The 108,605-nt window shown below is 66.0% G+C and carries 114 protein-coding genes and 2 tRNA genes (2 of these 116 only partly in view); 32 read left to right on the forward strand and 84 right to left on the reverse strand.

The window, feature by feature from the left end; genetic code table 11:
• The 5 genes from L3V18_RS01180 to L3V18_RS01200 form a co-directional block, all read right to left on the reverse strand.
• Positions 1-82, reverse strand: partial view of a YybH family protein gene (locus L3V18_RS01180; RefSeq protein ID WP_237052793.1) — the beginning only. It extends 494 nt beyond the left edge of the window; only the first 82 of its 576 coding nucleotides appear in the window; it begins with the start codon at positions 80-82; the stop codon falls past the left edge of the window.
• Positions 72-824 (reverse strand): c-type cytochrome, encoded by a 753-nt coding sequence (locus L3V18_RS01185; protein ID WP_237052794.1) that lies wholly within the window; start codon positions 822-824, stop codon positions 72-74. Before L3V18_RS01185 ends, L3V18_RS01180 begins: the two co-directional genes overlap by 11 nt.
• Positions 825-834: 10 nt before the next feature.
• The gene (locus L3V18_RS01190; protein ID WP_237052795.1) at positions 835-1,848 is read right to left on the reverse strand and encodes a copper resistance protein B; all 1,014 of its coding nucleotides are present in this window, start codon (positions 1,846-1,848) and stop codon (positions 835-837) included.
• The gene (locus L3V18_RS01195) at positions 1,845-3,737 is read right to left on the reverse strand and encodes a copper resistance system multicopper oxidase (RefSeq protein ID WP_237052796.1); all 1,893 of its coding nucleotides are present in this window, start codon (positions 3,735-3,737) and stop codon (positions 1,845-1,847) included. Before L3V18_RS01195 ends, L3V18_RS01190 begins: the two co-directional genes overlap by 4 nt.
• A 112-nt stretch (positions 3,738-3,849) precedes the next feature.
• Positions 3,850-4,365 carry a CopL family metal-binding regulatory protein gene (locus L3V18_RS01200; RefSeq protein ID WP_237052797.1) on the reverse strand — a complete coding sequence of 172 codons (516 nt, stop codon included), beginning with the start codon at positions 4,363-4,365 and terminating at the stop codon, positions 3,850-3,852.
• Between the two features lie 148 nt (positions 4,366-4,513).
• On the opposite strand from L3V18_RS01200, the gene L3V18_RS01205 reads away from it, so the two are divergent.
• On the forward strand, positions 4,514-4,840 hold the full coding sequence (locus L3V18_RS01205) for a hypothetical protein (RefSeq protein ID WP_237052798.1): 327 nt from the start codon (positions 4,514-4,516) through the stop codon (positions 4,838-4,840).
• A gap of 309 nt (positions 4,841-5,149) precedes the next feature.
• Positions 5,150-5,335 carry a hypothetical protein gene (locus tag L3V18_RS01210; RefSeq protein WP_237052799.1) on the forward strand — a complete coding sequence of 62 codons (186 nt, stop codon included), beginning with the start codon at positions 5,150-5,152 and terminating at the stop codon, positions 5,333-5,335.
• 246 nt (positions 5,336-5,581) lie between these two features.
• On the opposite strand, the gene L3V18_RS01215 is transcribed toward L3V18_RS01210, so the two are convergent.
• From L3V18_RS01215 to ppsR, 4 genes are all read right to left on the reverse strand, one after another.
• A tRNA-Glu gene (locus tag L3V18_RS01215) sits at positions 5,582-5,657 on the reverse strand.
• Between the two features lie 26 nt (positions 5,658-5,683).
• Positions 5,684-5,759 (reverse strand) — tRNA-Ala (locus L3V18_RS01220).
• Positions 5,760-5,804: 45 nt separating this feature from the next.
• On the reverse strand, positions 5,805-6,299 hold the full coding sequence (locus L3V18_RS01225; protein WP_237052800.1) for a DUF1249 domain-containing protein: 495 nt from the start codon (positions 6,297-6,299) through the stop codon (positions 5,805-5,807).
• Between the two features lie 169 nt (positions 6,300-6,468).
• Positions 6,469-7,287, reverse strand: coding sequence for a posphoenolpyruvate synthetase regulatory kinase/phosphorylase PpsR (gene ppsR / locus L3V18_RS01230; RefSeq protein WP_237052801.1), 819 nt, complete (start codon positions 7,285-7,287; stop codon positions 6,469-6,471).
• A 164-nt stretch (positions 7,288-7,451) separates the two neighbouring features.
• Between ppsR and ppsA the strand changes: the two genes are divergently transcribed.
• Together ppsA and L3V18_RS01240 are read left to right on the forward strand one after the other, a co-directional pair.
• A complete protein-coding gene (gene ppsA / locus L3V18_RS01235) occupies positions 7,452-9,836 on the forward strand; it encodes a phosphoenolpyruvate synthase (protein WP_237052802.1) in 2,385 nt (794 codons plus the stop codon).
• Positions 9,837-10,005: 169 nt separating this feature from the next.
• Complete coding sequence (locus L3V18_RS01240; RefSeq protein WP_237052803.1) at positions 10,006-10,920, forward strand: mechanosensitive ion channel family protein; 915 nt, start codon at positions 10,006-10,008, stop codon at positions 10,918-10,920.
• Positions 10,921-10,995: 75 nt separating this feature from the next.
• Here the strand turns inward: L3V18_RS01240 and orn are convergent, their stop codons facing one another.
• A complete protein-coding gene (gene orn, locus L3V18_RS01245; protein ID WP_237053669.1) occupies positions 10,996-11,580 on the reverse strand; it encodes an oligoribonuclease in 585 nt (194 codons plus the stop codon).
• 43 nt (positions 11,581-11,623) lie between these two features.
• Between orn and L3V18_RS01250 the strand changes: the two genes are divergently transcribed.
• The gene (locus L3V18_RS01250; RefSeq protein WP_237052804.1) at positions 11,624-12,136 is read left to right on the forward strand and encodes a DUF2721 domain-containing protein; all 513 of its coding nucleotides are present in this window, start codon (positions 11,624-11,626) and stop codon (positions 12,134-12,136) included.
• A gap of 28 nt (positions 12,137-12,164) precedes the next feature.
• On the opposite strand, the gene L3V18_RS01255 is transcribed toward L3V18_RS01250, so the two are convergent.
• The 18 genes from L3V18_RS01255 to L3V18_RS01340 form a co-directional block, all read right to left on the reverse strand.
• On the reverse strand, positions 12,165-13,229 hold the full coding sequence (locus tag L3V18_RS01255; protein ID WP_237052805.1) for a lipid A deacylase LpxR family protein: 1,065 nt from the start codon (positions 13,227-13,229) through the stop codon (positions 12,165-12,167).
• A gap of 79 nt (positions 13,230-13,308) precedes the next feature.
• The gene (tadA, locus tag L3V18_RS01260; RefSeq protein WP_237052806.1) at positions 13,309-13,791 is read right to left on the reverse strand and encodes a tRNA adenosine(34) deaminase TadA; all 483 of its coding nucleotides are present in this window, start codon (positions 13,789-13,791) and stop codon (positions 13,309-13,311) included.
• The gene (locus tag L3V18_RS01265; RefSeq protein WP_237052807.1) at positions 13,788-14,795 is read right to left on the reverse strand and encodes an alpha/beta fold hydrolase; all 1,008 of its coding nucleotides are present in this window, start codon (positions 14,793-14,795) and stop codon (positions 13,788-13,790) included. Before L3V18_RS01265 ends, tadA begins: the two co-directional genes overlap by 4 nt.
• A 243-nt stretch (positions 14,796-15,038) precedes the next feature.
• Complete coding sequence (locus L3V18_RS01270; protein ID WP_237052808.1) at positions 15,039-15,281, reverse strand: DUF2274 domain-containing protein; 243 nt, start codon at positions 15,279-15,281, stop codon at positions 15,039-15,041.
• Complete coding sequence (locus L3V18_RS01275) at positions 15,278-16,561, reverse strand: TraB/TrbI/VirB10 family type IV secretion system protein (RefSeq protein ID WP_237052809.1); 1,284 nt, start codon at positions 16,559-16,561, stop codon at positions 15,278-15,280. Before L3V18_RS01275 ends, L3V18_RS01270 begins: the two co-directional genes overlap by 4 nt.
• Before the next feature lie 2 nt (positions 16,562-16,563).
• Entirely contained in the window at positions 16,564-17,553 is a 990-nt protein-coding gene (gene trbG / locus L3V18_RS01280; RefSeq protein ID WP_237052810.1) for a P-type conjugative transfer protein TrbG, read from the reverse strand.
• Positions 17,550-18,254 carry a conjugal transfer protein TrbF gene (gene trbF, locus L3V18_RS01285; protein ID WP_237052811.1) on the reverse strand — a complete coding sequence of 235 codons (705 nt, stop codon included), beginning with the start codon at positions 18,252-18,254 and terminating at the stop codon, positions 17,550-17,552. Before trbF ends, trbG begins: the two co-directional genes overlap by 4 nt.
• Before the next feature lie 12 nt (positions 18,255-18,266).
• Positions 18,267-19,640 (reverse strand): P-type conjugative transfer protein TrbL, encoded by a 1,374-nt coding sequence (gene trbL / locus L3V18_RS01290; RefSeq protein ID WP_237052812.1) that lies wholly within the window; start codon positions 19,638-19,640, stop codon positions 18,267-18,269.
• A complete protein-coding gene (locus L3V18_RS01295; RefSeq protein ID WP_237052813.1) occupies positions 19,637-19,930 on the reverse strand; it encodes an EexN family lipoprotein in 294 nt (97 codons plus the stop codon). The genes trbL and L3V18_RS01295 overlap by 4 nt, the downstream gene beginning before the upstream one ends.
• Positions 19,931-19,941: 11 nt before the next feature.
• A complete protein-coding gene (gene trbJ / locus L3V18_RS01300; RefSeq protein ID WP_237052814.1) occupies positions 19,942-20,670 on the reverse strand; it encodes a P-type conjugative transfer protein TrbJ in 729 nt (242 codons plus the stop codon).
• The gene (trbE, locus tag L3V18_RS01305; RefSeq protein ID WP_237052815.1) at positions 20,667-23,117 is read right to left on the reverse strand and encodes a conjugal transfer protein TrbE; all 2,451 of its coding nucleotides are present in this window, start codon (positions 23,115-23,117) and stop codon (positions 20,667-20,669) included. Before trbE ends, trbJ begins: the two co-directional genes overlap by 4 nt.
• Before the next feature lie 15 nt (positions 23,118-23,132).
• The gene (locus tag L3V18_RS01310) at positions 23,133-23,402 is read right to left on the reverse strand and encodes a VirB3 family type IV secretion system protein (RefSeq protein WP_237052816.1); all 270 of its coding nucleotides are present in this window, start codon (positions 23,400-23,402) and stop codon (positions 23,133-23,135) included.
• Positions 23,399-23,782 (reverse strand): TrbC/VirB2 family type IV secretion system protein, encoded by a 384-nt coding sequence (locus tag L3V18_RS01315; protein WP_237052817.1) that lies wholly within the window; start codon positions 23,780-23,782, stop codon positions 23,399-23,401. The genes L3V18_RS01310 and L3V18_RS01315 overlap by 4 nt, the downstream gene beginning before the upstream one ends.
• Positions 23,779-24,804, reverse strand: a complete 1,026-nt coding sequence (gene trbB, locus L3V18_RS01320) for a P-type conjugative transfer ATPase TrbB (protein WP_237052818.1) — start codon at positions 24,802-24,804, stop codon at positions 23,779-23,781. Before trbB ends, L3V18_RS01315 begins: the two co-directional genes overlap by 4 nt.
• On the reverse strand, positions 24,801-25,265 hold the full coding sequence (locus L3V18_RS01325) for a ribbon-helix-helix protein, CopG family (protein WP_237052819.1): 465 nt from the start codon (positions 25,263-25,265) through the stop codon (positions 24,801-24,803). The genes trbB and L3V18_RS01325 overlap by 4 nt, the downstream gene beginning before the upstream one ends.
• Positions 25,262-27,268, reverse strand: a complete 2,007-nt coding sequence (locus L3V18_RS01330) for a conjugal transfer protein TraG (protein ID WP_237052820.1) — start codon at positions 27,266-27,268, stop codon at positions 25,262-25,264. The genes L3V18_RS01325 and L3V18_RS01330 overlap by 4 nt, the downstream gene beginning before the upstream one ends.
• A gap of 222 nt (positions 27,269-27,490) precedes the next feature.
• On the reverse strand, positions 27,491-27,766 hold the full coding sequence (locus L3V18_RS01335) for an EexN family lipoprotein (RefSeq protein ID WP_237052821.1): 276 nt from the start codon (positions 27,764-27,766) through the stop codon (positions 27,491-27,493).
• Positions 27,763-28,707: a LysR family transcriptional regulator gene (locus tag L3V18_RS01340; RefSeq protein WP_095647665.1), complete on the reverse strand. Its 945-nt coding sequence runs from the start codon at positions 28,705-28,707 to the stop codon at positions 27,763-27,765. The genes L3V18_RS01335 and L3V18_RS01340 overlap by 4 nt, the downstream gene beginning before the upstream one ends.
• 140 nt (positions 28,708-28,847) lie before the next feature.
• On the opposite strand from L3V18_RS01340, the gene L3V18_RS01345 reads away from it, so the two are divergent.
• From L3V18_RS01345 to L3V18_RS01360, 4 genes are read left to right on the forward strand one after another with little or no spacing between them, the layout of a single operon-like run.
• Complete coding sequence (locus L3V18_RS01345) at positions 28,848-29,495, forward strand: TetR/AcrR family transcriptional regulator (protein ID WP_305068963.1); 648 nt, start codon at positions 28,848-28,850, stop codon at positions 29,493-29,495.
• Positions 29,496-30,365: an aldo/keto reductase gene (locus L3V18_RS01350; protein ID WP_237052822.1), complete on the forward strand. Its 870-nt coding sequence runs from the start codon at positions 29,496-29,498 to the stop codon at positions 30,363-30,365.
• Positions 30,349-31,635 (forward strand): alpha/beta hydrolase, encoded by a 1,287-nt coding sequence (locus tag L3V18_RS01355; protein WP_237052823.1) that lies wholly within the window; start codon positions 30,349-30,351, stop codon positions 31,633-31,635. The genes L3V18_RS01350 and L3V18_RS01355 overlap by 17 nt, the downstream gene beginning before the upstream one ends.
• Before the next feature lie 42 nt (positions 31,636-31,677).
• Positions 31,678-32,616, forward strand: a complete 939-nt coding sequence (locus L3V18_RS01360; protein WP_237052824.1) for an NAD(P)-dependent alcohol dehydrogenase — start codon at positions 31,678-31,680, stop codon at positions 32,614-32,616.
• A 35-nt stretch (positions 32,617-32,651) separates the two neighbouring features.
• On the opposite strand, the gene L3V18_RS01365 is transcribed toward L3V18_RS01360, so the two are convergent.
• The 9 genes from L3V18_RS01365 to L3V18_RS01405 form a co-directional block, all read right to left on the reverse strand.
• Entirely contained in the window at positions 32,652-33,647 is a 996-nt protein-coding gene (locus tag L3V18_RS01365; protein ID WP_237052825.1) for a metal-dependent hydrolase, read from the reverse strand.
• A 55-nt stretch (positions 33,648-33,702) separates the two neighbouring features.
• A complete protein-coding gene (locus L3V18_RS01370; RefSeq protein ID WP_237052826.1) occupies positions 33,703-34,626 on the reverse strand; it encodes an SDR family NAD(P)-dependent oxidoreductase in 924 nt (307 codons plus the stop codon).
• A 27-nt stretch (positions 34,627-34,653) separates the two neighbouring features.
• A complete protein-coding gene (locus L3V18_RS01375) occupies positions 34,654-35,676 on the reverse strand; it encodes a lipid A deacylase LpxR family protein (protein WP_095647659.1) in 1,023 nt (340 codons plus the stop codon).
• 127 nt (positions 35,677-35,803) lie between these two features.
• Positions 35,804-36,766, reverse strand: a complete 963-nt coding sequence (locus tag L3V18_RS01380; protein WP_237052827.1) for an MBL fold metallo-hydrolase — start codon at positions 36,764-36,766, stop codon at positions 35,804-35,806.
• Between the two features lie 163 nt (positions 36,767-36,929).
• Positions 36,930-37,766 (reverse strand): MipA/OmpV family protein, encoded by an 837-nt coding sequence (locus tag L3V18_RS01385; RefSeq protein ID WP_237052828.1) that lies wholly within the window; start codon positions 37,764-37,766, stop codon positions 36,930-36,932.
• Positions 37,767-37,872: 106 nt separating this feature from the next.
• A complete protein-coding gene (locus L3V18_RS01390; protein ID WP_237052829.1) occupies positions 37,873-40,956 on the reverse strand; it encodes an efflux RND transporter permease subunit in 3,084 nt (1,027 codons plus the stop codon).
• Complete coding sequence (locus tag L3V18_RS01395) at positions 40,953-42,083, reverse strand: efflux RND transporter periplasmic adaptor subunit (protein ID WP_237052830.1); 1,131 nt, start codon at positions 42,081-42,083, stop codon at positions 40,953-40,955. The genes L3V18_RS01390 and L3V18_RS01395 overlap by 4 nt, the downstream gene beginning before the upstream one ends.
• Complete coding sequence (locus L3V18_RS01400; RefSeq protein ID WP_343226310.1) at positions 42,083-43,741, reverse strand: efflux transporter outer membrane subunit; 1,659 nt, start codon at positions 43,739-43,741, stop codon at positions 42,083-42,085. The genes L3V18_RS01395 and L3V18_RS01400 overlap by 1 nt, the downstream gene beginning before the upstream one ends.
• Entirely contained in the window at positions 43,666-44,256 is a 591-nt protein-coding gene (locus L3V18_RS01405; RefSeq protein WP_237052831.1) for a TetR family transcriptional regulator, read from the reverse strand. Before L3V18_RS01405 ends, L3V18_RS01400 begins: the two co-directional genes overlap by 76 nt.
• Positions 44,257-44,385: 129 nt before the next feature.
• Here L3V18_RS01405 and L3V18_RS01410 point away from each other — a divergent pair, with 129 nt between their 5' ends.
• From L3V18_RS01410 to L3V18_RS01420, 3 genes are all read left to right on the forward strand, one after another.
• Positions 44,386-44,688: a 4Fe-4S binding protein gene (locus L3V18_RS01410; protein ID WP_237052832.1), complete on the forward strand. Its 303-nt coding sequence runs from the start codon at positions 44,386-44,388 to the stop codon at positions 44,686-44,688.
• A gap of 55 nt (positions 44,689-44,743) precedes the next feature.
• Positions 44,744-45,031 carry a Rossmann-fold NAD(P)-binding domain-containing protein gene (locus L3V18_RS01415; protein ID WP_237052833.1) on the forward strand — a complete coding sequence of 96 codons (288 nt, stop codon included), beginning with the start codon at positions 44,744-44,746 and terminating at the stop codon, positions 45,029-45,031.
• 118 nt (positions 45,032-45,149) lie between these two features.
• Positions 45,150-45,560 (forward strand): hypothetical protein, encoded by a 411-nt coding sequence (locus L3V18_RS01420; RefSeq protein ID WP_237052834.1) that lies wholly within the window; start codon positions 45,150-45,152, stop codon positions 45,558-45,560.
• A 348-nt stretch (positions 45,561-45,908) separates the two neighbouring features.
• On the opposite strand, the gene L3V18_RS01425 is transcribed toward L3V18_RS01420, so the two are convergent.
• Complete coding sequence (locus tag L3V18_RS01425; RefSeq protein WP_237052835.1) at positions 45,909-46,478, reverse strand: TetR/AcrR family transcriptional regulator; 570 nt, start codon at positions 46,476-46,478, stop codon at positions 45,909-45,911.
• A gap of 72 nt (positions 46,479-46,550) precedes the next feature.
• Between L3V18_RS01425 and L3V18_RS01430 the strand changes: the two genes are divergently transcribed.
• A complete protein-coding gene (locus L3V18_RS01430) occupies positions 46,551-47,423 on the forward strand; it encodes an alpha/beta hydrolase family protein (RefSeq protein ID WP_237052836.1) in 873 nt (290 codons plus the stop codon).
• Complete coding sequence (locus tag L3V18_RS01435) at positions 47,420-47,812, forward strand: hypothetical protein (RefSeq protein WP_237052837.1); 393 nt, start codon at positions 47,420-47,422, stop codon at positions 47,810-47,812. The genes L3V18_RS01430 and L3V18_RS01435 overlap by 4 nt, the downstream gene beginning before the upstream one ends.
• A gap of 137 nt (positions 47,813-47,949) precedes the next feature.
• Here the strand turns inward: L3V18_RS01435 and L3V18_RS01440 are convergent, their stop codons facing one another.
• The 10 genes from L3V18_RS01440 to L3V18_RS01485 all read right to left on the reverse strand — a co-directional run bounded on the left by L3V18_RS01440 (position 47,950) and on the right by L3V18_RS01485 (position 55,476).
• Positions 47,950-49,896 (reverse strand): relaxase/mobilization nuclease domain-containing protein, encoded by a 1,947-nt coding sequence (locus L3V18_RS01440; protein ID WP_237052838.1) that lies wholly within the window; start codon positions 49,894-49,896, stop codon positions 47,950-47,952.
• Positions 49,893-50,336 (reverse strand): hypothetical protein, encoded by a 444-nt coding sequence (locus tag L3V18_RS01445; RefSeq protein ID WP_237052839.1) that lies wholly within the window; start codon positions 50,334-50,336, stop codon positions 49,893-49,895. Before L3V18_RS01445 ends, L3V18_RS01440 begins: the two co-directional genes overlap by 4 nt.
• Positions 50,333-50,932: a S26 family signal peptidase gene (locus L3V18_RS01450; protein WP_134972235.1), complete on the reverse strand. Its 600-nt coding sequence runs from the start codon at positions 50,930-50,932 to the stop codon at positions 50,333-50,335. The genes L3V18_RS01445 and L3V18_RS01450 overlap by 4 nt, the downstream gene beginning before the upstream one ends.
• Positions 50,929-51,474: a DUF2840 domain-containing protein gene (locus L3V18_RS01455; RefSeq protein WP_237052840.1), complete on the reverse strand. Its 546-nt coding sequence runs from the start codon at positions 51,472-51,474 to the stop codon at positions 50,929-50,931. The genes L3V18_RS01450 and L3V18_RS01455 overlap by 4 nt, the downstream gene beginning before the upstream one ends.
• Positions 51,471-51,722: a chromosome partitioning protein ParB gene (locus L3V18_RS01460; RefSeq protein ID WP_134972861.1), complete on the reverse strand. Its 252-nt coding sequence runs from the start codon at positions 51,720-51,722 to the stop codon at positions 51,471-51,473. The genes L3V18_RS01455 and L3V18_RS01460 overlap by 4 nt, the downstream gene beginning before the upstream one ends.
• Positions 51,719-52,357 carry a ParA family partition ATPase gene (gene parA, locus L3V18_RS01465; protein ID WP_237052841.1) on the reverse strand — a complete coding sequence of 213 codons (639 nt, stop codon included), beginning with the start codon at positions 52,355-52,357 and terminating at the stop codon, positions 51,719-51,721. The genes L3V18_RS01460 and parA overlap by 4 nt, the downstream gene beginning before the upstream one ends.
• 253 nt (positions 52,358-52,610) lie before the next feature.
• Complete coding sequence (locus L3V18_RS01470; RefSeq protein ID WP_134972858.1) at positions 52,611-53,456, reverse strand: replication initiator protein A; 846 nt, start codon at positions 53,454-53,456, stop codon at positions 52,611-52,613.
• Positions 53,457-53,470: 14 nt separating this feature from the next.
• On the reverse strand, positions 53,471-53,752 hold the full coding sequence (locus tag L3V18_RS01475; protein WP_058982493.1) for a helix-turn-helix transcriptional regulator: 282 nt from the start codon (positions 53,750-53,752) through the stop codon (positions 53,471-53,473).
• Between the two features lie 125 nt (positions 53,753-53,877).
• Complete coding sequence (locus tag L3V18_RS01480; RefSeq protein WP_237052842.1) at positions 53,878-54,633, reverse strand: DUF2285 domain-containing protein; 756 nt, start codon at positions 54,631-54,633, stop codon at positions 53,878-53,880.
• Positions 54,634-55,002: 369 nt separating this feature from the next.
• Positions 55,003-55,476: a DUF2958 domain-containing protein gene (locus L3V18_RS01485; RefSeq protein WP_425493446.1), complete on the reverse strand. Its 474-nt coding sequence runs from the start codon at positions 55,474-55,476 to the stop codon at positions 55,003-55,005.
• 168 nt (positions 55,477-55,644) lie between these two features.
• Here L3V18_RS01485 and L3V18_RS01490 point away from each other — a divergent pair, with 168 nt between their 5' ends.
• On the forward strand, positions 55,645-55,935 hold the full coding sequence (locus L3V18_RS01490; protein ID WP_023436024.1) for a helix-turn-helix domain-containing protein: 291 nt from the start codon (positions 55,645-55,647) through the stop codon (positions 55,933-55,935).
• A 50-nt stretch (positions 55,936-55,985) separates the two neighbouring features.
• Here the strand turns inward: L3V18_RS01490 and L3V18_RS01495 are convergent, their stop codons facing one another.
• From L3V18_RS01495 to L3V18_RS01510, 4 genes are all read right to left on the reverse strand, one after another.
• Positions 55,986-56,297, reverse strand: a complete 312-nt coding sequence (locus tag L3V18_RS01495) for a DUF736 domain-containing protein (protein WP_134971553.1) — start codon at positions 56,295-56,297, stop codon at positions 55,986-55,988.
• 757 nt (positions 56,298-57,054) lie between these two features.
• Positions 57,055-57,264 carry a hypothetical protein gene (locus L3V18_RS01500; protein WP_237052843.1) on the reverse strand — a complete coding sequence of 70 codons (210 nt, stop codon included), beginning with the start codon at positions 57,262-57,264 and terminating at the stop codon, positions 57,055-57,057.
• 61 nt (positions 57,265-57,325) lie between these two features.
• Complete coding sequence (locus L3V18_RS01505; RefSeq protein ID WP_237052844.1) at positions 57,326-59,368, reverse strand: ParB/RepB/Spo0J family partition protein; 2,043 nt, start codon at positions 59,366-59,368, stop codon at positions 57,326-57,328.
• A gap of 80 nt (positions 59,369-59,448) precedes the next feature.
• Positions 59,449-60,273 carry a DUF932 domain-containing protein gene (locus L3V18_RS01510; protein WP_237052845.1) on the reverse strand — a complete coding sequence of 275 codons (825 nt, stop codon included), beginning with the start codon at positions 60,271-60,273 and terminating at the stop codon, positions 59,449-59,451.
• Between the two features lie 604 nt (positions 60,274-60,877).
• Between L3V18_RS01510 and L3V18_RS01515 the strand changes: the two genes are divergently transcribed.
• Entirely contained in the window at positions 60,878-61,687 is an 810-nt protein-coding gene (locus L3V18_RS01515; RefSeq protein WP_237052846.1) for a hypothetical protein, read from the forward strand.
• A gap of 71 nt (positions 61,688-61,758) precedes the next feature.
• Here the strand turns inward: L3V18_RS01515 and radC are convergent, their stop codons facing one another.
• Positions 61,759-62,265, reverse strand: a complete 507-nt coding sequence (gene radC, locus L3V18_RS01520; RefSeq protein WP_237052847.1) for a RadC family protein — start codon at positions 62,263-62,265, stop codon at positions 61,759-61,761.
• A 247-nt stretch (positions 62,266-62,512) separates the two neighbouring features.
• On the opposite strand from radC, the gene L3V18_RS19375 reads away from it, so the two are divergent.
• The 7 genes from L3V18_RS19375 to L3V18_RS01555 all read left to right on the forward strand — a co-directional run bounded on the left by L3V18_RS19375 (position 62,513) and on the right by L3V18_RS01555 (position 69,341).
• Positions 62,513-62,848, forward strand: coding sequence for a type II toxin-antitoxin system RelB/DinJ family antitoxin (locus L3V18_RS19375; RefSeq protein WP_425493447.1), 336 nt, complete (start codon positions 62,513-62,515; stop codon positions 62,846-62,848).
• 48 nt (positions 62,849-62,896) lie between these two features.
• The gene (locus L3V18_RS01530; protein ID WP_237052848.1) at positions 62,897-63,817 is read left to right on the forward strand and encodes an ABC-three component system protein; all 921 of its coding nucleotides are present in this window, start codon (positions 62,897-62,899) and stop codon (positions 63,815-63,817) included.
• A complete protein-coding gene (locus tag L3V18_RS01535) occupies positions 63,814-64,062 on the forward strand; it encodes an ABC-three component system middle component 6 (protein WP_134971565.1) in 249 nt (82 codons plus the stop codon). Before L3V18_RS01530 ends, L3V18_RS01535 begins: the two co-directional genes overlap by 4 nt.
• The gene (locus tag L3V18_RS01540) at positions 64,059-65,780 is read left to right on the forward strand and encodes an ABC-three component system protein (protein ID WP_237052849.1); all 1,722 of its coding nucleotides are present in this window, start codon (positions 64,059-64,061) and stop codon (positions 65,778-65,780) included. Before L3V18_RS01535 ends, L3V18_RS01540 begins: the two co-directional genes overlap by 4 nt.
• A 103-nt stretch (positions 65,781-65,883) precedes the next feature.
• A complete protein-coding gene (locus L3V18_RS01545; RefSeq protein ID WP_237052850.1) occupies positions 65,884-66,660 on the forward strand; it encodes a hypothetical protein in 777 nt (258 codons plus the stop codon).
• Between the two features lie 26 nt (positions 66,661-66,686).
• Positions 66,687-67,709 carry a DUF4917 family protein gene (locus L3V18_RS01550; RefSeq protein WP_237052851.1) on the forward strand — a complete coding sequence of 341 codons (1,023 nt, stop codon included), beginning with the start codon at positions 66,687-66,689 and terminating at the stop codon, positions 67,707-67,709.
• Positions 67,710-67,790: 81 nt separating this feature from the next.
• Positions 67,791-69,341 (forward strand): LA2681 family HEPN domain-containing protein, encoded by a 1,551-nt coding sequence (locus L3V18_RS01555; protein WP_237052852.1) that lies wholly within the window; start codon positions 67,791-67,793, stop codon positions 69,339-69,341.
• A gap of 18 nt (positions 69,342-69,359) precedes the next feature.
• On the opposite strand, the gene L3V18_RS01560 is transcribed toward L3V18_RS01555, so the two are convergent.
• The 3 genes from L3V18_RS01560 to L3V18_RS01570 are packed head-to-tail and all read right to left on the reverse strand — an operon-like array spanning position 69,360 to position 71,625.
• Positions 69,360-70,175 carry a TIGR02391 family protein gene (locus L3V18_RS01560; RefSeq protein WP_237052853.1) on the reverse strand — a complete coding sequence of 272 codons (816 nt, stop codon included), beginning with the start codon at positions 70,173-70,175 and terminating at the stop codon, positions 69,360-69,362.
• A 19-nt stretch (positions 70,176-70,194) separates the two neighbouring features.
• Positions 70,195-70,674 (reverse strand): hypothetical protein, encoded by a 480-nt coding sequence (locus L3V18_RS01565; protein ID WP_237052854.1) that lies wholly within the window; start codon positions 70,672-70,674, stop codon positions 70,195-70,197.
• A gap of 12 nt (positions 70,675-70,686) precedes the next feature.
• Positions 70,687-71,625, reverse strand: coding sequence for a hypothetical protein (locus L3V18_RS01570; RefSeq protein WP_237052855.1), 939 nt, complete (start codon positions 71,623-71,625; stop codon positions 70,687-70,689).
• Positions 71,626-71,764: 139 nt separating this feature from the next.
• Here L3V18_RS01570 and L3V18_RS01575 point away from each other — a divergent pair, with 139 nt between their 5' ends.
• Entirely contained in the window at positions 71,765-72,151 is a 387-nt protein-coding gene (locus L3V18_RS01575) for a helix-turn-helix transcriptional regulator (protein ID WP_425493448.1), read from the forward strand.
• A 16-nt stretch (positions 72,152-72,167) separates the two neighbouring features.
• On the opposite strand, the gene L3V18_RS01580 is transcribed toward L3V18_RS01575, so the two are convergent.
• From L3V18_RS01580 to folD, 7 genes are all read right to left on the reverse strand, one after another.
• Positions 72,168-72,692, reverse strand: a complete 525-nt coding sequence (locus tag L3V18_RS01580; RefSeq protein WP_237052856.1) for a helix-turn-helix transcriptional regulator — start codon at positions 72,690-72,692, stop codon at positions 72,168-72,170.
• A 4-nt stretch (positions 72,693-72,696) separates the two neighbouring features.
• The gene (locus L3V18_RS01585) at positions 72,697-72,972 is read right to left on the reverse strand and encodes a hypothetical protein (protein WP_237052857.1); all 276 of its coding nucleotides are present in this window, start codon (positions 72,970-72,972) and stop codon (positions 72,697-72,699) included.
• 61 nt (positions 72,973-73,033) lie between these two features.
• Positions 73,034-74,293, reverse strand: coding sequence for a tyrosine-type recombinase/integrase (locus L3V18_RS01590; RefSeq protein ID WP_237052858.1), 1,260 nt, complete (start codon positions 74,291-74,293; stop codon positions 73,034-73,036).
• A 301-nt stretch (positions 74,294-74,594) separates the two neighbouring features.
• The gene (gene guaA / locus L3V18_RS01595) at positions 74,595-76,160 is read right to left on the reverse strand and encodes a glutamine-hydrolyzing GMP synthase (protein WP_237052859.1); all 1,566 of its coding nucleotides are present in this window, start codon (positions 76,158-76,160) and stop codon (positions 74,595-74,597) included.
• 29 nt (positions 76,161-76,189) lie between these two features.
• Complete coding sequence (locus tag L3V18_RS01600; RefSeq protein WP_237052860.1) at positions 76,190-76,759, reverse strand: hypothetical protein; 570 nt, start codon at positions 76,757-76,759, stop codon at positions 76,190-76,192.
• Between the two features lie 88 nt (positions 76,760-76,847).
• Complete coding sequence (gene guaB / locus L3V18_RS01605) at positions 76,848-78,305, reverse strand: IMP dehydrogenase (protein ID WP_237052861.1); 1,458 nt, start codon at positions 78,303-78,305, stop codon at positions 76,848-76,850.
• Positions 78,306-78,480: 175 nt separating this feature from the next.
• A complete protein-coding gene (gene folD / locus L3V18_RS01610; RefSeq protein WP_237052862.1) occupies positions 78,481-79,380 on the reverse strand; it encodes a bifunctional methylenetetrahydrofolate dehydrogenase/methenyltetrahydrofolate cyclohydrolase FolD in 900 nt (299 codons plus the stop codon).
• 95 nt (positions 79,381-79,475) lie between these two features.
• Here folD and L3V18_RS01615 point away from each other — a divergent pair, with 95 nt between their 5' ends.
• Both L3V18_RS01615 and L3V18_RS01620 read left to right on the forward strand, forming a co-directional pair.
• Complete coding sequence (locus L3V18_RS01615) at positions 79,476-79,784, forward strand: DUF1244 domain-containing protein (protein ID WP_237052863.1); 309 nt, start codon at positions 79,476-79,478, stop codon at positions 79,782-79,784.
• Between the two features lie 134 nt (positions 79,785-79,918).
• A complete protein-coding gene (locus tag L3V18_RS01620) occupies positions 79,919-80,698 on the forward strand; it encodes an alpha/beta hydrolase (RefSeq protein WP_237052864.1) in 780 nt (259 codons plus the stop codon).
• Positions 80,699-80,716: 18 nt separating this feature from the next.
• Here L3V18_RS01620 and L3V18_RS01625 read toward each other — a convergent pair whose 3' ends face one another.
• The 11 genes from L3V18_RS01625 to ndk all read right to left on the reverse strand — a co-directional run bounded on the left by L3V18_RS01625 (position 80,717) and on the right by ndk (position 92,116).
• A complete protein-coding gene (locus L3V18_RS01625; RefSeq protein ID WP_237052865.1) occupies positions 80,717-81,727 on the reverse strand; it encodes a DUF2272 domain-containing protein in 1,011 nt (336 codons plus the stop codon).
• Between the two features lie 86 nt (positions 81,728-81,813).
• Positions 81,814-82,941: a molybdopterin-synthase adenylyltransferase MoeB gene (gene moeB, locus L3V18_RS01630; protein WP_237052866.1), complete on the reverse strand. Its 1,128-nt coding sequence runs from the start codon at positions 82,939-82,941 to the stop codon at positions 81,814-81,816.
• 119 nt (positions 82,942-83,060) lie between these two features.
• On the reverse strand, positions 83,061-84,275 hold the full coding sequence (locus tag L3V18_RS01635) for a molybdopterin molybdotransferase MoeA (protein ID WP_237052867.1): 1,215 nt from the start codon (positions 84,273-84,275) through the stop codon (positions 83,061-83,063).
• 107 nt (positions 84,276-84,382) lie between these two features.
• Complete coding sequence (gene mobA, locus L3V18_RS01640; RefSeq protein WP_237052868.1) at positions 84,383-84,982, reverse strand: molybdenum cofactor guanylyltransferase; 600 nt, start codon at positions 84,980-84,982, stop codon at positions 84,383-84,385.
• Positions 84,983-85,106: 124 nt separating this feature from the next.
• On the reverse strand, positions 85,107-86,507 hold the full coding sequence (gene der / locus L3V18_RS01645; RefSeq protein WP_237052869.1) for a ribosome biogenesis GTPase Der: 1,401 nt from the start codon (positions 86,505-86,507) through the stop codon (positions 85,107-85,109).
• Between the two features lie 187 nt (positions 86,508-86,694).
• Positions 86,695-87,840, reverse strand: a complete 1,146-nt coding sequence (gene bamB / locus L3V18_RS01650) for an outer membrane protein assembly factor BamB (protein WP_237053675.1) — start codon at positions 87,838-87,840, stop codon at positions 86,695-86,697.
• A gap of 77 nt (positions 87,841-87,917) precedes the next feature.
• A complete protein-coding gene (locus tag L3V18_RS01655) occupies positions 87,918-88,547 on the reverse strand; it encodes a YfgM family protein (protein WP_237052870.1) in 630 nt (209 codons plus the stop codon).
• A gap of 127 nt (positions 88,548-88,674) precedes the next feature.
• Positions 88,675-89,505: a helix-turn-helix domain-containing protein gene (locus tag L3V18_RS01660; RefSeq protein ID WP_237052871.1), complete on the reverse strand. Its 831-nt coding sequence runs from the start codon at positions 89,503-89,505 to the stop codon at positions 88,675-88,677.
• Positions 89,502-90,296, reverse strand: coding sequence for a type IV pilus biogenesis/stability protein PilW (pilW, locus tag L3V18_RS01665; protein ID WP_237052872.1), 795 nt, complete (start codon positions 90,294-90,296; stop codon positions 89,502-89,504). Before pilW ends, L3V18_RS01660 begins: the two co-directional genes overlap by 4 nt.
• A 61-nt stretch (positions 90,297-90,357) precedes the next feature.
• Positions 90,358-91,569: a dual-specificity RNA methyltransferase RlmN gene (gene rlmN / locus L3V18_RS01670; protein ID WP_237053677.1), complete on the reverse strand. Its 1,212-nt coding sequence runs from the start codon at positions 91,567-91,569 to the stop codon at positions 90,358-90,360.
• A gap of 121 nt (positions 91,570-91,690) precedes the next feature.
• Positions 91,691-92,116 carry a nucleoside-diphosphate kinase gene (ndk, locus tag L3V18_RS01675; RefSeq protein WP_237052873.1) on the reverse strand — a complete coding sequence of 142 codons (426 nt, stop codon included), beginning with the start codon at positions 92,114-92,116 and terminating at the stop codon, positions 91,691-91,693.
• 255 nt (positions 92,117-92,371) lie between these two features.
• Between ndk and L3V18_RS01680 the strand changes: the two genes are divergently transcribed.
• The 3 genes from L3V18_RS01680 (at position 92,372) to L3V18_RS01690 (ending at position 96,916) form a co-directional block, all read left to right on the forward strand.
• A complete protein-coding gene (locus L3V18_RS01680) occupies positions 92,372-93,037 on the forward strand; it encodes a TetR/AcrR family transcriptional regulator (protein ID WP_237052874.1) in 666 nt (221 codons plus the stop codon).
• Between the two features lie 120 nt (positions 93,038-93,157).
• The gene (locus L3V18_RS01685) at positions 93,158-95,548 is read left to right on the forward strand and encodes a 3-hydroxyacyl-CoA dehydrogenase/enoyl-CoA hydratase family protein (protein WP_237052875.1); all 2,391 of its coding nucleotides are present in this window, start codon (positions 93,158-93,160) and stop codon (positions 95,546-95,548) included.
• A 144-nt stretch (positions 95,549-95,692) separates the two neighbouring features.
• Entirely contained in the window at positions 95,693-96,916 is a 1,224-nt protein-coding gene (locus tag L3V18_RS01690) for an acetyl-CoA C-acyltransferase (protein ID WP_237052876.1), read from the forward strand.
• A 315-nt stretch (positions 96,917-97,231) separates the two neighbouring features.
• On the opposite strand, the gene L3V18_RS01695 is transcribed toward L3V18_RS01690, so the two are convergent.
• From L3V18_RS01695 to cmk, 10 genes are all read right to left on the reverse strand, one after another.
• The gene (locus L3V18_RS01695; protein WP_255783575.1) at positions 97,232-97,585 is read right to left on the reverse strand and encodes a tRNA-binding protein; all 354 of its coding nucleotides are present in this window, start codon (positions 97,583-97,585) and stop codon (positions 97,232-97,234) included.
• On the reverse strand, positions 97,582-98,880 hold the full coding sequence (locus L3V18_RS01700) for an NAD(P)/FAD-dependent oxidoreductase (protein WP_237052877.1): 1,299 nt from the start codon (positions 98,878-98,880) through the stop codon (positions 97,582-97,584). The genes L3V18_RS01695 and L3V18_RS01700 overlap by 4 nt, the downstream gene beginning before the upstream one ends.
• 113 nt (positions 98,881-98,993) lie before the next feature.
• Positions 98,994-99,920, reverse strand: a complete 927-nt coding sequence (gene galU, locus L3V18_RS01705) for a UTP--glucose-1-phosphate uridylyltransferase GalU (RefSeq protein WP_237052878.1) — start codon at positions 99,918-99,920, stop codon at positions 98,994-98,996.
• Positions 99,920-101,833, reverse strand: coding sequence for a polysaccharide biosynthesis protein (locus L3V18_RS01710; protein WP_237052879.1), 1,914 nt, complete (start codon positions 101,831-101,833; stop codon positions 99,920-99,922). The genes galU and L3V18_RS01710 overlap by 1 nt, the downstream gene beginning before the upstream one ends.
• A 4-nt stretch (positions 101,834-101,837) precedes the next feature.
• The gene (locus L3V18_RS01715; protein WP_237052880.1) at positions 101,838-102,857 is read right to left on the reverse strand and encodes an MraY family glycosyltransferase; all 1,020 of its coding nucleotides are present in this window, start codon (positions 102,855-102,857) and stop codon (positions 101,838-101,840) included.
• Positions 102,854-104,032: a lipopolysaccharide assembly protein LapB gene (lapB, locus tag L3V18_RS01720; RefSeq protein ID WP_237052881.1), complete on the reverse strand. Its 1,179-nt coding sequence runs from the start codon at positions 104,030-104,032 to the stop codon at positions 102,854-102,856. The genes L3V18_RS01715 and lapB overlap by 4 nt, the downstream gene beginning before the upstream one ends.
• 2 nt (positions 104,033-104,034) lie before the next feature.
• Entirely contained in the window at positions 104,035-104,319 is a 285-nt protein-coding gene (locus L3V18_RS01725) for a lipopolysaccharide assembly protein LapA domain-containing protein (RefSeq protein ID WP_237052882.1), read from the reverse strand.
• Between the two features lie 211 nt (positions 104,320-104,530).
• Positions 104,531-104,836 carry an integration host factor subunit beta gene (locus L3V18_RS01730; protein WP_237052883.1) on the reverse strand — a complete coding sequence of 102 codons (306 nt, stop codon included), beginning with the start codon at positions 104,834-104,836 and terminating at the stop codon, positions 104,531-104,533.
• A gap of 143 nt (positions 104,837-104,979) precedes the next feature.
• Positions 104,980-106,668, reverse strand: a complete 1,689-nt coding sequence (gene rpsA / locus L3V18_RS01735; RefSeq protein ID WP_237052884.1) for a 30S ribosomal protein S1 — start codon at positions 106,666-106,668, stop codon at positions 104,980-104,982.
• Between the two features lie 234 nt (positions 106,669-106,902).
• Positions 106,903-107,595, reverse strand: a complete 693-nt coding sequence (gene cmk / locus L3V18_RS01740; protein ID WP_237052885.1) for a (d)CMP kinase — start codon at positions 107,593-107,595, stop codon at positions 106,903-106,905.
• A gap of 140 nt (positions 107,596-107,735) precedes the next feature.
• On the opposite strand from cmk, the gene ykgO reads away from it, so the two are divergent.
• The 3 genes from ykgO to L3V18_RS01755 form a co-directional block, all read left to right on the forward strand.
• Positions 107,736-107,861, forward strand: a complete 126-nt coding sequence (gene ykgO / locus L3V18_RS01745; RefSeq protein ID WP_010342887.1) for a type B 50S ribosomal protein L36 — start codon at positions 107,736-107,738, stop codon at positions 107,859-107,861.
• A 239-nt stretch (positions 107,862-108,100) separates the two neighbouring features.
• On the forward strand, positions 108,101-108,442 hold the full coding sequence (locus L3V18_RS01750; protein WP_237052886.1) for a hypothetical protein: 342 nt from the start codon (positions 108,101-108,103) through the stop codon (positions 108,440-108,442).
• Positions 108,443-108,463: 21 nt separating this feature from the next.
• On the forward strand, positions 108,464-108,605 hold the start of the coding sequence (locus L3V18_RS01755; RefSeq protein WP_237052887.1) for an agmatine deiminase family protein. The gene runs 920 nt beyond the window's last position; 142 of the gene's 1,062 nt are visible here — the first part of the coding sequence; its start codon is at positions 108,464-108,466; its stop codon lies off the right edge, out of view.

A 108,605-nucleotide genomic window follows, 5' to 3' on the forward strand; every position in this document is an offset into this window, starting at 1 on the left:
CGAGCGCAAGCAGGCCGCCAAGCGCCATTGTCGTCAGTTCGCGCAGGCACGTCCTGCGCGGGTGCTTTGCCTCAGCGTTCATGGGTGTGGTTGTCCTTGTGTGATGGGGCGGTCTCGTCGGGGCTGTCGTCGTTTGGGCGTGCCTGTCCGGGCATCGATGGCGCGGTCGAGGAGGCCGACCCGTGGTCGTGGTGCGAGCCGTCGGCGTGGACGTGTCCCTGCGGCGGCTCGACGGCCCCGGAGTCCCGCTCACGTTCTCCCGCTCCGCCATGTTCGTGTCCGCCCGTTTCGCCGCCGCCGTGCGAGTGCCCTCCGCTGCTGGCAACCAATGCGGCATACCCTTCCCGATCCAGAGTCGGCAAGGTCCGCAGGAAGGCGACCATGTTCCAGATGTACTCGTCTTCCATGCTGCGGCCCCAGGCCGGCATCCCGCTGGCCTTGATCCCGTGCTTGATGGTCCAGAACGCGCTCGCCGCGTCCACGGCTTCGCGGCTCAGGTCCGGTGGCGCCGGGTACAGGCCGCGACTGAGCTCGGATTCGCCGGAACCTGGTGACAGGTGGCAGCTCACGCACATCGCATCGTAGTTGCCGGCGCCCTGGCGGATCCGGTCCGGATCGTCGAGGACGGCCGGCACCTGCAAGGCCCGTGCGCGCCGGGCCACCGAGCGTTCGCGCGCGGTATCCAGCAGCGCGAACACGGGGCGGGCATGCGGTGAGTCGGCGGCGACGTCGTAGACACCGGAGTACAACACGACGACCGCTCCCGCCGCGGCCAGGGCGAGGCCGAAGCCGACGCCGATGAAGGTCTTGCCGATCGTCTTCATCGTCGCTCCCTCAGAACCAGAGCCGCACGCCGGCGACCAGGCGGGTGTCCTCGATGCCCTCGCCGTGCGCGCGCCGCAGGTCGGCGCTGCCGCCGTAGGCTTTCTCCCAGCTGACGCCGACGTAAGGTGCGAAGCGGCGACCGATCTCGTAGCGCAGGCGCGCACCCGCCTCGAACGAGGACAGACCCGAACCGATGCCGCGCGCCGGGTCATCCTTGCCGTACAGCTCGGCCTCCGCGCTCCATTGCAGGATCAGCCGGTTGCTGATCAGGGTGTCGTACTCGATCTCGAACTGCGCCGCAGTCTGCCCGGATTCGCCGATGTAGCCGGTCGCGCTGACCTCGAACTTGTAGGGGGCCAGCCCCTGCACGCCGAATGCGGCGAAGGACTGCGACGGGCCCTCGCCACCGAAGTCGTGGCGGACGCCGGCGACGACGTCCCACCACGGCGAGACACTGCGGCCGTACAGCACCTCGAGATCGGCGGCCTCGGTGCCGGCGGCGCTGGTCCGCTCGCCTTCGCTGCGCAGCCACAGGCGCTTGATGTCGCCGCCGACCCAGGCCAGCGCCTCCCAGGCGCTGCCAGTGCCGTCCTCGTCCGCGTCCCAGGCCTCCAGCCGGTCCAGCGACCAATAGCTGTGAATGCTGTCGCCATGCGAGGCGTGGGCGTGCAGTTCGGGGAACGCGGCCGCGCGGTCGGCATCGGTGACCGCCGGAATCGGTGTACGCGGCCGTTGCGTCGCCGGCCGCTGATCCGCCGCATCTCCCACCTGCGAATGACTCATCCCGGAGTGATCCATTCCGGAGTGATCCGGCTTCCCGGTGCCTGCATCCTGCCCGTCCCGGGACGGGTCGTGCGAGGTGCTGCCGTGGTCGGCATGGGTCTGCGTGTCATGGTCGACGTCGGTCGCGGCGTCGTGACGATGCGCGTGCGGATCCTGGGCCGATGCGGTCGATGGCGACAATGCCAGCGCAATGGCGAACGCGGCCGCCAGCGACGCGGGTCTCGAGTCCGTCGTGTTCATTCCTCGATCCTCACTTCCCGCATCATCCCGGCTTCCATGTGGTACAGCAGGTGGCAGTGATAGGCCCAGCGTCCGAGCGCGTCGGCACGCACGCGGTAGCTGCGCTTCGTGCCCGGCGGCATCTCGACGGTGTGCTTGCGCACCATGAAGTTTCCGTCCTCGTCCTCCAGGTCGCTCCACACTCCGTGCAGGTGGATCGGATGCGTCATCATCGTGTCGTTGACCAGAACGATGCGCAGGCGTTCGCCGTAGGTCATCCGCAGCGGTTCGGCACCGGCGAACTTGATGCCGTCGATCGACCACGCGAACTTCTCCATGTGGCCGGTCAGATGCAGTTCGACCGTGCGTCCCGGATCGCGACCGTCGGGATCGTCGAAGGTACTGCGCAGATCGGCGTAGCTGAGCACCTTGCGGCCGTTGTCGCGCAGACCGATGCCCGGATCCGAAAGGCGCGGCTCCGGCGCCATCGTCTGCATGTCGATCAGGGGGTTGCCGTTCTCGCTGGCCGGGTGTGACTGCATGCCGCCTCCGTGATCCATGCCGGCATGCTGCGTCGCGTCCTGGTCCATCGGAGGGTGATCCATTGCAGCGTGATTCATCGCGGAATGATTCATGCCGTCATGGCCCATGTTGCCGCCACAGCCGCCCTCCATGCCCTTCATCGCCGCCATGCCGCCGCCATGCCGCATGCCGCCGTGATCCGTGTCGCCGTGCCCCATGCCGCCATGGCCCATGTCGGCCATGGTCAGGATCGGGCGCGGATCCGGCGCAGGCACCGGCGCGCGCAGCCCCTCGCGCACCGCCAGGGTGCCGCTGACGTAGCCGGTCCGGCCCATGTCCTGGGCGAAGATCGTGAACGCATCCTGCCCGGACGGCTCCACGATCACGTCATAGGTTTCCGCGACCGCGATGCGGAACTCGTCCACGGTCACCGGATGCACGTGCATGCCGTCGGCGGCGACCACGGTCATCTTCAGGCCCGGGATGCGCACATCGAAATAGGTCATCGCCGAGCCGTTGATGAAGCGCAGGCGGATCTTCTCGCCGCTGCGGAACAGCCCGGTCCAGTTGCCCAGCGCGGTCGTGCCGTTCATCAGGTAGGTGTAGGTGTGCGCGTTGACGTCGGACAGGTCGCTTGGCGTCATCCGCATCTCGCCCCAGGCCTTGCGGTCCTGCACGGTGCGCGCGAGCCCGTCGCGTCGCGCGTCGCGCACGAAGTCGCCGACGGTGCGCATGTAGTAGTTGTCGTAGCTGGCCATCTTCTTCAGCCGCGCGAACAGCGACGCCGGATCGAGGTCGGTCCAGTCCGACAGCATGACCACGTAATCGCGGTCGTAGCTGAAGGGCTCGGGCTCGACCGGGTCGATCACCAGCGGACCGTACAGGCCGGCCTGCTCCTGGAAACCGGAATGGCTGTGGTACCAGTAGGTGCCGCCCTGCCCCACTTCGAAACGGTAGTGGTAGGCCTCGCTGCGGCCAATGCCGTCGAAACTCAGGCCCGGCACGCCGTCCATGTTCGCCGGGAGGATGATCCCGTGCCAGTGGATCGAGGTGGTGTCGCCGTGGATCGAACCCGCCGGCAGATCGTTGCGCACGCGCAGGTTGACCGTGGTGCCCTCGCGCCAGCGCAACAGCGGCGCCGGCAGGCTTCCGTTGACTGTGATCGCGGTGCGCAGCCGCCCGGTGAAATCCACCGGCGTTTCGCCGATCGACAGATCGAACTCGGTACCGGCCAGCACGCTGGGCTGGCCCTGGGATTTCAGCGCCCAGGAAGGACGTGTCCACAGGCCCAGGCCGGCGATCGTGCCGCCAGCGGCCAGGCCCTGGACGAAACGGCGACGCGAAGGCGCGGGCACGCCGTGGCCGGCATCGGAAAAATCGGAAGACATCGTTAACTCCGTTCGGGAATCGAGTGCTCTCCCATGTCGGGAGACGCACGACCGGTGCGTGTCGCCGTCCGGCGTGCACGCGGGACTCCGGCACCTCGGTGCCGGCGCCGGGTCAGCCGATCGGAGGCCTGATCAAGCGGGGGCGGACGGGCTCGGGATGGCCGTCGCTGAGGGGATGGACGGCCGTGCCATCCGGGCCGGGCGCGGCGCCGGCCAGCATCGGCACCGGCATCGCGCAGCAGTGCTGGACGCACTCGCAGAGGCAGTGTTCGCTGCCGCAGCAGTCCGGCGCATCGCCATGCGCGACAGGCTCCGGCGCTGCGGGCATGTCATGGCTGGTGCCGGCCATGTCCTCGTGGCATGGCGGAGCCGCCTCTTCGCCCGTCGCGGCGGACCCGTGCACGGCCAGCGCCTCGTGCTCGACCAGCATGCGCGCCGATGCCATCGCGCCGCCGATGCCATTGAGCATCAGCATCAGCGCGACCAGCACTCGCAGCAGGACGGACGAACGGGACATGGAGCCAATGATACGCCGACAACGGTGAACCGGCCGCATGCTGACCGATGCGGGCACCGGCAGGCAACTCTGGAGCCGCTTCAGTGTTTGCGGTGCTCGCAACTCGCCCATGCATCTCGAGCATCGCGTGCGATCGCCGTCCGCCGCCGTCCATCTTCCTGGAAAGTCGTGGCGCGTCCTGCTCCGCAACGTCCTCCATTGACCCGCGCGGCGCTTCCCCGCAATCTTGGCCGGACTCTCCGCAAAGCAATATAAGGACATGATCGGGATCGATCCGGGCAAGGCCGCGAAGATGATCGGCAAGCTCGTTCTGGCCGGCGTCCGCTTCTGCGACACGGCCGGACGCACGATCGATGATCGGCAGTACTTCGGCAGGGTGCTTCGGATCAATGCCGACGAAGGGCTGGTCATCGCCAGCGGCGTCGACGGCGGGGAGAACCACCTGCCGCCGGACCTGGACCCGTACACCAGGGCGGAGCCGGGCGATTACAGGCTCAGGTCCATGGACCTGACCGTCACAGATCCCGACTATCTCTGCACGTGGCATGTGCATCCGCAGGAATGCGGCGGTGTGGACGAATCCTGAAGGGGCATCCACGTTTCCGGCTCCATCGTGCACTGACAACCCTTCGGTTGCATGGCCTCAGGCGTGGACAGGTTGGAAGCAAAACGAGTCGAGCACGCCAGACGCATGGCGCTGCGGCGCGGTGCGGGCGACCGGGTTCCGGCGCCGCCACAGCCGCCCGCATCGGCGCACGCTCGTACCTTGTAGCGCATGCCTGCTTCGTCTGCCGCAAGAGCTTCAAGGTCTCACCGAGGCCGCAGCAGCGAACCCGGTTGCCCTTGTTGCGCGGGCCGCCTCCATGAGATGGGACGTTCCTTCAAGGCCCCGCCCATGCGCAACCGCGAGCAGTGGGCCAAGGTCCAGGCGCTTTACGAGGCGGGATTCCGCTTCTTCAGCTATCGCAGCGCCGATGCTCCGCCGTTTCCAGTGCGGCTTCGCGATGTCGAAGCATTCGTTCGCGGCAACCCGGAACATCCGATGCGCACTCGCAAAACCGCTGAACCCCCTGCAAGCTGACCGCTCGAGTCATTGCGGGCTCGGGCATCGGAGCTCCGCCGGCAGTCGGATCGTTGCCCGCGGGCGTCTGCCATCCATCGAGCGACACGGTCGCAGGCGATCGTCGCTTGAACGACTGCCGCAACGACGCTTCGCCCGAAAAGGCATTCGCATCCCCGAGATCGCGCGGTCGAGTACGATCGGATCGAATATCCGGTCCCGGAAAAACGAAAAGCCCTGACGAGTCAGGGCTTTTCGTTTCGAATCTGGCGTCCCCACGGGGATTCGAACCCCGGTCGCAACCGTGAAAGGGTTGTGTCCTAGGCCTCTAGACGATGGGGACGGATGTTGCGGTCTGTTCCAGAAAGTTGGTGGAGCCAGGCGGGATCGAACCGCCGACCTCTACAATGCCATTGTAGCGCTCTCCCAGCTGAGCTATGGCCCCACTGCGCTGGAAAGACGGCCATCTTAGGGGCCGTTCCGGAGGTCGTCAAGACATTTCGATGACTTTTTTCGTAACGGATTCCGGCCCCCGCAACGTCGCCACTCCGTGGCCGCGCTCGGCCAGGTACTCCAGCCATTTGCCGAGGAAGGTGTTCATCCGCATCCGGTGTCCGATCACCTCGGCGGGCGGCGGGTACAGGCCGATCACGTCCTGCCAGCGGCGGCCGATATAGCAGTGGGTGGCCTCGAGCTGGCGTGCGTCGTGGTAGACGCGCAGGTAGGCGGACGGGTCCGGCTCGCCGGTGACCGGGTCGGGCATTGCATAGGTCATCCGCAGCTCGGTGGTGTAGCGGTGCCGCTCGATCACGTCCAGGCAGACATCCAGGCCGTCGCCGATCGTGGAGCGGTATCTTCCCGCCTCCAGCGCGGCAGGCGCGAACAGGCGCTGGAAACGTCCATGATTCTCCGCATACAGCCCCATCAGCCAGCCGAAACGGTTGAGCCGGGGGATGCGTTCTGCTGGTGAGACGGTGATCGACATGAGCCTGATGCTACACGCGCGGCATGGATTTCGGCAGCGTTGACGCGGGCCCCGCGCGGGAATAGCGTGTAGGTTCATCGCTCTGCACGTGCAGGCGATGCTGAATCGGCATTCAGCGCCCTGCCCGGCCCGCGTTCCACCACCGGTTTTCAGCCGCAGGCGATCCCGTTCAGAACATCTCGCGGCGGATTCCCAGCGTCGACAGCACCTTGCTCGAGATCTCCTCGATCGAGGTATGGGTCGTACTCAGGGTCGGGATGCGCTCGGCGCGGAACATCATCTCGGCCGCCGCGACCTCGCGACGACAGGTGTCCAGCTGGGCGTACCGCGAGTTCGGCCGCCGTTCCTGGCGGATCTGCTGCAGGCGGATCGGATCGATGGTCAGTCCGAACAGCTTGTTGCGGTACGGGCGCAGCCGCGGCGGCAGGCGGTCATGCTCGAGGTCCTCCTCGGTCAGCGGGTAGTTGGCCGCACGCACGCCGTAATGCAGCGCAAGGTAGACGCAGGTGGGCGTCTTGCCCGCCCGGGACACCGCGACCAGGATCAGGTCGGCCTCGTCGTAGTTGATGCTGGCGCCGTCGTCGTGGGTCAGCGCGTAGTTCATCGCGTTGATGCGGCGGTGGTAGGTCTCGAAGTCGACCAGGCCATGGGCCTTGCCGACCGCGTGGCGCCGGGTCTCGCCGAACTCCTGCTCCAGCGGCTCGATGAACGGGGCGAATACGTCCAGCAGCAGTGCTCCGCTGTCCGCCAGCGCCTCGCTGATCGAGCTGTCGACGCAGGAGTTGATCACCACCGGGCGTACACCGTGCATCTCGGCGGCCTTGCGGATCCGCTCGGCCGCCTCCTGCGCCCGCTCGACGCTGTCGACGAAGGAGATGCGCTCGCTGACGAAGCGGGTCCGTTCGAACTGGGTCAGCAGCGTGTGGCCGATGGTCTCGGCGGTGATGCCGGTGCCGTCGGAGATGTAGAAGACCGGGCGAAGCCCCATGCCGAACCCCTCGAAAAGTCGCCTGCCAACAGGAAAAAGCCCGCCGAATCAACCTTGTAAGCGTCCGGCGCACAGGCGATCATAGCGGCTTGTCCGCCGGACATCCGCCCCTGCCGGGGCCCGAGCCGTCGCATCCCCCGTTCCGCCGTACCAGGAGCCCCGTCTTGAAAGAGAACATCCTCTGGCTGCATGAGCTGCGCCTGTCCGATCTGGCCCGAGTGGGAGGCAAGAACTCCTCGCTCGGCGAGATGATCGGCAACCTGGCCAACCTCGGCGTGTCGGTTCCAGGCGGCTTCGCGACGACTGCGGAAGCGTTCAAGGCGTTCATCGCACACAACGACCTCCACCAGCGCATCTTCGACCGCCTGGCCACGCTCGACGTGGAGGACGTGCAGGCGCTGACCGCGGCCGGCAGCGAGATCCGCGGCTGGGTCATCGACGCGCCGCTGCAGCCGGATCTGGATGCGGCGATCCGCGTGGGCTACCGCAAGCTCTGCGACCAGAACGGCGGTGGTGCGGCTGGGCAGGATGTGGCGGTCGCGGTGCGCTCCTCGGCGACCGCGGAAGACCTGCCCGACGCCTCGTTCGCCGGCCAGCAGGAGACCTTCCTCAACGTGACCGGCGAGGACGAGGTCGTCCACAAGGTCAAGGAGGTCTTCGCCAGCCTCTACAACGACCGCGCGATCGCTTACCGAGTCCATCACGGCTTCAAGCACGAGGACGTGTTCCTGTCCGCCGGCGTGCAGTTGATGGTGCGTTCCGACGTCGGAGCTTCCGGCGTGCTGTTCACCCTCGACACCGAATCCGGCTTCCGCGACGTGGTGTTCATCACCTCCAGTTACGGCCTTGGCGAGATGGTCGTCCAGGGCGCTGTCAACCCGGACGAGTTCTACGTCTACAAGCCGACGCTGAGCGCCGGCCGCCAGGCGATCCTGCGCCGCTCGATCGGCGCCAAGCAGCTGCGCATGGTCTATTCCGACGTGCCGGGCCAACGCGTCCGTACCGAGGACACTCCGGCCGAGCTGCGCAACCGTTTCTCGATCAGCGACGAGGACGTGCACGAGCTGGCCCGGCAGGCACTGATCATCGAAAAGCACTACGGCCGCCCGATGGACGTGGAATGGGCGAAGGACGGCAACAGCGGGAAGATCTTCATCGTCCAGGCCCGGCCGGAAACGGTGAAGTCGCGGGGCAAGGCGACCCAGATCGAGCGCTTCCAGCTCGGCGAGCGCGGCAAGGTGGTCTGCGAAGGTCGAGCGATCGGCCAGAAGATCGGCAGCGGTACCGCGTGCGTCGTGCGTTCGCTGGCCGACATGAATCGCGTCCAGCCCGGCGACGTACTGGTCGCCGACATGACCGATCCCGACTGGGAACCGGTGATGAAGCGTTCGGCGGCGATCGTGACCAACCGCGGCGGACGCACCTGCCATGCGGCGATCATCGCCCGCGAGCTGGGCGTGCCGGCGGTGGTCGGTACCGGCAACGCGCTGGACACGATCGAGGACGGCCAGACCGTGACCATCAGCTGCGCGGAAGGCGACACTGGCTACATCTACGAGGGCGCCCTGCCCTTCGAGCGCCATACCGCCGACCTGGACGACATGCCGCCGGCGCCGCTGAAGGTGATGATGAACGTCGCCAACCCGGAGCGTGCGTTCGACTTCGCGATGCTGCCCAACGCCGGCGTCGGCCTCGCCCGTCTGGAGATGATCATCGCCAGCCACATCGGCGTGCATCCCAAGGCGCTGCTCGAATACGACCAGCAGGACGCGGAGACGAAGAAGCGCATCGACGAGCGCACCGCCGGTTACGGAGACCCGGTCGACTTCTACGTCGACCGCCTGGCCGAAGGCATCGCGACGATCACCGCCTCGTTCGCACCGAACCCGGTGATCGTGCGTCTGTCGGACTTCAAGTCAAACGAATACGCAAACCTGGTCGGCGGCAGCCGCTACGAGCCGCATGAGGAGAATCCGATGATCGGCTACCGCGGCGCCAGCCGCTACGTCGATCCGTCGTTCGCCGACGCGTTCGCGCTGGAATGCCGCGCCGTGCTGAAGGTGCGCGAGCAGATGGGCCTGACCAACTGCTGGGTGATGATCCCGTTCGTGCGCACGCTCGAAGAAGGCCGCAAGGTCGTCGAGGTGCTGAAGGCCAACGGCCTGGAACAGGGGAAGGACGGGCTGAAGATCATCATGATGTGCGAGCTGCCGTCGAACGCGTTGCTCGCCGAGGAGTTCCTGGAGATCTTCGACGGCTTCTCGATCGGTTCCAACGACCTGACCCAGCTGACCCTCGGCCTCGATCGCGACTCCGGCCTGGTCGCCCATCTGTTCGACGAGCGCGACCCCGCGGTCAAGAAGCTGCTGGCGATGGCGATCGCCACCGCGAAGGCCAAGGGCAAGTACGTCGGCATCTGCGGCCAGGGCCCAAGCGACCACCCCGATCTGGCGCAGTGGCTGATGGAACAGGGCATCGAATCGGTGTCGCTGAATCCGGACACGGTCGTCGATACCTGGCTGAAGCTCGCCAAGGCCAAGGCGGGCTGAACGTCTGTTCAGAAGTAACGCATCGCTCACGCGCGACGCGTTAGGCTACGAAAAACCGACGCCCCGCTGATCGCGGGGCGTCGCATTTGCGGTCGTCGTCCCGGACCGCAGCGCCCCTGCGCAACGGCACCGGCAAGGCACGCGCCCGTACAAAAATAAGGAGCGATCCATGCAGATCGGAGCAATCGAACTCGGTTCGGAATGGCTGGAGTTTGCGATCAACCTCGGCGTCCGCCTCGCCATCGGCCTGGTGGTGTTCTATATCGGTCTGCGCGTGGCGCGCTGGCTGGCGGGAGCTTCCGAGCGCGGCCTGAGCCGCGCCTCGGTCGACCCGATCGCGGTCCGGTTCCTGCGCAAGGTCGTCTACGTCGGCCTGCTGGTCGTGCTGATCCTCGGCCTGCTGCAGGGCGTGTTCGGCGTCGCGCCGACCTCGATGATCGCCGTCCTCGGCGCCGCCGGTCTGGCGATCGGCATGGCGCTGAAGGATTCGTTGTCGAACGTCGCCTCCGGCGTGATGCTGGTGTCGCTGAAGCCGTTCCGGGTCGGCGATATCGTCACCATCGCCGGCGAGACCGGCATGGTCGAGGACGTCAGCATCTTCCAGACCAAGCTGCGCGGTGCCGACAACCAGCTGGTCGTGCTGCCCAACAGCCTGATCACCAGCGATTCGATCATCAACCTCACCCCCGACGTGCGACGCCGGATCGAGCTGGTGATCGGCATCGGCTACACCGACGACATCGACATCGCCCGCAAGGTCGCGCTGGACATCATGGCGGCCGACGAGCGCATATTGGCAGAGCCGGCACCCGACGTGCTGGTCTACGAACTGGCCGACAACAGCGTCAATCTCGGCATCCGCTGCCACGTGGCCAATGCCGACTGGTTCGTCACCAAGTGCGAGCTGACCGAGCGGATCAAGAAGGGCTTCGATGCTTCCGGTGTCAGCATTCCGTTCCCGCAGCGCGACGTGCACATGTATCACCACGTCGCCGGCGGCCCGGGTGGCCCCGCGGCGCTGCCGCCGCAGGTCAGGGACAGCCTCGACAGCCCGGATCACCAGCCATCGGCCGACCCGGAATAGGCCGAACCAGAACGCAGGTGGCGGCACACGCTTCCCGTGTGCGGCTGCGACCGGCGGTGTCCGGCGCGAACCGGCTCAGGCTTCGGTCGCCCCGCCCAACCGTCCCATGAAGGCCCGGTAGTGGCGCAGCTCGGCGATCGAATCGTGCACGTCGCTGAGCGCGGTATGGCGCGACTGCTTGCTGACCCCGGCCAGCACCTCGGGCGCCCAGCGTCGGGCCAGCTCCTTGATGGTGCTGACGTCGAGATTGCGGTAATGGAAATGCCGTTCGACCTGCGGCATCAGCCGGTGCAGGAAACGTCGGTCCTGACAGATCGAGTTGCCGCACATCGGCGAGGCGCCGGGGCTGCTCCACTCGCGCAGGAACGCAACCGTCCGCGCTTCGGCCTCCGCCATGTCGACGGTGCTGGCCAGCACCCGCTCCCACAATCCGGAGCTGCCGTGCTGGCGGCGGTTCCACTCGTCCATCCCCTGCAGGCGCTCGAGCGGGTGACGAATCGCCAACTCGGGCCCCTCGGCGAGCACTTCGAGGCGGGCGTCGGTCACCACGGTGGCGATTTCGAGGATGGAGTCGTTGTCCGTGTCCAGTCCGGTCATCTCCAGGTCGATCCAGACCAGCCGTTCGCCCTTCCCTGCCGCCGCACCCGGTATCGTCGCCATGCCGCTCCCCGTCTCCCGCTCGCCGTCGTCTTCGTGTCGGGGCATGATAGCGGCAACCCACCCCCAGCGGATCGCCATGTTGAAGGACGCCGCCACGCATTACGCCATCCTGACCGCAATGCTCGCGCCTGCGTTCTTCCTGACCGCGACCGCTTCGCTGCTGATGTCGGCGAACAACCGCCTGGCCCGGGTGATCGACCGCGCCCGCCAGTTGCTGGTCGAGCTGGAGACGGTGAGCAACGACGACGAGCGCGCGCGGATCGAGCAGCTGATCCTGATGCAGCGGCGACGCAGCCGGATCACCCTGCACGGCAGCCAGCTGCTGTATCTGGCGATCAGCTGCTTCGTCGGGACCAGCCTGACCGTCGCCGCCGACGCGTTCCTCGGTTATCGCTTCGTGTCGGCACCGACGATCCTCGCCGCGCTCGGGGTGACGATGATGCTCGCCGCGAGCATTCTGCTCGCTTATGAGTCGTCGCTGGCGGTGCGCGTCGTCAACGACGAGATGGATCACGGCCACAAGCGCGCCAACGAACGACGCCTGGCCGGCCGCTGAGCGAACCGGCCTCTCGTCCTCCGCGCGCTCAGAACGCACGACTGACGGTGAAGCTGCCGAACACCGGCGTCTCGGCCTGCTCCTCGAATTCGCGGGTGCTGTGGTAGCGCGCCAGCGCGAACTTCCAGCGGTGGTACATCAGCGCGACGCCGTAGCCGGCATAGGCGACCAGCGGACGCCGGTCGACGCGGTGGCTGTCGCGGAACAGGTTGCCGTCGAGGGTGATGTCGTGCAGCACCCAACGCGCATCCATGCTCAGGAAGAGGTGAAAACCGCCGGGATACTGGCTCTGCGGCTCGCGCGTCGGCGCGGTGTTCTCGCCTGCCGGTCGCAGCGGCGTGCTGCCGAAGTCGTCGGGCAGATTGCGGCCGAAGCGGAACTCGCCGCCGACGTTCGCGTAGGTCGCCAGGTTGCCGAGGCTGCCGCCGTAATGGCCGATCGCGTCCCAGCTCCAGCCCGGATCGCCGTCGTGATTGGCGGAGACGCGGTGCATCCGCTCGTGGATCAGCCGCACCACCGGCTCGTTCTCCAACTGGTTGTCCCAGCCCCTGAACTTTTCGCTGCCGGTGATGCCGTGGACCGCATCCTGCACCTGCTCGCCGAGCGCGGCCGGACCGACGATGCCGGCCTGCAGCTGGGTCGTGCGCAGCCGGTCGCCCTCGCGGGCGTTGTAGCCGAGCCCGACCAGCAACGCCGCGGCGTATGGGCGGTCGTCCTCGATCAGCTCGCTGCGGCTGAAGTCGGTCGGGGTGAAGATGCCCTGGGCGAAGGTCGCGATCATGTTCTGCTGCTCGAAGCGCGCCGGCTGCAGCGCCTCGAGGTGGCGGTTGACCCAATGCGCGAGCGGCGGCAGGCAGGGATCGCCGGTGTAGTCGCGCAGGTTCGGCGAGACCAGGGTCAACTGCACGCCGTTGCTGTAGCCCTGGTCCTGGCCGCCGAACAGGTCGTTGTCGACGCGGAAGTTCACGATCGGCGGCAGACGCGTGCTTCCGTGCCTGCAGCCCTCGCGCCCCTGCGCAGCGGCATCGCCGGCTGCAACGAGCATCGAGATCGAGGCGATGGCCAACAGCCACAGCGGATGGAGTCGGATCATTGGCGGGAGATGGGGGTTGGAAGCGGTGGTGAAAGGTGGCCGCGCGGCGTCGGAGCGGCATGCGGGTGCAGGATGGAACTCAGGCCGGCTTGCCGCTCCGCTTGGCGCGAAAATACGCGGTCAGCCGCGCGCCGGCTTCCTCGCCGAGCACGCCACCGTGCACTTCCACCCGATGGTTGTGGCGCGGATCGGCCAGCAGGTCGAACACGCTGCCGGCCGCACCGGTCTTGGGATCGCGGGCGCCGTAGACGACGCGCCGGATGCGTGCATGGATCATCGCCATCGCGCACATCGCACACGGTTCCAGGGTCACGTACAGCGTGCTGCCGAGCAGGCGATGGTTGCCCAACCGCATCCCGGCCTGGCGCATCGCGACGATCTCCGCGTGCGCGGTCGGGTCGTGTTCGGTGATGTTGCGGTTCCAGCCTTCCCCCAGCACCTGGCCATCGGCCGAAACCAGCACCGCGCCGACCGGGATCTCGTCGTCCTCGCGCTCCGCCCGCGCCGCCAGCACCAGCGCGTGTCGCATCCAGCGAACGTCGGCGGATTCGTCGGGCGTCATGGGTCCCCTGCGTCCAGGGCTTGCAGCAGCGCTGCATGGAACGTGTCCGGCGCTTCCACCTGCGGAGAATGGCCCAGGGCCGGGAACTCGATCAGCTCGGCATCCGGGATCGCGTCCGCGGCCTGCCGGCCCAGTCTCGGATACCGGCCCAGTGCGGATGCGACGTCCTGCGGTGCACGGTTGGCGCCGGGAGCGGTCCGGTCCTTGCCGCCGATCACCAGCACCGTCGGCACCCGCAGCGCCGGGAACTCGTGCACCACCGGCTGGTTGTACAACATGTCGGTCGTCTGGGCCTGATTCCACGCCACCACATCGCCGCCGGGACCGGCGTACATGCCGGCCAGCATGCCGACCCAGCGGTCGTACTCCGGCTTCCAGGCGCCGTTGTAGTAGTAGCGGCTCTGGTAGGCCTTGATCGACTCGAAGCTCGTGCGCTTCTCGTTCTCGTACAGCGTGTCGATCGTCGCGTACGGCACGCCTTTCGCCTGCCAGTCCTCCAGGCCGATCGGATTCACCAGTACGAGGCGCTCGACCGCACCGGGATGGGCCAGCGCGAAGCGCGTCGCCAGCATGCCGCCCATCGAGTGGCCGATCACGACCGCCTCGTCGACGTCGGCCGCGGCAAGCAGCGCCCGGGTGTTGTGCGCGAGCTGGTTGAAGCTGAACTGGTATCCGCGCGGCTTGCTGGATTTGCAGAAGCCGATCTGGTCCGGTGCGATCACCCGGAACCCCGCGTTGGCGAGGACCGTGATGGTGGCCTCCCAGGTCGCCGCGCAGAAGTTCTTGCCATGCAGCAGCACGACGGTGCGGCCGTTCGCCGGTACCGTCGGCGCCACGTCCATGTAGGCCATCTCCAGCGCCTGCCCCTGCGACCGGAACGCGAACGGCCGCACCTCGTGCGGATACTCGAACCCCTCCAGCCGGGATCCGTATTCCTCCGCACCCGCGGCGGGACCGATGGCGAGCGACAGCGATACCGAAAGTGACAGTGCGATGCGCTTCATACCAGGCTCCGGTCAGCGGCGCCGCCTCACTCCCACTCCATCATCAACAGGCCACCCAAACCCGCGTGGTTAAAGGGATTGGCTGTGATCGACATGAGGCCTTACCGTCGCTTTTACCGTCCTCCGACAAGAGCTTTGTCTGGCGCGGAAGATGGAGGGATTTGAGGGGCGACGACTCTGGCAACACCATCGTCAATCGCCTCTAGGATAGCGCAGGCAAGCGCAGCGGTCTTCCTGCACTCGTCACTTCGTCGCAGGCTTCGGAGCAGCGTACCCTCCCCTCTTGAAACCGCGATCCCCGGCCATGAACGCCTCCAGCATGTGCGGGATCAGCGTCGTCGCATCGACTGCCTCGCCGTAGGCCTGCGCGTGCAGCGCGGCGTAGCGGTCGAGGTCGACCTTGAGGCTGGCCGGGCATGCGAAGGTCAGCTTGACGCTCTCGGTCTTGGGCAGCGGCCCCAGCCGCAGCTTCTTGGTCGTACTCATCGTGAAGTCCCCCGGTTGAAGAACAGCGGCTGGTACGGCCGCAGCACCAGGTCGCGGTTGACGATGATGCGCACCGGCAGGCCCGGTCGCTCGGTCAGCGTGGGCTGGATGTTGAGGTTGCGCCGCGTCATCTCTTGCCCGACCTGGTTCACGCTGTCCTGCAGGCTGTCGCGCCCGGCGATGATGACGCGATCGTCGTCCTGTCGGTTCTCCGGTGCCGCCAGTTCGGCACCGACGCCCAGCAGCGTCGTCAGCACCGCGCCGGCGAAGATGCGATCCCAATGCCAATTGACGCCATCCTCCAGACCGGCGTAGCCGGCCGGGTCGGTGCCGGCTAGGTTGTCGAGCGTCAGCGAGGATGTGTCGGGCAAGACGATCCGATTCCAGACGACTTGAACGCGACTCTGCCCGTAGCTGACCTGGCTGTTATAGCGGCCGAGGATGCGCGAACCCTGCGGGATCAGCAGATAGCGGCCGGTTGCGGTGTCGTACACCGGCTCCGTCACCGTGCCAATCACGTCGCCCGGCAGATCGGACTTGATGCCCGTCACCAGCGCTGCCGCGATCACCGTCCCGGCCATCACCTGATACGGCGACGTCGGCATTTGCAGGTTACCGGAACTACGGGTTTCCGTGATTCCGGCTTTCTGGAACGCCTCTTTCTGGTCTTGCCGGTTCTGCACGGCGGTCGGGTCGGCGGGCTGCGCCGCCGTCGAGGCCGGCCCGGCGGCCTGTAGGTCGAAGCCCGCGAGGCCAGATGCCGAGGCGGCGGCGGCAACCTGCGCGGGCGTGGCGGCGGCGCGCGGGTTGCCCGAGCGGAAGAACACCGACGAACCCGCCGCCGCTTCAGCCTCCTTGCGCAGTGCGTCGCGCTCGGCCGCCGCCGCGTCCTGGCCGGGCGGTGAGTAGCTGGCCACCGCCGGCGGTTGCGACTTCACGATGGCCGGCCCCAGGTCACCCGGCAGCGGCGGTCCCAGTTCTGGCACCTGTGGCGGTAGCTTCGAGTAGTCGGTCGGAAGGCGGTCCAGCCCTTCCGAGCGCGATACGCGGTCGACGTTGTAAAGCTCGGCCGGGTCGCTGTCGTTGCGTCGCGGTTTCGGTTGCAACGACCACATGGTGGCGGCCATGACCGTGACGGCCAGGCCGCCGGCGAGAATGGCGAGCGTGCGCCGATTGAGGCGCGTCACCGAGCGCGGCTGCGCCCGCAGCGCCACGTTCTCCGGTGCGACCTTTGGCGCGGCATCGGGAATGGGCACGTCCGGGGTTTCGTCCTGGCTCATGGTCAGTTCCCCCGCGTGCCGTCCGTGCGCTCGATGCGAACCACGTCGCCCTTGTCGCCGCCCAGGCGCAGTTCGGCTGCGCCGAACAGCCGATCCACGATGTAGTACGGCGAGCGGAAACGGTAGTTCACCAGTTGCCCGTCGCCCTGCGCGCCGATCACGAACAGCGGCGGCAGTTCGCCTTGGGCGATACCCGGCGGGAACTGGATATAGACCTTCTCGCCATCGTCGAAGGCACGCAGCGGCTTCCACGGCGGATTGCTGCCGCTGACCGCGTAGCGAAAGCGGATCTTCTCCAGCGACAAGCCGGTATCGACTGGAGCCGCCGCCTGTGCGGCCTGCGCCTGACGCTGCAAGGCCAGCATCCGGTCCTTCGGATAATCCCAGGATACCGACGCCATCCACGCCTTGTCGGTCGAGGTCAGCTCGATCAGGTAGGTGCGCCGGCTGGTGGTGATGACCAGGTTCGTCTTGAGGCCCGAGCGGATGGGTTTCACCAGCACGTTCACACGCAGCTCGTTGCCGGCGCCGCTGGAGGTGTCGCCGACGATCCAGCGCACTGTGTCGCCGGCGGCGACCGTCACCAGCTCCTCGCCGGGCTGGAGCGAAATCACGGTGACGCGCCCCGGCGCGGCATAGACCTGATACAGCGCGCCATCGCTGAAGGGCCAGACCTGAATCGCATTGACGTAGCCCTCGCGCGTGGGGGCGATGCGCGCCTCGGCGTTGGCGCGCGACACGCGCACGGTTTCGTCGGCGGGTTCCGGCGGGGGCTTAGCGTCGTCTGCCTCCGGCATCGGCTTCAGTTGCGCCGGCATCGGCAACACCTTCGGCACCGCCACCACTTCGACCGGCTTGGGCGGTTCGGGTAGCGGCTGGGCCTGAACTGGCTCATCGAGCGAAATGCGCGGTGGCGGCTTGCCCTGCGAGGCGCAGCCCGACAGGGCCACGAGCGCCAGCACGAAAGCGTAAAGGCGGAAAGACTGGTTCATGGCTTGGCTCCTTCGGACGCATCCAGCTCGCGGCTCCAGGACAGGCCGTTGACATAGATGCCGAGCGGGTTCTTGCGCAGCCGTTGCTCGGTGCGCGGGGTTTGCAGGACGATGGACACCACGGCGTTCCAGCGTTCGGTGCCGGCGGGCGCGCCGTTGACGAATCGCTGTTCCGTCCAGCGCACGTTGAACGACGACTCGCTGGCGCGAACGACGCTGGTGATCTGCACCGTCACCGACTGCTTGCCGACGCGCGCGAATGGGTCGTTGGTGCGTGCGTACTCGTTGAGCACGGTCGCGCCGCGGTCGGTGGTGTACTCGTAGGCGTCGAGCCAGTTCTGCCGCACCACGATGGGGTCGATGGACAGCGAGCGAACCAGCGAGACGAAGTGCGCCAGGTGGAAAGCGATCTGCGCATCGGCCGGCCGGTACGGCGTGGCGGCTTCGCCGACTGCACGCACCTGGCCGGTCTTGTCCACTTCCACCACGTAGGGTGTGACGATGGACTGCGCCGAGCGCCAGACCAGGCCGCCGGCCATCAGCAAGGCCAGCACCAGGCAGCCGAAAGCCATCAGCCGCCAGTTCTTCGCCTGCACGCGGGCCGAGCCGATGCGCTCATCCCACGCTTGCGCGGCGGCTTGATACGGGGTGGCAGGCTGCGGCGTGTCGGCGTAGCGCACCTGCGGTCGCTTGAATCGCATGGCTCGTTCTCCTCAAGAATCGGAATCACGCAGGCTCGGGCCGCTGCTCGAACTGCCCGCGTCGCCGCCGCGCAGCGTGTGCGCGGCGGTGGTCGCTGCGTGGGTGAGCTGCTGGCGACGATGCAGACGCTTGGCCCAGGCGGGCTGCTGTTGCTGCTGCGGGTGGGCGGTATTGGCCATGGCTTCGCCGCCTTGTGCGGCAGCGCCGCCGCCACCGCTGGACGCCGGCCCCGCGCTGTCCGAGCGGAAGGCTGCCGCTGCGCGTTCCTTAAGCGAGCGCGCCCCGGCGGCGGCCTTCTGGCCGACCATCTGCGCGCCGCTCTTGGCGACGTTGCCCAGGCCGGCCATTGCACCCTTTGAGCCGCCGCCGGCAGCCGCAGAACCGGCCTGGAACACCGAGCGCACACTGCCAGCGGTCGAGGCGGCGGCACGTGCGCCGCTGGCGGCCATCTTCGCAGCGGCTGGCGCCATGCGCGCCCCGGCCGCCACCGCGCCGCCAACGCCGGTAGCCGCGGCACCGACCGCGACGGCGGTTCCCGCTGCGCCCAGTGCTGCCCCGGCCATCGCACCGGCGCCGAGTTGCGGCCCGCCGGAAATCAACCCCGTGGCGATGCCCGGCCCGAAGATGCCGAGCGCCAGCAAGGCAAGCGAGGCCAGCATCACGACCAGCGCGTGGTCGATGGAGGGCTCGTCCGGCGTCACCTGAAACTCGGCAAACAGCCCCGTGCCGATGCCGACGATGACGGCCAGCACCAGCACCTTGACCCCGGACGACACGACGTTGCCGAGTACCTTTTCGGCGAGGAACGCGGTCTTGTTCCACAGCGCGAACGGCACCAGCACGAAGCCGGCCAGCGTGGTCAGCTTGAACTCGATCAGCGTGATGAAGAGCTGCACCGCCAGCACGAAGAAACAGACGATGACCACCAGCCAGGCGAGGAACATCACGACGATGGGCGTCATGTTGATGAACACTTCCGGGAAGCCGGCCATCTCGCTGATCTGGTCGAGGATGGGCATGCCGGCATCGATGCCGGTCTTGGCGAGGCGTCCCGGCTGCAGGAACGTCTCCATGCTCAGCGAGCCGGTCGCGCTCAGGCCCAGGCCCGCGAACGAGCGGAACACGATGCTGGCCAGCCAGTTGAAGTTGCCGATGATGTAGGCGAAGGCGCCAACGTAGAGCACCTTGCGGATGAGCTTCGCCATCACGTCATCGCCCTGGCCGGTCGCATGGCCGAGCGCCCAATAGAGACCGGCCAAGGTCATGTCGATCGCCACCAGCGTCGCGGTCAGGAACGCGACTTCGCCGCGAAGCAGGCCGAAGCCGGAGTCGATGTAGGTGGAGAACGTGTTGAGGAAGCGGTCGATGATGGCGACGTCGTTCATGGCCGGCCCTCCACTGCGGCGATGGGTTCGTCGAAGCTGGCCGGAATCGGCGGCAGGTCGGCGAGCGTCTGGTATTCGTCCGGGCCAACCTGCCCGGAGAGAAAGCGGCGCAGGTCGGCTTGCGCGACCCGCGCGCAGAACGCGCCGTCATGCTCGCCACGGCGGCATTGCTCCCGCAGCAAGTTCAACAACACCGGGTCGGCGGCCAGCGCATCGACCGACAGCGCCTGCGACCGGCCGCAGCCGGCCAGCAGGCACGCGAAGGCGAACAGGACAGGCGCGCGTTGCATGGCCGTGCCCGTCAGTTGCCGTAGAAGGTCACGGGCTGCGGCGTGTACGCCGTGCCGGTGCCGAGGAAGCGCCGCGTCACTTCGCGGCCACGTTCGACGGCGGCGGCCTGCCGTGCCAGTTCCAGCGCCGTCGCACGGCCCTGCGTGAGCTGGAGCTGCTGCGTCTGGATGGATTGCTTCGCCTGCAGGGCCAGAAGCTGGTTGGTCGCCTGCATGGCTTGCAACGCGCCGGTCGCGGACTGGCTCTGGCTCACCAGGTCGGCCAGCATGCTCTCGTCGTCGGACAGGTTCTGCGACACCTGCGCCTGCATCTGCATCGCGGTCTGCAAGCCGTTGAGCGTGTTCTGCCAACGCTGGCGCGCATCCTGGTACATCTGGTCGCCGCTGACGGTGGCGGCGTACTGCTCCGGGTACAGACGCGCGAACTCGGTGTTCATGCTCTGCACCTCGAACGCCAGCCCTTGCGCTTGCGCGATCAGCCGTTCGGTGGTGGCGAGCGTGGAGCGAAGCCGGTTGACCACGTTGAACGGCAGGCTGGCAAGATTGCGCGCCTGGTTCGTCAACATCTGTGCTTCGTTCTGGAGCTGCTGAATCTGGTTGTTGATTTGCTCCAGCGTGCGAACCGCGGTCAGCGTGTTCTGCACGAGATTGGTCGGATCGACGACGACCCATTGCGCCTGCGCAACGGGCATGACGCCAATTGACGCAGCAACGGCGAGGGTGAGAAGGCGAATCTTCATGGCGAAATCTCCTGGGGTTGGGGAGCGAGGAAGGACGCGGCGGATGGCGCGGCCGGCAGCAGGTCGGCCGCCCAATCGAGGCCGCGATGACGCAGCCAGGCGCCGGTAAAACCCGGCGCTCCGGCGTCGCGCAGCACGCCGTCGATGGCGCGCTGGTCTTGGGGCGTCGAGGCACCCGCGAACGCGAGCGCGACCGGCCCCAGGTCGAGCTCGAACAGGCGATTGCCTGCGCGGGATTGGTAGTAGTAGTCGCGCTTGGGCTGCGCGGTGGCGACGATCTCGATTTGCCGGCTGTTGAGGCCGAAGCCTTCGTAGATCGTGCGAATCTGCGGCTCGGTGGCCTGCGGGTTCGGCAAGAAGATGCGGCTGGCGCAGCTCTCGATGATCGCGGGCGCGATGCTGGAATCCTTGATGTCCGCCAGCGACTGCGTGGCGAAGATGACGCTGACGTTCTTCTTGCGTAGCGTCTTGAGCCACTGGCGGATGCGCGCAGCGAACACCGGGTCGTCGAGGAACAGCCAGGATTCGTCGAGAATCAGCAGCGTCGGCGCGCCGTCGAAACGCTCTTCGAAGCGCGCGAACAGGTAGCCCAGCACGGCCAGCACCGCGGCCTTGCTGTGCATCAGCTCCTCCATCTCGAAGCACTGCACGTCGGCGCCGCCAAGGCGGTCGTGATCGGCGTCGAGCAGCTTGCCGTGAGCACCGCCGAGCACATAAGGCGCGAGCGCCTGCCGCAGCGTGTTCGATTGCAGCAGTACCGACAGGCCCGTGAGCGTGCGCTGTTCGACCGGCGCGCCGGCCAGACTGCCGAGTGCCGACCAGATGGCCGCCTTCTCGTCGGGGCCGACAGCGACGCCTTCGTGCGTCAGGCGGCCTTCGACCCATTCGGCCGCCCAGGTGCGGTAGCCCTCCTGGTCGATGCGCGCGAGCGGCTGGAACGCGATCGCGCCATCGGCGCCAAGGTCGTAATACTCGCCGCCCAGGCCCAGCGCCGTCGCCCGCATGGAGCGGCCCATGTCGAAGGCGAAGATGCGCGAGCCGGGATAGCGACGGAACTGCATCGCCAGCGTGGCGAGCAGAACGGACTTGCCCATGCCGGTCGGGCCGACAACGAGCGTATGGCCCACGTCGCCGACGTGCGTCACCAGCCGGAATGGCGTCGCGCCTTCGGTGCGAGTGACGATCAGCGGCGGGCCGTCGAGGTGGTCGTTCTTCTCCGGCCCGGCCCATACCGCCGACACCGGCATCAGGTGCGCCAAGTTGAGCGTCGAGACGATGGGCTGGCGCACGTTGGCGTAGGCGTTGCCCGGCACCGACGACAGCCATGCCTCCACGGAGTTGAGGGTTTCGGGGATGGTTACGAAACCCCGGCCCTGAATCGCGCGTTCCACCCTGCGCAGCTTCTCGTCGGCCACGTCGGCGTCGGCATCGAGCACCGTCACGGTCGCGGTGACGTAGCCGAAGGCCACTTGGTCGCTGCCCAGCTCCTGCAGGGCGGCGTCCGCATCGGCGGCCTTGTTGCTGGCGTCGGTATCGACCAGCGGGCTTTCCTGCTGGAAGATCGTCTCGCGCAGCAGGGCCAGGACGTTCTTGCGCTTGGCGAACCATTGCCGGCGCAGGCGGCCCAGCTCCTTCTCGGCCTCGGCCTTGTCCATGCACAGGAAGCGCGTGCTCCAGCGATAAGCGAAGCCGAGCCGGTTGAGGTCATCCAGAATCCCCGGCCAAGTCGAGGTCGGGAAGCCGCGTACCGTCACCACGCGCAGGTGCGCATTGCCCAGCATGGGTGCCAGCCCGCCAATCAGCGGCACGTCGGCCAGCAGCGCGTCGAGGTGGAACGGCACGGCCGGTACGCCGACGCGGTAGTGCCGCGTCGAGACGGTCGCATGCAGGTAGGTCAGCGTTTCGGCGTCGTCGAGCCAGCCGATTTCCGGCATCACGCCATCGAGCAAGTCGAAGATGCGCCCGGTTTCCGCGACGAACGCGGTCAGGCGTTCGCGCCAATCCACGCCGGCAGTCGGCGTGTTCTCGTAGAGCAGCTCGGCCGCGCGGGCGCGGGATTCCTCCGGTGGCAGGTATTGCAGCGTGAGGTGATAGCCGCTCTCGAAGTGGTTGCCCGATTCTTCGAAGGTCGCGCGGCGCTCCTCGTCCACCAGCCAGGACAGCGGTTCGGGGAAGTCCGAGTGCGGATAGTCCGCCGCCGGGCGGCGCTCGGCCTCGACGAACAGCGCCCAGCCGGCACCGAGCCGGCGCAGCGCATTATTCAAGCGCGCCGTCGTGGCGATCAACTCGCCTTGCGTCGCGCTGTCCAGGTCGGGACCACGGAACCGCGCCGTGCGCTGGAACGAACCATCCTTGTTGAGCACGACGCCGGGTGCGACCAGGCCGGCCCACGGCAGCCAGTCGGCGAGCAAGGCCGGGCGCTGGCGGTATTCGGCGAGATTCAGCATCGCAGCAATCTCCCGTCACACGTCCAGCAGCGGCTTGTGCTTGATGTGCCGGGCGAACACGGGCATGAACTGCGTATCGACGCGCGCACCCCATACCGCCAGCGAATGGCCGACGATCCAGAGCACGACGCCGGGAATCCAGAGTTGCAGGCCCAAGCCCACGGCGGCGGCCAGCGTGCCGTTGGCGATCGCCACGGTGCGCGGCGCGCCGCCCAGCAGGATCGGCTCGGTCAGCGAGCGATGCAGCGGCACCTCGAAGCCTGGCAGGTCGGTGGCCGTGCTCATACGACGGCCCCGCCGGAGAAGCTGAAGAACGACAGGAAGAACGAGGACGCCGCGAAGGCGATGCTCAACCCGAACACGATCTGGATCAGCTTGCGGAAGCCGCCCGACGTGTCGCCGAAGGCCAGCGCGAGGCCGGTAGCGATGATGATGATAACGGCGACGATGCGCGCGACCGGCCCCTGGATGGATTCGAGAATGGACTGCAGCGGGCCTTCCCAAGGCATCGAGGAGCCGGCGGCCTTCGCCGTGCCGGCCGTCATCAGCATCGCGGCGGCCAGCATCAGGCCGTGATGCGCTGGCCTGGCCAGGCGGCGCAGACGCGCCAAACACGAAGCTGGATTTACGGAAATGCGGAAAGCATGGGCATGCGTCTGCGTCATGGCAGTTCTCCAGAGAGGTCGGGGGACGGGGAAGACAGCGGCAGCTCAGGAAGCGGTGGTTGCAGCGCATCCGCCAGGCGGTAGCCCACGCCATCGAAGCCGAGGACGCGAGCGATGCTCTCGATGCGACGGCGCCGGCCGCGGCCGGCGATGTGGATGACGACGTTGACGGCCTCGGCGACGAGCGCCTGCGGCGGGTTCACGGCCACTTCGAGAATCAGTTGCTCCAGGCGCAGCAGCGCGCCCAGCGCGGAGCCTGCATGGATCGTGGCGATGCCACCCGGATGGCCGGTGCCCCATACCTTGATGAGATCCAGCGCCTCACCACCACGCACCTCGCCGACGATCACGCGGTCGGGGCGCAGGCGCATCGTGGCGCGCACCAGCTCGGTCATGGACACGACGCCGGCGCGCGTGCGCAGCGGCACGTGGTCGCGCGCCGCGCATTGCAGTTCCACCGTGTCTTCGAGCACCAGCACGCGGTCGCCGGTGGCGGCGATTTCCGCGAGCAAGGCATTGGCAAGCGTGGTCTTGCCGGTGCTGGTGCCGCCGGCAATCAGGACGTTCTGCCGCTCGCGCACCGCGCCGCGTAGGAACGCAGCCTGCTCGGTGGTCATCATTCCGTCGGTGACGTAGCGATCCAGCGGGATGACGCCAACCGCGCGCTTGCGCAGCGCGAAGGCCGGCCCCGGCGCGGCCGGCGGCAGGATGCCCTCGAAGCGCTCGCCGGTTTCCGGCAGCTCGGCGGTCAACAGCGGTTGGCCGCGATGCACTTCCGCACCGACGTGGGCAGCGACCAGGCGGATGATGCGCTCGCCGTCCGCTTCGGACAGCTCCGCGCCAAGCGGCGCGCGACCCGACGACAGCCGGTCGACCCAGAGCGTATGGTCGGGGTTGAGCATGATCTCCACTACGTCCGGGTCTTCGAGCGCGGCGGCGATCAGCGGCCCCATCGCCGTGCGCAACATGCGGATGCGCCGGTCGAGCGAGGTGGTGGCGAAGGACTGTGGCACGGTGCTCATGACGCACGCTCCTGCGCCTGGGCCAGCGCTGCCGCATCGTCCAGCCGCGCGGTATCCGGCTGCAGTTCCTCCACCACGTCGCGCACCAGGCTGCGCCCACGCAGCAGGTGGCGGCCAAGCTGTTCGACGAACTGCTCGAAGCGTGCCTTGCCCTGTGCGCGGGCTGCTTCCTGATGGGCTTCTGGAACAGGCGTGCTGACCGTCAGGAAGTAGCGGACGAACAGGGCCAGCGTCTCGATGGCGATGTTCTGGTCGCGCTCCAGGCGCTCGAATTGCCGCGTCAGCCGGTCGAGCCGCTTAGCGATGGCCGCCTCGCGCTGGTCGCCGGCGTCGGGCGACAACCAGGACGCCAGCGCCGCCGCGACGATGGACGACTTGGACACGCCTTTCTTGGCAGCCAGCTCGTCGAGGCGCTTGGCGTGCTCGCGCGGAATGAACAGATTGAGGCGGTACTGGCTCATAGCTGGATTCCGTCGTCGGGGTCGAGGGACGCCAACCGAGCCGTGCGCTGCATGGCCGGGTCGAGCTGGCGAGGAAGCGGGAGCGGCAGGTCGTCGTCATCGAGGAGCGCCAGGTCGCTGTCGGCGGGCCGCGGTTCGGGGCTGTATTCGGCGACCTCGGATAGCTCCGGCTGCCGGCGCGGGCCGCCGTCGTCGGCGGTGCCGGTGTCGTCGTCGGCCAGGCCTGAGGCCGTGACGGGTGCCGCCGGCATGACGGGAATCGCCAGCCAGCTCCAGTCGTCAGGCCGGGCCGGCGGCATGTCGGTATAGCGCCCGGCAGCGAGTGCAGGCGGCAGCAGTACGCGCCGCTTGAAATTGGCGTCGGCGTAGTAGCGCAGTTTCTTCGCGCGGATCGGTGCCACGCTGGACACCATCACCACGGCCTCGTCGGGCGGGAGCTGCATCACCTCGCCGGGCGTCAACAGCGGGCGGGCCGTCTCTTGCCGCGACACCATCAGGTGCCCCAGCCACGGCGCCAGCCGATGGCCGGCGTAGTTGCGCTGCGCGCGTAGCTCCGTGGCGGTGCCCAGCGTCTCGGAGATCCGCTTGGCCGTGCGTTCGTCGTTGGTGGCGAACGTCACCCGCACATGGCAGTTGTCGAGGATGGAATGGTTCTGGCCGTAGGCCTTGTCGATCTGGTTGAGCGACTGCGCGATGAGGAAGCTGCGGATGCCGTAGCCGGCCATGAAGGCGAGCGCCGTCTCGAAGAAATCGAGCCGGCCCAGCGCCGGGAACTCGTCGAGCATCAAGAGCAGCTTGTGGCGGCGTGCGATGCCGTCGCTGCCGTCGAGCGATTCGGTCAGGCGGCGTCCAATCTGGTTGAGGATCAGCCGCACCAGCGGTTTGGTGCGACTGATATCCGAAGGCGGCACCACCAGGTACAACGAGACGGGATGCTCGGCAGCGATCAGGTCGGCGATGCGCCAGTCGCAGCGCGAGGTGACTTCGGCCACCGTGGGGTCGCGATACAGGCCCAAGAAGGACATGGCGGTGCTCAACACGCCGGAACGCTCGTTGTCCGACTTGTTGAGAACCTCACGCGCAGCCGACGCGACGACAGGATGCGGCGCGTCGCCCAAGTGCCGCGTCGTCATCATCCGATGCAGCGTCAGCTCGAACGGACACGCCGGGTCGGAGAGGAAGTTGGCGACGCCGCGCAACGTCTTGTCCTCGCCTGCGTAGAGCACGTGCAGGATGGCGCCGACCAGCAGCGCGTGCGAGGTCTTCTCCCAGTGGTTGCGGCGCTCCAGCGCGCCTTCGGGATCGACGAGGATGTCCGCGATGTTCTGCACGTCGCGCACTTCATGTGCGCCGCGCCGGACTTCCAGCAGCGGGTTGTAGGCCGCCGACTTCGGATCGGTGGGGTTGAACAGCAGGCAGTGCGAGAAACGCGAGCGCCAGCCGGCAGTGATCTGCCAGTTCTCGCCCTTGATGTCGTGGATGACGGCCGAGGCGGGCCAGCTCAACAGCGTGGGCACCACCAGCCCAACGCCCTTGCCGGAGCGCGTCGGCGCGAAGGTCAGGACGTGCTCCGGTCCTTCATGCCGTAGGTACTGACCGCGATGCAGACCGAGGAAAACGCCGTCCGATTTGTCCAGGCCAGCCTTGCGAATGTCTCCGGCATCAGCCCAACGCGCGGAACCATAGGTCGTGACCAGCTTCGACTGCCGCGAACGCCAGACGGACATGGCGATCGCGACCACCACGGCCACCAGACCGCTACCGCCTGCGATGGCGCCGCCGGTGTCGAAGACGCGCGGTGCATAGGCGCCGTAGAAGTACCACCACTCGAACAGCCGCCAAGGGAGATAGATCGGCGTGCCGAAGAAGTCGAACCAGGGCGAACCCAGGCGTACCTGATAGCTCAGGGCGGCGGCTGTCCATTGCGTGGCACCCCACACGCCGGCGATCACGATGCCGAACACGACACCGATTTGCCCGAACAGCACGCCTTGACCCTGCATCCCAGCCTCCGCTTTCTCCCGTGTGGCATGCGGCACAAAGGCGTGCCGCAACCGCGAGAATCGAGGTCAGGTCAAGGGCCGGTCAAAGACCGTTATCGGGACAAAGGTCGAGTAAAAAGCAAGATTTCGTGCGAGGGAGAATGGCAGGAAAACGCTGCAAGCATGGGCGAACTGCGGCGTGTCGAGCGACGAAGCGGAAGATCGGTGGCTATTCGCCCACGGTCAGAATTTCGGCTGCTCCTTCGGCGGCGTGTATGGGGTTTCGCCATCACCCATGAAGCGCCGATTCGTCGCCTCGGCCACGCGGTTGCAGAGTTCATCGCCCAGCTTGGCGCGGTCGGTCTTGCACTGCTGTCGCAGTTCCTTCAGGCGTCCGGGATTGGCTGCGAGCGATTCCACCGTTTCGATGGGCACAGACTTGCCACTCGTCTCGGTCGGCTCGGGTTTTCCGCAAGCCGCCAGCATTGCAGCAAACAGAAGTGGGATGATCTTCTTCATGGCTCGATCTCCTCTGGTGGGTCAGTTCGTTCTCGCATAGCAGAGACTTTTCCTCTTGGTGGTTCAATGGCATAGACTCGTTCGATGAAACGAGCCAGGGCATCCGACGGCTCTTTGTCCACGCGCAACAGGTAAGTCGTGAGCACGTGTGAACGGTCAGCAAGTGGACGGGCAACCACGCTTGGTTCGCGGCTGGCGGCAATCTGCGACGCGCCCGCCAAGCCCAGCGCAAAGCCAGCCGATACCAGAGTCATCATCAGATCGAACGACGCAACTCGTTCGGCGATCAACGGCTCCAGACTCGATTGACGCAAAGCGCGGTCAATTTGGCGGGCATGCCCTTCGCATGTATGCGGATCGCAGAGTGCCAAGGGATAGCGCAGCATCTCGTCCAGAGGTATGCGCTTATACGCGAGCAAGGGGTGACGTGCAGGCACCGCCACCATCAATTGATCGTGCCAAATGGGCTCTGCAAGGAGCCCATCACCAACTTCATCCAACTGAGCAAAGCCAACGTCGTAGAGATCTTCGTGCAGTCCCTTGAGCTGCTGCGACAAGGGAATCTCGGTCAAGCGAATCTCGATCTCAGGCTCCTCCTGTCGGCAAAGTGCCAAGAGAGCCGAGAAGCAAGTCGGCGTGATGCCATCAGATAAAGCGATGCGCAATTGGCCGTGGAAGCCGTTGGCAGCGGCTTTCACACTGTCACGAGCCTGCTGCAGCGAGGCAAATACACGAGGCACGTGTTCCAGGAACATTCGGCCCGCGCGCGTCAGTCGGGTACTGCGGGTCGTGCGCGCGAATAGCTGAACGCCCAGATCCTCTTCTAGCTCTTTGATGGCACGCGAAAGCGGCGACTGCTCAATGTGCAGTTTCTCAGCCGCCCGCGCGAAGTGAAGCTCTTCGGCTACGGCCATGAAGCATCGCAGATGCCTGATCTCCATCGCGTAATCCATTCATTTGGTCGCCGCCGCCCCAGTCAGCGGTCGCGATCGCCTCGGTTGGAAAAGACAAGGGTGGTTGGCAAGCTCTGTTTTGTACTGTATAGTACAGTACATCTAGAAATCAACAAAGGCGAACCGACTTGGCTGACAAAGAGCGAACTCTCCCTCCCAAGCACCGGACGGCGAAAGGGGCTCAGCGCCTGCGGGATCTGACTTCCGTGGCGGCGGAGCTGTTTCTTGAGCGCGGCTTCGATGGCGTGGCCGTGGATGACCTGATCAATCGCGTCGGCGGCTCGCGCAGCACCATCTACAGCCACTTCGGCGGCAAGGAGGGGTTGTTCAAGGAGGCGATGATTCGCTTGTGCGCGGAAGTGGCGAAGCCACTGGAGCAGCTAAACGTCTCCGGGGAACCCGCAGATGTGCTTCCACGCCTGGGCAGGCAGTTGCTGATATCGGCGCTCTCGCCACGCACCCTGGCGCTGCACCGGTTGCTGGTCAATGAGGGCCGGCGCTTTCCCGATGTCGCGCAAGCCATGTGGGACGTCAGCTACGGCAAGGCTGTAGGGATTCTGGCGGCATGGGTTGCGCGACAGCAGCAGCGCCTCGGGCAGGGGCTCTCAAGCGCGGTGCCCGCGCAGTCGCTGGCCGAACAGTTCATCAGCATGGTGGCCAGCAACGCCAAGCTGCGCGCAGCCTCGGGCCTGGCCTCCGGTCCGTTGTCCGATGGCGAGGTCGACGAGATCGTCAGCCAAGCCGTCACCACATTCCTCCACGGTGCAAGCAAGTAGATGAACCTGCCTGTCTCCAACCAGAATCAATTCCGCCTGGGCGGCGATTTGCTGATCAATCGTCTTGGCTTCGGCGCCATGCGTCTGCCCTGCAATGGTTTCCGGGGCGCGGCGCGCGATCCGGAAACCGGGCGCGCAGTACTGCGCCGGGCCGTCGAACTTGGCGTCAACCTGGTCGACACGGCCGAGTTCTACCAGAGCGGCGATGGCGCGGTGCGCGCCAATGCACTGATCCGCGAGGCCTTGCACCCCTACCCTTCCAACCTGGTGATCGCGACCAAGGTCGGCGTGGTGTTCAACCCGGACGGCAGCCACCGGCCCGCCACCGGTGCCGAGATGCGCCGGCTGGTCGAAGAGAACCTGCAAAGCCTGGGGCTGGACCATCTCGACCTGGTGTACCTGCGCATCGGTGAGATGGCGGTGCCGCACGGCGAGTCGCTGGCCGAGCGCTTCGAGGCATTGGCCAAGCTGTGCGAGGAAGGGCTGATCCGGCACCTTGGCATCAGCAATGTCGATATCGAGCACCTCGCCCAGGCGCGCTCGATCGCACCGGTCGTGGCGGTTCAGAACCACTTCCATCTCGGCAAGCGCGACGACATCAGCCTGTTGAACGCATGCGCTGCCGAAGGCATTGCCTTCTGCCCGTTCTTCCCGCTGGGCGGCGGCTCGCAAAGGCTCGACGACGGGCGCCTGGCGCGCATCGCGGTCCGGCATGGCGCCACCACCGCTCAGATCGCCCTGGCTTGGTTGCTGGCCCACTCTCCGGTGATGCTCGCCATTCCGGGGACGGGTGCCATCGCGCATCTGGAAGAGAACGTGGCAGCCGGCAACATCCGTCTGACGAAAGAAGACCATGCCGAATTGGCGTAAATCGGGGCATCGCCCTTGGGCCTCTCGCCTGTTCGGAATCCTTGCGTTGGCGGCGCTTGCCTTGGCCGCCTCGAGCCTGTTGGGTGCCTGCACGACGGTGCCAAAGGTCGATGAGCCGATCGCTTCGGTGAGCTTCGACGACTACCGAAGCGAAACGCTCATGGCAATGCGCGCGGCGCGCAATTTCCAGCTGCCCGACAAGGAAGCGGAATTGCAGTGGAACGGTCCGCAGGAATGGCGCCCCGCTTCACAAGGCGTGGATGCGCCGCCACAAAAAGGCATTCTGCTGGTCCACGGCCTGGGCGACTCGCCCTGGTCGTTCCATGACGTCGCGCATGCATTGGCCGCACAGGGATTTCTCGTGCGCACGGTACTGCTTCCCGGCCATGGCACGCGTCCCGACGACTTGCTGGCCGTGACGGCCGAGCAATGGCAGCGCACCGTCCAGGAGCAGGCGCTGGCGCTTGAGAACGATGTCGACGGGCCGGTGTACCTGGGCGGGTTTTCCACCGGCGCCAACCTTGTGTTGGAGTACGCCTACGGCCATCCAGAGATCGCGGGCCTGGTGCTGTTCTCGCCCGGTTTCAAAAGCATGCCGTTCGACTGGGTTGCGCCGCTGGCTGCCCGGGTCCGTCCCTGGCTGATGAGCCCCAATGGCTCGTTCCCCATGCAAACCCCAGTTCGATACATGAACGTGCCGACCAACGGATACGCGCAGTTCTATCGCACCAGCGTCATCGCGCGGCGTCTCCTGCGCGAGCAGACCTACGACAAGCCAGTCTTCATGGTGGTCGCGCAGCACGATTCCGTTCTCGACACGGACTACCTGCTCGATGTCTTCCAGCACCGTTTCACGAACCCGCAGAGCCGGTTGATTTGGTACGGAACGAAACCGAAGGCATTGACCGACGCCGCACGCATCCTGATCCGAGGCGACCGGCTTCCCGAGCAGCACATCAGCCAGTTTTCGCACATGGGCCTGATGTTCTCACCGGCCAATCCGCTCTATGGCGACAAGGGCAGCCTTCGCATCTGTCTGAACGGTCAAGCCGAACGCGTGGCTCAAGCCTGCGAACAGGGAGTGCCCGTGTGGTACTCGGACTGGGGCTACCGCGAGGACGGCAAGGTCCACGCGAGGCTCACGTTCAATCCGTACTTCGATTGGCAGACCTCGGTCATGCTGGCCACGCTGGGCAACGAGGAAAGTCCGCGGTCTGTCACCACCAACATCGCCGGGGACTCCAATGCCTCGGCAAGTTCGAACCCATAGAAGCAGCCAGACGGCCCCCATCAACCAGCAAATGGAAGATCCATGAAACGAGTGCAATTCGGCCGCTACGGCGGCCCAGAAACGATGTCCTTGGGCGAGCACACGTTGCCGGAGCTCGCTCCGGGACGGGTGCGGGTTAGGGTCAGGGCCGCGGCCATCAATCCGCTCGACTGGAAGATCCGCCAAGGCGTCATGAAGATCGTCACCGGCAGGAAGTTCCCGCAAGGCATGGGCTCGGATTTCGCCGGTGTGGTGGAGCAGGTCGGCACCGATGTCACGGACTTCCGGGCCGGTGACGAAGTGTTCGGCACGGTCGAAATCAAGAAACAGGGCGCCTTTGCCGAAGTCGTCGATGCCGACGCCCGCTTGGTGGTTCGCAAGCCTGCTTCCCTTTCGTTCAGCGAGGCCGCATGTATTCCCATTCCGGCAGCGACCGCCTGGGCCGCCATCGTCGGTGCCGCCAGGGCGCAGCCGGGCTCGCGCATCTTCATCAATGGCTGCAGCGGCGCCGTGGGCAGTGCCGCAGTGCAATTGGCGCTGGCGCATGGCGCGCACGTCAGCGGCTCCTGCGGCCCAGCCTCCGTGGCCAGCGTCAGGTCCGCCGGCGTCGATCCGGTATTCACCTATGCGGACAAGGCGTCATTCGCATCGAACGGGCCTTACGACGCGGTGTTCGACACCCTCGGAACGCTGTCCGTTTCCGATGGATTGGCGTTGCTGACACCGAAAGGCCGCTTCGTCGACATCAACCCCACCCCTGGCAGGATGCTGCGCGGCTTCGTTTCAGGGCGCTACAGCATGGTGTTCGCCACGGCGGGGTTCAAGAACCTGCAGGAACTCGCGGGTTTGGCTAACGAAGGCAAGCTGCGCTCCTCGATCGGCCTGGAAGCACCGTTCACGGATGCCCTGTCCATCGTCAAGAATGCGGAACTCGGCCCACGCCCGCCTGGCCGGATCGTGCTGCTCATGCGAGGCAACTGAGACTGCCGCAAGTTGGACGTCTCGATACCGCGTCGCTAATGATCGGTTGGAACCCGGCTACCTGCTTGATCGCCCTGCTCTTCCGGCACGGTGGCCGTTACCGAGAAAATTCCGGCGTCCGGCCGCGCCCCGAACCGCGCGTCACCTACCGTCACGGCGGTTCCTCCAGCGCTGGAGTGGACCGTCGCAAACGGCAGGCGCGACCAATACAGAAAATCGGCCACCACCTTGCTCTGCCGGGCCGCCAGGGCAATGGCTGACTGGTCCATATGCGTAGGGACGAGTTGGCGATCCAACGACAGGTGAGCCGACGGAAACCAGCGGAAGTCGCCGAAGCCGTACGCATCCGCCGTCCGCACGATGATCCGGCGCCTAAACGGGTCGGCGAGGACCGGGTTGGCCAGCACCTGCAGCGGCTGCCCCAGGCCCAAAGCCTCGAACTGGCGGGCGACACGCTGTTCCGCAACCCGCCCACCGGCAGCCATAGCCCCGCTGTAGAGCGTGGCCACCAACAGGGCAGCTACCGCCGGGCGCTCGGCTCTGCCTGTGCCCGAGCGCTCGCGGCGTCGGGAAATCCAGATTCCCACGCCAAGCGCGAGCCAGATCCAAGGGTCGGCGATGAAAAGCACGTCGCCGTAGAACCATCGCTCGGAGAACGGCATCAGAAGGCGGATGCCCCAGCTGTTCATCAAGTCGAGCAAAGGGTGAGACAGCGCGCCGATATAGCTGAGCAGGAGAAGCTGACCGGGCCTGACGGCTGGCCTCGCGGCCGGCCGCGGCGCTCTGCGCGTTTGCCATCTGTCGAACCACAGCAGCGCTAGCGTGAGAACCGCGGGCAGGACGAGCCATCCGACCGGGCCGTGCGTCCAGCCTCGCCGACACACGAGGCCGTTGCCAAAGAAGGCACACAGAACATCTATGTCGGGCAGATTCGCCCCGATCATCAATGCCGGCATCGCGAGCGCTGTCCGGCGCTTGAGCCCTGCCTGCCCCAAAACCGCGCCGACCAAGGCATGAGTCAGGTTGTCCATTGCAAGAAGCTCCCGGTTAGGTGACCTATGGGGCGAACCAACCCTGTCGAGAAACTCATGCGAGTGACTCCTCAAGACCAACCATATCGGCACTCTCCCGCCACAATCGGTCCTGTGCCTCACGGTCGCATGCCAGCGCCGAGGGATCGGGGAACGTAGGTTTTCCCTTGACCAAGGAGACGTAGATGCGGCCGTTCGGTAGGGAGAGTGTTCCCAGCGCCACGTCGGCCAGCATCCTGCCCGAGTGTTCGGGCGCATTCATCACGAACTCGGGACGAAAGAGGCCGATCAAAGGGAAGATCGTGCGCATCACGATGCCGAGAATCGCCTTTTGCAGAGCTGACGCTTCCCGGCCGGCTGCGCCTCCCGTAAGCCCAGGATTGAAAGCGATGACATCAATCTGGCGCGTTACCACCGTGTCTTGCCGGGCCAGGTACAACGCCGTCATGAGGTTGCATAGCTTCGAGGCGCTGTAGGAGCGAATGCCGTCGCCCGAGCCACCCTTCGTCGGATGCGCCCATTCCTGAAGTTCCAGCGTCTTGGGGCCAATCGCCTTGATGGGCGGATCGTGCATGTTGCTCGACGTAATCACCATCCGGCCATGCTCGGCGATGTGCGGCAGAAGGAGACGCGCCAGCAGGTAGTGAGCAAGGTGATTGACCGCGAACGTCAGGCCGTAGCCATCCGCGCTACGCTGATCGGCTGCTGTGCCATGCAAGCCAGCATTGAGCACAAGGATGTCGATGCGCTTATCACCAAGTTGCCGTATCACGGCGCCGGCAAAGTCACGCACGCTGGTCAGGGAGGCGAGATCGAGCGGGAGAACATCGACGCCTTCCGGCACGGTGCGGTTCTTTCCACGAGCGCCCACGATGATCCTCGTGCTCGGAGAGGCGACGAGGTCTTGCAGGGTGAATGAGCCAAAGCCGCTTGTGGCTCCGGTCATCAAGACAACATTTTGCGATTTCGGGGGTTCCATCTTGTTTCTCCTTTGGCGCAAGCGTCGTCAGAAACGCCTGCCGATGGTGAAGCTGCCAAAGCTCGGCCTCTCGCGCTGTCCCTCGAACTCGCGAGTGCGGTTGTAGCGGGCGAAGGCGAAACGCCAATGGCCGTGGGTGATCGCGATGCCGTAACCGATGTCGGCCACGAATGGGCGCTTGTTCACGCTGTGGCTAGAGCGGAAAGTGTTGCCATCGAGCGTGATGTCGCGCAGGACCCAGCGCGCATCGGCAGCGACAAACAGGTGGCCGCGCCAACCTTGTGTCGCGCTCGTTCGGATCGGGGACGTGTTCTCACCGGCGGGTCGCAGCGGCGCCGTCCCGAAGTCATCCGGCAGCAGGTAGCCAAAACGCAGTTCCATCCCGGAATTGGCATAGGTGGCGAAATTGCCCAGGCTGCCGCCCCAGTGTGCAATCGCGTCCCAGCGCCATGGCCCCGAAGACTGCATCGGTGCAAAACGCTTGCGTCGCTCGTGGATGAACTGCACCACGGGCTCGTTGTGCAGTTGGTTGTCCCAGCCGTTGAAGCGGTCCACGTCAATGACGCCATGCCACCAGTCCTGAACCTCCCTGGCCTTGGCGGCGGGGCCGACGATACCCAGCCGCAACTGCGAGGTGCGCAGATGGTCGCCCCTGCGGGCGTTGTAGCCCACACTGAACATCAGCGCGCCGGCATATGGCCGATCGTCGGCAATGAGTTCGCGTGGCACGCGGTCCGTGGGCGTGTACATCATCTGCCCCAGCCCGATGGTCATGTTCAGCTCATCGAATCCACCAGGCTGCAACGTGGAGAACGTGCGATTCAACCGCCTCGCAATGTCAGGCAGGCACGGGTCATCGGCGCGATGGACCAAGTTGGGTGAGACCAAGGTCAGCAGGAACCCATTGGAATAGCCTTGGTCCTGCCCGAGTCCACCGAACAGGTCGTTATCGACACGCAGATTGACCGTGGATTCCGCCGCGACCCCTTTGCGGTCACACCCCTCGTCGGCCAGCACCGAACCGCTCCAGAGCACCGCACCGATCGCCATCCATCCCTTCCACGCAGGAACGGCAACGCCGGCCTGCGCAAAGCAGCCTGCGGGCACTGCCGCCGAATGAGCGTGCCGCAGCGCGCCTTGCCTCGGTGCAGTTCCCTTGCCCAAGGCGGGCACAGCCTTAGTCATTCGGGAACCGCCACACGTTCGCGGTTTCGCCAACGGCAAGGACCCGCTTTCCCGATGCAGGAAGCCCAAGGCGCTCCCACTCCGCAGCCAAGCGAACCGGCGGTTCGTCGAGCGGTTCGTAGGTCAGCTTGAACGTCCCCCAGTGCATGGCGAAGAAGTACCCGGCACCAAGATCCATGTATGCCTTGACGGCCTCCTCGGGATTCATGTGCTGGCGGCGCATGAACCAGGACGGCTCGTAGGCACCGATGGGTAGAAGCGCGGCGTCGATCGCCGGGAAACGACGGCCGATTTCCCGGAACCCGTCGAAATACCCGGTATCACCCGAGTGGTAGATGCAGGCAGAAGCTCCCTCGACAACGAATCCACCCCACAGCGTTTCGTTGGCGTCGGTTAGGCCGCGGCGGCTGTAGTGTTGGGCAGGCACGAAGGTCACCCTCACGGGGCCGATGTCGATCGACTGCCACCAATCCAACTCACTCGCGGAAATCCTCTTTCTTGCGAGGAACGACGTCATGCCAAGGCCGGCGATCACCGGCGCGTCGGCACTCTTCACAGACGGAAGGTCGAGATGGTCGTAGTGGTTGTGACTGATCAGCACCGCGTCGATGGGCGGCAGATTCTCGGGGCGCAGGCCAGCCGGAACATTCCGCCCCCCTGGCCCCAGGGCAAGCTCACCAAAGACCGGATCGATGAGGAACGACTTTCCTTCGAGCTGAACCAGCCAGCTCGCATGCCCGATCCAGGTCAGACGCGCGCCTTCACCCGCGCCCGGTGGAGTGGTGATCGCGGCAAGATCGGGCACCACACACGGCACAGATGCCTTTCTAGGTACACCGCGGCCCCGACCTGCAAGACTATCGACGACCAGCATCCGAAATCCCGGCACCACGGTGCCGGGAGCTTCGCTGCCGTCGAGATTCCTGAAACGTCTGGATTTCCTAAAAATGGCCATAACCGCCCTTCCACATTGATGATGAAGATGAACGCAGGTGGCATGGGGCGGACGGTGAACGCGCTAATGGGCGTTCAGGCGGACGTGCACTGCATCCCCTTCGTTTCGAGTCGAATGCGATACCCGGCAAACGCCCTGAATGGGCGATGCCATGGGTCGCCTTTCAGAACCGATAGAGGTAGCCGAGTCCCACGCCGTACTGCGTGCTCTTTTCCACCAGCGGGCTGTTGCGGATCGAGCTGCCCATGTGCTTGGCGCCCATGTCGAGGAACAGGGTGTGCTTGGGCATGGGCTGCCAATCCACGCGAAGCCCGATCTCGGTATTGACCGTGGAGCTGCCGCTGTAGGCCGGGCGCCAGCTCTGCGCCTCGTCCGACCTCACGCCGTAGTAGTAGTCCACGTACTTGCTATCCACCCATTCGGCCGCCAGCCGCGGTGTCAAGCCAAAGACGCCTGCGGTGAAGCGCCGGTCGATCTGCAGCGTGGCCCGCTTTCCCTTGCTGTTGTCCATGGCATCGGTAAGCACTTCGGCAGAGAGATTGGCAATGCCGGCACGCCAGATGGCAGCGCCACCGACCCAGAAGCTGGAATCCCGATCGCGCATACCCGCGAAGTACGGCGAATCGCCGGAATCAAACCCCTCCACGGCATACCGGCCACGCAGCCTGAACGACACTGGCCCGACCGATGGGAGCTTGACGTCCAGGCCAGGGCCGGCCACCTGAATCCACTTGTTCTCATAGGTGATCATCGGCAGGCCGCGCACACGGTTGTCGAAGTCGCGATAGACGCGATACTGCATGCCGCCGGCGACGCCGATCCCCCACGTCGATTCACCGCGCGCGGTTTCGGCCATCGCCTGATCTGTCGCAGACTTCTTCGTGTCGTCGGTCTGCGCCGAGGCGACGGGTGCGGAAAAAATGCCGGCGAGCAGAATCGGCAGCGCCGCGTAGGACGGCTGACGTCGCAGCCGGATTGCGCAATGAAGGTGTGACGACATGATTGATCCCTTTCAAGGACGACGTGAAAAATGCCTCCGCCACGCATTGATGCGACGGACAAGGCGCGGAACTGCTCCATCCGGGCGACGACCGGTGCGTCAACCTTCAAGCGCCTTGCGCGCCTGCGGTGGCACGCTCGGTGTGTCGAAAAAAACCGAGCGACGCCATCCACTTCTCGAACCTGTCCACGTACAGGAACACGGCCGGCACGACCAGCAGGCTGAGGGCGGTCGATGTGATCAGGCCTCCGATGACTGCCATGGCCATCGGCCGGCGAAAGCTCGAATCCGCGCCGAGCCCCAGCGCGATGGGCAACATGCCGGCGATCATCGCGATGGTGGTCATCACGATGGGACGGGCACGCTTGTGGCACGCATCCAGCAGCGCGTCGTGAACAGGCAATCCACGCTCGCGCATGCCGATGACCGCGTACTCGACGAGCAGGATGGAGTTCTTGGTGACGATCCCCATGAGCATGACCAGCCCGATCATCGAAGGCACGCTCAACTCGCTTCTCGTGACCAGCAGCGCGAGGAACGCACCACCGATGGACAAGGGGATGGCGGAAAGGATGGTGATGGGTTGAAGGAAGTCCCTGAACAGCAGTACCAGCACGCAGTAGATGCATAGCACGCCGACCACGAGCGCCATGGCGAAGCCCGCGCCAAGTTCGGCAACGATCTCGGCGTCGCCGGCCTCGATCACCTTCACGCTGGACGGAAGGGATTTGATCGATGGCAGGTTGGCGGCAGCCGCCTGCGCCGTTCCGAGCGCGGTGCCTCCCAGGTCAGCCGAAATGGTGACGTTGCGAAGGCGGTCGTGGCGGTCGATCTGTGCGGGGCCACTCTCCACTGACAGGCTGGCGACGCTGGCAAGCGGCACCGGCCCGTCGCGCCCCGGCACGCGCATGTTGCCGATCGTGTCGATGTCCTGCCGTGCGGCGTCGGGAATGCGCGCGCGGATATAGACTTGCCGGTTGTCGAGGTTCAGGCGCGCCACCTGCGAGTCGAAATCGCCGCTGGTCGCCACCCGCACCACGTCGCCAATCGCTGCGGTCGTCACGCCGCGCTCGGCGGCGCGCTCCGGGTCGGGGCGAATGATGATCTCGGGGCGCTCAAGGCTGGCCGTTGACGCGATGCCCGACAGGCCCTTGACGTCGCGCAGTTCGGATTCCACCGCTTGCGCGCTCGCTTTGAGTGCCTCGGCGTTGTCACTGGCGAGGATGATCGATAGCTTCTGACCTGGCCCGCCACCACCGACGGCGAAGCGCGCTCCGGGAATGTCCACCAGGCGTTCCCGCACGGCCTTTTCGATGACCTGCTGCGACGGCCGATCGCCGCGTGGCCCCAGCGTGAGCGTGAGCGAAGCGCGCCGAACTTCGCCCGCCCGCGATCCACCGGGGCCAGCACTTTGCGCATTGCCCACCGTGGCGAAGACATGGGCGATGCCATCCACGTCGCCGATGGCCTTGCGGGCCGACTCGGCGACCGCCAATGTGTCCTCCAGCGAGCTGGCCGGCGGCAACTCAATGTTGACGGTCGTGGTGCCGCTGTCGGAGGCCGGGATGAAGCCCGTCTCGATGAAAGGCACCAGGGCGAGCGAAGCCGCCAGAAAGAGGACCGCGCCGCCCAGGGTGGTCTTGCGGTGTTCCAGGCACCAGCGCGCCACTGCCATGTACCAGCGCATGACCCTGCCATCTTCCTTCTCGGGAATCGGCTCGGGCTTGAGCAGGTAGGCCGCCATCATGGGCGTGAGCAGGCGCGCCACGAGCAGCGAAGCGAGCACGGCGATCACGGCGGTCCAGCCGAACTGCTTGAACACCAGGCCGCCGATGCCGCTCATCATGGCCGTCGGCAGGAAGACGACCACCAGGCTCATGGTGGTCGCCATGACCGCCAGGGCAATCTCGGTCACGGCATCCTCCGCGGCCTCCCGGATCGATTTGCCCATGTGCCGGTGGCGCTCGATGTTCTCGATCTCGACGATGGCGTCATCGACCAGGATGCCGACGACAACCGCCAGCGCCAGCAGCGTCACGGTGTTGAGCGTAAAGCCCAGCCAGGCCATGGCCGCGAAAGCCGGAAGGATGGACAGCGGCAGAGCGGTCGAGGCGATCAGCGTCGACCGCCAGTCACGCAGGAAAAGCCAGACGACGACCATCGCGAGGATGGCGCCCTCGTACAGCATCGCCATGGAGCCCTCGTACTGCTCCAGCGTCTGGCCAACCGACCCTGAAATCCCTGTCAGGCTGAGCGTCGGGTCGGCCTGCTGAAGACCGGCCAGGGCCTCGCGAACGCCCTCGGCCAGCCGCACCTCGTCAAAGCCCCTGGCGCGGTACACGCTGAAGCCGACTACATGCTCACCATCGAGCAGGGCTGCGTGCATGGGATCGGCCTGACCATCGACGATCGTCGCGATCTGGTCCAGCCTGAAGCTCTTGCCGTTGGACAGCGCGATTCGCAGACCCGCAAGCTCCGATGCCTGGCGAACCGTGGCGATCGTGCGAACCGACTGCTCTTCGCCGCCAAGCTGGCCACGACCGCCCGAGGATTGCTGCTGCACCTGGCGCAACGCCCGGGAAACGTCCGCCGCCGTGATACCCAGGGCAGACATGCGCAGTGGATCAACCTCAACCCGAACCTCGCGCTCGATGCCTCCCAGCCGCTCAAACCGGCCGACGCCGGACACGCTGAGAATCGCCTTGGCGACAGTGTCGTCCACGAACCAGGAAAGCTGTTCCTCATTGAGGCGGGACGACGCGATGGCATAAGTCAGCACGGGAGCACCGACGCTGTTGGATGCGCTGACCGTCGGTTGCAGTAGGTCGGGCGGAAGGTCGGAGCGAATACCGTCCACCGCGTTCTTGGTTTCGATCAGCGCGTCCGACAGGTTCTTTTCCAGCACGAATTGCACCTGGATCGACACTAGGCCGTCCGTGACCGATGTGCTCAGGTGGTTCAGGCCGCTCAAGGTCGCCAGCGCGTCTTCGACCTTGCGTGCGACCTCCGTTTCAAGCTGTGCAGGGGCCGCGCCCGGCTGCGACAAAGCCACAGTGACCATCGGCAGATCCAGGTCGGGCAAGTCCTGCGTAGGCAGCTTCTGAAACCCCCACAACCCAGCGAGCGCCAGCAACGCGAACAGCAGGATCGAGGGGATGGGATTGCGGATGGACCAGGTGGCGAAGTTCATGGCCTGGCCGCTCCTGCAGGCTGGCCTTGGGAGATGCGCACCAGATCACGATCCTTGAGGAACCCTGCACCTTGGACGACGACGTACTCGTTCTTGCCAAGCCCTTCGGTGATCTCGATCTCCCGACCACTGCGCCGGCCGACGGTGACACCTCGCAGCGAAACGCGGGGCGTGGCGCTGGTGTCGGCCAGTACCAGGACATGGCTGCGCCCGTCGCGGATGACCACGCTCTCGGCGGGCACGACCAGCGCCGGACCAGTCCCGAGTCCAAGCCTGCCGTCGGCGTACATGCCGGCCCGTGCCGTGCTTCCCGGCTGGATGTCGGCGTAAACGATGGCCAGGCGCGAGGCACTGTCCAGGATGGGCGAGGTCTGGCGAACCGTCGCCTTCGCGGTCTTGCCGTCGGGAAGCTCAAGCGCGACCTCCTGCCCGACCTCGACCTGGGCGAGCTGCTCGGCGGTCAATTCCCCGCGCCATTCCAGGCGTCCCCGGCGAATCATGCGGAACAGTTCCTGACCCACAGGAATGACGGTGCCGAGCGTTGCCGTTCTGGCGCTGATGACGCCATCGTCTGGCGCCGTGACGTCGGTGTAACGCAGCCGCAACTGATTGGCAGCAAGCAGCGCCTCGGCGGTCTTGGATTCAGTCACGAGCCGGAGCACGTCCTGATCGCTCATCGCGCCGCTGCTTTGCAGCGTCAGAGCACGCTGCCGGTTGGCGGCGGCCTGATCGGCATCCGCCTTCAGTTGCGCGCGATCCGCCTGCAGCAGAGCCGGATCGAAACGTGCGATGACCTGCCCCTTCTTGACGACATCCCCGACATTGACGCGAACATCGATGAGCTGATAGCCACCAATCTGTGCGCCTATGCTGGCTTCTTCCCATGCAGCAATTGCGCCCGAAGCCCTGATCGCCATGGGCCATGAGACTTCCCGAGGGGCGGCGCTGGTTACGGTCAGCGCCGGTGTCGCCGCAGCAGCCTCTTCGGTCGGCGTCGGGTCGCGCTTGACGACGACGATCACCAGCACCGCCACGGCCAGGGCAATCGCGCCCACGAGATACGCGATCCGGTGCCTTCGGAGGTGCCCCTGAGTGGGCGGGTTGCGGTGTTCTTGTTCTTGGCTCATCAGCGATGACTTTCGTTGCCGGCGAAGGGGGTTTTGGTCGGAGCGTCGGTCGTTTCCTCGGCTACGGGCTGTTCCAGTGCTGTGGCCGACAATGGCGGGGTCCCTGCTGCGCGCACGAGGGAGATCCAGGACCGGGCGCGGTCGGAAGCAGCGGCGATGGCGCTTTCCTGCGCGCCGTTGACCTGCCGGCGCGAGCCTTCCAGCTCGAACAAGCTGATGGCACCCGCGTGATACCGGGCTTCGTTCGCACGCAGCGCGACAGCAGCCGCATTGGCAGCCTGCCGGGACGTGTCCGCACGCTGCTCGGCCGACGACAGCGCAGCCAGGGAATCCTCGACATCGCGCGTGCCGGTACGCAGCGTGGATGCCAGGCCCGCCAGGGCTGCGCGATACCGCGCTTCTGCACCATCCACGTTGGCAGCGCCCAAGCCCGCATCGAAGATCGGTACGGACACCGCCGCACCGGCGGACCAGGTATCGAAGTGGATCGTCGATCCCAGCGCGCGAATCCACTGCCCGGTGAGGAGCGCGGACAGATCGACGCGGGGCAGCCGTTCAGCACGCGCAACGCCGATCTCTGCATAGCTGGCTGCAAGTTCCCGCTCGGCCGACCGGACGGCGGGATGCTGGAGGAGAACGGTTGCGGGAAGATCCAGGCGAACTGGAGGCGCGGTGGGCACGATGGCCGCGGCCTCATCGAGGCGGCCGATGGCGGATGCCGTCGAGGCACCGCCGGACGGCAAAGGTGGCCGGCTCATGAGGTGCCGAATCGTCGTTGCCTCACGACCGCTGAGCGCAACCAAGGCGTCCACTAGGGTCGTGCAGCTCTCTTCCTGGCTCAGTCGATTGGTTCTCGCGGAGGCCAGCGCGCTCAGTGCGCTGGCTTCTTCCACGGGCGCGACATTGCCGACGGCGAGGCGCTGCCGGATCAGCGAAAGCTCGATTTCACGCGAGCCGATGTCCTGATCGCGAATGGCAAGCGAATAGTTGCAGGCGCGCAAGGCCACGACGCCATCGGCGATCTGCGCCACCAGGGAAAGCCGGGCTTCCTCGGCATCGGCGTTGCGCGCATCGAGCCGGCTGCGAGCCGCCTCTTCCGTCGCACGTGCGCGTCCCCACAGATCAAGCTCCCACGAGAGGCTGGCGCCCAAGGAACCCGAAGTGGCGCTGATCGTGTCGGTGCCACCCGTCTGGCTCTGCGACTTGCCTCGCGACAGCGCACCATTGCCGCCAAGCTGCGGAGCGCGTCTGGCGCCACTCGCGCCCAATCCTGCGCGCGCCTCATCGACGCGCGCAGCCGCTTGCGCGAGCGTGGGGTTATCGGTCAAGGCAGAGGCGACGAGCACGTCGATGACGGGGTCGCCCAATTGCGTCCACCAGTCGTCGCGCGCCGATCCCGTGCCATCAACGAGCGTGCCAGCTCGCGCATTGGCCCATGCTTTCGGCATGTCGAGCTGGGGCCTTGAGTACGGCGGCTGTGTCGTGCAGCCGCCAATGCAAAGCATGGCCGCCAGTGCGCACGCGACGTGAAGCGACCCGCGGCCATCGCGCGATTGCGACACGTCGTCGGACCTGGCCGCTGTCATCGCTCGCGGGCCATGGAGAATGCCTTCTCCACGATAGGCCGTAGATCCGCCTGGCCACCGCCTTCGTACCATTCGTCGAGAGCGGCCGTCCACGCGGCCATGACCGTGCCCACGACGATTCGCGCCTTGAGGGGACTCATCGCGTGCTCACCCACGCGCTGCACGAGCGCGACCGCAAGCGCCTGCTCCCAGATCATTCGCTTCTCGCATTCCCTGCCGACCAGCGAAGGCGTTTCCTTCAACAGGCGCATCAGCGCGAAGGCCATGTCGGGATTGGCGTCATAGCGCTTGAGCAGGCTGGAGAGCGCCCCGCAGACCGCCTCGAAAGGCGCCTCCTCAGGCGGCCTGCCGTTCAGTTCGGCGACCAGCTCGACCGTCTTCTCGGCATTCCATGCAAAGACCAAGTCCTCCTTGACCTTGAAGTACCTGAAGAAGGTCCGCCTGGCGATGCCCAGCGGCTCGACGATCTGGTCGATCGTGGTGTTGTCGAAGCCCTGCTTCATGAACAACCTAAGTCCGAGGCTGAACAGCTCTTGGCGGGTGTTCTCTTTGTGCCGCTCACGCAGGCCGAGATTTTTTTCTGTCATGGGCACCATCCTATCCGAAACTGTCACTTCGTGCCAATAAGTCACTTTACGACAATTGTCACTAAATGCCACAATGCCTTTAGGCCACCCTGAATGGCCGCCATTGAGTAACCCGCCCCCAAGGACCTCATGAAAAACGAGCCAAAAACTCAAGCTGCGCTGTGCAAGCAAGCGCCCGGGAAGTTCGTGCCGGTGATCGATCGCAACCGGTGCGAGGGCAAGGGCGACTGCGTCCCCGCCTGCCCCAATGACGTGTTCGAGCTTGGCGTGTTGCCCAAGTCAGAGCGAGCCGATCTCTCATGGATCGGTAAGGTGAAGGGGTTTGCCCACGGTTGGAAGCAAGCGTTCATGCCGAACGCAGGCGCGTGCGAAGCCTGTGGCCTATGCGTCTCGGCTTGTCCCGAACGCGCCATCACGCTATCTCGGGCATGACGAGCTAAATCCCGTTCCTCCAGGATCTGAGTTCACGGGAAATGGAGCATCAGCTGTGAATCACCCCAAAGCACAGCGCATCGTCGTCATGACCGGTGCCACCTCGGAACTGGGCGCACCTGCCATCCAGCACATCGCCGCTCAGCCCCGCACGCGAATCATGATCGGCGCCCGAGGCCGCGCTCCGACCGCGCCACCTGGAGTCGAGGTCATTTCACTCCACCTTGCCTCGCTCACCAGCGTCCGTGAGTTTGCCAACATAGTGATGGCGCGGCTCTTGATACCGCACATGGCCGACCACGGCCGCCTGGTGATCACTACGAGCGACGAGCGAAACGCATGACCCTGCGGTCACTCCGATCGCACCCAAGACGCTCGACCCGCAGGCGCTGGCGCACCCGCGCCAAAGCGGATTCGGCAGCGGCATCCGCGCCTATTCAGCCTCCAAGCTGTGCAACCTGATGACCGCCCAGCCCTTCACCGCGCTCGACGATGTCAAGACCCGCCAGATCAGGGTGATCGCTTTCAGCCCCGGGCTCACTGGTGGCACCTTGCTGGGCCGCAACAGTTCGCCGGTCATGCGGGCGCTCGTTACCTTCCTGATGCATACCGTATTCCGTGTGATCGCCCTCTTCCGTCCGGAATACGTCGTGGGCACACCGGAGCGTTCAGGCGAAGCCCTGGCCGAAGTCGCCCTCGGCGTGGTGACCCCACCGCCCGGGCGGATCTACATCTCACTGATCAAGGGAAACCCTATACTCCCCGGCCCTTCCGAGCTGGCACGAAGCGCAGACGCCTGGGATCGACTGTGGCGCGAAAGCGCGGCCATGGTCGGCCTCATTGATGTGAACATGACAGCAGCTACGCAATGACGCTTGAGCGCCAAAAACAAAGGAAAATGCGGCTCGAACGCATACACGCCTCGCCGCTCTGGGATGGTCAGCGATTTCGGAGTGTGCATCCGAGATGCTTGCCGGTTTGCGCGACCCGAACCGATCGACGCCTTCGTTAAGAGACTTTCTGCAAGATCGCGAGCGGCTTTCGCCGCAAGGAACGCCCCCTTGAAGGACCGCTCCCTTGTACGAATCCTCTTGTACGCACCAAGCGTCTTGATCGGCCAAACCACAAATTTCTGATCGGCCTACCGGTTCATTGGACGGGTGGCTGCCGTTCGCTGTTGGCCAAGTGCGGACAGTTGGATGCATCTGGGCTTGTACAGCTCACGCGACAAGGCGCTCCAACTCCCCGGCAATCTGATCGAACGGCGCAATGCTTCTGTGTGCCTTGCACAAAACGATCGCACCCTCCACGCTCGCGATGATCAAAGTGGCAAGCCTGGATGCAGATTCGAGCCGATGCCCCTGCGTAGCCAGGGAGGCGGCCAGTTTCGCCTCCCAGTCACTGAAAACCTGCGCCGCTGCGCTCAAGGCCTCGGCAGCGACCTCATCGATCGGCTCCTCGACAGCCGCGGCCATTACCGGGCATCCGAGGCGGAAGTCCGATCGCAGCAGGATTTCGCGCCACATTGCCAGGAATCCGCGCAGGCCCGCCGCGGCGCCCGCCTGCAGGTGTCGCTCCAGGCTCGCGCTGACTTGTGCTCCGGCGAACTGCACCGCCTCGACCACGACCTGTTGCTTGCCACCGGGGAAGTGGTGGTATGTCGAGCCGACTGGCGCCTCGGCGCGCTTGGCCATTTCGCGGATGCTGGTTGCATTGAGGCCATGTCGCGCCAGCATCTCGGCCGCAGTCGAAACGACGCGCTGCCGGGCATCGGATTGGCGGGGACTCATGGAGAAAAACCCTTGTTATGACAATCGTCATAGTTTAGCGTATCCATTCTATTACGACTGTCATATAAAGCCATGATTGATGACATCCTTGCCGTGGAACTGGTCGCTGCCGACGGCTATGTCTTGGGCGCCTGCCGCTATCCGGCCCGAAACCCGTTGCGCGGGCGCGTGGTTGTTGCCGGCGCCACGGCGGTTCCGCAGGGCTTCTACCAGCGCTTCGCCCGGTTCGCGAGCGCCCAGGGCTTTGAGGTCCTGACCTTCGATTACCGGGGAATCGGTCGATCGCGTCCGCGCTCGCTCAGGGGATTCCGCATGGACCTGCTGGATTGGGCGCGGCTGGATCTGGCGGCCGCCGTTGACGCGATGGCGGATCCATCGGTGCCGTTGTACGTCGTCGGACACTCCTACGGTGGGCACGCCTTCGGTCTGCTGCCCAACCATCGCAAGGTGGCGGGCTTCTACGTCTTCGGCACCGGTGCCGGCTGGCATGGCTACATGCCCTTGGGTGAGCGCCTGCGCGTATTGGCCATGTGGAAGCTGGTATTGCCTGTGCTGACCTGGTGGAAGGGCTACTGCCCCTGGGCGATGCTGCGCATGGGCGAAGACCTGCCCGCGGATGCGTACCGGCAATGGCGGCACTGGTGCCAGTTCCCTCGCTATTTCTTCGACGATCCGGTCATGCGCGGGATCGAGCAGGAATACGCGACCGTACAAACGCCAATCGTGGCGGCCAATGCGCTGGACGACCTGTGGGCTTCGCCACGATCGCGTGACGCGTTCGTCGAGGCTTACCGCAACGCGCCGCTGCAGCGAAAGGACCTCGATCCCAGGCAAGCGGGAGGAACGGTCGGGCACATGGGTTATTTCCGACCGCCGGCCGAACCTTACTGGCGAGGAATGCTGGAGTGGTTCGCGAGCCTGGCGCCTACGGTAACGGCACGATGAAAGCAGAGCGCTGGCAACGCGGCCTCAAATGGATCCTGCTCGCCACGGTGCTAGGGAGCATCCTTCACTATGCGGACAATCTCCTGTTCTTCGCCGAATACCCGGAACCGCCCTGGATCAATCGGTCCATGATCGATGCATTCTGGTTCCTGATGACACCGCTGGCATGGTTGGGCTATCGCTTGATCCGGGTCGGATCACGCAACGCCGGTGTTCTTGTCCTGATGGGCTATGTCGGCTGCAACCTGCTCGTGCTGGGTCACTACCGTTTCGCGCCCATGTGCAGCATCGCTCCGCGCATCAATGTCTTCATCTGGCTCGAAGCCGGACTCGCTGCCTGCTTGCAGGTGTACCTGATTCTTCCTTACATCCGAAAGTCCACGGCTTAGGCTCTGCCGCCGCTCCGATCGCTCGCTGCCCCGACTCCTGCAAGATCAACTGCAATCCAGGACATCTCATGACGATCATCACCGTGAACTGATTGAACCAACCCTGGACCGAAGCATCGATCCGTGGTGGCGAAACGTCAAATCGATCGCTGACGCCCTATCTCCCACGACACCGAGCCAGCGCGTATCGTCGCAGCAAGCTGCTGCCCCAGCCGTTGCTCAATCACTGGCTTCCAGGGCACAAGAGAGAAACCCATGCCGCCATCGAGCATCGCATAACGCCCGCTGGCAAGCATGACGCTACGCCGGTAGATCCCGGCCACGCGCTGCCCATCCGTGACGGGACGATGCGCAAGGCCGGTTTCGGCGGCAATGTCTTTGGCGGCCTGCGCCAGTTCCCGGTCACGCAGCGTCCCCAGCAGGTTTCGGGCGAGGATCACACTCTGCCCGCGCCGCTGGGCCAGCCCCTGTTCTTCGAGGAAGACGGTGCGCTGCTGCATGGCCTGCTTGGCGTCGCCACCAAAGCCCAGGTCGCCCAGTCCCCGACCGCCGCCGATCAGTTGCTGGTCGAGCCATGTGGCCCCGATCACGCAGGCCTGCCGCTCGATGGGCAGGTGCGATTTCACCTCTACGGCGACACCACCCAGACGCTGCGCGTCGTACTGACGGCCACGCTCGGCCAGGTCGTCGGGCACGCGCCAGACGCCTTCGGCCATGCGTTCCACGATGCCGGCGCGGCGCAGGGCTTCGAGCCGGCGCACGTGCGCGGCTACCACTTCGCGCGGGTCGCGGTCGGGCGTGGCCTGGCCTTGGGCCACGGCATGATGGTGGTCGGTGCGGTAGATGCCGTCGGCAGCCAGCACGGCGATGTTCCGGTCGGCGGCGCGCACGTCGGCCGAGCCTTTCACTTCAACGACGGCGCCGGTCGGATACTGCTCCAGCTCCGAGCGCGGCGGCAGCGCGACGTAGTGCGCCTTGCCGTCCGTGCCATCGACGATCAGATAGCCCTTGTCGTACAGCTCGTCGGCCAGTCCCTTGCCGACGACGCGACCGACGATGGCGCGGCCATCCTCGCTGGGCTGGAACACCGCCAGTTCGCGCTGCCGGCCGCTCATGGCCCGCTGCATGGTGCGGATGATGTCGCCACGCTCGCCCATTGCCCGCAGCGTCGGTTCGGCCTCGGCATGGACGGCCCACGTGCCGGGCTGCTGCTCGCTCGCCAGGCCCATGCGTTGCAAGCGCTGCAGGCGGCCGATCAGCAGTTGCCGCTGACGTTGCAGGCGCGGTTCGGCCAGCGTCTCCGGCCGCACCAGGCCGTCCACGGCCTCGCGCTGCAAGGTGCGATCCAACCCCGTCCACCGCTCCTGTTCGACTTCGCGCTGCATGGCGCGCTGCATCTCCAGTTCGGTGCGTGGCCCCAGCCATTGCGTCGCCAGTTCCGATGCTCGGTGACGCATCCCTTCGGCGATGTAGTCGCGGGCGATGATGAGGTCTTTGCCGGTGTCGTCCTTGCCACGCAGCACGACGTGCGTGTGCGGGTTGTCGGTGTTCCAGTGATCGACGGCCACCCATTCCAGGCGCGTGCCCAGGTCGGCCTCCATGCGCGCCATCAGGTGCCGGGTGTAGGTGCGCAGGTCGTCGAGCTGTTCGGCATCTTCCGGCGAGACAATGAAGCGGAACTGGTGGCGGTCGTCGGCGCCGCGTTCCTTGAACGCATCGAGGTCGGCGGCATCGGTCATCGGCCCGTAGGCGCGGCCTGCCCCACCCTGGCGATCGACGCCTTCGCGCTCGATGTAGCGCAGGTGCGCGGCGGTCGAGCGCGGCCCTGCCTGCGCCAGATTCACCAGCCGGACCTTGATCGCCATGCGCCGCGCGTTCGGCCCCAATCCCCGGCCAGCGAAGCGCGCCGCTACGTGGCCTCGCCCCAGCCGAGATCCGGGGCGCTGGCCGACTTTGCCCGCCGCCTTGCCGAGCTTCGCGCCGGCCTTGCTGGTCTGGCGCAGCACCTTGTTGATGAAGGCATCGCCGCGCTGTTTCGGCGCACCGGGGCGGACGCGGAAACGGTCGTCGTCGCGCTGGCTCATGGCATGGCTCCATCCAAGACCGGCGCAGTCGAGCGGACGAAGCACGCGCTTTCGTCAACACCGATGCGGCATTGCGCACCTTCGCGGCACGCTGCCGCCCTGTGGCGCGTGCCGCGCTCCCCCCGTGTGCAGACAAGGTTTTCAAGCGGCCATGTGCCGCGACCTTTTATCTTGCCTTCCGCCTTTGCCCTGCGCTGTCGCTCCGGGCGTTGGCGGCCCGGCGGCGCTGCGCTGCTTGCAGCCAGCGCTCCGGCGAACGCGGCCACGGCCATCGGCCGGGCGCGTTCGAGGCAAGACGCCTGCACATGGGAAAGCGGTGCCGGATGTTGCGCGACGTGCGGCGCGGATGCGTTCGCACGGTACGCGCGACGACACGGCGACGGCCGGCAGGACGGCACGCCGGATGGCACGATGAAGCGCAGCGAATCGGCAGCCATCATCGGCGTGTCTCCAGCCAGACCGGATGCGCAACACCAATCACGGTGGACGCAGCAACCGGCCCAAAATACCTACTGTCGAACGACGCCGGATTGGTCGTGCTCAACAGGAACAGCTCGCCGGGCTCGAGGCGGCGGCATTGCGCCCAGGAAGGCAGCGGACGGCCCAGCCGGTCGGCAGGCAGCGCTGTGGCCAACGGCACGCCGTCGATGCGCACGCTACGACCGACGATGCACACCTCCTGCGGCGCAACAGCACCGATGCGCTTGAGCAACGGAACGCGCGTCGGCAGGTAGCCGCGCCGTGTAGCCAGCGCGGCGGCATCGGCCGGCAGCGGGACGAGCACGATGCTGTCCACGGACAACGGACGTGGCAGCGAGCCGGCCCGGTGGTCGAGCGGATCGACGCGATACCAACCGACCGCCACACTGTCGGACGGGTTGTAGGTCAGGCGCGGCAGCGGCCGCATATGGTCAGGCAGGAAGGACGCCCAGGCCAGCGCAGCGAGGCCGCAAGCGGACAGACCGCCAAGCACGAGGCGAGCGCGCAGACGCGAGCGAGGACGTGGCGTAGTACCGGAAGTGGAAAGCGTGGTCATGGCAGCGTTCTCCCGGCCAGCCAGGCGGCGTGCCGCTCGGCGGTGTACGCCGGCAGCGGCAAGCGCGCAGCGAGACGGTTGCCGAGCGTGCGCCAGTACGCGGGCGACACGTCGGCGGGCGCGATGCCTTGCGCCTCGATGGCGTCGAGCTGCGCCAGCACGGCGCGCACGGCGGGTTCGCCTTCGGCGTGCAGCAGCAGGCACGCGCCGGGTAACACGCCGTGGATGCGTTGAGCCGCGTCCAGCGGCGTGCATGCCTGCATCACCATGAGCTGCCAGCGGATCGTGCCGTAGTCGTTGGCCTGCCAGCGGATGCGACAGAACACGGCACCCGGCAGAAACACCGCGACTCGCCGCCAGCGGTCGAGCCGGACGATGCGCACCGGTTCGCCAAAGCGTAGGTAGAGGTCGATGCGCTGCTCGACATAGGCGAGCGATACGCGGGTAAGCGGCGCGGCGCCGGCCTGGCCGGCGAGCACCGCGAGCGATGGCAGCGGCGCAGCCGTGGCCGTGGCCGTGGCCGTCGAGAATTGCGCGTTCATGGGGGCGTCTCCGGAAACTCGCGTTCCAGCAGAGCGCGCAGCAGTTCGGCGACGGTCACGCCCTGCGTGAACGCCGACACCTTGATGCGAGCGCGCATCGCGGGCGTGATGTCGAGGGTCAGGCGCGCGGTGTAGAGGTCGCCTTTCTGGAGGCCGTCGGCGTCGCCTAGGCGAACCCACGCCTCAGCGTGCGGGTTAGCGGGCGGACGCGCGCCGATGCCGACGCGCTTGCTGCGTGCGTTGCTCATGTCGGCCACCGCAGCAGTTCATCGGTGAGCGCGGCGATCTCGCGTGCGGCAGCGCTGTCCGGTGCCGTCTCGCGTGCAAGCCGGCCAGCGGCCACGCTGTCGGCGAACACGATGCGCTGGCGCACCTCGGCGTGCAGCGCCGGCAGTGGTTGCTCGGCGAGCGACTGCCGCGCCTCGCGGCCGATGATGGTGGTGCTGACGCGCCGGTTGATGACGAAGGCCGCTGCTAGCTGCGGCCGGAACACCTGAGCTTCGCGGATGAGCGTCACCATCTCGGCGCTGGCCCACACGTCGTAGGGACTGGGCTGCACCGGGATCAGCACGCGCTCGGCTGCCAGCAGCGCGGAACGCGCCAAGGCGGCAATGCGCGGCGGGCCGTCGATGATGACGTGATCGGCACGGCGGGCCAGTTCCGGCGCTTCCTGGTGCAGTGTTTCGCGGGCGAGGCCCACAGCGCTGAACAGCCGGGGCAAGCCCTGCTGGCTTCTGCGCTGCGTCCAATCCAGCGAAGAACCCTGCGGGTCAGCATCGAGCAGGACAACGTGCTGGCCACGCAGCGCCAGTTCACCCGCGATGTGGGTGGCGAGCGTGGTCTTGCCGACTCCGCCTTTCTGGTTGAGCAGCGCGACGATCATGGCACGGCCCTCCGTGTTGGAAGGCCGGGCTTTCGTGGCTGCGCTGCGTGCCGTTTCGAGGTTGTCCACCGAAACGGCGCGCTCTTTTCAAAAGTTAGAGATTTAGAGTTAGGGAAGTTAGAGGGTTCCGAAACCCGCGCCGTTATTGGCTTTGCGGCGATTTCGCACGCCTGATGGCACGATAGGGACACGCCCGATAGCACGATACCCGGCACGCCTGATAGCACGAGGCCGTCCACACGTTTTCCCGCAGTTATCCCCGTGCCGTCTGCGGCACGGGCCGGAAGGTCAGCAACTCGGCTCCGTCCTCGGGCATGCGCACGATGCCCAGGACGTAGCCCGGCATGGACTGCCGCGCCACCAGCGCGCGCAGGTCGCAGGCGAAGTCGTAGGGCTTGGCCGTGCTGCCCGACTTGCGGTGCAGGTGTTTGAAGTCGAATTGCCAGCCGCCGGGCTGCTTGCCGCCGTGCTTGCGCACCAGGCGGTACAGCCATCGCTCGATGCCACCGGTCAGCCGGAAATACGCCGGGTCGATGGTCAGCACCAGGGCGGCGTCGAGCACGCCCGCATAGAACCAGTCCGGCAGGATCAGCTCGATGCCCAGCGGCGTGCCGCGGGCGTCGGCGAGTTCCTTCCACTCGTTGATCCACGAGAAGCGATGCAGGCGCCGCCCGGTCGTCTCGCGGATGGACGTTGCCACGGTGGTCGATTGCAGCCGGTCGAGCGCGGCCTTGAGGCGTTGGTAGTCGCGCAGCGACACCCCGCGCCCGATGAAGCGCAGGATCTCGTAGGGTGTGGCGTGCATCAGGCGCGACGGACGCAGGCCCGCGTCGCGCGCTTCGACGATCTGCGAAGCCGCCCAAATCAGCACGTCCGCATCCCAAATCGTGGCGATGCCGTGTTCCTGCGTGCCCTCCACGCGAATGGTGACGTTGCCGCTGCGGAAGTCGATCGGCGCCGTGCGCCGCGATTTCGCCAGCGAGAAGAATGGATACGCCATCAGGTCCTGGGCGTCGCGCGGTGCCATGTCGCCCGGCAAGGCGCGGAACAGGTCGAGCTGTTCCCGCTCCCGCGATGGGCTGGACATGGCGGTGGCCACCGGCGAGCCGCCGATCAGCGCGCACGGCTGTCGGCCGAATGGTGCTCGGCATATTCGGGATCGGACGTGGCCTCGAAACTGCGCTGGTCGGCCCAGGCGTCGAGGTCGGCCACCGCGTACATGACGCGGCGACCGAACTTGCGGAACTTCGGCCCGCCGCCGATCACACGCTGCTTTTCGAGCGTGCGCGGCGACAGCCGCAAATACTCGGCGGCTTCGTCGTTGGTGAGGTAGCGTTGGGGTTGCGGCGGCGTGGTGGCGGCAGCGGCAGCAGGCCGCAAGGGTGCGGGTCGCATCGGATGAACCTCCATCGGTCAGGAACGACCGGCCACACAGCGCGACCGGATGGAGGCAGTCTTGGGAAAGCGGCGCGGGGCGCAGAGGGTCGTTTTGCGGTTGCGCCCAAACGACCCTCCCCAGGTCATTCGAGGTGTGCAAGGCGGCGGTAGCCGCCGCGCATCAGTGATTGACCACGCCGCACCAGACGGCGCACGCGCGAGCGCAGGCCGCCGTCCGTGTACCAGCCGGCGGCCACGGCCTCGGCGCCGAACAGCCCCGTGGCTGTTTCGCGCAAGGACGCGCCCGCGAGGGTTGCGTCGAGCGCCTGCAGGGTGTGCAGTTCCAGCAGCGCGGCCGGCGTGGGCCGAGAGTGGGCCGCCGCCGCGGGCACGCTCCCGTCCACCGTCGCCAGCTTGTCCAGTTCGACCGTGATGGTGCGGTAACTCGCACAGGGCGCGGCGCACGCGCGGACGGCATACAGGTAGGCCATGCCATCGGCCAGACCCGGTGACAATGCGAGCCGCACGCAGCAGCCAGGCCAGCGCGCCGTCAGCACCAGGCGCTTCCCGTCGTGGATCAGGTGCTTGTGGCCGGGGAGGCGCCAGAACTCAAAGGCGTGGGCCTCGGGTGGTGGGTCGGCATCCGGGTGGAGCTGGATCACGCCATCGTGATCGGGAAACCAGGCTGGATGCGCGTCGCGCGCATCCAGGGCCGGATCTTCCAGCAGGCGCAGTCCCCAAACGTGCGCCGTCTCCGGCCGGCGGCGACGGCGCAGCCAGTCGCGCCGGTAGTCAGGATGCCTGCGCAGGTACTCCCAGGCCAGCGCGGGGCCGTCCAGATGCAGCGCGTACAGGTACGCGGCGGTCGGATACCAGGAATCGGTGCTTCGATCAGCCATGACGCGACCTCCTGTCGGGCAGGAACGTCGCCACGGGCCTCGGGCGCGGGATTTACAGCATTACGACATCAATGCGCCATCAGGAATGCGTAAACTCACACCGTAACGAGGGGTGTCAAGACCGATCGGCTCCGAAGCCTTGCACGCATCGACCGAATGCGACGGCCGCGCAGCTCCAAAAATGGCGCGCAGCATCAGACACCCTGCCGTAAGCCGCACCGCGCATCATGTCTCTTTCGGTCAGAGCCGTTCCCTCATGACGCATGAATGCCGATCCAGACCGTAGCCGTCTTGAATCAGATCGAGAAAGACACAATGCGTCGCAATGGCCTGTGTCTGGATGGCCCGCAGCGAGGCCATGGGGTTCGATCAGTCGGGGATCGAGCCATCGCGCTGCGCCAGCCGGACGTACTCCGATAGTGGCCGCGAAGCGCGGAAGTACAGGTCGCGTAGGACGGGCCGCTGCTGCGGCCCGACGATGGCTGTCAGGTCGGACAGCTTGACCGTCCCCAGCGCCGGCATCCCGATGCCGAGGTCGATCAGGCCATAGGCGGTATCGCCATCGGCCGGGTCGAGCGCGGCCAGCAGCCAGGTCGCGTGCGCATCCGGCGTGAACAACCGCACCACCGGCAGCGGGTCGATGCTCTGGCCGGCGGTACGCGCCGCGCCGTTGGCAAGCAGTTGCGCGCGCTCGTCGGCTGTGGTCAGCGGCTGGGTCATGGTCAGGAACTCCACGAAGCCAAGGATGCACGGACACGCTTTTCCGTCGAAACACGGAACCACAAAGCCGGGGCTGTGCTTTTGTGCAAAAGCATGGATGCGCAAGCCATCGAATCCGTACATGCACGGAAACGCGGAAGCGGAATGGTGGAGGTCTGGAAAGGCACGGATGCGGTTCCCCGATTCTGTTGGAATCCGCCCATGCGGATTTCCGTAAAAGCACGGCAGCGAACCATAAATGAGTTAAAGATAACGTGGTTTTAATTGTCCCGCGACCGGACGCTTCTGTCCATGCAGAAGCGCTCCGTCCAGCCCGGCCGACCGGCCGGCGTCACCACCTTCGATGCCGAGCTGGCCAAGGCTTTCGGCGCGGCGGTGCGTGCGCTCCGTTCGGAGCGCGGGATTGCGCAGGAATCATTGGCGAACCTGGCCGGCATCGAGCGCTCCCACATGGGCAAGGTGGAGCGCGGTGAGCACATGCCGACGCTGGCGATCATCTTCAAGATCGCCGGCGCGCTCGGGTGCAGCACGGCAACCCTCATGGCCGCGACGGAAGCCCAACTCGCGGCACCGGCGACATAGGCCGCCGATGGGAGGCGTCCCGCCGCAATGGGCGGGGCGCGAGGCGACCGTCAGGCCGCCGGCTTGCTGCGCGACCAGAACAGGTCGTGCGTACCGTCCTCGTTCTCGATCAGGCGGGCATAGACCGTCGCCGGGAACGAAGGATCGTCGAGGGTCACGGACAGGTAGTCTCGCCCGGCCTCGCTGGTCTTCTTCCACGCCGCGCCGATGTCGTGGCCGGCCGCCTGAAGGCGGAAGTCGGGGGCGTTCTCGTTGCCGCCCTTGTCGTTGGGAACCAGCTTGACCTTGACGTTGAGCGTCAGGGTGCGGAGCGTGCCGGTGAAGCCGTCTTTCTCTGCGGTGAAGGTGCCGATGTTGGCCATGGTGTTTTCTCCTTTCGGGTTGAACAAGGTCGCGCCAGTGCGTCCTTGTTGTGAACCGGCCGGCGGGGGATGGGCGGGCCGCACCGCGCAGCGGTCGCAACAACGTGGAGAACCTGGAAGCGCAAAGAATTTGCTGCGCGAGGAAGCCGCGCAGCGGCGGGGAAATTGTTTGCGCTGGAAGGTTGCGGCCATGAAGCCCAAGGCGTAGCCGTGCCCTCGCCAGGATTCACGACAAGCCAAGGAAGCACGGGCCGCCTGTCCCGAATGGAGACATGACCGACTCGGCATCCCCGCATGACGGCTGCACCGGCTTGCGCCCTGACGCGGGCAAGGCCGACACCCCAACGACAGGCGAGAACGCCCCTTTCCGCGGCGCGCGGCAACCTGCTTGAGGCACGGCGTGGAAGCTCCATGGGGCGAGGCCGGGCGGCGTGTCGGTGAACCGTCCTTCGTGACGTATAGGCGGCGAACCACCAGCGTCGAGGACGGCACGCATTCGCACAACCTGCCGCAGCAAGCCGGGGCGTAGCCCCACAAGCCCCGGCACTTGCGGCGGGCGCCATTGAAACCTTGCCCGCGTCGCGGGCGCCGATTGCCGTCCCGCGCGCAAGGCCGTTGCGCGCTCGCCCCGTCGCCGCCTGGTCGAAGGCGGCGGCGGGGCGTTTTGCTTTGGATGTTGAAACCGGGCACGGCCACCGCCGCGCCCGGATTTTTGACCACCGGCCCCAAGGCGGAACGGCTTGGGGCCGGCGCGGGGTTATTCCTTCGTCTCGACAATCCACCACTCGGCACGCGGCAAGGAGCGGCCCGTAATGGGATGCAGGTCGGTCAGGTCGGCGCGGGCCGTCCAGCCGCGAGGCGGACGGTAGCCGCGCACGTCGCCGTCACCATGCCAACGACGGGCGCGTACCGTGCCGGGGGCATAGGTCGCCGCCATCCGTGGGTTGCTTGTGGTGTTGCGGTTCATGGGCGGAATCCTCGGAATGAAGCGCCCCAGCCAGAACCGGGGCGCTTGCCTGCGGCCACGGTCACGCGGCCAATGCTTCGGCCTGCGACTGCTCATCCGCCACGGCGGCGGCATCCTCCAGCGCTTCGGCTTTGATTGCCGGGTCCTGCTCGGCCTGTAGCGGGCTTTCGGCGTGGAAGATGGCGGGCATCCAGCCGGTGCCATCGGCCAGCCGTTCGGCTTCGCTGGCAATGTCGCCCTTTTTCAACTTCGACAGGCGGGTGACGTGCTCGGGCGCGAACTGTCCCACGGCCTCCAGAATCGCCGCTTTCGGCACGTGTCGGAAATAGCCCTCGGTCGTCGGCTTCCACCATGCGGCCATGTCCAGCCCCACAGCCTGCGCCAGTTCCGCGCCGGGCTGGCGTTGCGTGGCGCGCGGCGTCACCGCGTCCACCGTCGCCGCGACGCACACGGCCAGCAGCTGCACCAGTTCGTCCTGCGATTTCGCCAGCAGCGCAGCGAACAGTTCGGCGCCGTCCTGCGGCAACGCTTCGCCTGCGACCTGCTGCAACGTGCGCAGCGCCACGGCGGCAGGCGACTCCGGCCAATCCGGGGCCATGTCTTCCAGCCGGTCCTTCACGGTCAGGCGCACGCCGAGCGGCAAGCCGTCGCCGTAGGCGTCGGGCTGCAAGACGGTCTGCACCATGCCATGCACCAGCGCGGCCAGCGCCACCTGTGGATGCCGCGCGACTTCGATTTGCAGCGCGGCGGTGCGGTGAGCGCTCAACCGCTGGGCCAGCCGGTCGGACACGCTGGCGATCTTGGGCGCTTCGGGTTCGTCGCCTTCGTCGTCGTTCGCACTGTCTCCGGCGAAACCCTGCCGCAGGCGTTGCAGCGTGCGCAGCGCCTTGGCCTCCGCCTCGCGCAGCAGGCCGCGATGAATGACGGCGCCACCTTCGCGGTCGAGCGTGACGATGGCACCCGCCACGGCACGCACGTCCGGGGCGTAATCCTGCAAGGCGCCCTCCACGGCTTGCAGTTCACCGGCTACCTGCTCGCGCCGCTGTTCCAGCGTTTCCGCCCTACCCTCGTCCTCGGCGTCGTAGGCATCTTCCAGTTCGGCGTCGATTTTTTCGAGGCGGGTTTGCAGCGAAGCGATGCGGCGGGCTTCGCGGGAGGTCGGTTCGCGGCGCTGGCGCGGCGCGTTCTGAAACGCTTGCCGGTCGGCATGGCTGATGTGCGGCGTGGCATCCACCCACGCCCAACCCTCGGCGCGCACGTCCTCGGCCAGCGCGTCCAGCTTGTCGCGCACCAGCGTTTCCAGCAGCGCGGCGTCGGTCAGGTAGGTTCCGGCATCGCCTTCGGCGAACAGGTCGCGGCGGATGCCGCCGCCTGCCACCGTGTAGGCGTCCAGCCCGACGAAACGTACCAGCGGATGCGTGGCGTTTATTTCGCGTTCGGTCAGGCGTTCGCGCAGCACGGACGGGCCGCGCTGCCACGTCGGCGCACCGTAAAATGCGACTTCCTGCGCGGCGTGGTCATCGGTGACGGCCAAGGCCATCAACTGTTCCAGCGTCACGGCCTCGGCGCGATAGTCGGCCAGCAGGCGCGGCGACACGTTGGCGAGTTTGAGGCGGCGCTGCACCACCAGCGGGGACACGCCGAAATCGGCGGCAATGTCTTCCACTGGGCGGCTTTCCTTGACCAGCGCGGCGAAGGCGACGAACTGGTCGGCGGGGTGCATGTTCTCGCGCTGCACGTTCTCGGCAAGGCTGACTGTTCGCGCCGAAGCGTCGGCCACGAGCAGACACGGCACTTCGTAATCGGCGGGGATGCGCTTCTTCTTCGCCAGCAGCTTCAACGCGGTCAGGCGGCGGTCACCCGCAACGACTTCGTACTGTTCGCCATCGGCGGCGGCAATCACGATGAGGTTTTGCAGCAGGCCGACGCGGGAAATGCTCGCGGCCAGTTCTGGGATGGATAGGCGCGGGGTCGTGCGCACGTTGCGCTTGGAGCGGCGCGCCAGCAGCCGCGAGAGCGGAACCAGAATCAGGTTCTTGGTCGGGTCGGCCACTTCAAGCGCGGTGGCGACGACGCGGGTTTCGTTTTTGGTAACGGCGTTCATGGTGGTATCTCCATTCGATAGCGAAACAACAGCGGGAGGAATGGAGGGGCCGGGATGATGAAAGCCCCTCCGCGTGGGGTTCAGGCTTTCAACTGGCGCAGGCCGTCGGCCAGCAGCCAAAGGGCGCGATTCAGGCGGATGCCGTTGTCGATGCCCTGTACGGGGCGGGTGGTCTGGCGGCGACCGTTGGCCGCGCGGGCGGACAGGCCACCTTTGATGAGGTTTTCCTGCGTGCGGTTGAACACGCTCCACAGGTCGCGGCGGCTGTCGTCGTGACGGCGCGGCATCAGGATTTGCGATTCCGTGATGGGTGCGGGCTTGTCCTCGTCGTACTTCAACGCCAGCGCAGCGCGGGCGAAGACTTCGGCTTCGCCGTTGTCCAGCGTGATGGCCTGCATGGCATCGCGGGATGCCTGCGCCCGGTCGAAGCCGTGCAAGACTTCGTAAGCGCCTTCGATGACCTGCGCGGCCACGTCGCCCTTGTGGGGCACGCGCACGTCCGCCACGGTGTCGCCGCAGACCAGTCCGTTCTGGCACACGAAACGGAACATGCCGGCTAGCATCTGGTAGCTGCTCGTCCCGTCATGGGAGTTCAGCAGGATGATTTCGTTGGCTTCGCGGCCATTGATCTGGCTGGCATGGCGCAGCCGGATCATGTGCTTGGTGTAGTCGCGGCGGTCGTCCTGCCGCACGCGGGTCTGGCACACCATGAAGGGCTCGAAGCCTTCGCCGCGCAGCTCCTGCAGCACGGTGGCGGTGGGGATGTAGCTGTAGCGCTCCGAGCGGCTTTCGTGCGGGGCATCCGCGAAGATGGACGGGGCCACGGCGCGGATTTGGTCATCCGACAAGGGACGTTCCGAGCGCAGCACCGGGGAACGGGAAGCGAAACGGGTTGCGAGTTGCATGGTCTTTCTCCTGACAAAGGGTTTGCCGTTGAAACCGCACACCGGATTCCTAGATTCGGAGCCCGCCTTTCGGCTTTCCGGTGGGGTTAGCGCGGAGACCTGGGCCGGCCTCGTTGCCACCGTCTTTCCTGAGTTCATCGCCCGCGACGGTCAGGAGCGCGCGGACGGAAGCCGTCAAGGAGGAAAGCGCCGGGGGTGGTGCGGCCCGCAGCGCAGCGAGGACACGGCCCGGCGCGCCTTGATGGCGCACGGCCGCGGGCTACAGTCGCGGACAAGGTGATGAAGTCAGGGGAGACGGCTGGACAGGCAACGGCCGTTGCGTTGGCGCAGACCCCACGCAAGCGAAGCGCGCAGGCCCGAAGCTGGAAGCCGGGCCGAAGGCGTCAGCCGAGCGGAGCGAGGGAATGATGGAAGCCCGAAGGGGGCGAGACTCGCGCAGCGAGGCTCGATGCGCAGCACGACAGCGCGACCGGCCGTTTCCTGGCCGGGGACGCCCAGATCGCAGGAGGTACCTGAAAGCCAGCCGATCGACAAAGACTCGGGTACCGACAAGCCCGCCTTGGTTAAATACGCTGCAAAGCGTCTTCAACATCAGGGACGGAACATGAGTTCACCCCAGACCACGAACCCGCAGCAAGCCTGCGAAGCCATCCTCATCGAAGGAAAGCGCTACAACATCGAGCACGGCATCCTGCCCAGCGAGAATGCCGTCGCCGACCGTCTTCTGGCCCGCGGCGTCGAGCTGAGGGAGGCCTACGGCGAGCTGTACGAGAAGCTGCACCCGCGTCCGCCGGCACTCAAGGTCTTCCTGGACCTTCTGCTGAGTACGGCCGCGTTCTGGAGCCCGGAGAAGATCGCCCAGGCGCGCGTCGCGCGGGACGAACTGGCCGGCGTCAATCGGCAGATCGCACGGAAGGCCGAGGAACTGGCGGAGCTGCTGGAGCGCCGCACCGAGCTGAACAACACCTCCGGCTTCAGCAGCGAAACGCACTACCACGTCTGCGACGTGATCGAAGCGGCGTCCGAGCACAACTACTTGTTCAACTCCTGGGTCAAGGATCGCCTGGATGCCCTTCGCGGCCAGTTCGACCTGAAATACTGGCCATCGTTGGACCAGTTCCTTCGGAAGTTGGCCGCCGACGCGGAGAACGCCGGCATGGAAGCGACAGATCCTCTGACTGCGGCGGCCACCGTGGCGTCGCGCCCGTCACGGGCCGACTTCTTCAAGGCGCTATTCGCCGCCATCGAGGAAAACAGCGCACATAACTACGGGCTGCTACCCAGGGGCTTCAAGCTTACCGACGGCACCTTGGCCTCGTTGGCGAACTGCGCATTGGACCTTGGGCCGGACGAACTGGCAGACAGTACCTATGTGAAGCGGCTTCGCCAGCGCGAACGCAACGGCGGGAAGTGACCGCGTGCCAGCCGCCGGCAAAGTGCAATCTCCCCCGGCGGCGCAGCAAAAAGGGGCCAAAGCCCCCTTCGTTACAGCCAGCCGAGTTCGGCGAATGCCGTCGTCCGGTCGCCTGCAACGATGATGTGATCCAGCGTGCGCACCTCGATCAGCGCCAACGCTTGCTTGAGCCGCTGGGTCAAGGCTCGATCGGCAGCGCTCGGCTCGGGATTCCCGCTCGGATGGTTGTGCGCGAAGATCACCGCCGCCGCGTTGTGCTGCAGTGCCTCCTTGACCACTTCGCGCGGATGAACCTCGGCGCCGTCGATCGTTCCACGGAACATCTCGACGTACTCGATCAGCCGATGGCGCGTATCGAGAAACAGGACCGCGAAGACCTCGTGCTCGAAGCCCGCGAGCTTGGTGCACAGGTACTCCTTGACCGTCGCCGGCGAACTGAACTCGGTACCGCGCTGCATCTTCTGGTCGATGACCCGACGCGCGGCGTCCAGGATCTGGTCGGCCGACGCCGGAAGATAGCGGCCACGGCCGTCACGCACCAGCAGTGAGGCATAGGAAGAGAGGGAAAGCTGCGACATGATCGTGCTCCGGTTGCTCGGGCGGAATTGCCCGGAACCGGCGCCAGCACGGCGCAGCGCAAGCAGTCAGGGGGCGAAGCCGGCCGCCAGGACGCCAGCGCGCAACGCGCGCGCCGCCCTTGACGGCGAGAACGCCGTGGTACGGTGAAGGGAAACAGCAAGACCGCCCCACTCTCTCGCACCCCGGTCCTTGGCAAGCGGAGCGCGCAGGCCCGCCAGGGCCGGAGGCGTCAGGGATCAAAGCCGGATGGCAGTGACTCAGCACAAAGCGTGGGGTACAGCCCTCGAACCCGAGGCGGGATACCAGCGAGACTGCTACAAAAAAGCAAATGACATCGAAGCCCAAATGGAGCACAATGTAGCTACAAAAAACTTGAGGCACGTAATGGCAAGCAGCAGTGATGTCGTTCGCGCCCGGATTGACGGGCATATCAAAGAGGAAGCCACGAACGTGTTGGCAGGAATGGGCTTGTCCGTGTCGGACGCCATTCGGATGCTGCTCACGCGCATTGCGGCCGATAAGGCACTTCCTTTCGACATCAATCGTGTGCAGGCCCAGTCCGATACCAAGAAGAAGCCATGAGCTTCTGCCTGAATAACTCCAAGAACATTAAGCTCAGGGCCTGACCGCATGGATCGCATACAGCAGCTCAACTACGAAAAGGACTTTCGCATCGCCTTCTTGGAATCCAAGGGGGACGGGTTTCAACGCCTGTTCGAGAAGCTGATGTCGAAGGCACATCCCAACGACTTCATGGCTTGCCGACCCTGGGGCAATGTTGGAGACCGGAAGAACGATGGGTATCTGCCTTCTGCGCGAATCCTTTTCCAGAGCTACGCGCCGAATGAAATGAGCGCCGCCGAGGCCACCAAGAAGATCAACGAGGACTTCGAGGGGGCCAAAGAACACTGGGAAAAATATTTCGATGAGTGGACCTTCGTCCACAACGCACCTGATGGGCGTCTGGGCCCCCACATCATCGAAGCCCTGGCCAAACTCAGGCAAGACAATCCGAAGATCAGAATCGGACATTGTGGATACGAGGAAATGCTGGCGAAGTTCCGTCAGTTGAGCCTTCAGGATCTTGAATCCTGGTTTGGTCCCTCGCTGACGATGGAAGCGAACGTCAATCTGGGTTTCAGCGACCTGGCCGCTGTGCTCACCCATATCAGCATCACGCCCGCACCCACGACGAGCGAGGTGAAGGACGTGTCGCGCGGAAAGATCGAGGCCAACCTCCTGTCTCAGGCTGTTGCCGACTTCCTGAAGATCGGCATGCAGAAGTCGCCGCTCGTTGCACAGTTCTTCAATAGCTGGAAGAACCCTACCTACGGCGAGCAGATCGCACAGGCGTTCAAGAGCGAATACGTGGGACTGCGAGATGGTATTCCTCAGCTCCATCCTGATGAGATATTCGGACGCCTCGAAGTATGGGCCGGAGGCACGGCGAACACCACGCCCGCGCACAAGGCAGCCGTGTTGGCCGTGATGGCCTATCTGTTCGACAAGTGCGAGATCTTTGAAGACGCTCAAGCGGTGGTGACGGCATGATCCTGCCATCCAAGCATCTGCCGCAGGATCGAGCGCTACTGACCGTCGGTGCGCATGTTTTGACGTTCCTCGCGCACCCCAAGACTGTCTCGGCACTTTGGGAAGAACTGAACAGGCATGACGCCGGCCTGGCGGCGACGCCCCGGCGCATTACCTATGACTGGTTCCTGCTCGCCCTCGACCTCCTGTACGCCCTTGGAACCATAGAACTCGAAAGCGGCCTTGTTGCACGGAGGGCAGCGTGATTCATCACATCTTCAGCACGCTGCCTAGCTTCAAGAATCTTGGAGATCTGAAGCCCGGCCTGAATGTGCTACTCGCCCAAAAAACCGAAGGGGCAACCACCAAGCAAACACGCAATCGCGCCGGCAAGACCAGTTTCGTTGAGTTGGTGCATTTTCTGCTTGGCGCCGACGCCGGACCAGACTCGATTTTCCGCACCCCGGAACTGGCTGAATACACCTTCGGCATGGACTTCGATCTGAAGTCAGAACGGACGGTGGTCGAGCGCAGCGGTAGCTCCAAAGCCAAAATCTTCGTCACCGTCCCGCCTGCCGCGAAGGTCAAGTTCTCGGCCACCGAGTGGTGTACGTTCCTCGGCGAACAAATGTTCGGCCTGAGTAGCCTTGAAGCTGCAGGCAGCAAGCCGCCTTCGTTCCGGTCACTGTTTGCCTACTTTGTGCGCCGACAGGCGAGTGGTGCATTCATGACACCGGAGAAGCAGGCCACGATGCAGGGCACCGGCGACATGCAAATGGCGCTGATGTTCCTGCTCGGTTTGGACTGGCAGATCGCCCGAGATTGGCAAGCGGTCCGTGATCGGGAAAAGACCCTGGAAGAGCTGAAGAAGGCGGCCGGGAACGGCGCGTTCGGTTCAATCATCGGCAAGGCCGCCGACTTGCGCACTGAGCTGACCATTCAGGAAGCCCGTCTCAAGAAGCTCCATGCGGAAGTTGAGACTTTCCAGGTCTTGCCGGAATACCGGGAACTGGAAGTCGAAAGCGCCACGTTGACCCGGCAGCTCAACGAGTTGGCCAACGCCAACACTATCGACTTCTCAGCCATTCGTGATCTGGAAAGCGCACTCGCCTCCGAGGTTCCTCCAGACCATGAAGACCTTCAGGCGGTCTATCAAGAAGCAGGCGTCGTCCTACCTGGCCTGGTCAAGCGCCGCTACGAGGACGTAAAGAGCTTTCACGAATCGGTGGTTCGTAATCGCAAGGACTATCTGTCCAGCGAACTCGAAGCTGCCAGGCTGCGCATCGAGCTGCGCGATAGCAAGAAAGCACAACTCGACCATCGGCGCGTTGAAATTCTGGGCATTCTCAAGAGCCATGGCGCGCTCGAACAGTTCCTCAAGCTGCAAGGCGAACTGGGGCGACTTGAGTCCGAAGTGGAATCATTGCGGCAACGCTTCGAAGCCGCCGAGCAGCTCGAAGGCACCAAGAACGAGTTGGAGATTGAGCGCAACCGCCTCACGATCCGCCTACGGCGTGACTTCACCGAGCAGAAGGATCGACTGGCGGAGGCCATCGTCGCCTTCGAGGAAACCTCGCAACGCTTGTATGAATCGGCCGGCAGCATGACGGTCGACGAAACCTCCAACGGACCGATCTTCAAGTTTCCGATGCAGGGTGAACGCAGCAAGGGCATCAAGAACATGCAGATCTTCTGCTTCGACATGATGCTTATGCGTTTGTGCACCAAACGGCAGATGGGGCCAGGATTCCTGATCCATGACAGCCATCTCTTCGATGGCGTTGACGGGCGTCAAGTCATCAGTGCATTGCGTCTTGGCTCGGAGATCGCGCAGGAACTTGGCTTCCAGTACATCGTGACGATGAATGAAGACGATGCTTTCAAAGAGACCATCGAAGGCTTTGACCTGAATGACTATGTACTTCCCACGCGGTTGACAGATGCAACGGAGGATGGCGGGCTGTTTGGTATCAGATTCGGATAAGTACGGGATTGATTGAAATCTAGAACGTCCGACTGAGCCCAAGCTTCCTGGCTGTGGGTAAAAACAAGCTTGAGACGCCCTCCTGAAATTTTCGAGAGGCAGCATGATCGGACAAAGAACCCGTTATTCGTTCGCCCAATTCTTGGAGCTGCAGGAGCCGATGGTTTCAATCGTGCTTCTGGCCAAGTACGGTGCTGAGCACCTGTCGCTGTCGCATGGGCAACTGTTGTACGGTTTATTGAATACGCTGCGCGATCTGGATGACCGCACGCTCATGCTGGCGCTGGCTGAGGTCATTGCAACTGCGGGCGATCTACGGGCCAGGGTCAATCCGAAATATCGATTCGACGAGCGCCAGCATGATCTGGCGCAATGCCTCCTGCTGGACGGCTACATCATCCAGGACAAGAAGCTGATCCAGACCGATCCGTCGATTTCCGATGCGGCTCCCTTGGAGGACGACCTGATCACGGCGCTACAAAACTCAGGGGCCCCTCGTGCGCAGGAGATAATCGCCAAGATCAACGATTCGGCCGGCGCGTTCCGGGCAACTCCGCCCGACTACAACGCATCGCTTGTGAACGCCCGCGTGGCGCTGGAAACTTTGGCCGGCGACATAGCCGCCCATGTTGCCTCGCAGCGGCAGACGCCCGCTGCCTACAATCCATCGAAGTGGGGCGAGGTGCTTGCATTCCTGCGCGGCAGCGGCGAGATCACCACAGAGGAAGAGAAAGGCCTGGCTGGTGTCTTCGGCTTTCTGAGTCCTGGCGCCCACCGCCCGGTGGGAATCCCTGAAGATCAGATGACTCGGCTTGGTCGTTCTTTCGCGCTCAATATGTGCTGGTTCCTGCTCAAGAACCATCTCGCGCGAACTCCATAGACTTGAATGCGCAAGGACCAGAAAATATGCCGTTTGAGATCAGGCCTTGGGAAGCAATTGCGCAGAATTACGGATGCACAGTTCTGCTCGGCAACGGCGCCAGCATTTCCGTCAGCCCGAGCTTCTCCTACGGCTCGCTGCTGCAACATGCCGCCGAGCGGAACCTGCTCTCTGACGATACTCAGCGGTTGTTCGAGTTCTTTCAGACCAACGACTTTGAGCTGGTTCTTCGGATCGTCTGGCAGGCATCAAACGTCAATCGTTCTCTACGCATACCGGACGAGCGGACTCATGCCGCCTACGTCGGTCTTAGGGACTGCCTCATCCAAACAGTCCGCGACATTCACCCTGAACACGGTGCGGTAAGCGCCCACCTGCCGAGCATCTATCAGTTCCTGAAGCGGTTCAGAACCGTCATCTCGCTCAACTACGACCTGGTGGTGTATTGGGCTATGACGTACGGATTGGACGTCGACGACCAGCATGCTTTCAAAGACTGCTTTGTGGGAGGTGGCGTTTTCGACGATGACTGGCAGCGATTCAGGCAACCGATCCGAGGAGATCGTTCGACCTCGCTCGTGTTCTATGCGCATGGCAGTCTGGTTTTGTGCCGAAACTTGGTCGAGCAGGAGCGCAAGATCCACAACCTTCAGGACGGATTGCTGGAGGCGGTCCTGCAGCGCTGGCAAAACGGAGAGGTCGTGCCCTTGTTCGTGAGCGAGGGAACGTGGCAGCAGAAAGTTGCTTCCATCCAGAACAGCTACTACCTCTCCACCGTCTACAGAGAGGTTCTGAAATCGCAGCGGGACACGCTGGTGGTCTATGGTTGGGGCTTCGCTGAGCAAGACATCCACCTCCTGAAACGCATGAAAGACACGGGCATCAATCGCGTGGCGGTATCAGTATTCCGAGGGGATCAGGCTTACTGCAATAGGGTCTTCCAGACGATCCACGACGAATTGGGAACGCATGTCGAGGTGGATTTCTTCGACAGCGAGAGCCCCGGTTGCTGGATTCACCCTCACCAAGTATTACGTCCTGTCGTATAGCCCAAGGACGGAAGTTAGCGGCGCCGTCATGCGGGCGTGAACGGCATGCGCGGCCCTTCACGGAGCCCCGTTATGTCATCAATGTTAGATAGGTTCTACGAGCGGTCCGCTCATCTGAATGCCTTGCTAAACAACAATCCTGCCGAGGCGGTGAAACAGGCCCGGGAGATCAATCTGAATCTCGATACAGATGAGCGATTCAACCTGATGAGTCTGCGCGCCGCCATCTTGGTAGATGGTGGCGCATTGACTCAACAGCAAGATGCGATTGAAGAAGGGATCACGCTGCTTCGTGAGCTTCACAGCCTATTTCCAACTGCGCACATCACCTACAACCTAGCCAACGGGCTGACCGCAGCGACAGGCTCCCCACCGCGTGATGCAAATTGGTTGAATCATCAGGAGTTCACCAGAGATCAGCGCGCCGAAGCACGACAATGCTTCTGGAAAGTCGCTCAGGACGTAGACGCCGATCCAACGCTGCGAACTCAAGCTTGGACGAACCTCGCCAACCAGTTCAGCAGTAGCTACCGGCTCGGTGAAGCCCATGATGGATGGCTTGCCGCACTAGAAATTGATCCAGAGAACGGCGTTGCTGCAAGCTCAGCGGCCCGTAGTTTGCTCTGGCTCTATGAGCAAGGCGGCTGCTCAGAACTTACGCGTATTGAGGCGATCATGTTGGCCAAGATTGCGGATCGGCATCGGGATCGAGTTATCCAATACGCCGGCGCGCAGGCCGCGAAACAGATCGCTGCGTTCGCAGGCGAATTGGGAGATCCGCCACGACGATCGCCGCACCAAGATCCATTCATCAGTTGGGTCGAACGTGAACGCCTGACGCTTGCGCCAGTCGTCGAACTCATCGACCCTACCATGGGCAAGCTGGACTGGCTCATGCTTCCCGGGATTCTGGAGCGAGAGTCGGTTGCAGTCGGGATGCCCCCACCCGCGTTCGCCATGTTCAACATGCTGAAGAGCGACTTCATCCTCGCGCGTGACTTGTTATGGCGGGCTGGCGATGAAAACGCATGGCCTGCTACGGGGCGGTTTGGGGACACTCTTGACTATGCTACCTATGGACCAGATGCGTCGGCGCTTATCTTGGCGCACCGCACGGCTCTCGACCTGCTTGACAAGATCGCGGTAACAGCAAACCACTACTTCGAGTTTGGGCTGCCGCCGGATAAGGTCTATTTCGGCAAGCTGTGGCGGCGAAGCCCTGACAAGGCGACTGGCGTACGCCCACTTATCGAAAAGGTGGAGCAGGCGATTCGTGGGGGCGCCAGTGCCCTCTATGGCCTTGTAGAGCTTGCCGAGGACTATGACAGCAGCGCGGGCATCCTGCGTTCTCAAAAGGATCTCCGCAACGCAGGCACGCACCGATTCGTGGTACTGCATGACATTGGCGACCCAGAGAACAGCAGGCAAGCGCCTGAGATCGAACATCACCGAAGGGAACCGTTTACTCAGGAAGTATTGCGCGCCTTGCGTGTTGCCAGGTCGGCCATCCAAATGCTTGCGCTTTCGATTTCGCAGCACGAACAAGGTTTGGCACAGCGGACAGACGGCCTTGTTTGGTCACTGATCGTCCCCGACCACGACTGGATTCGTGGACGCGACGACGAAACTTGAATCCGCCCCCGTCTTTACCTATGGCGAGATGACAGCTGCTTTCATGGCGCCATCCAGCTTGCGATGAATCAGTGATACCAGGGTCAGGATGTCCAGTGCGTCCTGTTCGGGCATGGGCCAGTTCGTCTTGGGCGCATGGGCCAAAGGATTGCGCACGGCGCCGAACAGGCCGACCAGCAGGTTGGCAAAACCTTTCTGCTCACTCTTCTCGGACTCGGTGGTGAGTGGTCCCAAGGCGATGACGGGCTGCTGGCCTGCGAATGCCTTGTTCACCAGGTCAGCTCCATCACCGTTCAGACCCGACAGCAGGCGAATCCGCTCCGCAACGCCTTTCGTTGCCTCGAACACGGCGTGGAAGTAGTTTTCGTCCAGCAGCTCGGCACGGCAGTAGTTCAGCACTTCTGCGTGGACGACACGGCTTTCCAGCGCGGCCTTGAGTCGTCCAGCTCGGGCGCGCGCGGCATCAAGCGTCGTGGCCTTGTCGGCGTGCCCAACCTTGCCGTCTTCGCGCACGTAGAAACCAGAGAAGGCAAGGACGACATTGAGTTCGTCGCGTCGCCAGGCGAACGTCGCGGGGTCGCGGGCGTAGTTCACCGGGTTCATCGCGCGATTGATGAACATGATGAGATGGTTGCCGACCTGGTGCTGGCTCTGTGCGCCGGCCAGCGCATTGAATAACCGCTTCCACTTGGTCATGCCGGGCGACGTGTCGGAAATCTCGATTTCTTGCAGCAGGCGTTCGATCTGCGTGCCGCTCAGGCCGCGCTCTGTATCGGCGAGCACGCGGCACGCGGCTTCAAGATGCTGCGAGCTGAACGGTGGAATACGTGTCATGAGTTTTCCCTGCTGCCTCTCAAGCCCATTCAAGCATGGTGATGATCGCCCGCCCCTCGGTTCCAACCTCCACAAACAGGGCATGCTCGTAGCCAAGCTGCTGCTTATAGCCCCGAAGTTTCCGAAGGTCGATCTGTCGGTCAACACGGCTCGTTGACTTCTTGAACTCCAAGACCAGGTAGTTGTTTCTCGTGCCTCGTCGATGAACGATCACATCTGGAAATACGGTCTTCGCCTCATCATCCTCACTGTCCGGATACAGCTCCAGATGTCCGAGCCTCTTCGGCTCTGTACCATCCCGGTTGTATTCGCAATCTACGGCCCAATCAGGAAAATGCTGCTGGAGATACATCGCGAATCGAAAGGTAATGGATCGTTCGTTAGCGTCGATACCTAGCAAGTCATGATCATTGTCCAGTAGTTCGGACAACGCGCGCGCCACAGCCTCGCCCGGAGGATGGTTGTTTAGGCACTGGATTTGGTCTTCGGACAACGCCATTGACATGCTCGCCTATTGAAGTCTCACATTGAAGGACGAGCACACCGATCGAAACGTCGTCAGAATTTTCCGTCTAGCTTCGTCCAATTCGTCGGCAACGCGAGGCGTGAGCATGTACGTTGGGCAATTCGGCTGACCGCATCCGCAGTGCCTGATCTCCCCTTCCTTTAAACGGGTCACAAAGATGCGGCGCAGCTCATCTACTTGACGAACCACCTTTGTGAGCATCGCTTGGGTGGGCTGATCTTGAAGATGGTGGATCGAGGGGATACGCCTGATCTCGTCGCCCTCGCGCGTCCGCCACACCCCGGTGTTGAGCGCACCAATGGTGTCCTCGATTGCCTGCTGAAAGGCAGGCAGGGAGCTCTCCTGCTGAAATGGGGTGCGAAAAGCCGGTCGGTCGAACACGGCCGCCATCAATTGCAGCACGTCGGCATCCGAGAGGTCGGGGAAGTCATCCACGAACTTTCGGATCTCCGCTTCGGCGTCGGGAAACTCAATGCCTCGTACGAAGCGGTGCAGCAGGTATTCGCCGCGAAGCCGCAGGTTTTCCTCGAACTCCACACCCGACCAGATCGTTACATGAGGAATCCCCAGGGAAGCTGCGGCCTGCTCGATCCGAGTGCGGTTGGCGTCCGAAACAGCGCCACGAGAGACGAACTTGAAGGCATCCGGTGTTCCGCCTATAGCCTTGACCGCCTTGGTCATGTCGCCCTTGGCTTTCGCCAATGTGAGCGTGTCCCGGTTCGCGCACTGGATAATGGTCTTGCGTGCAGGTTGGCCATCAAACAGTTCGATGCCCGAAACGTCCCGTCCTTGATCGCCTCCAGATTGGCCATGCCAAATCAGGTCACGCCAGCCGGCGCGCACGTGATATGCAAAGACAAGGCGCTCGAACTGAACACCGCTGTAGTCCTCGAAGTGGATCGGAGAAACCGTCACCGTTGCCATGCCCCTCCCCTTTTCACGTAACTACTGTTCTTGAATACGCTCCTCTACGCTCCAACGAGTTTCCACGATAGCCAATGAAAGCCACCATTACTTCGTGCGGCAGTGAACCTTGCAGCGCCGAACGCTCACGGAGTGCGATATGGAGAATAACCCGACACAACTCAACAGCCGAGACACCGGCGCCAAGGAGCCTTCTCGCCTAGTATCCGTCTCCCTGCCCGGCTCGGACGCCTACGACGATCTCCCACAGTTCCCAAAACGCAGTGCTTTGCCTTTCCGCCGCACCATCCGCCGCCAGGAACTGCGGCAGATCGTCCCCTTGGCTGAAACGACAATTTACGAAATGGAGCGCCGCGGCGAGTTCCCGCGTCGCTTTAACCTGACGCCGCGCTGCGTCGTGTGGGACTTGGCTGAAGTGGAAGCGTGGATCGAGGAACGTAAGCAAGCCCCTCGCCTCGGCCTCTCGAAGCCGGATGTCCACTTACGAAAAACCCGCCCTGTCCGGGCGGGTTCGAGTGAGGAATGAGGCGGAGCTACGGCGCTTATCCCACCAAGGCTTCCAATTCTTTGGAAGCCGAGCGCGGCAACCGCCGGCCCTCTTTCGCCACATTGACCTGCAAGGCCACCCGCGCAATGTCGAGAACGTCCTTGGCCAGCGCATAGCTTCCCTTGGCCTGCAGCCAAGCCAGCACATCCGACAGGTGCCAAATGGACGCGCTGCCCTCATGTACAGGCGCCGGAAAGCTGCCCGGATGGGCCAGCATCAGCTTGCGCATGTTCTGCCGCGACACGCCGACGATTTCGGCCACGTCGGTCAACCCGACGAGATCCGGCGCCACTTCGATCAACTTGGCCGACGGTACGGCGCTGCGCACGTCGGCCAACGCGCTGCGCACGGCCGCGTCCGCGCTGTCCGCCTCTCGCGTGAACTCCAACGCCAGCCGCCCCGGCTGGCCGATGCCGACCAAGGCATCGTCGCAGCCGGCCTCGCCCAGACGCTCGACCAGGCCATCCGGGTCGCTGTCGTCTTCGGTGAGCTGGTATTTCAGGGTGAAGGTGTATTCCATCGTGCTACTCCTCGGCACCGCCTTCAGTCTCGCGCTGCTTGCGATGCGTGGTGCAGTTGTCCACGACACGCCGCAGAGCGCGTGCGTGGTTGCCAGGGTTCTTCGGCGTGCTCCATACGCTAGTGATGCAGAACTCGGCGCAGCGACACTCCTCATCGTTGTACGGGCAATAAATCCGCCCCCAGGCGTGGCTGCCGCCGACTTCGACGCGCCAACCCTGCCCTTCGGCGTGCCTGAGAGCTTCCTCGACCTCCTTCTTCGGATGAGAGGGACGGGCCATCAGTGGTCTCCAGTATCGGGGTGACGGCCATGGTTGTCAAGTGACAACCATGGCCGTCGTTTCAGACTGTCGCGCTCAACACCGGCACGACCACATGCTCCGGCATCAGCCTCGGCACGTAGGTCAGCCCGTCGATCCAGGCATCGACCATGTTGGCCCACTCCTGCAGCATGTGACGCCGCTGCTCGGCGTACTCGGCCTTGTTGTAGACCGAGCGCGAGGAGCGCCCGCTTTCCTCATGCGCCAGGCACTTCTCGATCCAGTCGCGGTTGAAGCCCACCTCGTTCAGCAGCGTCGAGCCGGTGCGACGCAGATCGTGCACGGTGAACGGTTCCAGCGGCAGGCCAGCGGCCTTGGCCCGCTCTGCCACGATCTGCGTGACCCGGTTCAAGGTCGCATGGGACATGCAGCGGTCGGAGTCGTAGCGCGACGGCAGCACGAATTTGGAGCCGGCTGCGCAGGTATGCAGCGCCACGAAGATGTCGAGCGCCTGGCGCGACAGATAGACCACGTGCGGATTGCGCCCCTTCATGCGTTGCTTCGGGATCGTCCAGGTCGCGCTCTCAAAATCGACCTCGTCCCAGGTGGCCTCGATCAGCTCGCTCTTGCGCACCAGCGTCAGGACGATCATCCGCAACGCCAGCCGGATGGTCGGATAGGTGGCCACCGACTCCATCTGCCGCGACATCAACCGGATCTCCAGCGGTGACAAGGCACGATCCTTCGGCACGAAGGTCGCAATCGACGCCGCGCCCACGTCGTCGGCCGGGTTGTCCACCTTCTCGCCGTGCAGGATGGCGAAGGCGTAGACCTGCTTCACGATGTCGCGGATGTGGACCGCGGTGGCAGGCGCGCCACGCGCCTTCACCTTGTTGCAGAGGGCGCGCAGGTCATCGGCCGCGATTTCGTTGAGCTGCCGGTTCTGGAACGCCGGCAGGATGTCCCGATCGATGATGCTCTTGCGCATCGCCTTCGTGCTGTCGGCCATCCGGGCGCCCGCCAGCCACTTTTCGGTCATGTCGCCAAAGGTCTTTGCGGCGGTCAGCCGGCGCTTCTCGCGCTGCTTCTCCAGTGCGGGGGACTTACCCTGGGCGACGGCCTTCTTGGCGTCAATCAGCTTTTCGCGGGCCAGGGCCAGCGAGATGCCTGCCGGCCCGTAGCGACCGATGGTCAGCGTCTCACGGCGGCCGTTGAGACGGTAATCGTAGCGGAAGGTGACGGTACCGACGGGCGATACCGTCACGTACATGCCGTCGCGGTCAAAAGCCTTATAAGTCTTGGGCTTAGGCTTGAGATTGCGCAGTGCGGTGTCGGTAAGCATCGAGGTTTTTCCTCCTGTTCGTGACGGCTTTTACCGTCAGGGGCCAGGAGACCTGCTGATGCTCGGAAAGCCGCATGAAACAAGCTTTCCCGAGGAGACTTTTACCGTCAAAGACCGGTTTAGTCTGGATAGTAAACGGGAGGGTCTTAATCCGGTCCCCGATTCGTACCGTCAGTTCTACCGCCAACCTGTTCTGCTGGCCGGCGATAGACATCGATAGCTGCCGTGACGTATTTCTTTCTAAATCAACACGTTATGACAGATTTTCGATAGCTGACGATAGTCCCCGAAGGACCTGATTTCACTCCCACTCGATGGTCGCCGGAGGCTTGCCGCTGATGTCGTAGACCACGCGCGAGACGCCGCGCAGCTCGTTGATGATGCGGTTCGATACCCTTCCCAGGAAATCGTACGGCAGGTGCGCCCAGTGCGCCGTCATGAAGTCGATGGTTTCCACCGCGCGCAGCGCGATCACCCATTCGTAGGCGCGCGCGTCGCCGACCACGCCGACGGATTTCACCGGCAGGAACACCGCGAAGGCCTGGCTGGTCCTGTCGTACAGGCCGGCCTTGCGCAGTTCCTCGATGAAGATGTGGTCGGCCTTCGCCAGCAGCTCGGCGTATTCGCGCCTGACCTCGCCGAGGATGCGCACGCCCAGGCCCGGGCCCGGGAACGGGTGCCGGTAGACCATCGACTCGGGCAGGCCGAGTTCGACGCCCAGGCGCCGCACCTCGTCCTTGAACAGTTCGCGCAGCGGCTCGACCAGGCCCAGCTTCATGTGCTCGGGCAGGCCGCCGACGTTGTGGTGGCTCTTGATGACGTGCGCCTTGCCGGTCTTGCTGCCGGCCGATTCGATCACGTCGGGATAGATCGTGCCCTGCGCCAGCCACCTGGCATTGGACAGCTTGCCGGCCTCCTCGTCGAAGATCTCGACGAACAGGTTGCCGATGATCTTGCGCTTGGCCTCCGGGTCGGCCACGCCCTCGAGTGCCTTGAAATAACGGTCGGCGGCATCGACGCGGATCACCTTGACGCCCATGTGCTCGGCGAACATCGCCATCACCTGGTCGCCCTCGTTCCAGCGCAGCAGGCCGGTGTCGACGAACACGCAGGTCAGCTGCCGGCCGATCGCCTTGTGCAGCAACGCGGCGACGACCGAGGAGTCGACGCCGCCGGACAGGCCGAGGATCACCTCGTCGTCGCCGACCTGCTCGCGCACGCGGGCGATCTGGTCCTCGATGATATGGGCCGGCGTCCACAGCGTCTGGCATCCGCATATCTCGGTCACGAAGCGGCGCAGCAGAGTCTGCCCCTGCTTGGTGTGGGTGACCTCGGGATGGAACTGCACGCCATACCAGCGCTTGTCCTCCAGCGCCATCGCCGCGACCGGGATGCGGTCGGTGGTGGCGGTGACGGTCCATCCCGGCGGCGCCCTGGAGACGTGGTCGCCGTGGCTCATCCAGACGTCGATGCGAGGCTCGCCGTCGCGGTCGGACAGGCCACCGAGCAGCGCGTCGTGTGCGACCAACTGCACCTCGGCATGACCGAACTCGCGTGCGTCCGCTGCCTCGGTCGCGCCGCCGAGCTGCGCGGCCAGCGTCTGCATGCCGTAGCAGATGCCGAGGATCGGCAGGCCGGCGTCGAACACCTCCTGCGGCGCCCGCGGCGCCCCCTCCACCGTGGTGGACTCGGGGCCGCCCGACAGGACGATGCCCTTCGCACCCCACGCCGCGATTTCCGCCGGGTCGTGGTCCCAGGCCCAGATCTCGCAGTAGACGCCGATCTCGCGGATGCGACGGGCGATCAGCTGGGTGTACTGCGCGCCGAAGTCGAGGATCAGGATCTTGTCGGAATGGATGTCGGTCATCGGGCGCCCCAGGGTTTCAGTAGTGCGGTTCAGAAGTTCGGTTCAGGCAGTTGCAGCGTCTGCGCCATCGCCGCCGACAGCGCCTCGTAGCCGGCCTGCTGCGCCGGCACATCGGCGGACCAGTGCATGGACAGCAGCGCCGAACACGGCAGCGCGTCGCGGTCGCAGTCGCCATCGAGCGGCCACAGCGCCACCTGCCGGCGCAGACCGTGCGAGTGTGTTTCCCTGGGCTCCCTGCGCAGCGCGATCAGGTTGGAAACCCGACCTTGAACGGCGTCCCGCCGCCCTTCGATCCATAACAAGTAACGCAGCTGGTCCTGCTGCGGCCAATCTGCCTGGCCCAGCTCCAATGCCGCGGCGACTTCGGCGATCTCGTCCCAGCGGTCATTCGGGAACCGCAGAGAGGGCAGGCAGCGCACGTCGACGACAACGCCCTGCCCGGATTCCTGCGCCAGTCGCCAGTGGTCCGAGTGCAGTTGCCTGGATCGCCATCCGGCGGGCAGCCCGAAAGCAGCGCCACAGACCTCCACCTGCGTCCATGGCGCGGACGTGGCTGCTGCGGCGGCAGGTCCCGGCAACGGTCCAGTCGTTTGCGGCATGCTGCAGCCACCGGCCAGTATCGCCAGCGCCACCGCACAGCCGGCCAACCCGCGAATCGCCACCGGGGCGCGCATCGCCTGCCCGGCCTCAGCCGGCGCGGTAGTTCGGCGGCTCCTTGGTGATCTGCACGTCGTGGACATGGCTCTCGCGGCTGCCGGCATTGGTCACGCGGACGAAGCTGGGCCGGGTGCGCATCTCCTCGATCGTCGCGCAGCCCACGTAGCCCATCGTCGCGCGCAGTCCGCCGACCAGCTGATGGACCACGTTGCCGAGCGGACCGCGGTACGGCACCCGGCCTTCGATGCCTTCCGGCACCAGCTTGTCGGCATCCGATGCGTCCTGGAAGTAGCGGTCCTTGGACCCCTGTTCCATCGCGCCGAGGCTGCCCATGCCGCGGTAGCTCTTGTAGCTGCGGCCCTGGAACAGTTCGACTTCGCCCGGCGCCTCCTCGGTGCCGGCGAACAGGCCGCCGATCATCACGCTGGACGCGCCGGCGACGATCGCCTTGCCGATGTCGCCGGAGTAGCGGATGCCGCCGTCGGCGATCAGCGGGATGCGGTCCTGCAACGCCTCGGCGACCATCGCCACCGCGGTGACCTGCGGCACGCCGACGCCTGCGACGATGCGGGTGGTGCAGATCGAGCCCGGGCCGACGCCGACCTTGACCGCATCGGCGCCATGGTCCATCAACGCCAGCGCGGCGTCGCCGGTGACGATGTTGCCGCCGATCACCTGCAACTGCGGGAACGTCTTCTTGACCCAGCGGATGCGATCGAGCACGCCCTGCGAATGGCCGTGCGCGGTATCCACCACCACCACGTCCACGCCGGCGGCGGCCAACGCTTCGACACGGGCCTCGGTGTCGCCGCCAACGCCGACCGCGGCGCCGACCAGCAGCCGTTCACTGCTGTCGTAGGCGGCGTTCGGATTGTCGCGTTTCTTCTGGATGTCCTTGACCGTGATCAGGCCGCGCAGCTGGAAGCCGTCGTTGACCACCAGCACCTTCTCGATGCGGTGCTTGTGCAGCAGCTCCAGGACCTCCTCGTCGGAAGCGCCCTCGGCTACCGTCACCAGGCGATCCTTCTTGGTCATGATGTGACGGACCGGATCGTCGAGTTTCTTCTCGAAGCGCATGTCGCGACTGGTGACGATGCCGACCAGTTGGCCGCCGTCGACCACCGGTACGCCGGAGATGTTGCGGGCGCGGGTCAGCTTGAGCACTTCGCCGATCGTGGTTTCCGGGCCGACGGTGAACGGCTCCTTGATCACGCCCGCCTCGAACTTCTTGACCTGGGCGACCTGCGCGGCCTGGGCTTCCGCGCTCATGTTCTTGTGGATGATGCTGATGCCGCCGAGCTGCGCCATCGCGATCGCGAGGCGGGCCTCGCTGACGGTGTCCATCGCCGCCGAGAGGATCGGCAGGCGGATGCCGAGGTCGCGGGTGAGGCGGGTCGAGAGGGAAACGTCCTTCGGCAGGACGGTCGAATGCGCCGGAACGAGCGATACGTCGTCGTAGGTGAGCGCTTCAGCCTGGATGCGCAGCATGGGCGGGCCCGGGGAGGATGAAGCGCGTCATTGTAACCTGTCCGGGCCCCTGGACGTCCTCCCGGATGCTGAATTCCGTGTTCCGCCGGCGGGACGATCCAGCGACCGGAAGATCCGCAGGAGCGGCGTGAGCCGCGATGAAGCCTTCCGATGGGAAGTCCGCCGTGGCCTACGCCTACCCGGCCGCTTCCGCCGCCTCGAGCGTGTTCTGCATCAGCGTGGCGACCGTCATCGGCCCCACCCCGCCCGGTACCGGCGTGATCCAGCTGGCCCGCTTCGCTGCCTCGGCGAAACCGACGTCGCCCACCAGACGGCCGTCGTCCAGGCGGTTGATGCCGACATCGATGACCACCGCGCCGGGCTTGACCCATTCGCCCGGGACAAGGCCGGGCCGGCCGACCGCGACGACCAGGATGTCGGCGCCGCGCACCGACGCCTCGAGCACCTCCGGCGGGGTGAACTTGTGGCAGCTGGTCACCGTGCAGCCGGCGATCAGCAGCTCCAGCGCCATCGGCCGGCCGACATGGTTGGAGACCCCCACGATGGTTGCGCTCTGCCCGCGCACCGGACGATCGGTATAGGCCAGCAGCGTGGTGATGCCGCGCGGCGTGCATGGACGCAGGCCGAACTGGCGCAGGGCGAGATGGCCGACGTTCTCCGGATGGAAACCGTCGACGTCCTTGCGCGGATCGATGCGCTTGATCAGCGCGCTGGCGTCGCGACGGTCGGGCAGCGGCAACTGCAGCAGGATGCCGTGGATCTGCGGGTCGGCGTTGAGGCGGTCGATCAGCGCCAGCAAATCGGCATCGGACGTGTCCGCCGGCAGGTCGAAATCGACCGCGCGGATGCCGACCTTTTCCGCCGCCCGGCGCTTGTTGCGCACGTAGACCGCCGAAGCGGGGTCGTCGCCGACCAGCACCACCGCCAGCCCCGGACGGCTCCTGCCGGCTGCCAGTCGGGCATCGACCTGGGCCTTGAGTGAGTCGAGCAGGTCCTCGGCGATGCGCCTGCCGTCGAGGATCTTTGCTTTTCCGCCCGGCCCGGGGGCTGGCAGGGGGAGCTGGGGTTCGGTCATGCGGTTTCCGGAGGGCTGCGCTACAGTCGGAGCCGCGCATTATCCCCCATCCGGCCGCACCGGGCGGCCCGCAGCACGCAACTCGTCATCGAGCCATGAACGAATCCGATCACGAAACCCTCCATATCGAGGCCGCCGTCTTCCGCCGCCTGCGCGATCACCTGATCCAGACCCGTCCCGACGTGCAGAACATCGACCTGATGATTCTCGCCGGTTTCTGCCGCAACTGCCTGTCCGACTGGTATCGCGAGGCCGCCGAGGCGCGCGGCATCACGATGACCAGGGACGAGGCCCGCGAGGCGGTCTACGGCGAACCGTTCGCCGACTGGAAGGCCAGGTACCAGAAGGAAGCCACGCCCGAGCAACTGGCCGCGTTCGAGGCCGCGCGCCGGCAGCACGGTTGAACGACGCCGGACGGCACCCGGTGGCGACGCATCCTCCGGGCGTTACCCGCGCGACCCGCCACTCCGCGGACCGACAGCGGACGGCGGCACGGCGTGGAACGTGGGCCATCGTTCTCGGGCTGCTGGCTTTGGTGGTGCTCGGCTACGCCGCGATCTGCGGCTTCATGTACGTGACGCAGCGCGATCTGCTGTATTTCCCGCAGTTCACCCGGGTGGCGCCGGAACAGGCCGACTTCGAGCTCGCCGGCGCACCCGTCGCAGAACCCGGGTCGCCGCAAGCGACGCTGCGCGGCTGGCGTCTCAATCCCGATCGCCGACACGCCCTGCTCTATTTCGGCGGAAACGCCGAAGCGGTCCATCACAATCGCGAGACCTTCCGCGAGTGGTTCCCTGATCACACCGTCTACCTGCTCGCGTACCGCGGCTATGGCGCCAGCGACGGCACCCCGTCGGAGAAGGCGCTGGTTGCCGATGCGCTGGCCCTGCACGACTTCGTCGCCACGCGGCACGAGACCGTGGACGTGGTCGGCCGCAGCCTCGGCAGCGGCGTCGCCGCGCAACTGGCGGCACGGCGGCCGGTCCGGCGCCTGGCCCTGGTCACGCCGTTCGACAGCCTGGCGGCGGTCGCGCGGGCGCACTATCCGTGGCTGCCGGTCGACATGCTGATGCACGACCGCTTCGACTCGGCCCGGCACCTGGGTGGCTACAGCGGAGAGGTGCTGGTGGTGCAGGCCGGGAACGACGAGGTGATCCCCGCCGCACATACCCTCCGCCTGATCGAAGCGCTGCCGCGGTCACCGCAGGTCGTGACGTTGGACGATGCCCGCCACAACGGCTTCGACGCGCGTCCGGAATATCGCCATGCCCTGCGCGGGTTCGTCGCGCCCCCGGGTGGCCACGACAGCACCCGCTGAGCTCCTGCCGCGGGCCGCTCAAGGGCTGGGCGGCGGTGGACAGCGCGGCACGCCCGATCCAACCACGCAATGCACGCAGCATCGCTGCGCCGGAGGGGCCTGCGGCCCGGCCGGGATGGTCGGTGGCGGACTCATCGACAGCCCCGGCTTGAGCTTCAGCAACGCGACCCAGTGCTGGTTGTTGAAGCTGCAGGCCCTGGCATTGTCTGGCCTGCAGCCGATGTTGCGCCCCTGCGGCAGGTTCCAGAAGCGTCCGGCACGGTTGATCGGCAGGATCCGCATCGTCACTCCCTGCAATATGTTGCCGCCCACCAGGTAGGCGCGCCCGTCACCGTCGCCATTGGCGTCCACCACCACGTCGCAGTGCATCGCCAGCGCGCCGGAGCCGTTCCTGTCGAGCCAGTCGACCAGCGTCGTGTGATCGGCCACCGCAGAGGCACCACGGACGAAGCACAGCAGGTCGCCATCGGCGGGCTCCGTGGCCAGCGGATCGGCGATCAGGAACGGGCTGCCGCCAGGGTCTCGGTGGGCGTGGCGTACGTAGTCGATGTGGCTGGGCGAGGCGCCGAATCCGGGCACGCCCGACTGCACCATCACGTAGGACACGAAGGCGGCCGACCATGGCGTGTCGATCAGGAAACCGCGGCAGTTCGGCGATGCGTAGCTGTCGTTGGTGACGTATTCGCAGGTGCTGGCTCCCGGCCGCTGCGCGACCTCGCCGAGCAGACCGCTGCCGCGCCAGTAGTCGACCACGCGCTTCCAGGCCGGAGTGGCGCCATCGCCAAGGAGCCCGGTCTCCATCTCGGCGACGGTGGTGCTGGCCAGATGGCCGTCGATGTCGAGGAACGGCTCGTACCAGAGCCGGTGCTCGCGGCAGGCGACGGCCGAGATCCGCGACGCCAGATCGCGGGCCTGCAGCGGGTCCTTGCCTCCGCACCCGCCGGCGGTCGCCGTGCCGGATGTCGCCAGCCACAGCGTCGATGCCATGCCAAGCGACGCCAGCGCACCTGCGAAGCCACGGATGTGCATGCCCGATTCCCCGGTCGTGAGAGCCCGATCAATGTTCCAGAGCCGATGTCGCGACCGGGTGAGCAACGCCGGTCCCGGCGGACGCTTCAGGCGCCGGCGCAGAATGCCGCGTAGTCGATATAGCCGGGAAATTCGCGGTCCGGCGCGCAGACCGGGCAATCCGGATCGGCCGAGAGCCGGGTCTCGCGGAATCGCATCGCGAGTGCATCGAAATGCAGCAGCCGTCCGCTCAAGGGCTGCCCCAGACCGAGCACGAGCTTGATCGCCTCGGTCGCCTGCAGCAGGCCGATCACCCCCGGCAGGACACCGAGTACGCCGGCCTCGGCGCAATTGGGCGCGGCCTCGGGCGGCGGCGGTTCCGGGAACAGGCAGCGATAGCATGGTGCCCGACCGCGTTGGCGCCCCGCATCGAACACGCCGGCCTGGCCCTCGAAACGATGTACCGCGCCGTAGACCAACGGCTTGCCAAGCTTCACGCAGGCGTCGTTGAGCAGATAGCGGACGGGGAAATTGTCGGCACCGTCGATCACCACGTCGGCGTCGGCGATCAGTCGTTCGACATTGGCGGCGGTGATGCGCTCCGGGAACGCCTCGACCCGGACCCGTGGATTCAACGCCGACAATGCGATCCGCGCCGACTCGACCTTGGCCACGCCGATCCGGGCGTCGCTGTGGAGGATCTGCCGCTGCAGATTGCTGCGGTCGACCACGTCGTCGTCGGCCAGCACGAGAGTGCCGACGCCGGCCGCGGCCAGATAGTAGGCCGCAGGCGATCCGAGCCCGCCGGCGCCAACCATTGCGATCCGTGCGGCCTGCAGACGTCGCTGGCCGGGCTCGCCGATCTCGGGCAGGCGCAGGTGACGCGAGTAGCGGTCGTAGAAGTCGGAGTCGCCGGCAGGCACCTCGACCGGCAATCCCTCGGCGATCCAGCGCTCGGTACCGCCCTCGACCGACGCGACCCGGACATAGCCGGCCCGGCACAGCGCCTCCGCCGCCTTCAGCGAACGCCCGCCGACCTGGCAGATCAGCATCACCGGTGCCGCCGGATCCGGCAGCACCGCGGCCGGGTCCGATTCCAGCTCGCCGCGGGCGATGCCGAGCGCTCCTTCGGCATGGCCGGTCGCGCGCTCGTGCGCCTCGCGCACGTCGATCAGGACGGTGCCGTCACGGAGTCGCTGCAGAGCCTGCGCAGGAGTGAGGTGTTCGATGTCCATGCGGCGATTATCGCGCCAATCGCCAGGAGCCGGGCCGCGGATTCACGCGGAAGAACACGGATACGGCAGGAGCAGGCTCAAAGCGCGCTCTCCGCATTCATCCGCGCGCATCCGTGGCTTCAGTACCGCAGTACCTCGACCGTATCGCCCTCGGCGAGCCGCTGCGGGCCTTCGGGCACCACGATCAGGGCATCGGCTTCCGCCGCCGCACGCAGACGGTGCGAACCGGTGGCCGGGTCCGGCGTCGCGACGAGGCGGCCGTCATCGTCGCAGACCAGGCGGGCGCGCTGGAACTCGCGGCGGACATGGGTCTTGTCGATCGGCGCCGACAATCGGGCCCACAGCCGTGGCCGCGGCTCACTGCGGCCCTGCAGACCGTCGGCCAGGGCACGCCCCAAGGTCAGCCAGGTCGCCAGCACCGACACCGGATTGCCCGGCAGGCCGAGGAAACGGCACTGGTCGAGGCTGCCGAACAGCACCGGCATGCCGGGCTTCATCATCACCTTCCAGAAATGGATCCGGCCGAAACGCCCGAGCACGCCCGGAATGTGGTCCTTCTCGCCGGCCGATACCGCGCCGCAGGTGATCACCAGATCGAACGCACAGCCCGCGTCGCGCAACGCGGCCTCGACTGCGCGCGGCTGGTCCGGCAGTCGCGGCCACGCGGTCGGCTCCAGCCCCTCGGCACGCAGCAGGCCCATCAGCAGCTCGCGGTTGCTGTCGTAGATCTGGCCGGGGGCCAGCGACATCCCGGGTTCCACCAGTTCGTCGCCGCTGGTGAACACGGCCACGGTCGGCCGCCGCGATACCCGCAACGTGTCCATGCCGAGCGAGGCGGCCAGCGAGACCCGCGCTGGAGAAAGTACCGAACCGGCGCGCAGGACGGGGTCGCCGGCGCGGACGTCTTCGCCTGCACGGCGGACATTGGCACCGGGGGCGATGCCATCGGGCACCCGCACGTGCCCGCCGTCGACCTGGACACTCTCCTTGATCGCGACCGTATCCGTACCGGCCGGCATCGGCGCGCCGGTGGTGATGCGCATGCATTCGCCAGGGCCTATGCCCTGCCCGCCCGCCTCACCGGCGAACTGCTCGCCGGCCAGTCGCAGCACGGTTTCGTCGCCGCCCAGATCGGCATGCCGCAATGCGAAGCCATCCATCGCGCTGTTGTCGAACGGCGGCAGCGCGATCGGCGCGACGAGGTCGACGGCCAGCACCCGGCCGTGGCAGCGCGCCAGCGGGACGGTTTCGGCGTCGAGGCGATGCATCTGCGCGACCTCGCGGATGATCGCCAGCGCCTCATCGAACAGGATCCGGGTCGGGAAGCCGGTCATCTTGATGTTTGAGCCACGGATCGCACGGATGAACGCGGATAAGGCTTTTTCATGGAGTTGTCGCTCCGTCGGTGCCCAGCGGCGTTCGCCGCTGGCCTGCTGTTCTGTCAGCCGGACTGTTGCGGACCCTGACCCGCGACCCCGGCCGCGGCCAGATCCCCGGGCGTGTTGAGGTTGCCGAAGCGTACGCCCCCGAACCGCACCGCGACCAGGTCGAGCCGCGACTGCAGGCGGTGCACCGGGCGTTCGCCGGCCTCGATCGCCGCGGCGACCGCATCGCGCAATGCCGTCACCCGCCACAGTGCGACCAGCGGCTGCGGGCCGTCATCGTCGATCGCGTATGCGCCGTCCGCGCCGCTCATCGCGGCCAGGCTGCGCAGCAGGCACTCATTGATCCCGACCAGGTCGACCGGCAGCGTCAGCAGCCACGGGGTGACGCAGGCGGTGGCCAGGCTGTCGAGGCCCGCCAGTGGACCGATGTCGGCGGACGCGCGGTCGGGCACGGCCGTCAGCCCGGCCTGACGGTAGCGCTCCAGCGCCCGGTTCGCGCTCACCAGTACCCGGCCGGCCTCGCCGGCAAAACGTCGCTGCCAGCGCAGCACCTGCGGCATTCCATCGCGCTCGAGCCAGGCCTTGTCGAGCCCGCCCAGGCGGACGGCGCGGCCGCCGGCGAGGATGCCCAGGGTGATGTCGGACGCTGTCAGCATCTGCGTAATGGTCCCTTGCAGGGCGCCGTGGAAACGGCGGTAGAGCGGCGTAAGCCAGGCCGCGATGGCTTTCGTCGGCAAGACCCGATCGCGGCTTACGCCGCTCCTACGCGCGAAACACCTGTCACTTGCTGCGCTTGACGTGGCGCATCAACCGTCGCTTGCGGGCGACCTGCCTCTCGGTGAGCACGTTCTTGCGGCCCTCGAACGGATTGCTGCCTTCCTTGAACACGAATCGCACCGGCGTGCCGACCAGCTTGAACCGCTTGCGGAAGAAGTTCTCCAGATAGCGCTTGTAGGAGTCGCTGAGCGTGCGCAGACGGGTGCCGTGGACGACGAAGCTCGGCGGGTTGGTGCCCGCGGGATGGGCGAAACGCAGCTTGGCGACGTGACCGCGCACGCTCGGCGGCGGGTTGGACGCGTAGGCGATCTCCAGCGCCTTGTTGACCTCGCTGGTGCCGAACTCGCGGGTTGCCGAGGCATGGGCGCGGTGCACGGCGCGGAACAGTTCGCGCAGGCCGGAACCGTGCTTGGCGCTGATCCGCACCGCTTCGGCCCAGTCGACGAAACCGAGCTTGCGACTGAGCATCGCCTCGGCCTGCTCGCGCTGGTAATCGCTCAGCCCGTCCCACTTGTTGACCGCTATCACCAGGGCGCGGCCGGCATCCAGCGCCAACGCAAGCACGGTGGCGTCCTGGTCGGTGACGCCCTCGGACGCATCCAGCATCACGACCGCGACCTGGCAATCCTCGATCGCCTGCAGGGTCTTGATGATCGAGAACTTCTCCACCGCTTCCTCGACCCGGGACTTGCGACGCACTCCGGCGGTGTCGATCAGGCGGTAGCGGCGACCGTCGCGCTCCATGTCGATCGCGACCGAATCGCGGGTGGTGCCCGGCACGTCCGAGGCGATCATCCGCTCCTCGCCGAGCAAGCGGTTGACCAGGGTCGACTTGCCGACGTTGGGGCGGCCGATGAAGGCCAGGCGGATGCGCTCGGGATCGTCGTCCAGTTCGACCCGGGCGCCCTCCTCCGGCAGCCGCGCCAGCACTTCGTCGATCAGCTCGTCGATCCCGCGGCGGTGCGCCGAGGAGATGTCGACCGCATCGGCGAAGCCGTAGCGGGCGAAATCGTTGAGGGCGGCCTCGGCATCGATGCCGTCGGTCTTGTTGACCACCAGCAGAGTCGGCCGGGCGGCCTTGCGCAGCCAGGCCAGGATCTCGTCGTCGAGGGCGGACGCACCTTCGCGGCCGTCGACGATGAACAGCACCAGGTCGGCCTCCTCGGCGGCGGCGCGGGCCTGGCGGGTGGTCGCACCGACCAGCCCCTCGTCGTCGCCGGCGATTCCGCCGGTGTCGACCACCGCGAAATGCCGACGTCCTTCCGGACGGCAGACGCCGTAGTGCCGGTCGCGGGTGACGCCCGGCTGATCGTGCACCAGCGCGTCGCGGGTACGCGTCAGCACATTGAACAGCGTGGACTTTCCGACGTTGGGTCGGCCAACGAGGGCGACGAGCGGGAGCATGGCGGGAACCGGGCTGGAGGAACTGGATCGGAACGGACGACGGGCGGGGCCTGGCTACCGGCCGCACTGCCCATGCGCCGCATGATGACGGCGTGGGCGGGAAAAGGAAACGGCCGGCATCGCGCCGGCCGTTCTCCCGGTATCGGCCGGCGGCGCCCAGGCGACCGCCGCCGGCCTGGCGTTCCGGCTACTGGAGCCGGTAGGCCGACAGCTTGCCCTCGACGTCCTGGACCAGCAGGATGCCGTCGGCGACGACCGGCGCCGCGCGCAGGGCGTCGCGGCTGGCCCGCGTGCGTGCAGCGAACTCGCCGTTGTCGAGCTTCAGCCAATGCAGGTAGCCGTCGTAGTCGCCGACCACTGCATAGTCGCCCTGCACCGCCGGCGCGGTCACGTTGCGCCGCGCCAGGCCGGGCTGCTGCCACATCGCCGCACCGTTGCGCTTGTCCAGACCGTAGACGCTGCCGGTCGCCGCGGTGACCACGATACGGTCGCTGGCGACGCCGATGCGGCCGGGGCCGCCATTTTCCGACGCCCACATCGGACGGCCGCTGGGGCCGTCGATCGCTACGGTGCTGCCCTTGAAGCTGGTCGCGAAGATCACCGGGCCATCGAGCACGGGGGTGCCGTCGACGTCGGCCATGCGGTCGAGCTCGGTGCGTCCCTCCTGCTGTCCGATCGGCTGTTCCCACAACGGGCCGCCGTCGTCAGCCGACAGTGCCGACAGGGTGCCGTCGTCGTTGCCGACGAAGATCAGCCCGGGGCCCAGCAGCGGCGCGTCGTTGCCGCGGACGGAAAGCGCCGGCACGTCATGGTTCCAGAACCAGCGCCGCTCACCGCTGGCCGCGTCGAACGCGGTGACGCGGTTGTCGTTGGAGCGGACGAAGACCAGCCCCATGCCGATCGCCGGCGCGGCGATCACCTCGTTCGGCACCTGCGCCTGCCAGCGCTCGGCACCGGTCTCGGCATCCAGCGCGACGACATGGCCGTCGAGACCGCCGACCACGACCAGGCCATCGCCGACACCGGGGCCTCCGCTCAGGCGCAGCTCGCTGTCGTACTCCCAGAGCGTACGTCCGGTCTGCAGGTCCAGCGCCCTGACCCCGCCCTCCACCGCGGCGGCATAGACACGGCCATCGGCAACGACTGGACCCTGCCGGGCGCCGATGCGTCCTTCGCCCTTGCCGACCCGGGTCGACCACAGCTCGGCCACCGCCTGGCTCGGGGTGAACTCGACCAGCTCGACGGGCTCGTTCGGCTTGGCCTTGCCTTCGCCGCCGCCGAACCAGCCCTTGATGGTGGAACAGCCGGCCAGTGCGGCCACGCAGATCAGCATGACCCCGGCGCGCAAGGCGGGACGAACGGGCAGCGGACGGCCCGAAGCCGGGACGGATTCGATCGGAGCGGCTTTCATCAGGACTTGGCCTCGGCTTCGGCGGGCTTGCCGCCGACTTCGGTGAGTTTGAGCTCGAGCATCCGACGCATCGGCGAGCCGACGTCCATCTTCGCCAGCGCCTGCTCGTAGGATGCGCGGGCGGCATCGTGCTTGCCGAGCGCGAACTCGGCGTCGCCGCGGATCTCCAGCGCGATCGCCGACTCCGCCTGCGCCAGCAGAGCCAGCGCGGCGTCGGCCTGGCCGGCCTCGATCTGCAGCCGCGCCAGGCGCTGGTTGACGACATCGGTCAGGGCGGGATCGTCGGACGCGATGCCCTTCAGCGTCGCGATCGCCTCCTCGGTCTTGCCCGCGGCAACCTGCGAGCGCGCCAGCTCGAGCGCGGCCAGCGCCGACAGCATGCCGGGCTGGAGGTCGGCGGTCAGTTCGGCGGCCTTGGGGTCGTCGGATTCGATCGCCTCGACGGCGGCGCTGTAGCGGTCGGCTTCCGCAAGCTTCTTGCTCTGCTGGTCGTGTCCCCACCACTTCCAGCCGCCGATCGCGGCGAAGCCCAGGGCGATGCCGCCGATCAGGCCGACACCGTTGTTGCGGAGCCACTGGAGGACGCGTTCGCTTTGTTCGTGTTCGTCGAGAAGGTCGTCAATTGCCATTGATCAAATCGTCGGGCCGGGGCTTCGGGAAGCCCGGGACGACGCGTCCGGCGCGGGCCGGATGCGACATGCATGGACTGGCCCGGAAGCCGAGTGTGAAGTTCACCCGCGCCGCCGCCGCGGCCGATCACTCGGCGGGCGGCACCACGGAACCGTCAGAGGATAGCGTAAAGCGAGCCACGTTGGACTTGCTGAACGCCGACAGGTCGACGAGCTCGCCGTCGTGGCGGAGTTCGATCGCCGATACGTTGCCCACGGTCATCCGGCCGACCTCGCCATCCTCGTAACGACGGGACTCGCCCGCCGGTACCAGGCCCTTCTCGACGATATGGCCTTCGGGACCGAACACCTCGATCCAGCTTTCGTCGTTGAAGACCAGCGAGATGCCCCCGCTGGAGCGCTTCTCGATGCTGCGCGGCGTCATCGAGGCGACCACCGGGGTGCGGGCCGGACGCTGTGCGCTGGTTGCGGCCGGCTCGTCCTGCCGCGCCGGCGCGAGCCCGTCGGGGACTTCCAGCGACTGCACGTCGGGCGAACCGGAGGACGGCGACAGGTGATCGCGGGTCGCCCACCAGACCGGCAACGCGATCGCGGCGGTCATCACGATGTAGACGGTGTTGCGGGTCGCCTGTTCGAGCACGCGGCGGTAGCGCGGCGTATGGCTGTGGCTGACCAGTTCGGGCGGCGCCACGCGGGGAACGTGGGCCTGGTCCAGGCAGCCGTCGACATCCATGTCCAGCTTGAGCAGGCGGGCGTAGCTGCGCAGTTGCCCGCGGACGAAGATCGGCGCTCCGAGCACCTCCCATTCGTCGTTCTCCAGTGCCTCGACGACACGCAACGGCATCTTGAGCCGGGACGATACTTCCTCCCGGGTCAGGCCGCCCGCTTCGCGGGCCTGCCGCAAACGCGAGCCACAACTAGGTACTGAACCCGATTCGATTGGGTCTGGCTGGATCATCGTCTACCGCTTTCCCCCGTGTCAGAGCCCGTCGCGTCCGGGAACTCCGCCCTCAGCCGCTGAACATAACGATCGGCGGCCTCCTTGTCGCCGAGTTGTCGCTCGATTTGTGACGCAAGCATCAACGCGCGGGCGTCCGCTGGCGCAGCGTCCAGCCGGCGCTGGGAGAACGCCCGCGCCTGCAGGGCATTCCCGGCGCGGAATTCGCGCTCCGCCATCGCCGCCAGGGCGACCGGATTCTCCGGGTCGAGCCTGAGCGCCGCCTCCAGGTAGCGCTGCGCCTTGTCGTCGAGCCCGGCCTTGTCGGCGCAGGCGCCGGCATTGGCGATCGCGAACCCGGGCGTGGTGTAGCCGCGGTCGCCGAGGGCGCGATCGAACCATTCCAGCGATTCCGCCGCCCGCCCCTGCCCGCACAGCCAGGCGCCGTAGTTGTTCAACTGCGCGCCGCGCGGTGTGAGCTCGGCGGCGCGACGGTAATGGTCGCCGGCCCGGGACGGTTGTCCTTGGCGTTCGTAGACCGCGGCCATCAGCGTGTGCGCGGTGGTCGAGGAGTCGTCCTGCCTGAGCGCGGCCCGAGCCGCGTCCCCCGCGGCGTCCAGGTCGCCGGCCAGCAGGGCGCGCTGACCGTCGCCGACCGTTAGCGCCGCGGACCGGCGGCCGCGGCGGTCGTCGCTGACATGGTATTCGGGAGCGACGCGCCGATAGTCCCGCGAATCGAGATCGGGACGCACGAAGCTCAGGCGGCTGCAGCCGCCGACGAGCAGCACGGGAACGAGCAGCCCCAGGGACATGCAGAAGCACAATGGATGGGCGGCGGCCGACGGCCACCGGGACTTGCGGGCGCTGCGGACGTCACGCCGCGGCATCGCCGGCCCCCCGGCCCGCGTTCGGCAGGCCGCTCTCGTGTGGGTGTCTTTTCTGCAACTGCTCGCGGAACGCGGCCTGGCGGCGGGTGCGATCGGTCACCTGCCCCTTGAGCTGGCCGCAGGCCGCGTCGATGTCGTCGCCCCGGGTGCGGCGCACCGGCGCGATCATCCCGGCGTTGTTGAGCAGCTTCTGGAACCCACGGATCGCGAGGTCGTCGGGGCGCTCGAAACGGGTACCGGGAAAAGGATTGAACGGGATCAGGTTGACCTTCGCCGCGTCCTTCATCTGCACCGCACGGTCGAACGCGCGCATCAGCCTGACCAGCTCGCGCGCATGCTCCGGTTGATCGTTGACGCCCTTCATCAGCGTGTATTCGAAGGTCACCGAAGTGCCCCGCTTGCGCAGCGCGTAACGCACGCAGGCGTCCATCAGCTCGGCGATCGGATACTTCCTGTTGAGCGGCACCAGGCGGGTGCGAAGCTCGTCGTTAGCGGCGTGCAGCGATACCGCCAGCGACACGTCGCTGACCTCGCCGAGCCTGTCGATCATCGGCACCATGCCGGCGGTAGACAGGGTCACGCGTTTGTTGGCCAGGCCGTAACCGAGGTCGTCGCGCATGATGCTCATCGCCCGCACGACGTTGTCGAAGTTCGCCAGCGGCTCGCCCATCCCCATCATCACCACGTTGGTCAGGCGGCGCTGCTGGTGCGGGACGTTGCCGAGGTGGCGCGCGGCGACCCAGACCTGGCCGATGATCTCGGCGGTCGACAGGTTGCGGTTGAAGCCCTGGGTCGCGGTCGAGCAGAACTGGCAGTTCAGCGCGCAGCCGACCTGTGAGGACACGCACAGGGTGCCGCGTCCCTTGTCGGGAATGTAGACGGTCTCGATCGCGTTCTTCGCGTCCATGCCGAGCAGCCACTTGTGGGTGCCGTCGGTCGAGGGCTTGTCGAAGATCACATCGGGCGCATGCACGACCGCGCGCTCCTCGAGCTTGGCGCGCAGCACCTTGCCCAGGTCGGTCATGCCGGCGAAGTCGGTGACGTGGCGGTGATGGATCCACTTCATCACCTGGTGTGCGCGGAAGCGCTTCTCGCCGAGCTCCTGTTCGAAGAAGTCCTCCAGCGAGCCTCGGTCGAGATCGAAGATGTTGCGGCGCGGGTCGGCGCCGCCTAGGCGGGCCGGCGAAGCTGCGGACAGCTCCACCGGCGCCGTGCCTGCCCCGGCGCCCGCGTTCGGCAGGGCCGCGTGCGCTTCGGCGTCGCGAGCTTCGGCCGGATTTTCGCGATGCGTGGTCATCGGGGCGTTGGCGTGGGTCGGATCAGCGTGCGAACACGTCGGTGGCCGGGAAGAAGTACGCGATCTCGATCGCGGCGTTCTCCAGGCTGTCGGAACCGTGCACCGCATTGGCATCGATGCTGTCGGCGAAGTCGGCGCGGATGGTACCGGCGGCGGCTTCCTTCGGATTGGTCGCGCCCATCAGCTCGCGGTTCTTCAGCACCGCGCCCTCGCCTTCGAGGACCTGGATCATCACCGGACCGGAGATCATGAACTCGACCAGGGCGTTGAAGAACGGACGCTCGCGATGGACCGCGTAGAAACCTTCGGCTTGCGCGCGCGACAGATGCGTCATCTTCGCGGCGGCGACCTTGAGGCCTGCCTGCTCGAAACGGGTGTAGATCTCGCCGATGACGTTCTTGGCGACGGCATCGGGCTTGATGATCGAAAGGGTGCGCTCCAGCGCCATGGGAAGGTGTCTCCGGATTGGCGGGCCGGCCTCGCGCGTTTCCTCGGCGAGTGCCCGAAGGGTAACAGAAAAACCCGTGCCGGGGCACGGGTTTAGCCGATATGGCTGCGGTAATTCTAACGAGTTCTCCACTCCGTTGTCACCGTCGGCTTCGAATCCCGGTCAGGATCGATTGACGACGGCGACCGCTGCGCCTAGCATCAAACAAGCGTTTGATTCACCCTGTCCTCCACCCATACCGACGGCAGTACTCCGATGGCGGCCACCGCCCACGCTCCCAGCAGACCCGCGCCCGGCGCACCGGCTTCGACCCGGCATTTCTCCACCAAGGACCGCATCCTCGGCGCCGCCGAGGAATTGTTCGCCCAATTCGGCTTCACCGGCACCTCGCTGCGCCAGGTCACCAGCCGGGCGGCGGTCAACATCGCGGCGGTCAACTACCACTTCGGCAGCAAGGAGAACCTCGTCAACGAGGTATTCCGCCGCCGCATGGACGATATGAGCGCGCACCGCCTGGCGGCGCTGAAGGCCGCCGTCGAACGGTCGCCCGGCGAGCTGGAGCCGATCCTGGCCGCCTTCGTCGAGCCGGCTCTGGCGATCGCCCAGGACAAGCACGGTGGCGCGGCGTTCGTGCGGATGGTCGCCCGCGCCTACGCGGAGAAGAACGACAGCCTGCGACGCTTCCTGTCCGATCACTACGGACACGTGCTGCGCGAATTCGCCAGGGCCATCGCCGCGGCGGTGCCGGAGCTGAGCAAGGAAGAGCTGTATTGGCGCCTGGACTTCCTGGCCGGCGCGCTGACCTATGCGATGGCCGACTTCGGCCTGATCAAGCGTCCCGCCGGTGTCACCGAAGCGGCGCACCGTGAAAGGGCGGCGCGCGAACTGATCCGCTTTGCTGCCGCCGGATTCAAGAGCTGAGGCTTCCAGCCACGGATTGCGCGGATGAACGCGGATAACAGCAGGAAAGAAGTGGGTTATCCGAGTTGATTCGCGCAGATCCGCGGCCGATAACTCTTTATATTCAAAAGGATAAGAAATATGTCTGAGAAAATGCTTGTACGACGGGCCGCGGTGCTCGGTGCCGGTGTCATGGGGGCGCAGATCGCCGCGCACCTGACCAACGCAGGAGTCGATACCGTGCTGTACGACCTGCCGGCGAAGGACGGCGATCCGAACGGGATCGTGACCGCGGCGATCGCGAACCTGGCCAAGCTCAGCCCTGCTCCGCTGGCCGACAAGGCGCTGGCCGCGCGGATCACCCCGGCCAACTACGGGACGGGCCTCGATCTGTTGAAGGACTGCGACCTGGTGATCGAGGCGATCGCCGAACGGATGGACTGGAAGCAGGATCTGTATCGCAAGATCGCGCCGTTCGTCGCCGATCACGCGGTGCTGGCCAGCAACACCTCCGGCCTGGGCATCAATGCGCTCGCCGACGTGCTGCCGGAGCAATTGCGCCACCGCTTCTGCGGCGTGCACTTCTTCAATCCTCCGCGCTACATGCACCTGGCCGAACTGATACCGGCCCGCGGGACCGACGCGGCGGTGATGGAGGGGCTGGAGACCTTCCTGACCACCACCCTCGGCAAGGGTGTGGTCTTCGCCAAGGACACCCCGAACTTCATCGGCAACCGCATCGGCGTGTTCTCGATGCTGGCCGCAATGCATCACACCACGCAGTTCGGGCTGGGCTTCGACACCGTCGACGCGCTGACCGGTCCGCTGATCGGACGGCCGAAGTCCGCGACCTACCGCACCGCCGACGTGGTCGGCCTGGACACGATGGCGCATGTCATCAAGACGATGGCCGACACCCTGCCCGACGACCCGTGGCACAAGTACTTCAAGGCGCCGAAGTGGCTGACCGCGCTGATCGAGAAGGGCGCGCTGGGCCAGAAGACCCGCGCCGGCGTGTACACGAAGAAGGGCAAGGACATCCTGGTGCTGGACGTGAAGGCGCAGGACTACCGCCCGTCCGCCGGCGAGCTGGACGCCGACGTCGCCGCGCTGCTGAAGGAGCGCGACCCTGCGAAGAAGTTTGCCGCGCTGCGCGCCAGTGACCATCCGCAGGCCAGGTTCCTGTGGGCCTGCTTCCGCGACACTTTCCATTACAGCGCCTACCACCTGGCCGACATCGCCGATACCGCCCGCGACGTCGACTTCGCGATGCGCTGGGGCTACGGCTGGTCGATGGGACCGTTCGAATCCTGGCAGGCCGCCGGCTGGAAGCAGGTCGCCGAGTGGATCGCCGAGGACATCGTGTCCGGCGAGGCGATGAGCAGCGCCGCCCTGCCCGACTGGGTGTTCGACGGACGCGACGGCGTGCACACCGCCGAAGGCAGCTACAGCCCTGTGCGCAACGCCAAGGTGCCGCGCTCGTCCAACCCGGTCTATGCGCGCCAGCGTTTCCCCGATCCGCTGCTGGGCGAGTCCTTCCCGCAGGGCCGCACCGTGTTCGAGAACGACGGCGTGCGGATGTGGGTCGACGGCTCCGATCAGGGCGATAGCGACGGCATCGCCGTGCTCAGCTTCAAGACCAAGATGCACACGGTCAACGACCATGTGCTCAATGGCATCCAGGAGGCGATCGCGATCGCCGAGCGCGACTTCCGCGGCCTGGTGATCTGGCAGCCCAAGGAGCCGTTCTCCGCCGGCGCCGATCTCGCCGGTGCGCTGGGCCTGCTGCAGGCCGGCGACCTCAAGGGCTTCGAAGCCATGGTCGCGAACTTCCAGGCGACCAGTCAGCGGATCAAGTATTCGCTGGTGCCGGTGGTCGCGGCGGTGCGCGGACTCGCACTGGGCGGCGGCTGCGAATTCCAGATGCATGCCGCGCACAGCGTGCTCGCGCTGGAGAGCTACATCGGCCTGGTCGAAGCCGGCGTGGGCCTGCTGCCCGCCGGCGGCGGCCTGAAGGAACTGGCGGTGCGCGCCTCCGACAAGGCCGGCTCCAGCGGCGACGTGTTCGCCGAGCTGAAGACCGCGTTCGAGAGCGTCGCGATGGGCAAGGTTGCGACATCGGCGATGGAGGCCAAGGAGCTCAAGCTGGCGCGCGAAGCCGATTCCGTCGTCTTCAACGCTTTCGAGCTGCTGCACGTCGCCCGGTCGAAGGCACTGGCCCTGGCCGAGGGCGGCTATCGCCCGCCGTTGCCGGCCCGCAGCATCCGCGTCGCCGGCAACGTCGGCATCGCAACCTTCAAGATGCTGCTGGTGAACATGCTCGAGGGCCGCTTCATTTCGCCGCACGACTACGAGATCGCCAGCCGCATCGCAACCGTGATCTGCGGGGGCGAGGTCGACCGGGATTCGCGCGTGGACGAGGAATGGCTGCTGCGCCTGGAGCGCGAACACTTCGTCGCCCTTGCGCAGATGCCGAAGACCCAGGAGCGCATCGCACACATGCTCAAGACCGGCAAGCCGTTGAGGAACTGATTGTGAAGAAGATCGGGCATCCTGCCGCGACTTCTTCGCCTTGGGCGAAAAGCGTGGTTTTCGCCCAAGGCCGCGGCCTCGCTTCGCGACGCCGCGCCGGCACATCCATGTGCCGGCACACCATCCAGCATTCGGAGTGACTCCATGAGCAAGCACGCTTCAAACAAGCAAGTACAAGACGCCTACATCGTCGCCGCCACCCGCACGCCGGTCGGCAAGGCGCCGCGCGGCGTGTTCCGCAACACCCGTCCCGACGAGATGCTCGCGCACGTGCTGCGCAGCGTGGTCGCGCAGGCCCCTGGCATCGACGTCAACCGCATCGACGATGCCGTCATCGGCTGCGCGATGCCCGAGGGCGAACAGGGCATGAACGTGGCCCGCATCGGCGCATTGCTGGCCGGCCTGCCGAACACCATGGCCGCACAGACGATCAACCGCTTCTGCTCCTCGGGCCTGCAGGCGATCGCCCTGGCCGCCAACGAGATCCGTCTCGGCAACGCCGACCTGATGCTGGCCGGCGGCACCGAATCGATGTCGATGGTGCCGATGATGGGGAACAAGGTCGCGCTGAGCCCCGAGGTGTTCGCGAAGGACGAGAACGTCGCGATCGCCTACGGAATGGGCATCACCGCCGAGAAGGTCGCCGAGGAATGGAAGGTTTCGCGCGAGGACCAGGACGCATTCGCCCTCGCCTCGCACCAGAAGGCACTGGCGGCGATCGCCGCGGGCGAGTTCAAGGACGAGATCAGTCCCTACGAAGTGCTCTCGCATCAGCCCGACCTGGCCGGCAGCACCGTGCGGCTGAAGCAGAAGCTGGTCGACACCGACGAAGGCCCGCGTCCGGATACCTCGATCGAGAGCCTGGGCAAGCTGCGCCCGGTGTTCCGCAACGGTCAGTTCGGCGGTACCGTTACCGCCGGCAACAGCTCGCAGATGAGCGACGGCGCCGGTGCGGTGCTGCTGGCGTCCGCGCAGGCAGTCAAGGACTACGGCCTGACCCCGCTTGCGCGTTTCGTCAGTTTCTCGGTCGCCGGCGTGCGTCCCGAGGTGATGGGCATCGGCCCGATCGCGGCGATTCCGAAGGCGCTCGCGCAGGCCGGGCTGAGCAAGGACCAGTTGGACTGGATCGAGCTCAACGAGGCTTTCGCCGCGCAGGCGCTGGCGGTGATCCGCGATTCGGAGCTGGATCCGTCCAAGGTCAATCCGCTCGGCGGCGCGATCGCGCTCGGCCACCCGCTCGGCGCAACCGGTGCGATCCGCACCGCGACGATCGTGCACGGCCTGCGCCGTCGCCAGCAGAAATACGGCATGGTGACGATGTGCATCGGCACCGGCATGGGCGCGGCGGGTATTTTCGAGGCGTTGTAGGTTTGGCGCGATGGCTTTGGATGGAGTCGCCGCCTGCCAGGGGGGCTCCGCCCTCCGATCGGCGCTCCGTGCCTCAAGGTCGGGTCGTGGGCCTCCGCAACCCCACCCCGCCGGTCAGCGCCTTTCGCGAGCATGAAGATTCAGACGTCGGCGGTTTTTTGCTCAAAGCGCCGACCGAGTGTCGAGAAGATGGTGGATATGGGGTTTGCAGGACCACAAGCGGCATGGATGCCGTGCCCGAGCCCCCATGGACGGGTTTACGGCGTGTCCTGCAGACCCCATGGCCACCGGCTTCCCTCAAGCAAGCATCCGCATTCAAGCCATCCGCGTACCATTCGGCACCGGCCGGTCGACCGTGGTGATCACCACGCCCTCATCAGTGGGAAAACCGGTCAACAGGAATTCCGACATGAACGGCCCGACCTGCTTGGGCGGGAAATTGATCACGCCCACGATCTGCCGGCCAACCAGGTCATCGGCCTCGTAAAGCGTGCGCACCTGTGCGCTGGTCTTGCGCACGCCGTGCGGGCCGAAATCCACCCATAGCTTCCAGGCAGGCTTACGGGCCTCGGGGAATTCCTCGACCTTCAACACCGTCCCTGCACAAAGGGCCACCTTGGCGAAGTCGGCCCACTCGATCGTCGGTATTGCTCCGGTAGCATTGCTCATCGTTTGGCCAACCCTTCCGTCCAGTCCTTCCAAGCATCCCGAGCCTCGGCCCACCAATAACCCAACTGGGCGCCGATGAAACCGGCCGGCTTCATCGCCGATACCAGGCCGTAGTGGGAAAACGCCATCCAGCGTTCATCGCCCTCGGCAATCGCGCTGGCCACCACCTCGCCGGCATGCGTGGTCGGCGCGACGCCATGGCCGCCGAACGCCTGCGCCAACCATAGCCCATCGTCGATGCGGCCCATTTGCGGCATCTGGTGGCGCGCGTAGCTCATCAGGCCGGACCACGCATGCGCGACGCCGATGCCTCCGAGCTGCGGAAACACCCGAGTCATGTCCCGGTACAGCAATCGTTCGACCGCGCGCGGCGAGCGGTCGTGTATCGAGATTCGGCCGCCCCACAACAGCCGGGTGTCCGGCAAGGCGCGGTAGTAGTCGAATGCGAAGCGGGTGTCGTAGACCGCGGCCGGGGTCCGGATCGCGGTTGCCAGGCGCTCGCCCAGCGGCTCGGTCACCATCACGTAGGTCGCGATCGGCAGCACTCCAGCGTCGACGCGGCCGACCAGGCCGGCCAGATACCCTCCGCAGGCGAGCACCACGGTGTCGGCCGCGACCCGCCCGCCCGGCGTCGCGACCGTCCATCCCCGGCCACTACGGGCGAGTCCCGTCGCCGGGGTGCGTTCGAACAACTGGACGCCTCGTTCGCAGGCGACCCGTGCCAGCCCTTGCGCGTATTTCAATGGATGGAGGTGGAATGCGCCGGGCTCGAACAGGCCGTCGTGATAGCGATCGGTCAGCAGCCGTTCACGCATCTGCGTCCGGTCCAGCCATTGCCAATGAACGCCGTAGGCGTCGGCGAGCAGACGCTGGCGCGTTCGCAATACTTCGGGGTCGCGGAACCAGTTGGCCCAGATCACCCCGCCTTCCACGATGTCGCAGGCGATCGCATGATCCGAGATCCGCCTGCGGATGAGCGCCACCGCGTCGACGGTGCCGGCGTAGAGTTCACGTGCGCGTTCGCGGCCGAGATCGCGCAGCAGTTCGGCCTCGCCGCGCGAATAGCCGCCGAACACGAAGCCACCATTGCGACCCGAGGCACCGAATCCGATCTCCCGCGCCTCCAGCACCACGACACCATCGACGCCGCGTTCGGCCAGACCCAACGCGGTGTTGAGGCCCGCAAAGCCGCCGCCGATCACGCAGACGCGCGCATCCAGCGGGCTTCGCAGTTCCGGACGGCTCCCGGCAGGAGCCGTCTCGCGGTAGTAATTCGGCTGATCGCCCTCGTGCATCCAGTCCCACTCCGGGCAGCAATGCCGTGCAGCCAACCGGTCATCGTATCGTGCACCGGCGCCGTCTCATGCCGTGCCGACCCGCTCATCCGCGGCTTCCTGGCGAAGCGACGCTACTCGTTCTCGCGTACGCCAAGTTCGTCGAGCGCGCTCTGCATCATCCGGGCCGCCGCCTCGCTGAGCTTCTCGTGATCGAGCGCGTAGCGGATCGTCGCCTCGATCAGACCCAGATGGGTACCGCAATCGAAGCGGGTACCGCGGAAGCGATAGGCGTCGACCGCTTCTTCCGCCAGCAGCGTCGAGATCGCGTCGGTCAGCTGGATCTCTCCACCCGCCCCTGGCGGCGTCGATTCGAGCAGTTCGAATATCCTCGGATTCAGCACGTAACGGCCGACCACCGCCAGGGTGCTGGGCGCCACGTCCGGCTGGGGCTTCTCCACCATGGCGCGGATCCGGCCCTGGCGCTCGGAGAAGTTCTCTGTCGCGACGATGCCGTAGCTGGCGGTCTTTTCGCGCGGCACGTCCTGCACCGCTATCACGCTGCCGCCGCTCTCCTGCGCCACGTCCGCCATCTGCGACAGTGCGCCGGGACCGCGGTTCCAGATCAGGTCGTCGGGGAGCACGACCGCGAACGGCTCGTCGCCGACCACCGGCTTCGCGCAAAGCACCGCATGGCCCAGCCCCTTCGCCTCGGGCTGGGTCACGAACACCGCACGCACCCCGTTGGGCAGTACGTGCCGGACGAGTTCGAGCTGTTCCTGCTTGCCCGCGCGCTCGAGCTTCTGTTCGAGCTCGTAGGCCTTGTCGAAGTAATCGGCGACCGCATGCTTGTAACGGTTGGTGATGAACACCAGCGTGTCGCAACCGGCCTCGATCGCCTCGTCGACGGCGTACTGGATCAGCGGCCGGTCGATCACCGGCAGCATTTCCTTGGGAACGGTCTTGGTCGCGGGAAGGAAGCGGGTACCGAGCCCGGCAACCGGGAAAACGGCCTTGCGGATACGGGGGAACTTGCGGGACTGCTGCGATTGTGGGGACATCAAATCTTCCTGGCGCTGCGTGCGGGGAATGCAACGACCGTGGTCGAGTCGCCTGCGCCGATCGCTGGCGCGTCCTCGGGCAGGAACTCGGGCACCGTCGTCCGCAACAGGGTAGCAAGAGTGTCGCAGTCGTATGTCTCGGAAGCCGCGCGCAGCGCCTTGACGGCGGCCTTGATCTCCGCGGTGACGACCGTGCGCGGTTCGGCCTGCAGGATCTTCGGATGCGCGGTCGGGCGATAGCGCTCATCGGCGTGGAACAGCGTCTCGTGGAGCTTTTCGCCCGGACGCAGGCCGGTATACACCACTGCGATGTCGCGGCCGGGTTGCTTGCCCGCGAGGCGGATCATCTGGTCGGCAAGCAGACGGATCGGCACCGGCTCGCCCATGTCGAGGGTATAGATCGCCTCGTGGGTTCCTATCGCCGATGCCTGCAGGATCAGCTGGCAGGCCTCCGGGATGGTCATGAAGTAGCGTGTCACCTCGGGATCGGTCACCGTCACCGGACCGCCGTTGCGGATCTGCTCGCGAAACAGCGGCACCACGCTGCCGGCGGAGTCGAGCACATTGCCGAAGCGCACGGTGACGAAACGGGTGGTCCGCTCGTTTGCCAACGACTGGCAGATCATCTCGGCCAGGCGCTTGGTCGCGCCGAGCACGTTGACCGGGTCGACCGCCTTGTCGGTGGAGATCAGCACGAAGGTGCCGACCTCGGCAGCGCGACACGCACTGGCAACGGTCGCGGTCGCCAACACGTTGTTGCGCACCGCTTCGCGCAACTGCCCTTCCAGCAGCGGCACCTGCTTGTATGCGGCGGCGTGGAAGACCGCCTCGGGTTCGGACAGCCGCAACGCGTGTGCGATCACCGCGGGATCGCCGCAGTCGCCGAGTACCGGCATGTATTCCAGGTCGGGGAAATCGCGTCGCAGCGCCGCTTCGGTCGTGGTCAGCGCCAGTTCGTCGATCTCGACGAGGGTGATCCGGCGCGCGCCGTGACGGGCGCACTGACGGCACAGCTCGGAGCCGATCGAGCCGCCGGCGCCGGTCACCAGCACCGAGCGCGCGCCCAGCCAGTGACGGATCGCCTTCCAGTCCGGCAGCACCGGCTTGCGTCCAAGCAGGTCCTCGATCGCGACTTCCTTGAGTTCGCCCGGCAGCGACCGCCCCTCCAGCACGTCCGCCAGCCGCGGGACCATGCGGAACGGCAGGCCGGTGCGCTCGCAGGCGATCAGCACGCGCTGCAGGGCCACTGCGTCGGCCGACGGCATCGCGATGACCAGCAGCTTGGCTGCTGTCTCGCGGGCGATCTCGGCCACGTCGTTGACCGTGCCCAGCACCGGAACGCCCTGCACCTTGGTACCGCGCATGCGCACGGCGTCGTCGAGGAAGCCGACCGGCTGATAGGTGCCGAACCGGCGCAGGTCGCGCACCAGGGCCTCGCCGGCATGTCCGGCACCGAGTATCAGGATCCGGACCGAAGCGGCATTGGCGCGCTCGGTGGAACTGTCCTTCCATGCGCGGTACAGCAGCCGCGGCGCGCCCAGCAACGCCATCAGGCTGAGCGGATACAGGACCAGCACGGTCCGTGAGACCAGGTCGAGGCGGTTGTAAAGGAACAACCCCAGAGAGATCGTCAGCAGACCAAGCGCGCAGGCCTTGAAGATGTTCCACAGGTCCGGGACGCTGGCGAACCTCCATAGCCCGCGGTACAGGCCGACCTGCCAGAACACCAGCCCCTGCGCCAGCAGGACCAGCGCGATTTCGGTCGACCAGAGCGGCATCTCCGGGGGGTTCGGCAGGATGCCGAACCGCAGCCGGTGCAGGCCCTGCCACACCAGCCAGACCATCGCCAGGTCATGGGTTACGACGGCCACACGCGGCACGGTGGCACTCAATCGGTCCTGCCAAGCACTCATTGGACTACTTGTTCTCCTTGTGGGAAGGACCCGCGCCTCGCTCCGCCTTCCCCGGACGGTGCTGCAGCCACCCCCATGAAATGGCCGCGGACATATACCACGTGAACAGACAAGAAGCGATGAAGATCGCCGGGATTTCCGCCCTGGCCGGCGCCATCATGGCCAGCGCGAACACTGCGCCGATCACCGCGACAATCGCGTAACCGGCCGTCACCACCGGATGGCCATGGCGGCGCGCGTGGACCTGGTATGCGTGCTGGGTATGCGCGGTCCACCAGCGTTCGCCGCGCAGCATCCGCCGCGTCAGGGTCAGGCCGGCGTCGACCAGGAACGGAGCCAGCGGCAGCAGCAACCAGGCGGATGCCCCGTCGCGCTGGACCACCGCGACCGCGCACAGCGCGCCGACCGCATATCCGATCGCGCCGCTGCCGACATCGCCCATGAAGATCCGGGCCCTGTACACGTTGAACGGCAGGAACCCGAGGCTGCCCGCGGCCAGCGCCAATGCGATCGGTTGCCAGGGTCCGTCCAGCGCGACCACCAGCGCTCCGCCGGCGATCAGCGCCTGGCTCGCGGCCAGTCCGTCGATGCCGTCCATGAAGTTCCAGACGTTGGTCAGCACCAGTGGCGCCAGCAGTGCGACCAGCGCCGCCGCCGGCTGGGCGGACTCGAGCAGCAGCGCCAGCGCGAACAGGCTGCTGGCGAGAACATGCACGGCGAGCCGGAGCGCGGACGACAGCGGACGGTGATCGTCGAGCCAGCCTATCGCCGCCACCATTGCCAGGCCCGTCGCGAAGGCCGCCAGCGCGATACCGAAGTCGGGCAACTTCACTCCGGCCGCGACGGTCGCGGCGAGGACCGCGGCCACGATCGCGATGCCGCCCCCGCGCGGAGTCGCGACGGTGTGGCTGCGTCGCTCGCCGGGCTGGTCGAGCAATTGGCGGGCCAGCGCGTAGCGGCGGGCCAGCCATGTCCCGGCAAGCCCGATCAGGAAGAACAAAGCCCCCCAGGCGGCCAGGCTCATACCACGGCGTAGTTGAGCAGCGGCTTGACCGAACCCCACTCCTTGCAACTGGGGCATTGCCAGTGGTGGCTGCGGGCGCCGAAGCCGCAACGGGTGCAGCGATAGCTCGGATTGCGAACCAGCAACTGATCGGTGATGTGCTTGAGATCGTGCAGGGTCGCCAACGGGTCGGCACCTTCGGCCAGGGTCAGGTCGATCAGTGCCGCCTCGCCCCGGACCGACGGGCGGTCCTTGAGCTGCTGGGCCAGGTAGGCGCGTGCGGCGGCGACGCCGTCCTGCGCCTCGACCATGCGGGTCAGCGCCAGGACCGGCGCGATGCCGCGGTAGTGCTCGCACATTTCCGCCAGGAATGCGCGCGCGCCGGTGGTCTCGCCGGTCCGCTCGTAGCATGGCAGCAGCGCCGGCAGCACCTCGGGAAGGTAGTCGGGATCGCTGCGGGCGACGCGCTCGAACGCCCGGATCGCCGCGGCGTCGTTGCCGGCCTCGACCTCGATACGCCCCTCGATCATGCCGGCCCGGACGGAATTGGCGTCGGCCTCGTAGGCGCGTGCGACCGCGGCGCGCGCCGCCCCGGTATCACCCGTGGCGCGGTGCTTGTCGGCCAGCTCGCATTCGAACTGGGCGATCAGCTTTCCCATCGCTTCGCCGGTCGCCGCCTCGTAGCGCTGCGCGTTCTCGATCGCCTTGTCCCAGTCGCGCTCGGACTGATATATCCCGATCAGATGGCGCAACGCGAGCGGCGCGCGCATGTCGAGTGCGACCAGATCGCTGAACACGGTCTCGGCCCGGTCCAGCAGACCCGATCGCATGTAGTCCTCGCCCAGCGCCAGCAATGCCTGCACCTTCTGCTGGTCGCTGAGCCCGGTGCGCTGCACCAGTGCCTGATGCAGGCGGATCGCGCGATCGACCTCGCCTCGACGTCGGAACAGGTGGCCGAGCGCGACCTGGGTCTCGAAGGTTTCCTTGTCGAGTTCGGCGATATGCAGGAACAGTTCGATCGCCTTGTCGGGCTGCTCGTTGAGCAGATAGTTCAGGCCGCGGAAGTAGGTGGTCGACAGCCGGCTGACCTGGGTATCGCTATGGCGTTCGCCGCCACGGCGACCGATCACCCAGCCACTGACCGCGGCGACCGGCAGCAGCAGGAAGAACCAGAACCATTCGGTGATGAAATCCACGGTCAGGGCATCCCGTCCGACTGCTCCGGAGCGGTCGTCGTCTGCGATGCCGGCGGCCGCTTATGCAGGCGGGACAGCCGGCTGCGCATGGGCAGCACGACACTGGCGGTGATCGCCAGCCCTCCCAGCAGCACGCCCAGCAGCAGGGCCGATATCAGTGCCACGCCCAACGTGGTCCCCACCTGGACAAAGGCCAGGTCGATCGACACCAGGTCGCGGTTCAGGGCCCCGACCACGGCGCCTGCGACCAGACAGGCCAACGCTATCAGTAGACGGATCAGGCGCATCGCAGCCTCGGTCGATCGACGGGTTCGCCGCCTAGCTTAGCCGAGGACGGCTCGATGCCAGAAGCCTCGGCACGCATCCGCGAACAGAGGATGCGACAGGAAGAATGAAGGGCATCGTGCGCGTTTTCGCACGCATACCCACGCGGGCACCGTGTCGGTGCAGACGGTTTCGAACGGAGCCGGAAAAACGGAGGCGGACGCGCCGCCCGGTTCATGCAGGCGTGTCGCCCATCGGCATGACGTCGCTCACGCGCTCGCGCAGCTCCTTGCCCGGCTTGAAGTGCGGGACGTGCTTGCCCGGCAGCGCGACCGACTCGCCCGTCTTCGGATTGCGCCCCATCCGCGGCGGACGATAGTGCAGCGAGAAACTGCCGAAACCGCGGATTTCGATCCGGTCACCGCCTGCCAGCGCACCGCTCATCATCTCGAGCAGCGCCTTGACCGCCAGGTCCACGTCATCGCCCTTCAAGTGGGCCTGACGCTGCGACAGGATCTCGATCAATTCGGACTTGGTCATAGGCGATACGGAGCGTTCGCGTTGGACGTCGGGAGCAGGCTGCCGGCGTTGTCGCGCCGGAAAATCCCTGCGTGCCCAACACCTTATACAAGAAAGGCGGCCCGGCCAATGACCGGGCCGCCTCGGGTACCACGATGTGCCGCTTACTCGGACTTGCTGCCGAGCTGTTCGCGCAGCAGCGCACCCAGCTTGGTCGTGCCGCTGGCAGCCTCGGCGCTCGCGCGGTTGTAGTCGGCCACGGCCTCCTGCATCTCCGCTTCGTCCTTCGCCTTGATCGACAGCTGCATCACCCGGCCCTTGCGGTCCATGCCGATGAAGCGGGCTTCGACGCTGTCGCCGACCTTCAGGTACTTGCCGGCGTCGTCGACGCGCTCGGCGGCGATGTCGCGGGCGGCGATGTAGCCTTCCACACCGTCGGCCAGTTCAATGACGGCGCCCTTGGCGTCGACTTCCTTGACCGTGCCGGTGATCAGCGAGCCCTTGGAGTTGGACGCGACGAACTGGCCCAGCGGATCCTGCTCGAGCTGCTTCAGGCCCAGGCTGATGCGCTCACGCTCCGGATCGACCGCAAGCACCACGGCTTCCAGCGTGTCGCCCTTCTTGAAGTTGCGGACCACGTCCTCGCCGGTGGTGTTCCAGCTGATGTCGGACAGGTGCACCAGGCCGTCGATGCCGCCGTCCAGGCCGATGAAGATGCCGAAGTCGGTGATCGACTTGACCTGGCCCTCGACCTTGTCGCCCTTCTTGTGGATGACCGCGAAGGTTTCCCACGGGTTCGAGCTGACCTGCTTCATGCCCAGCGAGATGCGGCGACGCTCCTCGTCGACGTCCAGGACCATGACCTCGACCTCGTCGCCGACCTGGACGATCTTCGACGGGTTGACGTTCTTGTTGGTCCAGTCCATCTCGGACACGTGCACCAGGCCCTCGACGCCCGGCTCGATCTCGACGAACGCACCGTAGTCGGTGACGTTGGAGACCTTGCCGAACACGCGGGTGTTGGCCGGGTAGCGGCGCGAGATGTTGTCCCACGGATCCTCGCCAAGCTGCTTGAGGCCGAGGCTGACGCGGTTGCGCTCGCGGTCGTACTTGAGCACGCGCACCTCCAGCTCCTGGCCGACTTCCACCACCTCGGACGGGTGACGGACGCGCTTCCAGGCCATGTCGGTGATGTGCAGCAGGCCGTCGATGCCGCCGAGGTCGACGAACGCGCCGTAGTCGGTGAGGTTCTTGACCACGCCCTTCAGCACGGCGCCCTCGACCAGCTTCTCCATCAGCTGCTCACGCTCGGCGCTGTACTCGCTCTCGACCACCGCACGGCGGGAGACGACGATGTTGTTGCGCTTGCGGTCGAGCTTGATGAGCTTGAACTCCAGCTCCTTGCCTTCCAGATAGGCGGAGTCGCGGACCGGGCGGACGTCGACCAGCGAGCCCGGCAGGAAGCCGCGCACGTCCTTGATGTCGACGGTGAAACCGCCCTTGACCTTGCCGCTGATGCGGCCGGTGATGGTCTCGTTGTTCTCCAGCGCCTGCTCGAGCTCGTCCCACACCATCGCGCGCTTGGCTTTCTCGCGCGACAGCACGGTTTCGCCAAAGCCGTTCTCGATCGAGTCGAGGGCGACCTTGACTTCGTCGCCTTCGGCAACGTCGATCTCGCCGGCGTCGTTACGGAACTGCTCGATCGGCACGATGCCTTCGGACTTCAGGCCCGCGTTGATCACCACCACGTCACCGCGGACTTCCACCACGGTGCCGGTCACGATCGCGCCGGGCTTCAGCTTCGCCAGGTTCTGCTGGCTCTGCTCGAACAGTTCTGCAAATGATTCGGTCATTGTTGATTACTCGGTTGGACACACGGGCCGGGCGCGTGCCTGGCTGAGGCACGGAAATGCGTCCGACCCACCCGTTGAGATATGGCACGATGCCGCTGTGCCACGTGTAGTGGATGGATCCGCCGCGACAGCCGCGGCGGGGTTTTTCTTCTACTGGAGCGTCCCGGGTGCCGGATCGGCACCTTGTCCCCGGCGCTTCGCCGCCCTGGCAGGCCGGCGGGGTCGCTGCGGCGGCTACGGAGCCGCCAGGGCCAGCACCCGCTCGACGACGGTGTCGATGTCCATGCCGGTGGTATCGATGTGGACGGCGTCTTCGGCCGGCCTCAGCGGTGCCACCGCACGCTGGGCGTCGCGGGCGTCGCGGGCGAGGATCTCCCGTAGAAGACCGTCCAATGTAACCGAAACCCCTTTGTCATTCAACTGTTTATAGCGCCTTTGCGCGCGTTCCTCGGCGCTGGCGGTCAGGAACACCTTGTAGACGGCGTCGGGGAAGATCACCGTACCCATGTCGCGACCGTCGGCGACCAGTCCCGGCGGCTGCCGGAAGCGGCGCTGGCGGTCCTTCAGCGCCGACCGCACCTCGGGAATCGCGGCGATCGCCGACGCCGCGGCGCCGGCGGTTTCCGTCCGCAGCTCATCGGTGGCGTCGGTGCCGTTCACCAGCACCCTCGGTTCGCCACTGCCATCGTCCCGGAACGCCACCTCGGTATCGAAGGCACAGCGCACCAGCGCGCCGTGGTCGTCCAGGTCGAGATCGGCCCAGCCGGCGGCGACCCCGACCGCCCGGTACAGGGCTCCGGAGTCGAGGTAGTGCCATCCGAGGCGGGCGGCGACCATCCGGCTGATGGTGCCCTTGCCCGAACCGGAAGGGCCGTCGATCGTGAGTACCGGCACGGTGGAGGCCGGGGTGTGGGGGTCGGTCTGCATGGCAGGCATTATGAATGGCGGCAGGCCGGATTGGGCCCTGCCACCGCGGATCGGCTAACGACTTGATCCATCAGCAGAATAGCTGCTATGATTGGCGGCTTGATTCATCTTCCCGCTTCTTTCTACTGCCGAGGTCTGTCATGAAGGTCCTGTCCTCCCTGAAGTCGGCGAAGGCCCGTCACCGCGACTGCAAGGTCGTCCGCCGCCGTGGCAAGGTCTTCGTGATCTGCAAGTCGAATCCGCGTTTCAAGGCGCGCCAGCGCTGAAGAAACCCGGCGTATCCGAGGTACGCCAGCGGCCGGGGAACCGGTGCCGCAGGCCGGCCTCGACGCCGACGAAGGGCCGCCGCAAGGCGGCCTTTCCGTTTCCGGAGCCTGATTCCCTCCGGAGCCCGCGAGCCTGATGCGCTGCTGAGCTGGAGTTGCCAATCCGTGACGGCGAACGGCTGTGGGACCGCCCCGGCATGTGCATACAATCGTCCCCTTCCCATGCGAGGTGCCGCGCGATGAAGCCGTTCCGCTCCAAGTCGATTGTCGTCTCCACCCTGCTCGCGCTGTCGGCGGTCTCTGCCACCGCGGGTGCCGAGACCCTGCTGATCGAGCGCGTGCGCGAGACCGCCGGCGCCAACCTGCCCGCCCGTGGCATGACGATGGCGCAGGTCGAAGCCCGCTACGGCGCCCCGTCGCAGCGCATGGATCCGCGCGGCGGCCAGAAGCGCCAGTGGCCGACGATCAACCGTTGGGTCTATCCGGCCTTTACCGTCTATTTCGAGAAGGACCGCGTGATCGACGCCGTGGCCAACCAGGCCAGCGCCGACGAGATCGGTCCGAAATCCCCGATCAACTGACCGCATCGCCCCGAGCCATCGATGACCGAACCCGAGTTGCGCTTCCCGGCGGAATGGGAGCCCCAGTCCGCCATCCTGATCGCCTGGCCGCACGCCGACACCGACTGGGCCGAACGCCTCGGGGAAGTCGAGGAAACCTACATCGCGCTGGTCGCGGCGATCA

The sequence above is a fragment of the Marilutibacter chinensis genome (genome assembly GCF_021725675.1).
Taxonomy (GTDB): Bacteria; Pseudomonadota; Gammaproteobacteria; order Xanthomonadales; family Xanthomonadaceae; genus Marilutibacter; species Marilutibacter chinensis.

What these genes read in the sequence shown, in the direction of transcription:
- rpsA (WP_237052884.1), bottom strand. Translation starts at nt 106,668, where the DNA reads ATGACCGAATCATTTGCAGAACTGTTCGAGCAGAGCCAGCAGAACCTG.
- ppsR (WP_237052801.1), bottom strand. Translation starts at nt 7,287, where the DNA reads ATGGGGCTTCGCCCGGTCTTCTACATCTCCGACGGCACCGGCATCACC.
- L3V18_RS01430 (WP_237052836.1), top strand. Translation starts at nt 46,551, where the DNA reads ATGATTGATGACATCCTTGCCGTGGAACTGGTCGCTGCCGACGGCTAT.
- L3V18_RS01295 (WP_237052813.1), bottom strand. Translation starts at nt 19,930, where the DNA reads ATGCAACGCGCGCCTGTCCTGTTCGCCTTCGCGTGCCTGCTGGCCGGC.
- L3V18_RS01335 (WP_237052821.1), bottom strand. Translation starts at nt 27,766, where the DNA reads ATGAAGAAGATCATCCCACTTCTGTTTGCTGCAATGCTGGCGGCTTGC.
- L3V18_RS01510 (WP_237052845.1), bottom strand. Translation starts at nt 60,273, where the DNA reads ATGCAACTCGCAACCCGTTTCGCTTCCCGTTCCCCGGTGCTGCGCTCG.
- guaA (WP_237052859.1), bottom strand. Translation starts at nt 76,160, where the DNA reads ATGACCGACATCCATTCCGACAAGATCCTGATCCTCGACTTCGGCGCG.
- L3V18_RS01385 (WP_237052828.1), bottom strand. Translation starts at nt 37,766, where the DNA reads ATGTCGTCACACCTTCATTGCGCAATCCGGCTGCGACGTCAGCCGTCC.
- ndk (WP_237052873.1), bottom strand. Translation starts at nt 92,116, where the DNA reads ATGGCGCTGGAGCGCACCCTTTCGATCATCAAGCCCGATGCCGTCGCC.
- L3V18_RS01240 (WP_237052803.1), top strand. Translation starts at nt 10,006, where the DNA reads ATGCAGATCGGAGCAATCGAACTCGGTTCGGAATGGCTGGAGTTTGCG.
- L3V18_RS01190 (WP_237052795.1), bottom strand. Translation starts at nt 1,848, where the DNA reads ATGAACACGACGGACTCGAGACCCGCGTCGCTGGCGGCCGCGTTCGCC.
- L3V18_RS01395 (WP_237052830.1), bottom strand. Translation starts at nt 42,083, where the DNA reads ATGAGCCAAGAACAAGAACACCGCAACCCGCCCACTCAGGGGCACCTC.
- L3V18_RS01730 (WP_237052883.1), bottom strand. Translation starts at nt 104,836, where the DNA reads ATGACCAAGTCCGAATTGATCGAGATCCTGTCGCAGCGTCAGGCCCAC.
- L3V18_RS01380 (WP_237052827.1), bottom strand. Translation starts at nt 36,766, where the DNA reads ATGGCCATTTTTAGGAAATCCAGACGTTTCAGGAATCTCGACGGCAGC.
- L3V18_RS01695 (WP_255783575.1), bottom strand. Translation starts at nt 97,585, where the DNA reads ATGAGCAATGCTACCGGAGCAATACCGACGATCGAGTGGGCCGACTTC.
- L3V18_RS01350 (WP_237052822.1), top strand. Translation starts at nt 29,496, where the DNA reads ATGAACCTGCCTGTCTCCAACCAGAATCAATTCCGCCTGGGCGGCGAT.
- L3V18_RS01505 (WP_237052844.1), bottom strand. Translation starts at nt 59,368, where the DNA reads ATGAACGCCGTTACCAAAAACGAAACCCGCGTCGTCGCCACCGCGCTT.
- trbF (WP_237052811.1), bottom strand. Translation starts at nt 18,254, where the DNA reads ATGCGATTCAAGCGACCGCAGGTGCGCTACGCCGACACGCCGCAGCCT.
- L3V18_RS01500 (WP_237052843.1), bottom strand. Translation starts at nt 57,264, where the DNA reads ATGAACCGCAACACCACAAGCAACCCACGGATGGCGGCGACCTATGCC.
- L3V18_RS01495 (WP_134971553.1), bottom strand. Translation starts at nt 56,297, where the DNA reads ATGGCCAACATCGGCACCTTCACCGCAGAGAAAGACGGCTTCACCGGC.
- L3V18_RS01680 (WP_237052874.1), top strand. Translation starts at nt 92,372, where the DNA reads ATGGCGGCCACCGCCCACGCTCCCAGCAGACCCGCGCCCGGCGCACCG.
- L3V18_RS01250 (WP_237052804.1), top strand. Translation starts at nt 11,624, where the DNA reads ATGATAGCGGCAACCCACCCCCAGCGGATCGCCATGTTGAAGGACGCC.
- L3V18_RS01445 (WP_237052839.1), bottom strand. Translation starts at nt 50,336, where the DNA reads ATGATGGCTGCCGATTCGCTGCGCTTCATCGTGCCATCCGGCGTGCCG.
- L3V18_RS01355 (WP_237052823.1), top strand. Translation starts at nt 30,349, where the DNA reads ATGCCGAATTGGCGTAAATCGGGGCATCGCCCTTGGGCCTCTCGCCTG.
- pilW (WP_237052872.1), bottom strand. Translation starts at nt 90,296, where the DNA reads ATGTCCCTGGGGCTGCTCGTTCCCGTGCTGCTCGTCGGCGGCTGCAGC.
- L3V18_RS01455 (WP_237052840.1), bottom strand. Translation starts at nt 51,474, where the DNA reads ATGAACGCGCAATTCTCGACGGCCACGGCCACGGCCACGGCTGCGCCG.
- L3V18_RS01265 (WP_237052807.1), bottom strand. Translation starts at nt 14,795, where the DNA reads ATGAAGCGCATCGCACTGTCACTTTCGGTATCGCTGTCGCTCGCCATC.
- L3V18_RS01625 (WP_237052865.1), bottom strand. Translation starts at nt 81,727, where the DNA reads ATGCACATCCGTGGCTTCGCAGGTGCGCTGGCGTCGCTTGGCATGGCA.
- folD (WP_237052862.1), bottom strand. Translation starts at nt 79,380, where the DNA reads ATGACCGAACCCCAGCTCCCCCTGCCAGCCCCCGGGCCGGGCGGAAAA.
- cmk (WP_237052885.1), bottom strand. Translation starts at nt 107,595, where the DNA reads ATGCAGACCGACCCCCACACCCCGGCCTCCACCGTGCCGGTACTCACG.
- L3V18_RS01330 (WP_237052820.1), bottom strand. Translation starts at nt 27,268, where the DNA reads ATGCAGGGTCAAGGCGTGCTGTTCGGGCAAATCGGTGTCGTGTTCGGC.
- bamB (WP_237053675.1), bottom strand. Translation starts at nt 87,840, where the DNA reads ATGCTGATCTGCGTGGCCGCACTGGCCGGCTGTTCCACCATCAAGGGC.
- L3V18_RS01185 (WP_237052794.1), bottom strand. Translation starts at nt 824, where the DNA reads ATGAAGACGATCGGCAAGACCTTCATCGGCGTCGGCTTCGGCCTCGCC.
- L3V18_RS01460 (WP_134972861.1), bottom strand. Translation starts at nt 51,722, where the DNA reads ATGAGCAACGCACGCAGCAAGCGCGTCGGCATCGGCGCGCGTCCGCCC.
- L3V18_RS01660 (WP_237052871.1), bottom strand. Translation starts at nt 89,505, where the DNA reads ATGATCCAGCCAGACCCAATCGAATCGGGTTCAGTACCTAGTTGTGGC.
- L3V18_RS01205 (WP_237052798.1), top strand. Translation starts at nt 4,514, where the DNA reads ATGATCGGGATCGATCCGGGCAAGGCCGCGAAGATGATCGGCAAGCTC.
- L3V18_RS01555 (WP_237052852.1), top strand. Translation starts at nt 67,791, where the DNA reads ATGTTAGATAGGTTCTACGAGCGGTCCGCTCATCTGAATGCCTTGCTA.
- L3V18_RS01690 (WP_237052876.1), top strand. Translation starts at nt 95,693, where the DNA reads ATGAGCAAGCACGCTTCAAACAAGCAAGTACAAGACGCCTACATCGTC.
- L3V18_RS01585 (WP_237052857.1), bottom strand. Translation starts at nt 72,972, where the DNA reads ATGGCCCGTCCCTCTCATCCGAAGAAGGAGGTCGAGGAAGCTCTCAGG.
- L3V18_RS01365 (WP_237052825.1), bottom strand. Translation starts at nt 33,647, where the DNA reads ATGGACAACCTGACTCATGCCTTGGTCGGCGCGGTTTTGGGGCAGGCA.
- L3V18_RS01425 (WP_237052835.1), bottom strand. Translation starts at nt 46,478, where the DNA reads ATGAGTCCCCGCCAATCCGATGCCCGGCAGCGCGTCGTTTCGACTGCG.
- L3V18_RS01710 (WP_237052879.1), bottom strand. Translation starts at nt 101,833, where the DNA reads ATGAGTGCTTGGCAGGACCGATTGAGTGCCACCGTGCCGCGTGTGGCC.
- L3V18_RS01615 (WP_237052863.1), top strand. Translation starts at nt 79,476, where the DNA reads ATGAACGAATCCGATCACGAAACCCTCCATATCGAGGCCGCCGTCTTC.
- L3V18_RS01480 (WP_237052842.1), bottom strand. Translation starts at nt 54,633, where the DNA reads ATGGCTGATCGAAGCACCGATTCCTGGTATCCGACCGCCGCGTACCTG.
- L3V18_RS01475 (WP_058982493.1), bottom strand. Translation starts at nt 53,752, where the DNA reads ATGCGACCCGCACCCTTGCGGCCTGCTGCCGCTGCCGCCACCACGCCG.
- L3V18_RS01570 (WP_237052855.1), bottom strand. Translation starts at nt 71,625, where the DNA reads ATGGCAACGGTGACGGTTTCTCCGATCCACTTCGAGGACTACAGCGGT.
- guaB (WP_237052861.1), bottom strand. Translation starts at nt 78,305, where the DNA reads ATGCTGCGCATCCAGGCTGAAGCGCTCACCTACGACGACGTATCGCTC.
- moeB (WP_237052866.1), bottom strand. Translation starts at nt 82,941, where the DNA reads ATGGACATCGAACACCTCACTCCTGCGCAGGCTCTGCAGCGACTCCGT.
- L3V18_RS01550 (WP_237052851.1), top strand. Translation starts at nt 66,687, where the DNA reads ATGCCGTTTGAGATCAGGCCTTGGGAAGCAATTGCGCAGAATTACGGA.
- L3V18_RS01450 (WP_134972235.1), bottom strand. Translation starts at nt 50,932, where the DNA reads ATGACCACGCTTTCCACTTCCGGTACTACGCCACGTCCTCGCTCGCGT.
- L3V18_RS01410 (WP_237052832.1), top strand. Translation starts at nt 44,386, where the DNA reads ATGAAAAACGAGCCAAAAACTCAAGCTGCGCTGTGCAAGCAAGCGCCC.
- L3V18_RS01200 (WP_237052797.1), bottom strand. Translation starts at nt 4,365, where the DNA reads ATGGGCGAGTTGCGAGCACCGCAAACACTGAAGCGGCTCCAGAGTTGC.
- L3V18_RS01750 (WP_237052886.1), top strand. Translation starts at nt 108,101, where the DNA reads ATGAAGCCGTTCCGCTCCAAGTCGATTGTCGTCTCCACCCTGCTCGCG.
- L3V18_RS01700 (WP_237052877.1), bottom strand. Translation starts at nt 98,880, where the DNA reads ATGCACGAGGGCGATCAGCCGAATTACTACCGCGAGACGGCTCCTGCC.
- radC (WP_237052847.1), bottom strand. Translation starts at nt 62,265, where the DNA reads ATGTCGCAGCTTTCCCTCTCTTCCTATGCCTCACTGCTGGTGCGTGAC.
- L3V18_RS01370 (WP_237052826.1), bottom strand. Translation starts at nt 34,626, where the DNA reads ATGGAACCCCCGAAATCGCAAAATGTTGTCTTGATGACCGGAGCCACA.
- L3V18_RS01405 (WP_237052831.1), bottom strand. Translation starts at nt 44,256, where the DNA reads ATGACAGAAAAAAATCTCGGCCTGCGTGAGCGGCACAAAGAGAACACC.
- L3V18_RS19375 (WP_425493447.1), top strand. Translation starts at nt 62,513, where the DNA reads ATGGCAGTGACTCAGCACAAAGCGTGGGGTACAGCCCTCGAACCCGAG.
- trbG (WP_237052810.1), bottom strand. Translation starts at nt 17,553, where the DNA reads ATGAACCAGTCTTTCCGCCTTTACGCTTTCGTGCTGGCGCTCGTGGCC.
- trbL (WP_237052812.1), bottom strand. Translation starts at nt 19,640, where the DNA reads ATGAACGACGTCGCCATCATCGACCGCTTCCTCAACACGTTCTCCACC.
- L3V18_RS01530 (WP_237052848.1), top strand. Translation starts at nt 62,897, where the DNA reads ATGGATCGCATACAGCAGCTCAACTACGAAAAGGACTTTCGCATCGCC.
- L3V18_RS01565 (WP_237052854.1), bottom strand. Translation starts at nt 70,674, where the DNA reads ATGGCGTTGTCCGAAGACCAAATCCAGTGCCTAAACAACCATCCTCCG.
- L3V18_RS01535 (WP_134971565.1), top strand. Translation starts at nt 63,814, where the DNA reads ATGATCCTGCCATCCAAGCATCTGCCGCAGGATCGAGCGCTACTGACC.
- L3V18_RS01375 (WP_095647659.1), bottom strand. Translation starts at nt 35,676, where the DNA reads ATGGCGATCGGTGCGGTGCTCTGGAGCGGTTCGGTGCTGGCCGACGAG.
- L3V18_RS01270 (WP_237052808.1), bottom strand. Translation starts at nt 15,281, where the DNA reads ATGAGTACGACCAAGAAGCTGCGGCTGGGGCCGCTGCCCAAGACCGAG.
- L3V18_RS01715 (WP_237052880.1), bottom strand. Translation starts at nt 102,857, where the DNA reads ATGAGCCTGGCCGCCTGGGGGGCTTTGTTCTTCCTGATCGGGCTTGCC.
- L3V18_RS01400 (WP_343226310.1), bottom strand. Translation starts at nt 43,741, where the DNA reads ATGGTACGAAGGCGGTGGCCAGGCGGATCTACGGCCTATCGTGGAGAA.
- L3V18_RS01315 (WP_237052817.1), bottom strand. Translation starts at nt 23,782, where the DNA reads ATGACGCAGACGCATGCCCATGCTTTCCGCATTTCCGTAAATCCAGCT.
- L3V18_RS01485 (WP_425493446.1), bottom strand. Translation starts at nt 55,476, where the DNA reads ATGTACGGATTCGATGGCTTGCGCATCCATGCTTTTGCACAAAAGCAC.
- L3V18_RS01440 (WP_237052838.1), bottom strand. Translation starts at nt 49,896, where the DNA reads ATGAGCCAGCGCGACGACGACCGTTTCCGCGTCCGCCCCGGTGCGCCG.
- L3V18_RS01685 (WP_237052875.1), top strand. Translation starts at nt 93,158, where the DNA reads ATGTCTGAGAAAATGCTTGTACGACGGGCCGCGGTGCTCGGTGCCGGT.
- L3V18_RS01310 (WP_237052816.1), bottom strand. Translation starts at nt 23,402, where the DNA reads ATGAGCACGGCCACCGACCTGCCAGGCTTCGAGGTGCCGCTGCATCGC.
- mobA (WP_237052868.1), bottom strand. Translation starts at nt 84,982, where the DNA reads ATGCTGACAGCGTCCGACATCACCCTGGGCATCCTCGCCGGCGGCCGC.
- L3V18_RS01340 (WP_095647665.1), bottom strand. Translation starts at nt 28,707, where the DNA reads ATGGAGATCAGGCATCTGCGATGCTTCATGGCCGTAGCCGAAGAGCTT.
- ykgO (WP_010342887.1), top strand. Translation starts at nt 107,736, where the DNA reads ATGAAGGTCCTGTCCTCCCTGAAGTCGGCGAAGGCCCGTCACCGCGAC.
- trbJ (WP_237052814.1), bottom strand. Translation starts at nt 20,670, where the DNA reads ATGAAGATTCGCCTTCTCACCCTCGCCGTTGCTGCGTCAATTGGCGTC.
- L3V18_RS01560 (WP_237052853.1), bottom strand. Translation starts at nt 70,175, where the DNA reads ATGACACGTATTCCACCGTTCAGCTCGCAGCATCTTGAAGCCGCGTGC.
- L3V18_RS01210 (WP_237052799.1), top strand. Translation starts at nt 5,150, where the DNA reads ATGCGCAACCGCGAGCAGTGGGCCAAGGTCCAGGCGCTTTACGAGGCG.
- L3V18_RS01195 (WP_237052796.1), bottom strand. Translation starts at nt 3,737, where the DNA reads ATGTCTTCCGATTTTTCCGATGCCGGCCACGGCGTGCCCGCGCCTTCG.
- orn (WP_237053669.1), bottom strand. Translation starts at nt 11,580, where the DNA reads ATGGCGACGATACCGGGTGCGGCGGCAGGGAAGGGCGAACGGCTGGTC.
- L3V18_RS01515 (WP_237052846.1), top strand. Translation starts at nt 60,878, where the DNA reads ATGAGTTCACCCCAGACCACGAACCCGCAGCAAGCCTGCGAAGCCATC.
- L3V18_RS01490 (WP_023436024.1), top strand. Translation starts at nt 55,645, where the DNA reads ATGCAGAAGCGCTCCGTCCAGCCCGGCCGACCGGCCGGCGTCACCACC.
- tadA (WP_237052806.1), bottom strand. Translation starts at nt 13,791, where the DNA reads ATGACGCCCGACGAATCCGCCGACGTTCGCTGGATGCGACACGCGCTG.
- L3V18_RS01635 (WP_237052867.1), bottom strand. Translation starts at nt 84,275, where the DNA reads ATGACCGGCTTCCCGACCCGGATCCTGTTCGATGAGGCGCTGGCGATC.
- L3V18_RS01575 (WP_425493448.1), top strand. Translation starts at nt 71,765, where the DNA reads ATGGAGAATAACCCGACACAACTCAACAGCCGAGACACCGGCGCCAAG.
- galU (WP_237052878.1), bottom strand. Translation starts at nt 99,920, where the DNA reads ATGTCCCCACAATCGCAGCAGTCCCGCAAGTTCCCCCGTATCCGCAAG.
- L3V18_RS01590 (WP_237052858.1), bottom strand. Translation starts at nt 74,293, where the DNA reads ATGCTTACCGACACCGCACTGCGCAATCTCAAGCCTAAGCCCAAGACT.
- L3V18_RS01545 (WP_237052850.1), top strand. Translation starts at nt 65,884, where the DNA reads ATGATCGGACAAAGAACCCGTTATTCGTTCGCCCAATTCTTGGAGCTG.
- L3V18_RS01580 (WP_237052856.1), bottom strand. Translation starts at nt 72,692, where the DNA reads ATGGAATACACCTTCACCCTGAAATACCAGCTCACCGAAGACGACAGC.
- trbE (WP_237052815.1), bottom strand. Translation starts at nt 23,117, where the DNA reads ATGCTGAATCTCGCCGAATACCGCCAGCGCCCGGCCTTGCTCGCCGAC.
- L3V18_RS01600 (WP_237052860.1), bottom strand. Translation starts at nt 76,759, where the DNA reads ATGCCGCAAACGACTGGACCGTTGCCGGGACCTGCCGCCGCAGCAGCC.
- L3V18_RS01255 (WP_237052805.1), bottom strand. Translation starts at nt 13,229, where the DNA reads ATGATCCGACTCCATCCGCTGTGGCTGTTGGCCATCGCCTCGATCTCG.
- parA (WP_237052841.1), bottom strand. Translation starts at nt 52,357, where the DNA reads ATGATCGTCGCGCTGCTCAACCAGAAAGGCGGAGTCGGCAAGACCACG.
- L3V18_RS01655 (WP_237052870.1), bottom strand. Translation starts at nt 88,547, where the DNA reads ATGGCAATTGACGACCTTCTCGACGAACACGAACAAAGCGAACGCGTC.
- L3V18_RS01390 (WP_237052829.1), bottom strand. Translation starts at nt 40,956, where the DNA reads ATGAACTTCGCCACCTGGTCCATCCGCAATCCCATCCCCTCGATCCTG.
- L3V18_RS01225 (WP_237052800.1), bottom strand. Translation starts at nt 6,299, where the DNA reads ATGTCGATCACCGTCTCACCAGCAGAACGCATCCCCCGGCTCAACCGT.
- L3V18_RS01435 (WP_237052837.1), top strand. Translation starts at nt 47,420, where the DNA reads ATGAAAGCAGAGCGCTGGCAACGCGGCCTCAAATGGATCCTGCTCGCC.
- L3V18_RS01275 (WP_237052809.1), bottom strand. Translation starts at nt 16,561, where the DNA reads ATGAGCCAGGACGAAACCCCGGACGTGCCCATTCCCGATGCCGCGCCA.
- L3V18_RS01725 (WP_237052882.1), bottom strand. Translation starts at nt 104,319, where the DNA reads ATGCGCCTGATCCGTCTACTGATAGCGTTGGCCTGTCTGGTCGCAGGC.
- trbB (WP_237052818.1), bottom strand. Translation starts at nt 24,804, where the DNA reads ATGAGCACCGTGCCACAGTCCTTCGCCACCACCTCGCTCGACCGGCGC.
- der (WP_237052869.1), bottom strand. Translation starts at nt 86,507, where the DNA reads ATGCTCCCGCTCGTCGCCCTCGTTGGCCGACCCAACGTCGGAAAGTCC.
- L3V18_RS01360 (WP_237052824.1), top strand. Translation starts at nt 31,678, where the DNA reads ATGAAACGAGTGCAATTCGGCCGCTACGGCGGCCCAGAAACGATGTCC.
- L3V18_RS01420 (WP_237052834.1), top strand. Translation starts at nt 45,150, where the DNA reads ATGACCGCCCAGCCCTTCACCGCGCTCGACGATGTCAAGACCCGCCAG.
- L3V18_RS01325 (WP_237052819.1), bottom strand. Translation starts at nt 25,265, where the DNA reads ATGAGCCAGTACCGCCTCAATCTGTTCATTCCGCGCGAGCACGCCAAG.